This is a genomic window from Pseudoalteromonas sp. XMcav2-N (assembly GCF_024124545.1).
Taxonomy (GTDB): domain Bacteria; phylum Pseudomonadota; class Gammaproteobacteria; order Enterobacterales; family Alteromonadaceae; genus Pseudoalteromonas.
The window spans coordinates 1-113,078 of record NZ_JAMXSF010000021.1; the positions used below are offsets into that span (position 1 = coordinate 1).

Below are 113,078 nucleotides of genomic sequence, written 5' to 3' on the forward strand. Positions count from 1 at the left end.
TCTAGAGGCCTAGGACACCGCCCTTTCACGGCGGTAACAGGGGTTCGAATCCCCTAGGGGACGCCACTTACTTTTAGTAAGTACTAAGCTCGCATGGTAAGAGCCTAAATAACCAGTCCTAGTGACACATTCAGTGTCCCCTTCGTCTAGAGGCCTAGGACACCGCCCTTTCACGGCGGTAACAGGGGTTCGAATCCCCTAGGGGACGCCACTTACTTTTTAGTAAGTACCATACTCGTATGGTAAGAGTTTAAATAACCAGTCCTAGTGACAAAAGATTTTGTTAAAGGAAGTTCGGCCTCGCTGGCTCGACTTTCACGCTAACAAAAAATTATTGAAGCGGTGCTTCAATAAGCAAATTTTTTGTCCCCTTCGTCTAGAGGCCTAGGACACCGCCCTTTCACGGCGGTAACAGGGGTTCGAATCCCCTAGGGGACGCCACTTACTTTTAGTAAGTACTAAGCTCGCATGGTAAGAGCCTAAATAACCAGTCCTAGTGACAAAAGATTTTGTTAAAGGAGGTTTGGTCTCGCTGGCTCGACTTTCACGCTAACAAAAAATTATTGAAGCAGTGCTTCAATAAGCAATTTTTTTGTCCCCTTCGTCTAGAGGCCTAGGACACCGCCCTTTCACGGCGGTAACAGGGGTTCGAATCCCCTAGGGGACGCCACTTACTTTAGTAAGTACAAAACTCGTATGGTAAGAGTTTAAATAACCAGTCCTAGTGACAAAAGATTTTGTTAAAGGAAGTTTGGTCTCGCTGGCTCGACTTTCACGCTAACAAAAAATTATTGAAGCGGTGCTTCAATGAGCAAATTTTTGTCCCCTTCGTCTAGAGGCCTAGGACACCGCCCTTTCACGGCGGTAACAGGGGTTCGAATCCCCTAGGGGACGCCACTCTTCTTAGTACTACCACCTGATTTTATAACACTCCATTTTTATCTACTGCTATTCTTGAACATCTTTATCAATCTTAAATTTCAATATCTTAATGAATTTTTTCATATATTTCATTTACTTAAATTATTTGATTTAAAACAAGGTTAAGGCTTTATTAACAAGCTCATCTACGAAAAATGGGTTAGTATCGCGTTTTTTAGGTGAGTATCATGGCCAAAAGATGTACCGATTATACGGATAAGGAAAATGATTATCCGGTCTCTTATAACCTGCTGTCTACCACAGATACCAAAGGGCGGATCACATATGCGAATCAAAGCTTTTGTGATGTTGCTGGCTTTGAGCTGGACGAGCTTGAAGGTCAACCACACAATCTGGTACGTCACCCAACTATGCCCAAAGCTGCCTTTAAAGATCTTTGGCAGTTTATTGGCTCCGGCAAGCCCTGGATGGGCATAGTAAAAAACCGTTGCAAAAACGGTGATCATTACTGGGTTAATGCCTATGTGACCCCCATCAAAGATCAGCATGGCCAAACCGCCGAGTATCAGTCGGTCAGAACCAAGCCAGAACGGGATGTGGTAAAACGGGCTGAAAATATTTATCAGCAGCTCGATAAGGGCGTTGCACCAGCTAAATTGACCCGCTCGTCTCTGTCTTTGTCTGCGCAGATGATGTTGATCCTGGTGGTGTCTTATATTTTGAGCATGGTATTTACCAGCTTGCCAGCGCCATGGAACTATATTCTGGAGACATTGCTGCTAGCAGGCGTACTCGCACTGACATATCAGCGATTATCCCCAGTTCGTCGGTTGAGTGAAAAAGCCAGGCAAGTCTACGACAACCCACTGATGCAAAAAATTTACCTTAATAAAGTCAATGATGTCGCAGCGATTGAGCTGGCACTGCTGGCACGGGGGTCTGAGTTACGCGCCGTACTTGGCAGGGTTCAGGACGCCAGCCAGCTGGTCGATCAGCACGCGCAGGAAACGGTGTCGGAATGTCACAGCAATACAGAGTTGTTACAGGAACAGCAGAGCCAGACAGGTTCTTTGGCTACGGCCATGAATGAAATGACGGCCGCTATTTCCGACATTGCCGGCAATACCAGTGACGCAGCGAATCGCTCAGAAGGTGCATTGCGCTCGGTATTGGATTCTAACTCTGTGGTGCAGGCCAGCATGCAAATCAATCACACTCTATGCAAAGAATTGAGTCGTACTCAACATGATATTGCTCAATTGAATGAGCAAACGGTGCAAATCGGCGGAGTTGTTGACGTAATACGAGATATTTCTGAGCAAACTAATTTGCTGGCTCTGAACGCTGCGATAGAAGCGGCAAGAGCTGGTGAGCAGGGCAGGGGGTTCGCTGTGGTAGCAGATGAAGTCAGAGCCCTTGCACAACGTACTCAGGAATCGACCAGAGAGATAGATGATATTGTCGCAGGTCTAAAGCAACGTGCCGAGCGCGCAGTAGAGGCCATTCAAAATGGGGTTGATAAGTCTAATGAATGTGTAGCGCAAGCGGAACAAACCAAAGAGAACCTGGCATCGATAGAGCATATGGTGAAAGATATTTCTGCTTTGAACTACGAAATCGCCACTGCAACAGACCAAATGTCCGGTGCAAGCAACGAGATAAACGACAAGGCGGTTAATATCTCTCAGCTGGCCAATGCGTCGATGCAAAGTGCAGACAACACCACAGCAGCTATGCGAAACACAGAGCAAGCGCTGGCAGATCAGGCATCATTGGTCGATCAGTTTTTGTTGAGGCTAAGTCGATAGCGCCGAAAATATTAAAAATATGTGAATAGACTGTTCCTTACTGGTATGATTTCGATTGGGTAGTTTATGTGGCAAAATCGCCGCTTTTGACCTGGATATGCACATAATACCAATTTCACTTAATACCTGTTCAATTTGACGGAGCAAATATGACGCTAACGGCGTTAAAAATTTTTCATTTAGAACAACTAAATAGCAAAATTTTTGCCTTGTTATCGACCCTATTTTCTCGCCTCAAAATAGAACACTTAATTAATCAGATTGGTATAAAAATCACACAAAGGGATAACGAATGAGCAATTTACAAAAAACTTTAAAAGTAGGTGCCGCTGCGCTTGTCATGACACTGGCCAATACGCAAGTGAGCGTTGCAGGGGGTGATGGTGGTTACTTTTCGGGTAAAAAACAAGACTGCGAAATCTGGAGAGATGTCGCACCTTATAATTGGGCGAATACCACGCGTGGTAATCAGTCTATGATTTTTTACTGCAACCGTGGCGGTTATACAGTCACCACGGTTGAGCTTAAGATCAAGCGATTAAGTGATAACACTGTCGTATTTCGTGAAAAAAGAAAGCAAAACCTGACGGCAGGGTATGGTCACGGTTTTTACCCGGATCTGAGCGCGAATATCAACGAAGAGTATAAAATGGAACTGGATTACACCTTCGTAAAATTGAAACATGGCAAGCCTGTCTGGGACAATAAAAAAACCAAAACCTGCAAACGCACTTTCACACCAACCAATGCAAACTCGACACGTGGCGAAGTTTTCTGGTCAATCAAAAGCGCGGGAACAGCCTACAACAACAATGGCTGCCAGGGCGTGAGATTCGACATTCACTAGCAGCAAACTCATCGGGCTGAACATTAAAAGTCAGCCCTTAAAATGCTTTAAGAGGCGTTAAAATGAAAGCGAAATACCTGATGATAAACGTATTATGCTTTGCACTTGGCTTTCTTGTAGCAGCCGCTCTATTGCAAAAAGAAGCAACGCTCAGCGACACGCCCTTAGAGGTGACCAAGAGCACAAACATGACAAGCGCGTCTGTGACTGAAATAGCCCCTTCGCGTGTGGGGCCTGTTCGTCCTATACCCGCTGAACACATTGACGAGACACCTTCGTCAGCACATCTTGAGAACAGCCACCACTCAGCGAAAAGGGACTCGCAGCGGACTGAGCTAATATCGATAGCCAATGACATAGGACTGGACAGTAATGTTTACCCTGATCTGGCAAATTATGCCAGCCAGGACATGGCCAGGGTAGTAGAACAACATCTGTTGACAGACATGCGTGTTGCCCAGGGGGATGTTTATGCTCAGTTCGATGACATTGAGCGCTACCTTGAAGAAGTGCCACAGCTGGCATCCCTGCATTTTTTGACCGATTTGATGGCACAGAGCCAGCACAAAGGTGAGCTGTTTCAAAGCTTTGCTATTCACCTGATGACACAAAGTGCTGACCAGTTAGAGGGAAACACTGAGCGCCTTTATCAGGTGCAAGATCTGATCGCGACGGCCAGCCAAAGCGACAGTGAGCTGGTCCGGCTGAGTGCGCTCGAATCCCTGGCGATAACCAGTCAGGACAAAATCCGGTTACAGCAAATGCTCAACCGGTTCAGTAAGGATAGATCCGCGGTGATACAGGCAAAAATAACTTTGCTAAATTACTATATGTCGATAATGGATAAGTTACATAGCGATTAAAACTGACAGGCTTATCATCAGCACTCTGTAACTTACCCTGGTGACCAAAAATAAATTTAATCAGGTGATCCTTTCAAAATCTAATTTGTTATAATATAACATTGTCAAGTTCAAAATTCTGACAAGGCACCTGATATGCAAGCTCTTAATTCTGTCCCAGCTACGCTTACTGCTGAGCAAATGCTGGCTGCACCCGAATCCGATTATATGAATGCCGAACAATTGGCATTTTTCAGACAATATCTTATTGAGTTACATGACTCTACCAGAGCGCGTATTCGCGACACCAAAGCGCAAATAATGAACCCACCTGAGTTGGTTGATTTGAGTGACAGAGCATCGTGGGAGGAGCAATGCATGATCCTGATGCGCATTGTTGACCGTGAGCAAAAGCTGTTACCTAAAATCCAGCAGGCGCTGGAACGGATCCGGCTTAATGAGTATGGCTATTGTCAGGAAACGGGAGAGCCGATAGGCATTGCCCGGTTACTGGCAAGGCCCACTGCTGAATTATGCGCTGACGTAAAATTGTGTTCGGAGCTGAAAGAGCACATGTACGTCAAAAGCAGGGATGCCTGACAGAACTTGAACCCACACACATCTACCGTCAAAAACTGTGTAAGGTAATCAAGCTATGGCTGAGTTAAATACATCAAATTTATTGCCCGTAACCGTGTTGTCCGGTTTTTTAGGGGCAGGAAAAACCACGGTGCTGAACCATATTCTGAGCAACCGTGAGGGGCTAAAAGTGGCTGTCATCGTCAATGATATGAGTGAAATCAATATTGACGCTGCGACGGTACAAAATGAAGTGAGTCTCAACCGGGCTGAGGAAAAACTGGTTGAGATGAGTAATGGCTGTATCTGTTGCACACTCAGAGAAGATCTGCTTGAAGAGGTCAATCGGCTGGCCAAATCGGGTAAATATGACTATCTGGTGATTGAATCAACCGGTATTTCGGAGCCATTGCCCGTGGCGGAAACTTTTACTTTTGCCGATGAGCAAGGGGTAAGCTTATCTGATATTGCCACGCTGGATACCATGGTCACAGTGGTGGATGCGGTCAACTTTCTGAAAGACTACGATCGGGCGGAGGCGTTACAGGATGTCGGCGAGAGCTTAGGTGAGGAAGATGAGCGCAGTGTGGCCGACTTACTCGTTGAACAGGTTGAATTTGCCGATGTACTGCTGATCAGCAAAACAGATTTGATCTCAGATACCGAGCTTAAACGTTTGCAAAGTATTCTGCGCACACTCAATACAGACGCCGAACAAATCCCTATGGCACATGGTCAGGTGCCCCTGGCACAGGTGTTAAATACCAAAAAATTCAGTTTTGAAAAAGCCCAGCAGGCACCCGGCTGGCTCAAAGAGCTGCGGGGCGAACACATTCCGGAAACGGAGGAGTTTGGCATCAGTAGCTTTACCTTTTGTGCCAGAAGACCCTTTCACCCGGAAAAATTCTATGATTTTTTGCACAGTGACGAACTGGCCGGCAAGCTCATTCGCTCAAAAGGGTTTTTCTGGCTGGCTACCAGACCTCAGATTGCCGGTAGCTGGAGTCAGGCTGGCGGTATCGCAAGGTATGGCGCAGCGGGACTATTTTGGAAAGCTGTACCGCGGGAGCAGTGGCCAGAAGACCCGGAATATATAGCGGCCATTGAAGAGCACTGGGTTGAGCCTTTTGGCGACATGCGTCAGGAGTTAGTGTTTATTGGTCAGGGGCTGGATAAAGCAGATATTATCAACCGTCTGAACGCCTGTTTGCTCAGTGAGGAAGAGGTATTGAAAGGTCAGCAAGCGTGGAAAACGCTGCCGGACCCTTTTCCTTCCTGGGAGCACTAAATAAATATCAGCCAGGCAATCAGGCTGGCCGCCAGGCAATAATAGAGCATGGGAACCAGGGTGTAGCGAATAATATCACCCTCTTTGCCATGCAGGCCGACGACACTGGCGGCGGCAACCACATTTACCACCGCAATCATGTTGCCGCCATTCGCGCCGAGCATCTGCAAGGCCAGAACCAGCTGCATATCTAACCCAGCTTCAGCCGCTAATGCTTGCTGAAAGCTGGCAAACATCAGGTTAGAAAAGGTCGCCGAGCCCGCGATAAACGCCCCCAACGCGCCCACTAAGGGGGCGATAAATAACCACAGAACACTCAGATGTATGGCAACCGTCTCGGCCAGTGCCATAGGCATAGAAGGGAGGGCGGCGTTATTGACGTCAGAGTGAAGAAAAATGCGCACCATAGGCACCGCTGCACTTAGTGCAATCAAAGAGGGGATTAACATACTGATACTGTTGTTGAGGGCCATGCGAAGCTGCGCCGCTTTGCCTTTTTGCAGCCAAAGTGCCAAGAGCGCGGTCACAACAAACACACTGCCAGGCAGGTACAGGGGCATCACATTCACAGAAATGGCCGACCCCAGGATCTGATCCCATTCAAAGTTCACGCTTTGCAGCATGGCCTTAAAAGGCAGTGCGGGGATCCGGGTCAGCACCAGGAGTGTTGCAACCAAGACGTATGGTAACCAAGCTCTGAGTAAGCTCAGTGAGGGGACATGCGTATCTTCTGCTTGAGGTGTTGTTGAGGCTTCGGATTTCGGCAATAAGAACCCTTTACGTGCTAGAGGGCAGACGATGGCCAATCCTGCCATCGCGCCCAGTACAGAGGGAAATTCCGGCCCCAGCAACCAGGCGACGCTATAGGCGGGCAGGGTAAAAGCCAGTGCACTGAAAACCGCAAAAGGCGCCATAACGAGCCCGGCGCGCCAGCTGGGTGAGTCGCTGAAAAAGCGGCTGTACAGCACAACCATGATCAGAGGCAGCAGGGCGGCGGCAATGATATCAATACCAATGGCAGTTAAGGCAACCTGCTTAACGTCGGCGTATTCGATATTCGCCGCACCCTGACCAATCCCGACAATCGCAGGTGTACCAACGGCACCAAATGAGACCGCACTGGAGTCGGCTACCAGTGCCAGCACCACGGCGCCCAGCGGTGTAAAGCCCAGCGCAACCAGCAAAGGGGCGGCAATGGCGGCAGGTGTACCAAACCCCGCGGCACCCTCCAGAAAACTGCCAAACAACCAGGCAATGATGATCAGCTGCACCCGTTTATCGGGGCTTATCCCGGCAAAGCCATGTTTAATGACATTGATAGCGCCGGTTTGTTGTAGCACTTTCAGTAAAAAAATTGCCCCGAAAACAATCCACACTATGGTCAGGGCGATGACCAACCCTTCCAGCGTGGCGGCGGTGATATGCCCCAAAGGCACCTGCCAGATAAAATAAGCTGATAAGAAGGTCACGAGCAGGCTAAATGGCATGGCCTGCTTAGCAGGCAGTCTGAGCAGGACCAGCAGAACAAATACGCTGAAAATAGGCACCAGGGCCGTGAACAGTTGTGGTAGCGTCATCAGAGTTTAAGAAGTCCATTACTTAATGAGATGAGCTTAGCATGTCAATAAGATAATGAATATGCAGCTATTGCAGGATGTGATCTTGATATGATACGGGTAAGAAGATCAAGCAAATTGGTCAGCTATGACACAAATGTAATGGTTTGTAACAACTTCATTTGGGTTAATCGTGCAATTGATGTACTAAATTAACACGCGTCTTGTTAGTGTGAATTTTAGTCAGGGAAGGGTTGGGTAACTCCTGACTTTGGCGAGCAACGGCACACAAAAACGATGCTCACAGGTATCAGATACAACAAGGAGGCGACATGCTGACGTTGCATATTATTGCTGGGTCATTTTTATTGTTGTTTGGCATAGGCGCGTTGAGTTTTGCCAAAGGAACGACCAGGCACAGATGGTCCGGAAATCTATTTTTCTTATCCATGTTAGTCATGGCAGGCAGTGCTGCATTCTTTAACGGTGGCCTGACGATGGCGTTACTAACCTTGTACTATGGCTCAACAGCCTGGGCGGTTGTGTTGAGGAAAGAGCGCTCAGTGGGCGCTTTCGAGTTCATTGCAATGCTGGTGATTATCTACATCAGCTTTGACTTGTTTTACTTCGTTTATAATGCCACAGAGCTTTCGGCGACTTTCAAATTCATATTTACCCTTCATGCAATGATTGCCGCGATCGCTGCGTGTCTGGATGCCAAAATGATATTGAGTGGTGGACTCAGCGGCAAGCACCGTATGGTCAGACATACGTGGAGAGCGTGTTTTGCGTTATTAGGCGCTGTGATGTCTTTCTCGGCTAATACATCAGACAGTTGGCCTGATTTCATAGACAGTAATGCGCTAATATATCTGATGATAGGTGTGCTTTTCTACTGGGTGATCAGGGTCTTGTTCACCAACTGGTATAATCAAATCACAGATGTGCTGGGCAGCAGTGTGTTGCTCACAAGACTTATGATGCTCATGCGACCAGCAAACAGCAAATAATGTGAGTGGCAGTGATGCGAGGTGGGCTTGGAGTTGTGCCCACTGTGTAGCAAGTTATTTACTCTGTTTTCTCTTTAAATTCGCACAAATCTTCAATGATACAGCTGCCACATTTGGGCTTGCGCGCGGTACACACGTAGCGGCCCAGCAAAATCAGCCAGTGGTGTACGTCAACTTTGAATTCTTTGGGGACTACCTTTTCGAGCTTTTCTTCAACCGCGACTACGTCTTTACCCATGGCAAATTTGGTGCGGTTTGACACGCGAAAGATGTGTGTGTCTACGGCGATAGTAGGCCAGCCGAAGGCACAATTAAGCACCACATTAGCGGTCTTACGACCCACGCCGGGCAGGGCTTCCAGCGCTTCGCGATTCTCTGGGACCTCGCCACCATGCTGTTCCATCAGGATATGGCACATCTTGTAGACGTTATTGGCTTTGGAATTAAATAAGCCGATGGTTTTGATGTAGTCCCTCAGGCCATCCACACCCAGATCAATAATCCCCTGTGGTGTGTTAGCTACGGGGAACAACTTACGGGTGGCTTTATTCACACTCACGTCTGTGGCCTGGGCTGATAAAGTGACGGCGACCAGCAGCTCGAATGGTGAGGTATATTCCAGTTCAGTCTCCGGGTTAGGGTTGTCATCCCGCAGACGGGTGAGAATTTCGAGTCGTTTTGCTTTATTCATAGTACTGACTTACTTGCTGTTGATCCTATCTGAGCTCAATGGGAGAGTGACGGCTCTCCCACTGCGCGTTAATCTAAGCTGGTGACCCGAGCTCGGGGGGCTTTTTCCGGGCTGGCGACGGGCTCAGCCTGGGCCTCTTTACGTGCATCAATATAGTTTTTGGCAGCAATGATTAAGCCTAACCCTAAAAAAGCACCAGGCGGTAGAATCGCCACCAGAAACTGACTGTCGAACTCTATGACTTCGATGCGTAATGCGGTTGCCCAGTCACCCAGTAACAGGTTAGCGCCATCAAACAGCGTGCCCTGACCAATCAGCTCACGCATGGCACCCAGCAATACCAGTACAGCACCAAACCCCAGACCCATCATGATCCCATCCCAGGCTGATAACAGTGGCGTATTTTTTGAGGCATAGGCTTCAGCCCGGCCGATGATGGCACAGTTGGTCACAATCAGCGGAATAAAGATCCCAAGTGACTGGTACAGACCGAAAGTGTAAGCATTCATCAGCAGCTGCACTATGGTTACAAAGGCGGCGATGATCATCACAAATACTGGGATCCGAATGTCTTTAGGTACCCAGTTTCGCACGACGGAAACCGTGACATTGGATCCAACCAATACCAGCAAAGTTGCCAGCCCCAGACCCAAAGCGTTGGTTATCGTGCTGGTGACGGCCAGCAACGGACACAGGCCCAGCAGCTGTACCAGTGCCGGGTTATTCTTCCACATACCTTCATGGGCGAGTTGTTTAAATTCACTCATCGATGGTCTCCTGACAGTGGTTTGGCTCTGCGAACAGCGCATCAAAGTGGCTGCGAGCATACCAGGCTGCAACATTGACGCTCTGCACTACGGCGCGTGGTGTAATTGTTGCGCCGGTGAATTGGTCGAACTGCCCGCCATCTTTTTGTACATTGAAAGCGGGGTCTTGCTCCTGAGTCACGGTCGTTCCACTGAAACGGGTGATCCAGTCAGATTTGGCCAGTTCTACTTTATCACCAAGCCCGGGAGTTTCCTCGTGGCGAGTAACCCGCACACCGGCAATTTCACCGGTGTTATAGACCGCGCTCAGTATGTCGATGTTACCGCTATAGCCACGTGGTGTGATATGTTGCACCAGCAAGGCGACGGGCTCACCCTGTAAGCGCGCGCGGTAGATAATATGCGGGCCATTGGGGCCAAGCTCAGGGGCATCACTTAAAGTACAATCCAGGTAAAGCTCGTTGTCGTATTGCGCCTTTGGTATGACCTGGGTCAATACGCGCATTAGGTGGCGTTGTTCCTGTTTGGCAATTTCAGGTGCAGTAAAGGTTTGTACCAGTGCAACACTGCCGGTGGTTGCCAGTGCAAAGGCGGTCAGGATCAGGCCGTTCTTTTTCATCGATGACAGGATCATGAGCTTGCTCCATGCCCGTAAGTACGAGGCTGCGTATAGTAATCAATCAAAGGTACCGCCATGTTCATGATCAGCACGGCAAAAGCGACGGCATCCGGGTAGCCACCAAAGTGGCGGATCAGATAAACCAGCAGGCCAATCAGCGCACCATAAATTAAACGGCCGCGGTTGGTGGTACTGGCCGATACCGGATCGGTGGCAATAAAAAACGCCCCCAGCATAGTTGCACCACTGAGCAGGTGGAACAGCGTACCTGCCTGGGTTGCAGGTGACACAACATAGCCAATGCCGCTGCACACCGCCAGGGTCACGATAAAAGCCACTGGGATATGCCAGTTAATGACTTTGGTTTTTAGCAGGTACAAACCACCCAAAAGATAGGCCAGGTTCACCCACTGCCAGCCTTGTCCGGCATAGTCGCCGAACGCGACGTTATCAGTGGCTTCTGAGACAGTCAGATTTTGTGATACGGCCGTTTTTACATGGTCCAGCGGTGTGGCTGAGGTGGTGCCATCAATTACCTGACGCGCTTCTGCCAGCGGGACGCCCGACAGGGTTTGCTCGGTAAAAATGAGCGTCAGTTGATCAAAAGCGGACAGCGGCGTTGCCTGTATTTCGGTGATGGGGGTCCAGCTGGTCATTTGCACCGGAAATGAGATCAACAGCAACACATAAGCGGCCATAGCAGGGTTGAACAGATTGAAACCCAGCCCGCCATAAAGCTGTTTAACAATCGCAATGGCGAACACACAACCAATTACGGTGACCCACCAGGGGGCCAGAGGCGGAATGCTCACAGCAAGCAGTACGGCAGTCAGCCAGGCACTGCCATCACTGAGTATTGGCCACACGGGGCGATTGCGCAGTTTCATCATCGCGGCTTCGGTCGCGCTGACCGTTAACAGTGCCAGCAAGAGCTGAAACAGGGTGCCGGGGCCGAAAAAGTAACTTTGTAGCAGAATGCCCGGGATACAGGCGGCGATAACCGTCAGCATCAGACGGCTGAGGGTTTTGTGGCTGTGGTTGTGGGGCGATGAAGCCATGGTTAATTTCATGACGGATCATTTCCTTCTTGGTCTTCGGCTGCGGCCTGCTTTTTTGCTTTTGCGCGTGCAACAGCGGCTTTAATCGCAGCCTGACGTTTTTCTTCGGCGCTAAGCGGCGCTTCATGAGTGCTTTGCAGGGCGTCGACAGGTTCTGCATCTGTTTGTTGCTCGGCTTCTTTGGCAGCTTTCTTTGCCTTAGCACGGGTAATCGCAGCAGCGACGGCGGCCTTGCGCGGGTCTTCCGGCTCAGCAGAGGTTTCGGCAGGTTCAGCGTCTGTTTGTTGCTCGGCTTCTTTGGCGGCTTTCTTCGCCTTGGCACGGGCAATCGCAGCAGCGACAGCGGCCTTGCGAGGATCTTCCGGCTCAGCAGAGGTTTCGGCAGGTTCAGCGTCTGTTTGCTGCTCGGCTTCTTTGGCGGCTTTCTTTGCCTTAGCGCGGGCAATGGCAGCTGCAACGGCGGCCTTGCGAGGATCTTCTGGCTCAGCAGAAGTTTCGGCAGGTTCAGCGTCTGTTGATTGCTCGGTTTCTTTAGCGGCTTTCTTTGCCTTAGCACGGGCAATTGCAGCTGCAACAGCGGCCTTACGGGGATCCTCCGGTTCAGCATCTGTACCGGCCGACTCAGAGTCTGCTTGCTGCTCGGCCTCTTTGGCGGCTTTCTTCGCCTTAGCACGGGCAATGGCAGCTGCAACGGCGGCCTTGCGAGGATCTTCTGGCTCAGCAGAAGTTTCGGCAGGTTCAGCGTCTGTTGATTGCTCGGTTTCTTTAGCGGCTTTCTTTGCCTTAGCACGGGCAATTGCAGCGGCAACAGCAGCCTTGCGAGGATCGCTGTCTGCCTCGTCGCTTTGTTGTTGCGCTGGCTGATCATCCTGTTGCGCCGCTTTTTTGGCTTTAGCACGTGCTATTGCGGCAGCAACAGCGGCTTTACGCGGATCCTCTGCAGTGACAGCTGAAGAGTCAGTCGCGTCATTTTGTTGTGCTGCTTTTTTAGCTTTAGCCCTTGCTATGGCGGCGGCAACGGCATCTTTGCGTGAGCCTTCTCCGCCGGCATGCATCTCAGGTGCAGCTTGTGCGTCTTTTTCTGCTTTGTACTGACGCGCTTTTTCTTTGCGCTTAGCACGCTCCAGTGCCACTTCTGAATTGTCCGGCTCCAGCGTGCCATCGGCCGCTTTTTTGGCTTTGGCCCGCTCAATCGCGGCTTGTACAGCAGACTGGCTGTCTTTTTTCTGTTTGACGCGCTCCATTGCGGCGCTGACTTTATCGCTTTGCTCTGCACTGCGGGTACTGCTGCGAGCTGAACGCTTATGACGATTCTGACGTTCTTCCTGCTCCCGCTCGAGTCGCTCTTTGCGTGCCTCAAAGCGTTCTTTAGCACGCTCCGCCTTCACTTTTTCGAGCTTTTGTTCGCGGATCTCGGCCTTGGCAACCCGGTAATATTGCACCAGCGGAATTTCACTCGGACAAACATAGGCGCAAGCACCACACTCAATACAGTCGAACAAATTATGTTCTTCCAGTTTGTCATACTCTTTGCCTTTGGCGAACCACTGCAGTTGTTGTGGCAGCAGGGTTTGCGGACAGGCATCGGCACAAGCGCTACAACGAATACATGCCTGTTCGGAGCCGGCAACGGCCAGCTCCTGATTATCCGGTGCCAGAATACAGTTGGTGGTTTTTACGACTGGAATTCGCACTGTTGGCAGGGTAAAGCCCATCATAGGACCACCCATGATAACACGCTGTTCTGCCACAGGTTCAAAGCCCTGGCAAGTAAGTAAGTGCTTAATCTCTGTGCCCAGCAGTGCCCAGACATTTTGTGGTGTCTGGATGGTGTTTCCGGTCACAGTTACCACGCGCTCAATCAGCGGTTTGCCTTTGCATACGGCTTCACTGACGGCAAACAAAGTACCAACATTCTGTACCAAGACGCCAACATCGGCAGGTATTCCGCCACTGGGGACTTCTTTAGAGGTCAATACCTGGATCAATTGTTTCTCACCGCCCGAGGGGTATTTAACCGGCAGGCCACGGATCAGGATTTTGCTATTGTGAGCGGCCGCCGCGGTCATCGCCTGAATAGCCTCAGGTTTGTTGGTTTCAATACCAACCAGCACATATTCCGGGCTTAGCAGGTGCTGCATGATCTCTATGCCCTGCACAATTTGCTCGGCATGTTCGCGCATGAGCAGATCATCTGCGGTGATGTAAGGCTCGCACTCAACGCCGTTGACCACTAAAAATTCAACAGGTTTATGCTTTGCGCTGTCGGCTTTGACATAGGTTGGAAAACCCGCACCGCCCATTCCGGCAATACCGGCATGGTGAATAATGTCGATCAAGGCCTGGTTATCGAGCTGGGTGTAGTCCGAAACCGGACAAAGTTCACACCAGCTGTCCTCTCCGTCTGGCGTGAGTACGATACTCAATTCAGGTAAAGCGGAAGGGTGTGCTGAAGGCATAGGTTTGATGTCACTGATCACCCCAGAAGTTGGAGCATGCACAGGCAAAGACCAGTTTGCGCCCGGGCGGGTCAATGCCTGACCTTTTAGTACGCTGTCCCCTTTATTTACCAGCAGCTGACCGTTGGCTCCAATATGTTGTTTCAGAGGTAGTACCAGATAGTCGGGCAGGGGAATACGACCAATACTCGCCTGATTTGACACAGATTTTTGCTCCGGTGGATGAATGCCGCCGGGAAACTGCCACAATTTACCGTGTTCAATTTGCTCAAGTAAAGTTTCCACTTAAACCTCTTAGTCGATTTGCTTTACAGGAATGGCATCAATTTGCCATTTCCAGGTTTGGACGGTTTGTGCCACCGGGATCATATCAATACAATCGACAGGGCAGGGGTCAACACACAGGTCGCAACCGGTGCACTCGTCTGCAATGACGGTATGCATTTGGCGGGTCGCGCCGACGATGGCATCAACCGGACAGGCCTGAATACACTTAGTGCAACCAATGCACTCATCTTCGCGTATATAGGCAACCTTCTTAATGGGCTCTGCTTCTTCACCCCCGGCCAGAGGCTTGGCCTCAACGCCCATTAAATCGGCCAGTTTTTTCACCGTTGCCTCGCCACCAGGTGGACATTTATTTACGTCATCACCATTCGCAATCGCTTCTGCATAGGGGCGACAACCGGGGTAGCCACACTGACCACATTGTGTTTGTGGCAAGATGGCATCTACCTGATCAACAATCGGGTTGCTTTCAACCCGGTACTTTACGGCGGCGTAGCCGAGAATAAGGCCAAAAGCCAGCGCCAGTGCGCCGATGGCAATTAGTGCATAAAACAGTGTCATCTTAGAACTTCACCAATCCAGAAAAACCCATAAAGGCCAGCGACATCAGTCCGGCTGTGATCATGGCAATTGAGGCACCTTTAAACGGTACCGGTACATCCGCGACGGCCAGACGTTCTCTCAGTGCGGCAAACAAGACCAGCACCAGTGAAAAGCCAACGGCAGCACCAAACCCATACACCGCCGAACCAATGAAGGTGTGGTCATTTTTGATGTTGAGCAGCGCAACCCCTAACACCGCGCAGTTGGTGGTGATAAGCGGCAGGAAAATACCGAGCAGGCGGTATAAGGTTGGACTGGTCTTACGCACGACCATCTCTGTAAACTGCACAACCACAGCAATCACCAAAATAAAGCTCATGGTGCGCAGGAAGGTGAGATCCAGTGGCAGCAAAATGTATTGATTGACCAGGTAGCTGGTGACAGAAGCCAACGTCAGAACGAAGGTGGTCGCGAGTGACATACCAATAGCGGTTTCGAGTTTGCCCGAGACACCCATAAACGGGCACAAGCCGAGGAATTGCACCAATACAAAGTTATTTACCAGCACTGTGCCAATAAGCAACAGAATATACTCTGTCATGCTTGCCCCTTAGTGTGAATGAATTTACAGAGAACCAGAATAGACTGAGAATTCTAACAATTTCGGGCTTGAGATCACAGCATTTAGCCGGGAGAGAGGGGGGAAAGTTTGTTAAAAATGGCTAGTAAAGTTGACAATAGGGCGACAGGTTCGCCCTATTGTCATCAGAGTATTAAATTTCTTTTGGTTTTTCTATGTAGTAACCCTGAACGCCGTCCAGGCATAAGGTTTCAACGATGTGTTTTTCTTCCTGGCTTTCGACTCCTTCGGCAAACACACTGACCCCGATGCGGTGAGCCAGGTCGACCATCAGACGCATAAAGTACTGGTTGTTTTTGTCCTCTTCCAGTCCTCGGGTATAGCTGGCATCCATCTTAATAAAGTCGGGTTTCAGGTCGCGGAAGAACTTAAAGGATGTGAGTCCAACACCGAACCGCTCAACAGTTATCCGAGCACCAACCCGGTGTACCATATCGATAAAGCGCTTGCTGGCTTTGATATTCTGTTGCAAGCCGAATTCGCTGACTTCAAAGATAAGCTTAGATGCCAGATTGGCTTCTTTCAGCAGTCGACGCTCAAGCCAAATAACAAACTGGTCGCTGTGCGCACTGGACGCGGTTACATTTATCCCGAAGAACTTCTCATTGAAATTGCGCGACTTGATCATCTCGATTGAGGTGTCGATGATAAGTTGATCTATTTCTACTGCCATCTCCAGCTTTTCGGCCATTGCGAGGAAAGAGGCCGTGGGTAGCATTTGCCCGTCTTCGGTTTTAAAGCGTGCTTGTATTTCGGCATAGGCTTTGACATTTTTACCAATCGGCATAATGTTTTGCATCATCAGCATAACGCGACGGCTTTCAATGACTTCACGAATAACGCGTCGCCAGTTCTGGTTTCCGAAACCCGCGCCGACATTATTTACTAAGTCGGTTTCGCGTTGCAGGTGCCAGGCGTTGGCTTGCTTGCTCTGGGCCATACTCATTGCGTTATCCACAACGGACAGCAATTCGCCTAAAGGCTTGCCTGACTCATAAGGGACAATACCTGTGTTCGCAACCGAACTTAATTCCTGGTTTTGCTGATATTGAGTGAACCTGGCTTGCAGGGTTTCACCAAAACGCTCAGCTTCTTTTGACGGAATATTTGGTAAGATAACCGCAAAATCTGAGCTATTGAGGCGAAAGACCTGACTACCTGTATAAGTACCGCTGACATGTTTGACGATGTCGGCAATCCCTTTAATATACAGATCGCCTTTCTGGTAGCCTCGAGTTTGGTTAATCATTTGCAGTTCACTGCAGCGCACCATTGCCAGTGAACCGAAGCTTTTATCGCTGGCTGACTCAATTTGGTGTTCGTAGTACTCAACAAACATATTGCGGTTTCCAAGTCCGGTCACCACATCTTTATAGGCTTCTTGTTTGATAGACTGGGCCGCTGACTTAATGTCTTCCTGCTTGCTCTTTAAAAAGTGTGCAAGTCGATTGAAAGAGGGGGCCAATTCTGCGCCAAGATCAGCCACTTTATTGGTGTTGAAATCCTGATCTATGCTTTCAGAAACTTGATTTTGAGTAATATAGATGTCAACGGCATCGGCAACCGTCATACTGACATTGCGATTTAGCTTGCGATAAATTGTCTTCATATAGAAGATGGGTATAAAGGCCATCAGTGCGGAGATGATGATCATGAAAACGAGCGCCTGTTGTAACAGTTCAGCCTGACTCTGCACATTGATCAAAAATTCAATTTTGATGTCTTTACTTTTATTAACCGCAAACTGAGGTCTGATAGAGTTTAGTGTGTCGGCAATGATGCCCGCCAATACGGGCATTTCGCTTTGGGTATTGATGTTCAGTACAGTTTGCCCGGCAAAATCGCGCACAATAAAGGAAGAAAAGACATTACCACTGCCAAGAGACAATCGAATATGCTCGGGCGTGACATCTGCCATGGTTTTTTCCTGAATATAGTTGCTTACCATGCTCTGTGCATTTTGCTGGGCTCTGCTGACGGCGTTGTCAAAGCTACTTGCAATCAAGAAGCTACCAAGCGCAGAAAAAACAATCCAGGAAACGAGCTGGAGAAATATGAGTTTTTTAAAACCTGCCATTGTTATTCATCTACCTGAAACTGGGATTAAATTCCGTTCGTTGACTGACTTGTATTAGCAGCCTTTTTGAGGAGTGAAATAGCCGCCTAGAATGCCTGTAGGGTAGAGCATTCATCAGAAAAAGTCTAATATAATCGAACAATTGCCAATGCGAAGTGAACTAAAAGTGGATATAAATAAGGGAATATTATGAGATGGCTCCCCCTCCCCGACTCGAACGGGGGACCTGCGGATTAACAGTCCGTCGCTCTAACCAACTGAGCTAAGGGGGAACAAAATGAAGTTACTCAAAGTGGCTCCCCCTCCCCGACTCGAACGGGGGACCTGCGGATTAACAGTCCGTCGCTCTAACCAACTGAGCTAAGGGGGAACTTTTTGAGTTAAAAACGATGAGCCAAGTATATTGGCTCCCCCTCCCCGACTCGAACGGGGGACCTGCGGATTAACAGTCCGTCGCTCTAACCAACTGAGCTAAGGGGGAATCGTTTATATTGAAAGATTGGCTCCCCCTCCCCGACTCGAACGGGGGACCTGCGGATTAACAGTCCGTCGCTCTAACCAACTGAGCTAAGGGGGAAGCATGTCTCTCAACGGGGCGAAATATTAATGACCGCTAGGCAAGGTGTCAACAATAAAAATCATTGAATTGTAAAAAAGCAGTTCGTTCGTTGAATTAATGCTCGATTTGCGCCTTTTTTGGCTGCCTTTAAGCCACCTCAGTACCTTATCTAGTGCAAGGGAGATAATGCGACGGAAAGTGTCAAAGTGACGAAATGTATAATTTTTGATGCTTGTGTCGTTATTTTGTTCGAAGCGAACTTTTTTTGCACTTTAACAGAGATCCAATTTGTCTGTGGTTTGAGATCCCATAAAGATCCTGGAAATGATCGAATAACAATCCAGTATAATTGGGGTTTGTTGCACAAAAATTACTCAATATATGCAGAATTATTGCATATAAATGTTCTGTAAAATTTAAAGGTTATAAGTATCATGTAGTTAGGTGGTTTTTGGGGCCATTGCCACTAATTTGCAATATTTTGATATTGGTCTAGCAGCACTGGATCTTTCCCCGAAAAGCGACTCGATCCCGATCGAATAGGCGGATGATCAAGTATAAGGGAGCGATCTTTCATTCGGATCGCAAGCTAGGCCTTTATTTTTAAAGGCTGTGATAAGTTATCCACGGAATCTGTGGATAACATTGTTTATTAAACTTTAAAAAGTGCTACAACGCCATATATTCCGCGGCATAGCGACGATGCAAGCGTTTTAATGAAAAATAATTGGTTGTTATAAATCAATAGCTTACTAAATTTGCACCATACTGGAACGAGAAATGCACAATATGACGGATTTATTTCGTCCTCGCCCCATTGATGTGCAAAAAGTGACCCGAATCAAGTTCTATTTTTCTAAAAAACCAACTTTTTCCTAAAAATGTTTGAGTTGGTGTGAAATACCCCAATAAAACAATTTTTAATGCGCTGCCAGATATCCGCTAACTTATGGGATTCACTCGTTTGTCGTTAAAACAGGATATCGTCGTGCGATACGCCGTTTTGGCTAAATCCAGGTGGTAGTGTCAAACGTAATACACATCAGCCGTATCATCCGCACAGGCTGGATGTTTAATTAAGTGCATCATCGAAAGTGATCCATTAGAATACTCGCTTCCAAATGAGGTAAAGCAAACTATGTCCGCAGTTCGTCAATCAAATCCCGGTAGTGATATTCTCAATGGGTCAATCGTGGAAACGCTTAGACGCATGACCGTTCCCATGATTTTTGGCATGATCACTCTGATGAGTTTCAACTTAATCGACACTTTTTTTATCAGCTTACTCGGTACTGAGCCGCTCGCGGCGGTGAGTTTTACCTTTCCTGTTACTTTTACCGTTATTAGTCTTGCCATCGGGCTAGGTATCGGTACATCTGCGGTCATTGCAAAAGCCTTGGGTGCCAACAATATGGAAGAAGCTAAATTCGATGGCTTTGTCGCATTACTGGTATCTGCGGTGATGGTGGCTGTTTTGTCAGCGATTGGTTATGTGTTGATAGAGCCCATTTTTACCTTGCTGGGTGCCAGTGCGCAAACTATGCCTTATATCTACGACTATATTTCAATCTGGTTTGCGGGCGCCATATTTCTGATTATGCCAATGATTGGTAACTCTATACTCAGAGCCAGTGGTGATACGAAAACGCCCAGTCTAATTATGGGGTTGGGCGGGCTTATCAATGCCATTTTGGATCCCTTGCTAATTTTTGGCTATGGTCCATTTCCGGAACTTGGTGTAAAAGGGGCGGCGATCGCCAGTGTGATTGCCTGGAGCGTAGGCGTAGTGTTTATTTTGTATTTACTGGCAGTTAAGAAGCGCTTACTACAAATTAGTAGTCCGCAACAAAGCATCACTCAGGCTACCAGTAAAATATTGAAGATTGGATTGCCTGCTGCAGGGGCTAACATGCTCACGCCAATAGCGATGGCAGTCATGACGGCCATCATTGCTACCTATGGTGCGGAAGCTGTGGCTGCTTTTGGTGTAGGCAGTCGTATTGAATCCATTGCCAGTTTGGTGGTGCTAGCCTTATCTATGACTTTACCTCCTTTTGTCAGTCAAAATTTCGGAGCTCAGAAATATCAGCGAGTTGAAGATGCATATCGGACCACCCTGAAGTTTGTTATGGCCTGGCAATTCGGCATCTATATATTGCTCATAGCGGCTTCTCATTGGATCAGTCAGGCCTTTGGTGATGAGCCTCAAGTCGTCGAAATTATTAAGCTGTTTATTTACACCTTACCCTTAAGTTACGGTTTGCAAGGGGTAATCATCCTGACCAATTCATCGTTCAATGCGTTGCATAAGCCAATGCGCGCATTAGTATTAAGTGTTGTTAGGTTGTTTGTTTTCTATATACCCTGTGCCTATCTGGGTTCTCATTTTGCGGGTATTCAAGGACTATTTATCGGTGCTGCATTTGGTAATCTGTTCACCGCCATATTGGCGTATAAATGGTTCACCAGTACGTTAGCCGCAATGCAACAGTGCACACGACAGGAGAAAGTGGTATGAGTGATGTATTTGACTTGGTTTCTGACTTTTCACCCAGTGGTGATCAGCCTACGGCAATAGCTCAACTTTGTGATGGGTTAGAAGCCGGCCTGGCCCATCAGACTCTGCTGGGGGCAACCGGGACCGGTAAAACGTTTACTATGGCCAACATTATCCACACCCTGAATCGGCCTACTATCATCATGGCGCACAATAAAACACTGGCGGCGCAGCTGTATGGTGAGATGAAAGAGTTTTTCCCAAATAACGCGGTTGAATATTTCGTCTCTTACTATGATTATTATCAGCCCGAAGCTTATGTGGTTGCCAGTGATACTTTTATAGAGAAAGATGCGTCAATCAATGAGCACATCGAACAGATGCGCTTGTCTGCGACAAAAGCACTCCTGGAGCGTCGGGATACGATTATCGTTGCATCTGTCTCTGCCATTTATGGTTTGGGTGATCCAGATTCATATATGAAGATGATGCTGTTGCTGAAAGTGGGCGAAACCATGGAGCAGCGAGCAATGCTCAGGCGTTTGGCTGAACTTCAGTATACCCGTAACGATATGGATTTTAGTCGTGGCACGTATCGGGTCAGAGGTGAAGTGATAGATATCTTCCCGGCAGAATCCGATACCTATGCTATCAGAGTGGAAATGTTTGATGAAGAGATCGAACGCATCAGTATGTTTGATCCATTGACCGGTGCAGTAGAAAAGCATCTGGTGCGGGCCACTATTTATCCTAAAACTCACTATGTTACACCGCGTGAGAAAATCCTTGATGCGATTGAAAAAATCAAACTTGAACTCAAAGAGCGTCGTAATAAGTTATTGACCGACAATCGTTTGGTCGAAGAGCAAAGGGTCGCGCAGCGCACACAGTATGATATCGAAATGATGACCGAGTTGGGTTATTGTTCGGGTATCGAAAATTACAGTCGTTACTTATCTGGCCGTGCACCTGGCGAGCCACCACCGACTCTGCTGGATTATTTGCCAGATGATGCGCTGATGATCATCGATGAATCTCATGTCACCGTTTCACAAATTGGTGCAATGTATAAGGGAGATCGCAGCCGCAAAGAGAACTTGGTCGAATACGGCTTCAGGCTGCCTTCTGCTATGGATAATCGTCCATTGAAGTTTGAAGAGTTTGAAGCGATTGCGCCGCAGACGATTTATGTCTCCGCTACGCCGGGGGATTATGAGCTCAATAGATCCAGTGGTGAAGTGGCCGAGCAGGTGATCCGCCCGACAGGACTACTGGACCCCGAACTGGAAGTGCGCCCGGTTGCAACTCAGGTCGATGATCTCTTATCTGAAATTTATCGACGAGTTGAGCTTAAGGAGCGTGTTTTGGTCACGACTCTGACCAAGCGCATGTCTGAAGATCTTACAGACTACCTGAATGACCATGATGTCCGCGTACGTTATTTACACTCTGATATTGATACTGTAGAACGAATGGAAATTATCCGGGATCTGCGTAAAGGTGTATTTGACGTCTTGGTTGGCATCAACTTGCTACGTGAAGGCCTGGATATGCCAGAGGTTTCACTGGTTGCGATTCTGGATGCGGATAAAGAAGGCTTCTTACGTTCAACACGGTCACTCATCCAGACAATTGGTCGGGCTGCGCGACACATCAATGGTAAAGCTATCTTGTATGGGGATTCGATCACCAAATCTATGCGTCAGGCAATCGACGAAACAGAACGGCGTCGTACCATTCAACATGCTTATAATGAAAAACATGGCTTAAAACCGCAAGCACTGGTGAAGAAAATAACGGATGTGATGGATCTGGGTGAAGAAGTGTCGGCAGAGCAATCTAAGATGATGCCGAAAGTGTCGAAAAAGGCCGTACCTTCCAAGCAAACGCATAGTGTGGCTGAATTGACTGAACAGATAAAGCAGCTAGAGTCTCAGATGATGCAATACGCACGTGAGTTGGAGTTCGAGAAGGCAGCTGCGATACGAGACGAAGTACATCTGTTGCAGCAGCAGTTACTGAAAAGCTGATACAATAAAGCGCAGCCACTGGCTGCGCTTTTAACTAATTCATTTAGAAACGGTAACTGACACCAAAGCCTAAGTTGGTTGTGTCCAGGTCACCCATGTCCAGGTATTGAATACTGGCATTAACCGACATCCCATTGTCCCAGTCGTATTGCCAGCCAGCTTCTGTCATGAAGCTAATGCCATCTTCTTCAACCATGGTTTTGCCTTTGTAGCCAATTTCGTAATCGTAATAATGCGCGCCGAGCTTGGCGAACAGGTAACTATTATCGGTAATCTGGTACTGACCTTTAACAGCCAATACAAAGTTGTCATAGTCTAGCTCATTTGCACCAAGGCCAAACAGTGCTTTGTCATTGCGTGTACAAGTAAACTTGTCGTCACTATCGTCCTTACATTCCCATTCATCCGCTTCCATACCTGTGTTGTAAGCGGCTTCCAGCGCCCAGGTGGAGTCGTATTGATAGTTGTAGTAAAAGTATACGTGTGTAACACCATCACCATCCTGATTTGAGCTATTGTAAGAGGCACTGCCGCCGAATAGTTGTGCGCCTACGCGGTGTTGTTCATCATTTTGTGCAGCCTGCGATGCAAAAGAGGCTGAAACTGCCAGAACCAGTGAGAGGAGAGATAAAGATTTCATTGCTGTCATTCCGTTTGATTAACTTGCTGACAAGTTTATTCAGACTCCTTGTGAGAGTCTGTTTGTGGGGTGTCATAAAATGTAAGTGCTTGTAGGAAGGCTGTGAGTAACTATGTCTCAGCTAGTCAGCGCAATGAAAAGCACGGCTTATGCTCTGCAGGTCTGTCGCCTTGACAGGGTTGGATGAGGTATTACTTCTGACCAGGACAACATCTATCGAAGGTAAGGGAGGTAAACCCTGGTCACTCAGGATAGAAAGGCCCTCTGCGCTACTTTGGGCAAGTGCGCCGAGCGCCAACTCTGCTTTAACAAGCGCGCGCAATGCTGAAGCGTTCTGACAATTAGCAATGACTTTAAATGGTCGCTCCTGCTTCATTAAACCCTCGATGGCGGCCTGATGAAAACGACAGTCTCGTTGAAATACAGCGAGCGAAATGGGGGCTTTTGGATGCAAAGTACCAACCCATACCCCTTGATCATGGTATAGAAAGAACCCTTCCTCGGAGTCTGGGCTTCGCGTGATCACGCCCAAATCAAGTTCACCCTGATCCAGCGCATCTTTTATTCGGGTGCTGGACATGCAGTGAATATCAAGCTCGAGGTTCTGCCATAGTTGATGTAGCTGAGTGGTGAGTGAAGGCAAAATAGTGTCAGCATAATCGTCTGGGCAACCCAGCCTGAGAAGCGTTGGGCGCTCGCTTTGACGCATATGTGCCAGAGTATCATCGTGCAATCTAACCAGTTGTTTTGCGTAACGCATTAAGGTATGCCCATCCTGAGTAAGGTGCAACTTTCGACCTGATTTTTCAAACAGGGGCTTACCTACATCTTCCTGGAGCTTTTTCATCTGCATGCTAATGGCTGATTGAGTACGATGTAGCTGGTTAGCTGCGCGAGTAAAGCTGTCGTTTTCGACGCAGGCGATAAAGCTACGCAATGATTCTATATCCATGCCTATAAGAGTTATTGATGTTTGATATTAGAATTATCCGTTGGTTTAGCTTGATAAAGCAACTTAAAGTAGGAGCCATAACAATCATCGCTATTGAAATAAGGACGACTATGAAGCTTTACATTGGCAATAAAAATTACTCTACCTGGTCTTTGAGATCTTGGTTATTAGTTGAAAGATATGGATTAAAATTTCAGGAAACCATGTTGAAACTAGAAACAGACGTATTTTATCAGACCTTGTCTGGTATTAGCCCAACCAACAAGGTACCGCTGCTCGTTGATGGTGATGTGATTGTCTGGGAATCTCTGGCAATCTGCGAATACATCAACGAAACTTATCTTTCAGGGAAAGCCTGGCCTGAAGATCCTGAGTTACGTGCGCGCGCACGATCACTTAGCAGTGAAATGCACAGTGGTTTTTTGGCACTCAGATCGGAAATGCCAATGAATATTCGGGCAAAACGTTATGTGGACTTATCTGTAGCCGCGCAAAAAGACATAGCAAGGATTGCACAAATTTGGCGAGAACAAATGCGGGAATTTGGCCAACAGGGTGGCTGGTTATTCGGTGAATGGAGTATAGCCGATGCGATGTTTGCACCGGTTGTTATGCGGTTTATCACTTATGGTATCGAGCCTGGACCTGAAGCAACTGCATATATGGAAAAAGTACTTGCTTGCCCTGCCATTCAGAGGTGGCGTGCAGACGCGCTGCTTGAGCAGGATATAGTACCAAGTGATGAAGCTGGCACTCCAAGTGACTAATGTAAGGCGCAGGTATTAATATCGGGGTTATCTGCATACTGTGTCCTTATTTGGGTAATATACTTATTGTTGTATGTTGTTCAATAATGGAAATGTCTAATGCTGACCCCTGTTACTTCCCATAATCAAACCATCTATTATAATCTGGCGCAGGCTTATGAGGCTGAGTTTTCTCCTCTTACAGATAAAAGCCCCGGCCCTGACGGCGTATTTGCATTAGATACTTTGCTGGAGGGGAACGTCAGGGGATATTTATGTTATGTCAACAAAACGCCGGTAGGATTGGCTGCGATAGCGCAGCATCAGGAAAGAGAGTTTGAGGTTTGTGAGTTTTATATAGTACCTCGTTTTCGCAAAGCCGGGCTCGGCGCTCGGTTTGCTCGCGCTATCTGGGCGAACTCTCCGGGTCTGTGGACCATAAAGCAGATCGCTGGTGCCGACTATGCAACGCAATTCTGGCGTCGTGCAATTGCTCAAGCCGGCATAGAAGAGATGGAAGAAGACACCTACCATGACCCATACTGGGGCACAGTGATGCGCCAGCGATTCAGATACGATATGTAATCGTCTAACTGAGTTAGGCAGTCAGGCGCGTATCTGTGTCAGGATGTGCTGGCAGTCTGGCAGCGCCATAAAGTGTGGCACTGGGTAATCGGGGTGTGCCTCTTCAAGTGCCAGGACCGCCAGTGACTGAATATCGTCACTGAGCACTTCACTGAGGTGAGCCTGAATGTTGAGCTGCGCCAGCAAATCTGTGATGTGTGTGATGAAGTCTTGCGCCTGCCGCTCAATAGGGTAATCCAAAGAAGTCAGATTACAATGACGCGCGATCGTGGCTAACTGGCGGTGTATCCGGCTGCCATACCAATGCAGAACTGGTAATAGCAATACTGCGTTTGCCAGGCCGTGTGGGGTGCCATATTTGGCTGTGAGCTGGTGTGAGATAGCATGCACATAGCCTACCGATGTTCGAGTGAATGCTTGTCCAGCCAGGAAAGAGGCATAGAGCAGCTTTTCTCTTGCCTCAAGGTTCTGACCATCAGAGTAAGCAATAGACAGGTGGCAGAAGATAAGTTCACACGCCTCGAGTGCTTTGTCATTCGTCAGTTTAGTCGCGTTAATGCTTAAGATCGCTTCAATAGCGTGAGTTAGTGCGTCGATGGCTGTGGTTGCCGTTATCCCGGCCGGTAAACTGGTCGTGAGCTGGCTCAATAGAACCGCACGCTGTGGGACCAGGCAAAAGTCTGCGGCAGCGAGCTTTTTGCCCCTTTTTTCGTCGTTAAACACTGCCGCAACTGTTGTCTCAGATCCCGTGCCTGCTGTGGTCGGTATTGCAATGTTAGGAGGGAGTGTTTTAAGCACCTTAAACAAACCTGAAAAGGCGTCAACCGAGCGTTTTGGGCGGACAGCCCGAGCACCAATTAATTTTGCAGCGTCCAGTACCGAACCACCGCCAACACTGATAATTGCCTTGCAGTTGTTTGACAGGTAGGTTTGATAGCCTTGCTCGATATTCTCTATCGTGGGGTTAGCCTGCACTTTATCATAAACGACAGGGTGCAGGTTTTGAGCCTCCAGTGCTGTGATAACGGGGGAAATGACGTCTAACTCTTTCAGGACTTTGTCTGTTACCAGCATGACCTGAGTACCATGTGGTAGAGCTAGATCTTGTATGGCACTGGCCAGTCCCGTTAAACCTTTGTACAGCTCAGGTGCTGGAATGCCAATAAATCTGACAATGCATTTCAGTAAAAAGTGATAGCAGCGATAGAGTAGGTGCATAACCTGGAAAGCTCAAGTGGTTGTTTATTGCACAAAAGCATAGCCGAAAGTGCCTGTATAAGGCAAAGATTTAGTGTGGTAGGTAGTTGAAATCGCGTTATTTTAGAAAGAGGGTGAGCCAGCTCTAGAGTGCTGGCCCATATGCAGAGGGTTAAACAACTCCGCGTGGTAAACGGCAGTCATGATCCTTTTCTGCCAGCTCAATGATCCAGGCTTCTTCTGCTGTGTAGCCATCTTCATTTGCTTTGACAACCGTGAACGGGGTTGCTTTTTTAACCGCTGGCGCTGCTGCCTTGGTTGTTGCTTTTTTCTTAGGCGCAGGTTGTTCTGTCGCGGCTGTTCCTGAAGTTAGCTCTTCGGTTAAAGCTGCTACATCTGCCAGACGCATATTTTTGCCACCGTCAATGCTGTACCAGCCAGGTTTAGTGGTGATCTCTGGCTTTTTGCCATGTGCGGCTTCATATGCGGCTTCAAATGCACTTAAAACTTCAGTTTTATCTAGTTTACTCATCGTAAATCCCAGTCGTGTTATACGCGGATACGCAGGTTAAGATTAAACGATATTTATACCTATTTTTGAGTAATTTTTCAATTTTTTGCGTTTTTAAGCGCTGATTCATCGCAATTCAGTTCCTGCTCAAGGGCGGGATATCCAACTTTTGGATTAATTTATACCAATTTGCTTATTTAAGTGTTCTATTTTTGAGGCGAGAAAATAGGGTCGATAACACCGCTCTCGCGTCCTGCTATCGCTGAGGCACCTACATCCATATAGGCGAGGCAAAAATCTTGCTATTTAGTTGTTCTAAATAAGAAGTTTTTAACGCCGTTTAGCGCCCTGTTTGCTTCTTCAAATTGAACAGGTATTAAGTGAAATTGGTATTACAAAGCTTGTGGGTCAATCATTCGACGCAGTGCTATCCATTGTCGTCCTATCAGCTCATGAGCATAAGTCGTTACTGCGTTTAATACCGATGCATTAGCGATGAAGCGCCGAAAACCCTGCGCATTGCCGTAGCTGTAAAATTGTACAGGTGCTGCTATGGTATCCACTCCCTGAGCGGAGAATAAATCTTGTGCACGTGCCATATGGCTGGCAGATGTGACCAGGGCGACTTTACTGTCAACAAGTCTGGTTGCAAGCAATAAAGCTTCTTCGGCTGTATCTCTGGCCTTTGGATTCTGAATTATTTTGTCCGAAGAAACGCCAAGGGCTATGGCGGTTTTGGCCATCATGGCGCTGCTTGTTGTTTTGCCATTTCCGGCGCCCGAAACAATAAGCTGCGCATGTGGGTAGGCATGAAGTAGTCTGAGTCCTTCGGTCAGGCGAGAAAGCGCACAACCTGATAGTTGCAGATTGGCCGGAAACTGGGGAGCAGGGCGCACACCACACCCCAGTACGGTGATATAGTCGATACTTTTATGCTTGCTCATTGAAAACGGAGCTACCTTTTTCTCTGAAGGGGTTATGAGTATGTCCGCAAAAAAAGGGGTACTGATTGCCCAGAGACTGATTAGCAGTAGCCAGCTGAGCAGGTAAAATTTGCTATTTATCCTGGCGATAAACAGCAAACAGAGCGCAAGCAATAGCAGAGTTACAGGTAAGGGCATCAACAAAGACCCAATCACCTTTTTTACCTCAAACATAAAAAATGATCCGTTTTTATCAGTTTGCGCCTAGTTTACCTTTATTATCTCTCAATTGCGTGGGTAATTCTGCTGATTTACTGTTTAGCGATTTACGGATTGTTTGCACGTATTCAGGAAGTGACGGTAAACCGGGTTATCCTTCATATTCTTTTTCATTGCAAGATACATAGGGCGGTTCAAACCCAATGCACCTAAAGGTATAGATTTGATCAATCCCTGACTCTCATAAGGGGTAACTAACCAGTCAGGTAGCGCCGCAACGCCCATACCGGCACTAACCAACTGAAAGATCAGTAACCCCTGGTCCACGGTTTTCAAAGTGCCGTCAAATCGGGCATTTTGGATAAAGTGCTTGAAGATATCCTGGCGCTCTTTAGGAATGGGGTAAGAAATGATGGTCTCGTCTTTCAGATCGAGTGCGGTGACATAGGCTTTCTTAGCGAGTTCGTGATCAGGTGCAACAATGAGTTTCAGTTTAAAGTCAAAAATATGTGCGTATTCTACGTGCTCAGGCTCTCGAATATCTGAGGTCAGCACCAAGTCTAATTCATCACTGAGTAGTTCAGGGATCGCGTCGTAGCTAAAACCACGTTCATAATCCACCTTAATATCTGGCCAGAAGTTATTAAACTCTTTAATAGTGGGCAGCAACCAGTGAAAACAAGCGTGGCATTCAACACTGAGTCTCAATTGTGAGATAGGTTGATTGAGGCTTTCTTTAAGGCGGCACTTGGTGGCTTCGACCTTAGGCAACACATCATTTGCCAGTTCCAGTAAAAGCATGCCCTGTGGGGTAAAGCGAACGGGCTGAGTCTTGCGCTCAAACAACTGACAGTCTAGTTTGTTTTCCAGATCTTTGATTTGGTGAGAAAGTGCTGACTGAGTGAGGAATAACTCACGCGCCGTATTGACCAGTGATCCGGTTTCTTTCAGGGTCGCTATGGTTTTTAAGTGCTTTATATCTATCATCATCAACAAATCTCATTCTAAACGTGAGTAAAACTCAGATTACACCCATACTACGCTGTGAATCCTAGCTATTCAACGTCTAGACGTCTACAAATCCAGCAGCGATTGACTAAATATTTACAAAATTACTATAGCACTATTTTTGACAGCGTTGTCATTCTTTATTTGACTTTTTTTAAAAAAATTACAATTTAATTTTACTCAAGTTGATTTTGAGAAAGAATCAGTTGTGAAAATGAGGGGGGAGATGTAAGTTTTAGCCATCTAGACTGTCAAGTGGTGTTTGGTGGGCTGATACGGCACACTCTGAGGTTTGCGTGTATTTCAAAGCTTTGTTTACTCAAATAGTTAAAGTATTAAGTGAGTAAGTCATGACAATATGTGCTGTGGAGGGTCCCTGTGGCCGCTGAACACTGTTAATGAAAAGCGCCTATCTTGATCGGTGAACTTGTCTGAACCCGCTCACGGGTTTGAGTTTACAAGACCAGTCTTGCTGGGCAATGAGTCGCACAATCGATTTAACATGGACTAAAGCGTTGAGAGCCATACTGGCTTAGTGTGTGTAAGCCAGTACCCCGATGCCCCTCAGGGGGCATTTTTCGTTGTGACCTTAATCTGCTCTGTTTGTAAAAAAGCCAGTGCCTGCGAAGCTTTAAGGGGGTGAGAAATTAAAAAACCTTGTCCAAACTGGCATGATTTTGTGCTAAGCAGCTGAAACTGCTGAAGAGTCTCTATGCCTTCTGCTACTACTTCCAGGTCCAGTGACTTCGCGAGCGATAAAATCGCGTCAACCAGCGGGTTTTCTTCATCTGATAGTTGATTAATAAAACTCTTGTCAATTTTAAGTACATGAATAGGCAGCTGGTGCAGGTAGCCAAGCGCGGAATATCCGGTACCAAAGTCGTCGAGATACAGCTTCACGCCAAAGGGTGACAGACCATTAATTACTTTAGTCGCCAGGCTGAGGTTTTCAATCAGCCCTGATTCCGTGATTTCAAGGCTGAGCGCCCCTTGGTTTAGTTGGTAGGTATGGTATAAGGCTGCGATCTGCTCTACAAATTCCAAACTGGCAAAGTGACGTGAAGAGACGTTGACGGTCAGGCTGATGTCCTTAAACCCGGCAGCTTGCCATTGCGCGACTTGTTTTGCCGCTAGTTCGAGTAAATGCAAATCGAGCTCGATAATTTGACCCGTTTGTTCTGCGATGGGAATGAAGTTATCAGGCGTGACCAAGCCATTTTTAGGGTGGTGCCAGCGAACCAGTGATTCGAAACTGACGACCTTAGGATGAGTGAGAGTGAAAATGGGCTGATAATAAAGCTCAAACTCTCCGTTCTTAATCCCATTTTGTAGATCGTTTTCTATGTCGGCCTGCTGTTTTAGCTTTTTACGCATCTCATTATTGAAATAGCGGATCTGACTGCGTCCCGCTGATTTAGCTTCGTACATAGCGGCGTCAGCCTGTTGCAGCAGGGTAATGGCGTTGTCAGAGTCGCTGGAGGTAAAGGCGACACCAATGCTGCTTGAAGCTTGTAGCAAATGGCCGTCGATATGAATGGGTTTCGCGATGGCTCCTGTGATGCGTTCCAGGGCAAGTTCGACTTGGTGTTTGTCACTAATATTTTCCATGAAGATGGCGAATTCATCACCCCCCAGACGTGCAAAGGTGTCAGTTTTGCGAATGCAGCCTCTTATCAGCTCAACAATGGCTACTAAAAAGTGGTCGCCGACATCATGCCCCAGCGCATCATTGATGCTTTTGAAGCGATCCAGATCAAGATATAACAAACAATGCTGATGTGCCGACTGACTCCGACCTAAAGATAAAATGGCATGTTTAATGCGCTCCAGCATCAGATACCGATTTGCCAGGCCAGTTAAGTCATCGTGCAATGCTCTGTGCTCCAGTGCCTGGCGGGCAAGGCGTCGGTCGATTGCCATACTGAGCTGTCGACTGATGTAGGTTAGAATGGCTTTATGATGTTGGCTGAATGCCTGATCGTTGTCATAGCTTTGCAGTACAACGACGCCCTGATACTGGTCATTGACCACAAAGGGGACGCCGAGCCAGGAGCGTGGTGAACGACCGACCATTTTAAAGTTCTGCTGCTTTATATGCGTTAAAAACTGCTGGTGGTCACACAACAAGGGTTTTTGTTGTTTGATGATGTAATAAGAGGCTGTGTGTTTAATCTGCTCTTTGGATACTTTTTGATGAGCACTGCATTTTATGCCTGCTTCAATGAGGTAGTCTATTTCCAGGACATCAAGCTGGGTGTCGTAAAGGCCGATAAAGCAGTTTTCCGCCGGTAATTGTGAGCAAATGATGCTATACAGCTCATCATAAAAGGCGTCTAGGTTCCGTGACTGGTAAGTAATATTCGCGATCTTCAGCAAGCACTTTTCTAGCTGTTGTGCCTGATGCAGTTGATCTACAGTGGCTGTCAGGTGGTCCAGAGTTCGAACCTGATGAATTTTAGCGCTGAGTAAATGGGCAACGGTAGAGAGGATCTGCAAATGTCCCTGTGTGAAATAATCAGGTTCAGGGTGCTCACAGTCAATCACGCCCAATAACGTGTTTTCATAAACCAAAGGCACACATAGCTCCGACAGCGCAGGTCGTGCGTCTGCAATGTACATAGGCTCAAGAGCAACATTACCAGAAAGAAAAGGTTGCTTAGTACGTGCCACATGGCCTGTGATCCCCGCAGCAATGGGGATGCGTTGTTGGCGTACTTCGTGGCCAATGTCTTTATGTGCAACCCCCATACTGGCGACAACATCCAAGAATTGACCTGCCGGATCACTGAGATAAATAACACAATCAACAAATCCCAGTCGGCTTACCACCTGGCTGGTAACATATTCAAAGAGTTCATCCAGATGTGTGATCTGCAATAGCGACGATGAAAACTGGTTGATGATGCTTAACTGTTCGGTTTTTGATTCTAGTTTTGCTTCTGACAGTATTGGCATGGCATAGGCCTGATTACTTAATCTTCGACCATGTTAACGCTCTTAAATCATGCGTTACAGTCAATGTTGCAATTAAATTGCTATTCACTGTAAACCTGATGACACTTTTACGACTTTGTAAGCTTTAAAGCCTGTCGGGTTGGCCTTAAAAACTTTACTAACCTGCTGGCTCAGCCTATGATCGGGCAAATTCAGTAGTGGGAAAGAGCAATGACAAGTAAACAGACCTTAACAATCACTCGTCCGGACGACTGGCACGTACATCTGCGTGATGGTACGGTACTCGTTGACACTGTGCGCGACATCAGTCGCTATATGGGGCGTGCTATCATCATGCCTAACCTGGTGCCACCGGCGACTTGTACGCAAAGTGCACTGGCTTATCGGGAGCGTATCCTCGCAGCACAGCCGAAAGCGCAATTTGAGCCGCTGATGGTATTGTACCTGACTGATAATACCAGTGCTGAAGAGATCCGAGCTGCAAAAGCCAGTGGACACATAGTTGCTGCAAAGCTTTACCCCGCAGGTGCGACCACCAACTCAGACTCAGGTGTGACTGACGTTGAAAATATTTACCCTATTCTGGAAGTGATGCAGGAAGTGGGAATGTTACTACTTGTGCACGGTGAAGTGACGGACTCTTCGATTGATATTTTCGATCGTGAAAAAGTGTTTATCGACACTAAACTTAAAAAAGTCGTCGATGCGTTTCCCAAACTGAAAATCGTGTTAGAACACATTACCACTCAGGATGCGGTCGAGTTTGTTGAATCGGCACCGGACAATGTCGCAGCGACAATTACTGCGCACCATTTGCTGTACAACCGTAATCATATGCTAGCTGGTGGCATCCGCCCTCACTACTACTGTTTACCAATACTAAAGCGCAATACACATCAGCAAGCGCTATTACGCGCCGCGACCAGTGGCAGTAAAAAGTTTTTCCTGGGCACGGATTCGGCGCCTCATGCCAAAGATAAAAAAGAAGCGGCGTGTGGATGTGCCGGCGCGTATACAGCCCATGCTGCCATTGAGCTATACGCAGAAGCGTTCGAAGAGGCCGGTTCATTGGATAAGCTAGAGGGTTTTGCGAGTCACTTTGGTCCGGATTTTTATGGTCTACCGCGCAATACAGATACCATCACATTGGAAAAAACCAGTTGGCAGGTTCCAGAGTCCTATCCTCTGGGCGATACTCAGGTTGTGCCAATCAAGGCGGGTACTAGCGTTGACTGGCAGGTTGTCGCTGAATAAACACTAGATCATATATGATAAGGCAGCCGAGGCTGCCTTTTTAGTGCAAGTTGATGCCGTGCGATTTAAGTAAAAGTCAGGGATGCGTCGCTTTTTGTAAAACGGTGTTCAAGGCTTCATCCATTTTTGCGATAAAGTCAGCTTTAAATGGATATTTTCCTTCGTACCCTTTTAAGTAACCGATATGGGCACTGCGGCTCAGTACCACACGGTCTTCGACAAATGACTGTGCTGTTAAGCTTGGCAACTGGTCTTGCAGATCACTAATACCAATCAGAGTGGAGAGTCTGTCGTTAATGTAGCAGTCGATCCTTTTCTTAAATAGTTTGATGATGTTAGCGCGGGTATTCTTGTTTTCCCAAACAATAATATGTCCTGCTTTTCTTGCGCGTTTAAGCGCATCGTCTAGGATCAGAAAGCCCGCATTTAAGCCAACATTAATTGGCGCAAGCTCGTCGTCACGCTGAGTGATATTTTGTAAAGTGACGCCAGGGTTACAAAACGCCACGACCTCTTCTTGTTTTAGGGGGACCGAGTAGGGCCAGATATAGGGGCGTGTGTCGAGATGGATATAAGGTGGCATCAAAGCGAATGCTTCACCATGTTCGAGCGCTGCGACACCTCTTTTCCAGGGAATGGGTCGTAATTCAACCAGGTACTCCTCCTTGATGAGCTTCGCAGCTTCCAGGATGAGAGTAGGGTATATACCGACCAGTTTGCCATCCTGAACATAAGAGTAGGGTGGGTAGCTGTCATCTGCCAAAATTGTGACAGGTATCGGGCTTGCAGCACGAACTATGGCACTCGCAAAAAAGCAATATAACACCAGCAAGCTTAACACCTGCACATAACCAGAACACTCGCGATGCAGGCTCCTGCATTGCCTTGCCTTACCTACTTCCGACACAGCTGTCTTTCCAGCGGGAGATCTTATTTTAACTGTAGATAATATCTGTTCAGATGCCAGTATTGGGTTTGTATACAGAATTAATAATGCAAGCGGTACGGAGTGTAAGGTGGCGTAATGTCATCCTTATGAAGGAACGATTACAATCTCATGCCCAGGAGATGGGTATTTCTTCTTCCCGAGATACGCACTGTAGCAAGATTCGACGTCAGGATACTCAGATAGGCACAGGCATGGCACACCTTTTATTAGCACAAACCAATGATCACATCGTTCTTAAAGCTCACCACCGCTTTGGTCGTGCAGAGAGTGGGGTCGACACTCAGGTGTTAGGGATTGAAATCTCACGTCACCATGCTGTAATTACCTGGACAGGTGAGCATTGGACGCTCAGAGACACCAGTAAAAACGGTGTGTTTGTGAACCAAGTTAAGATATTGCCAGATGCAGATATAAAACTGAACCTGGGTGATGTGATCACTTTTTCAGACTTACACCCTTACAGCTTTATTATGAGCTCTCTGGCATCGCCTGATTAAATAAGACTGGCGCTTTAAAGCATACGACCCATGACGACAAATTGAATACCTGGGAACAAAATGCCCGGCTGGGGTGGTAGCAAAACATCAAAATGATGCGCCTGCATAGCTGCAATCCGTGACACCGGGCAATCTAACACAACAGTCCGACAGCCTAATTCTTTTGCCAGTATCAGGCGTACTTTAATAAGGTGGGTAGCTAACCCTTGGTTTCGCCACTGAGTAGCGACGGCAAGCCTTCCCCAGGTTGCCAGCGGGGTGGGCAGCTGATTGCTTATTGGTTGGTAAAGTTGTTGCTCGGGTAAGTGTGCCAGATCAGTACAAAGATTCATTCTGGCTGTCGCGATGATATGACCCTGAGATTCAGCCAGCCAGATATATGCGTCACTATCTGCGCCCTCAAGCCAGGAATCGGGTGTTGTACAGTGACTGATGGTATGTCCTTGCTCGCGCCATATCATGCTGCGAAACTGGCCCAGTTTGAGTTTATCTGTGCCGTTAAGCGTACCCGGCATGTAACAGTGCAGCGAATAGGCTGGTAGCTGTGGTTGGGTGGAAGCCGTCATCATGGTCCTTTATTGAGAGCAATCGCTGCTCAATAGTAGTCCAAATTTGAGAAGGTGGTAGTTTTGTTCGAGGTTGAACAAAAAAGAAGGCAGAGGACAAGCAGGTGCTGAGCGCACCTGCGATGGAAGCATTAACTATGATAGTTTTCGCAAGCTTCAAGTGTATTTTCAATTAAGCTTGCAACGGTCATGGGTCCAACACCGCCCGGTACCGGGGTAATAAAGCTCGCCCGCTGTGCAGCAACGTCATATTGTACATCGCCCACCAATTTGCCTGACTCCAGGCGGTTAATGCCAACATCAATGACCATGGCGCCTTCTTTAACCCACTCACCCGGAATAAACTCTGGCTTACCCACGGCAACAACTAATAGGTCTGCACGTCTCACGTGTGCTTCCAGATCTTGGGTAAATTTATGACAAACAGTTGTCGTACACCCTGCCAGCAACAACTCCAATGACATTGGGCGGCCAACAATATTAGAGGCACCAACAACAACAGCATGCATGCCTTTGTACCTGACACCGGTTGAGTCCAGTAACGTAATGATCCCTTTTGGAGTACACGGGCGTAGCGCTGGCATACGTTGCGCCAGTCGTCCGACATTATAAGGATGGAAACCATCAACATCTTTGTGAGGGTGAATACGTTCCAGCACTTTCTCGGCATCTAATCCGTCAGGCAATGGCAGCTGAACAAGGATACCATCAACATTTGGATCCTGGTTAAGCGTGTCCACCAACTCCAGTAATTGCGCTTCACTTGTGTCTGCGGGAAGATCATATGACTTAGATACGAAGCCTACTTCTTCACACGCTTTGCGCTTTGAGCCTACGTATACCTGGCTGGCGGGGTCCTGGCCAACGAGTACAACTGCGAGTCCTGGCGCTCTGAGCCCCTGATTGATCCGCGCTGCAACGCGGTTGGCTACGGTACTGCGAACTTGTTTCGCAATGACTTTACCGTCGATGATGTTTGCCGTCATGACTGACCTTTAAATTTAAGGGTTAATTACTTGAACGATTATAGAGTGTATTAAAGGGGGAACTCTATTATTGGGGTTCACTGAGTCATCTGTATCAGCGTGAGGGCTTGCTCAGGACTGAGTACCGAAAAACTTAGGAAGCCGCTACTATTTTCGCAAAAATCCCCCAAATAGCCAAGCTGGATCCGGCACAGGGCAACTTTATTATCTCAGTGTCAGGCAAAATTGCTGAAAAACCAGTCGTCTTGTTATATAAATTAAACGTTTTGCAGTAAAAATAGTCAGTTGGCATGATTTCTAAAAAAAATGTTTGACCTCACTCAGGCAAATCACTATTATGCACCCCGTTGTCAACGAGGGGCTCGCAAGAGAAACTCCAAGAATAACGAAAATCGGCGATTAGCGCAGCTTGGTAGCGCACTTGGTTTGGGTCCAAGGGGTCGCAGGTTCAAATCCTGCATCGCCGACCACTTTTATTCCTTACGGAATTGAAGTAATCAACGAAAGTTGGTGGTATGCACGAAGAAGCATTCTTTGCGCCGCGCCCGTAGCTCAGTCGGATAGAGCAACGGCCTTCTAAGCCGTCGGTCGAAGGTTCGAATCCTTCCGGGTGCGCCATTTTAAAATCCACATTGTAGTGGCGGCTGTAGCTCAGTTGGTAGAGCCCCGGATTGTGATTCCGGTTGTCGCGAGTTCAAGCCTCGTCAGTCGCCCCATCTACAAAACCTATATGTTCGGCGATTAGCGCAGCTTGGTAGCGCACTTGGTTTGGGTCCAAGGGGTCGCAGGTTCAAATCCTGCATCGCCGACCATCTTCAAAAAAATTAAATTCGGCGATTAGCGCAGCTTGGTAGCGCACTTGGTTTGGGTCCAAGGGGTCGCAGGTTCAAATCCTGCATCGCCGACCATTTCTTCTTTTCTTTTTTTATTCAAATCTTACTTTATCCCTTTATTTTGCCCCTTGTAGCATCAATTATTTGCCGTGATTGCTCGACTCTCCCGTTTTATAGGTTATAATGCCGCGTCTATTATTTAACATAGCGCCCTGTCTGGGCAGGCAGCAAGTCTGACGGGGATCAGCACTGATTCTAAACATCAAATGTAGGGGTGTTTTTTGCGGTGGTTTACTCAATCGAGATTGAGTAGATATGATGCTCTGCTGTCATCTGATCTGATAAAAAGTCGGCTTGTTTGTAAGGAAGGCGCGTAGTCGCCAAAAATGAAAATTGAGGTTATATCATGCAAGTTTCTGTTGAGACGACTCAAGGTCTTGAGCGCCGTCTGACTATCACAGTTCCAGCTGAGAACGTTGAGACTGAAGTAAAAAAACGCTTACAACAACTGGCTAAAACACAGCGTATCGACGGCTTCCGTCCGGGTAAAGTACCAGTATCTGTTATCAAAAAGCGTTACGGCGCCGCTGTAATGCAAGAAGTTGCTGGTGAACTGATGCAACGCAACTACATCGAGGCAATTGTTTCTGAAAAGATCAATCCTGCTGGCGCACCTACTTTTGCTCCTAAGTCACTGGAAGCGGGTAAGGACCTTGAATTTGATGCGACTTTTGAAGTTTATCCAGAAGTTGAACTGAAAGATCTTGAAAAGATTTCAGTTGAGAAGCCTGTTGTTGACGTAACTGAAGATGACTTGGCTAACATGCTGGAAACTCTGCGCAAGCAGCACGCAAGCTGGACTGAAAGCGATGCAGCTGCGGGTGAAAAAGATCGTGTAACAATCGACTTCCTGGGCACTGTTGAAGGTGAAGAATTCGAAGGCGGTAAAGCTGAAGACTTCCCACTTGAGCTAGGTCAAGGTCGCATGATCCCTGGTTTCGAAGATGGTATCATCGGTAAGAAAGCAGGCGAAGAAGTGGTTGCTGACGTGACTTTCCCTGAAGAGTACCACGCTGAAAACCTGAAAGGTAAAGCGGCTCAGTTCAAGATCACGGTGAAGAAAGTTGAAGTTCAGGAGCTGCCTGAGCTGACTGACGAATTCGCAACTAAGTTCGGTGTAGCTGAAGGTGGCGTTGACGCACTGAAAGAAGAAGTGAAGAAAAACATGACGCGTGAACTTGGTCAGGCTGTAAAAGCTCAGATCAAAGATCAAGCAATCAAAGGTCTGCTAGAGACCAACGAAGTTGACGTACCTAAAGCACTGATCGACCAAGAAATCGATGCGCTACGTCAGCAAGCTGCACAGCGTTTCGGTGGTGATGCTAAGAACATGCCTGAGCTTCCGGCTGAGCTGTTCCACGAGCAAGCAGTAACACGTGTTAAAACGGGTCTTCTGCTAGGTGAAGTGATCAAAGCGAATGACATTAAAGTAGATGATGCAAAAGTTGAAGAGCTAATCGAGACTGTTGCTTCTGCTTATGAAGATCCAAGTGAAGTTGTTGCTTACTACAAAGGTAACGACCAACTAATGCAGCAAATGCGTAACGTTGCAATGGAAGAGCAGGCAGTAGATGCGATTCTGGCAGCTGCTCAGGTTGCTGATGTTGAAAAGTCTTTTGACGACATCATGAACCCACAACAGGCGGCTCAGTAAGCCCTTTTAATCTCGTCAAAGACGAAATTATTGACTTACTGTTAAGCTAACGTTTAAATGGCTCGTATTGCTCTGTGTTTTGCAGTGCTGCGAGCCATTTTTGTTTATTTGCTCAAAGCAACACGGTTGTGTGTATACTTTTGTTTATCATCGTCTCATGTATAAACTTATGTCTATAAACTCCCAGTCAATTGAGTAAACGAATATCGCTTGTCTTCCCGATGAGACAGACAGGTGGGCAGGTTTTGCAGTGCACTTCCCTGTTTATAAGGAATCTATAAAATGAATGACGGTATGTTTGATCCTCTAAACGCTTTAGTCCCGATGGTTGTTGAGCAAACAGCGAAAGGTGAGCGTTCGTATGACATTTATTCTCGTTTGCTTAAAGAGCGAATCATTTTCTTGACCGGTCAGGTTGAGGACCATATGGCAAACTTGATCGTTGCTCAGCTGCTGTTCTTGGAATCAGAAAGCCCTGAAAAAGACATCTACCTTTACATTAATTCTCCGGGTGGCTCCGTCACTGCAGGTATGTCTATTTATGATACGATGAATTTTATTAAGCCAGATGTTAGCACTGTGTGTGTGGGGCAGGCTGCAAGTATGGGCGCATTTTTGCTGTCTGGTGGCGCGAAAGGCAAGCGCTACTGCTTGCCAAATTCACGTGTGATGATCCACCAACCTCTCGGTGGTTTCCAGGGCCAGGCGTCCGACTTTGAAATCCACGCGAAAGAAATCCTGACGATCAAAGAAAAGCTCAATCGTCTGATGGCTGAACATACGGGTCAGCCATATGAAGTGGTTGCGAATGACACCGATCGTGACAACTTTATGAATGCAGAACAAGCCGTAGATTATGGCCTGGTTGATGCCGTTCACAGCAGCAGAAACATCAAGTAATCTATTTGGGCCAGAGGCATTGTGAGATTCGTTAGATAAATGCACCTGGCCCGGCTATGCTAAAGGCAAATTTCTTTGGTATAGTTAAAATATGTATTGTGTTATCTAAGTAGATAACTGACCAAATTTAAGAGGTAGCTGAATGTCAGACACTCCTACAGACGGCGACAAGAATAGTAAGCTCTTATACTGCTCATTTTGTGGTAAGAGCCAACATGAAGTACGCAAGTTGATCGCTGGTCCGTCAGTGTACATTTGTGATGAATGCGTCGAACTGTGTAACGACATCATTAGAGAAGAAATCAAGGATATAGCGCCGCAACATGATTCGTCTGATAAATTGCCGGTACCAAGAGAGATCCGAAATCACCTTGATGATTATGTAATCGGTCAGGAGCATGCTAAAAAAGTGCTGTCGGTTGCAGTGTACAACCATTACAAGCGTCTGAAAAATCAGGGTCTGAAAGGCGATGTTGAGCTGGGCAAAAGTAACATTTTGCTGATCGGTCCAACGGGGAGTGGTAAGACCCTCCTTGCCGAAACGCTGGCACGCTTGCTGGATGTGCCCTTTACAATGGCAGATGCTACCACGTTGACTGAAGCAGGCTATGTGGGTGAGGACGTCGAAAATATTATCCAGAAGCTTTTACAGAAGTGTGACTACGACGTAGAAAAAGCACAGCGCGGTATTGTCTATATCGACGAAATCGACAAAATTTCGCGTAAATCAGATAATCCGTCAATCACACGGGATGTATCTGGTGAAGGAGTGCAACAAGCACTACTAAAACTGATTGAAGGCACTGTTGCATCGGTTCCGCCTCAAGGTGGACGTAAGCATCCGCAGCAAGAGTTTTTGCAGGTTGATACATCAAAAATCTTGTTTATCTGCGGTGGTGCATTTGCTGGTTTAGACAAAGTGATCGAGCAGCGTAGCCACACTAACACTGGGATCGGATTTGGCGCACAGGTTAAATCGTCGGACAGTGCACGTTCGTTGAGTGATACCTTCAAAGATGTTGAGCCAGAAGACTTGGTCAAATATGGCCTCATACCTGAATTCATTGGCCGTTTACCTGTGGTTGCTACTTTAGCTGAGCTGGATGAAGACGCGTTGATCCAAATCCTCAATGAACCTAAGAATGCATTAACCAAACAGTATGGTGCGTTGTTCAAAATGGAAGGGGTTGAGCTTGAGTTCCGTGAAGATGCGCTTAAAGCGATTGCTCATAAGGCTATGGAAAGAAAAACGGGTGCCCGTGGATTACGTTCCATTGTGGAAGGTGTACTTCTGGATACCATGTATGAGCTACCCTCGATAGAAGACGTGAGTAAAGTTGTGGTGGACGAAACCGTTATTAAAGGTGAGTCTGACCCGATTTTAATATACGAAAATAACAATCAGGATAAAGCAGCGTCGGAATAACGGCCTCGTTTTATCGCAAAAGGAGCCTCAGGCTCCTTTTTTTGTCTACAGTTTGGTAGTACCAGCAATCTATAATACCAATTTCACTTAATACCTGTTCAATTTGACGGAGCAAATATGACGCTAACAGCGTTAAAAATTTCTCATTTAGAACAACTAAATAGCAAAATTTTTGCCTTGTTATCGAGCCTGTTTTCTCGCCTCAAAATAGAACACTTAATTAAGCAAATTGGTATAAACTCAAACTAGAAATCGATACGGGTTGGTAGATAGGTTGAACTTTTTGAAGACAATCCCCATATACCACCCTAATCCTTGAAATTAATGAAGTGCGAAGAGAATATAATGACGCTTGAGAGAATGGATCGAGTCGAAATACCCGTATTGGCACTGCGTGATGTGGTCGTATACCCTCATATGGTGATCCCGCTATTTGTAGGCAGAGAAAAATCAATAAAATGCCTTGAAGCTGCGATGGAAAATGACAAGCAAATTTTTTTAGTGGCGCAAAAAGAGGCATCTATTGATGATCCTGACACTGATGATATTTATCAGGTCGGTACTGTCGCCACGGTATTGCAATTACTAAAGTTGCCTGACGGTACGGTCAAAGTACTGGTAGAAGGCACTCAGCGAGCGAAAATTGAAAAGTTTCTGGTCACTGACGATTACTTTTTGGCTGAAGCACAGTTTATTGCCTCCGAAAACATTGAAGGCCCAGAGCAGGATATCTTTATTCGCAGTGCCATTAGTCAGTTTGAAGGGTATGTAAAGCTCAATAAGAAAATCCCGCCAGAAGTACTGACTTCCGTCTCTGGTATTGATGAAACGGCACGCCTTGCAGACACTATGGCGGCACACATGCCGATTAAAGTGCCTGAGAAACAAAAAGTACTGGAGCTTTACAACGTCACAGATCGCCTGGAGTATCTGATGGCATTGATGGAAGGCGAGATAGACCTGCTTCAGGTTGAGAAGAAAATCCGTTCACGCGTCAAAAAGCAGATGGAAAAGTCTCAACGTGAGTACTATCTCAATGAACAAATGAAAGCCATCCAGAAAGAGCTGGGTGAGCTGGATGATGTGCCAGACGAATTTGAAGCACTGAAAAAACGCATCAGCGAAGCTCAGATGCCCAAAGAAGCCGAAGAAAAAGCGACCTCTGAGCTGAATAAGCTTAAGATGATGTCGCCGATGTCGGCAGAGGCGACTGTGGTACGCTCCTACATAGATACCTTGATAGGTGTCCCTTGGAAGAAGCGCTCGAAGGTCAAAAAAGATCTTGCGAATGCGCAAAAAATCCTTGATGCAGACCACTATGGACTTGAGAAAGTCAAAGATCGCATTATTGAGTATCTGGCGGTTCAGCAGCGCACCAACAAGCTGAAAGGGCCTATTTTGTGTTTAGTCGGTCCTCCGGGGGTAGGTAAAACTAGTTTAGGACAATCTATTGCTCGCTCAACAGGTCGTAAGTATGTACGTATGGCACTGGGTGGTGTACGTGATGAAGCAGAGATCCGTGGCCACCGACGCACCTACATTGGTTCTATGCCAGGCAAGCTGATCCAGAGCATGACCAAAGTGGGTGTGAAGAATCCACTGTTCTTACTGGATGAAATCGACAAAATGTCTTCAGATATGCGTGGCGACCCGGCTTCAGCATTGCTCGAAGTCCTGGATCCGGAACAAAACAGCAGCTTTGCCGACCATTATCTGGAAGTAGAGTATGATCTGTCTGACGTAATGTTTGTGGCCACCTCTAACAGCTTCAACATTCCAGGTCCTTTGCTTGACAGGATGGAGGTGATCCGTCTTTCTGGCTATACCGAAGATGAAAAACTCAACATTTCTAAACAGCATCTCATTCCGAAACAAATTAAACGTAACGGCTTGAAGGAGCATGAGATCGAGATTGAAGATAGTGCCATTATTGATACTATCCGCTACTACACACGCGAAGCGGGTGTGCGTAACCTTGAGCGTGAGTTGTCAAAACTGTGCCGCAAAGCAGTTAAGAGCATTTTGCTAAGTAAATCTAAAGACAAGGTAGTGATCAATGCCGACAATCTCGAAAGCTATCTGGGTGTGCAGCGCTTCGATTACGGTAAGGCAGAAGATGGTGACCGTGTTGGCTTAGTGACTGGGCTGGCGTGGACTGAAGTAGGCGGTGATTTGCTGACTATCGAGTGTGCAGCAGTGCCGGGTAAAGGTAAGCTTGCTTACACAGGTTCACTGGGTGATGTTATGCAGGAGTCGATTCAGGCTGCAACGACGGTCGTACGCAATCGTGCCGACAAGCTCAGAATTAATGACGATTTCTACGAGAAGCGTGATATCCATGTGCATGTGCCAGAAGGGGCGACGCCCAAAGACGGTCCAAGTGCCGGTATTGCAATGGTAACAGCCCTGGTCTCAAGCTTGACTGGCAACCCTGTTCGTAGCGATGTGGCTATGACGGGCGAGATTACGTTGCGTGGTGAAGTTTTGCCAATTGGTGGACTAAAAGAAAAACTGTTGGCAGCACACCGAGGTGGCATTAAAACAGTTGTTATCCCTAAAAAGAATGAGCGCGATCTTAAAGAGATCCCGCAGAATGTTCTGGAAGGTCTTGAAATCCATCCGGTGAGCTGGATTGATGACGTTTTATCGCTGGCACTTGCTCATCCGGTAGACAGTTTTACCATTGAGTCGCAAAAGTCCGCCGGGTAAAGCAGAAAAAGTACATAAAAGTGCGTAAAAAGGGTTTTCAAATCTAAATGGTATGCTAACTTAAGCACTGTATTTAGCCTGGTAGCTCACAAGCCCCCGTAGTTACTAGGCTTTGAGACATTAGATGAAATAGAGAATCGTCAGATTTCTCTGAGTTAACTACAAAAGTGATGTTAGTGGTAAGCCCTCATCGCTCTTGATAATAACAATGTAAGAGGATGATATTGTGAATAAATCTCAATTAATCGATCAAATCGCAGCTGATGCTGATATTTCTAAAGCGGCTGCTGGTCGTGCTCTGGATTCATTCATTGAGTCAGTAACTGGTGCGCTAAAAGACGGTGACTCAGTTGCCTTAGTTGGTTTTGGTACTTTCTCAGTACGCGAGCGTGCAGCACGTACTGGTCGTAACCCGCAAACTGGCGCGGCAATCGAAATCGCTGCAGCTAACATCCCATCTTTCAAAGCCGGTAAAGCTCTGAAAGACGCGGTAAACTAAGCAGATTCAGCTCAATCTGCCGAACTACCTATGTTAAGATAGTGTAATTAGGCGAGATAAGCTTCAAGATAAAAAGCGTATCTGTTAAGATACGCTTTTTTTATACCATCTGGATGATGCCGTATATTGGCTTGTTCCAATCTGGACTGAGCTAATCATATCGAAGTGCAAGTGGCCTGCTTACAGGTCGTATAAATACGCTTGCAATCGCAGCACTTATCCATATAAATAGGTACAGAGACAAGACAGGTGCTGATGTGACACGCACAACAGGCCTGGATATGCGATAAACCCAAAGTACTGAACATGCTTTGACTTAGATAAGAGATAGAATAAATGCTAGAAAAGATTAGAGAAGGCTCACAAGGCCTGGCAGCCAAAATTATTCTTGGTGTAGTGATCTTGTCTTTTGCGTTGGCAGGGATCGGTGGTTACCTAGGTCAAACCACAGAGCAGGCCGTAGCAGAAGTCAATGGGGTTAAGATCACACAAATGGAATTCTCACGTGCCTTTGAAAACGAGCGTGCACGTCTGGAACGTCAGTTTGGTGAGTATTTTACGCAAATCTCTGCTGATCCGGCATACATGGCTCAGGTCCGCAGTGGGGTCGTTGACCGCCTGGTACAACAAGAATTACAAAACCAGTTGGCGATTGAGCTGGGACTCAGAGTCAGCGATGATCAAGTAAAGCAGGCAATTTTTGAACTGCCTTACTTCCAGCTTGGTGGTGAGTTCAGCAATGACAGATACCTGCAGTTGATCCGTCAGATGAACTTCCAACCAGATTCATTCCGCGAATACATGCGTGAAGAAATGACGCGTAATCAACTGGTTTCAGCTGTGGCAGGGTCTGATTTTGTGCTGGACAACGAACTCAAGCAAACCTTGGCTTTGCAACAGCAGACTCGGGACATTGATTACTTGACGCTGAGCAAAGACACGGTGAAGCAGGACGTTGCTGTCACTGAGGAAGAGATTTCTGACTACTATCAGCTCAATCAGGAGCAGTTTCAGGCCCCTGAGCAGATTGCACTGCAGTATCTTGAGCTAAAGTCAGGCGATATTACATTGGAAAAGCCAATCTCTGACGAAGAGGTACGTGCCTACTATGAAGAAAATCAGGCACAATATCTGGAAGAAGAACGTCGTCGTGTGGCACACATTCTAATTGAAAGTGCAGAAGATGCAGATGCGGCGAAACAAAAAGCGGAGTCTCTTTACCAGCAGTTGCAAGGTGGAAAAGACTTTGCGGAGCTTGCATCAACCGAGTCTGATGATATTGCGTCTGCCGAAGTGGGCGGTGATCTGGACTGGATTGAGCGTGATATGATGGAACCAGAGTTTGAAGAGGCGGCATTTGCACTGGCAAATGTCGGTGATATCTCACCGGTAGTTGAAACTGAATTTGGTTTCCATATCATTAAGCTGACGGACCTTCAGGCGCAGCAGTCTAAAGCATTTGAAGATGTTGCAGCGGACTTGCGTGCTGAGTTGGAAAGCACCGCTAAGGCAAATGCCTTTTATGAAAAGCAATCTCAGATCGCTGAAATCGCTTTTGAAGTTGCGGACTCCCTTGAAGATGCAGCCGCTGTCGCAGACATTGAGCTTAAAAGCACAGAACTGGTATCGCGCATGGCCTTGCCTGCACCGCTTAACGACCCGACAATTGCCAATGCGATTTTTACGCCTGAGCTGATCGAAGACCGGGTAAACTCAGAAGTATTAGAAGCGGGTAATGAGCACATTGTTGTGGTGCGTGTGCTGGATCACAAGCCTGCAACAGTTAAACCGCTGGAAGAAGTGACTGCACAGATCAAAATGCGTCTTGAGAATGAAAAGGCTTCTGAGCTTATCAAAGAGAAAGCAAAAACGTTATTTGCACAGCTGGAAGACGGCAAAGCGCTGAGCGATATTGCTGCTGTGGAGTCTGCTGAAGTGAAAAGCGAAGTGGCATTGAAGCGACAAAGCTTTACAGTTGCCCCTGAGATTGTCCAGCAGGCGTTTAAACTGGCGCACCCTGAGGCGGATCAGACACTGCCAGCGTTAGTTGAGCTAAACAGCGGTGACGCGGCACTGTTGGTACTGAAGGGCGTAACGACCACGGAAGTAACGGGTGATGTTGAGCCACAACAGAAGCAGAACATTACTATGTCTGTCGTGAATAAGAACTTCCTGGCATTATTAAATGCACTGGAGTCTGACGCGGATGTGGTTCGCCCAACGCTTCAGTTCAGCGACGAAGTTCAATAATACAAAGTAGTATTGGATAAAAAACGCCGGCATTGTCCGGCGTTTTTTTATGTCTGAATAATGCGTTAGTTGGTTTAAACTGCCAGAAGCTTTTGCATGACTTTAGATTTGGGAGCGCGAAAGATGGACTCGCTCTGGCCATACTCTACGCTTTTGCCCCGACTCAAGACGAGCAATTTGTCACTCATATGGCGCACCAGACTCAGATGGTGGGTGATCAAAATGTAGCTGAGCCCGGAATCACGTTGTAACTCCAGCAGCAGGTTGACGGTTTGAGCACGTACTGAGGGATCGAGTGAAGACAGCGCTTCATCCAGCACCACGACTTTAGGATCCAGAATCAAAGCCCGGGCGAGTGCGACCCGCTGTAATTGTCCGCCACTGAACATATGTGGATAATAATCATAGTGTTCGGAGAGCAACCCGACTCGAGACAGGGTAGCGACTATTTTTTTGTCACGCTGGTGTTTAGTCAGTTGGGTATTTAATCTCAGACAGTCATCCAGCATATCGCCTATGGTCAGGCCGGGGTTGAGTGAGCGAGTAGGGTCCTGAAAAATAAGACGAATATGACGGCAGTCATGGTTTTGGTGACCATTATCTTCAATCATCTCACCATTGAGTAAGATCTGCCCAGAGTCGGCGTGTTCGGCACCAGCCAGAACGCGGGCAAGAGTACTTTTTCCGGACCCCGTTTCCCCAATAACCGCCAGCGTTTCACCGGGAGCAACGGCGAAGGAAACGTCTTTAAGTACTTTGACGCGCTTTCTTCGGAACAGACCGGCGCGCGTGTTAAAAGTCTTATTAAGTGACTGCACTTTTAACACGGGTTGCATTTTTTCTTCTCCTGAAGCAACGGAAAGTGGCAGGCATAGGCATGACCGTGCGACTTGACCTGATCCGGTGTAACGACACACTCACGCTGTGCTTGCGGGCAACGAGGGCCCAGCCGGCAACCAATAGGTAAGTGCTGTAGTGGTGGTATAGTGCCTTTAAGTGCAAAGAATGATGCTTTGTGGCCAATACCGTGCGCATAGTCAGGCAGTGATTTCACCAGCGCTTGTGTATAGGGGTGATAGGGGTGACAAAATACTTTCGTTGTGGGTCCCGCTTCGACCATCTGGCCACAATAAAGTACATGCATGGCATGAGACCAGTCAGCGATTTCCTCCAGCTCATGGGTGATCATCAAAATTGACATATTTTTAAGCTGGTTGAGGCTTTTCAATAAACGGAAAACCTGCGCCCGGGTCGTGGTTTCGAGTGCTGTAGTCGGCTCGTCTGCAATCAAAAGCTTAGGACTTCTGGCAATGGCCATAGCAATCATCACCTTCTGACAGACACCTTCTGAAAGCTCATGAGGGTAGCTGCTCGACACACGACGGTGATCCCGGATCCCGACTTTGTGTAGCAAGGCTTTTACTTTTTCTTTGCGTTCATTGCGGCGACTAAAAAAGCCGCCTTTAAAACAGGTATCGGGTAGTGACTCTGCCACCTGCTCAAAAATCTTGGCGGTCGGATCCAGGCTGCGGCTTGGTTCCTGATAGATCATGGCAATATCCCGGCTCACCAGCTTACGGCGTTTTTCCGGGCTCAGGCGCATCAGATCTACCCCTTGCCAGTGCATTCGGTCAGCGGTGATGCGCCAGCGATTATTTAAAACCCCAACGATGGCTTTTGCAATCAAACTCTTGCCAGATCCAGATTCGCCCACCAGGGCGTGTACTTCACCCTCTTTCAGACTCAGGCTGACCCGATCAACGGCGCGGATAACACCATTGTCTGTGGGGAGTTCTATGGTGAGGTTTTTGATATCAAGTAATTGCATTAGTCTGCCTTTCTCGCCTGCAGTGCGTCGCGTAGCCCGTCACCGACAAGGTTAGTCGCAAGCACGGATAAAAACAACAGCGCGCCGGGTAAGCCTACGGTCCAGGGGGCGAGATAAATCAACCCCAGGTTTTCCGCCAACATTGCTCCCCACTCAGTGGTAGGCGGTTGAGCTCCGAGTTTTAAAAAGCCCAGGGCCGCGATATCCAGAATCGCAGTCGACAGTGCCAAAGTGAAAATAACCACGATATGTTCATAAATATTAGGTAAGACACCACGAATGATTAATTGCCAGCGGCTTGCGCCATCCAGTCTGAAGGCACTGATGTAATCTTTATTAAGTTCTTCAACCACCAGGTTACGAATTGAATGAATATATTGAGGGAGTAGTGCGAAAATAATCGCCCACACGGTGTTAAAGAGACCGGGGCCCAAGATGGCAATAATGATGATGGCCAGCAATAGCGATGGAATGGCCAGAGTGATATCCAGCAGGTGATTGAGCAAGCTAGACTTAAAGCCCTGACTACACCCAGCTAGCGTGCCCAGCACAACGCCTAACAAAGTGGTTAGCAGTGCTGCTACGATGGACAAGCCAAAGGTATAAGTGGCCCCGCGCATCAGGCGAGATAAGACGTCACGGCCTAAATCATCAGTCCCCAGAATAAAGTTAACATTGCCCTCATCATGCCACGAAGGGGGGAGCAATAAGGCATCGGCATGCTGCTGATCGATACCATATGGGGCTAACAATGGTGCTAACAGGGCCAACAGTGTCAACGCAATAAATAGCCACAGACCAACCAGTGCCGGGTGGTTTGCTTTAAACTTGCGCCACAGCCGGGATAGCGGAGAGCGGTTAGACTCTTCTGTAAAGAGATTAAACTTTGCCATGGGCCTGGTTCCTGGCTAGCGGGTCAAGGAGGGTGTGGATCACATCTGCCAGCATATTAGCGAAAATAACAAAAAAGGAGACTGCCAGCAGACCGCCCTGAATAGCCGGATAGTCGCGCTGATAAATACTCTCAATCATCCAGCGACCGATCCCCGGCCAGGAAAAAATGACTTCTGTCACCATGGCCAGCGTGATCAGCGTACTAAATTGCAGCCCTATCTGTTTTATCACCGGTAGCAATGCATTACGCAGAGCATGATCAAGGATCAACTGCCGACGGTTAAGACCTTTGGCTCTCGCTGTTTTTATATAGTTTTGTTCCAGTACGGTTAGCATGGAGTCCCGGGTAAAGCGAACGAGCACTGTGGTAGGGTACATAGCTAATACTACCGTCGGTAGCGTCAGGTGATGCAGTGCATCTGCAAAGGCCTGGCCACCATAAGGGAAGTCATGCAACCAGATATCCAATAAAATAAAATTCGTGACGGGCGGAATTTCGTAGAGCAGACCGATACGACCCGACATAGGAAACCAGCCAAAACTGAGACAAAAAATCATGATCAGTAACAGTGCCAGCCAGAAGACCGGTATTGAAAAGCCAAGTAAGGTCAGTGAACTGATCACTTTATCTGGCCACTTGTTGTGATAAGCACTGGCAATCACTCCCGCTGGAATGCCAAGGCACAGTGCGACAATCAGTGCATAGACACAAAGTTCTATGGTGGCCGGAAACAGCTGTTTTACATGGCCGAATACTTCCTGACCAGAAGATAAAGATAACCCCCAGTCCCCCTGAAAGAGGCGGATCAGAAAGGCTTGATACTGGACCAGAAGGCTGTCATCGATAAGGTATTTCTGCTGTAAAATTTGTGTCTGGCTGAAGTTTGCATTCAGTTCACCACTGAAGTTGGTCAGCAGATCTCCCGGGAACAGATAATTCAGCGCAAAGGTAAATGCGGTGAGTGCAAACAGCATAAATAGCAGCAGGCTGAGGCGACGAAATAAAAAATCTGCAAACATAATCAGTTTTTCCTCGCGTTAGCCAATGAAATACCACCAAAAGGGCGTAGCTCTATACCCATCACGCTGGTGCTACTTGCCTGAAAACGCATACCATGAGCGATTGGCACAACAGGTAGCTCCGCAATCAGCATTTGTTGAGCTTGCTGATAAAACTGTTTACGCTGCTGCAGATCTGTGGTGTCGAGGGCTTGGGTCAGCAATAAGTCAAACTCGGGATTACACCAGTTCGCCGGATTTTTACCGCTAAATGTAGCCGTACAGCTTAATAAGGGACTGAAAAAGTTGTCCGGATCCGGGGTATCCGCAGCCCAGCCGAGCAGAACACTGTCATGCTCGTGGCGACCAACTCGTTCCAGGAAGGTGTTCCACTCGTATTCAACTATGGTCGCACGGATCCCTATTTCACGCAGGTCGCTCTGAATAAGTTCGGCCATTTTTCGGGCATTCGGGTTATAAATGCGAGAAACCGGCATGGCCCACAAATCCATTTCAAACCCATCAGGATAGCCTGCTTGCGTCAAAAACTCTCGGGCGCGTTCCGGGTCATAGCTGGGCATGGCCTGAGTCTGGAAGGCCCAGGATGAGGGAGGTAATATCGATCGTGCCTGGATCCCGTTGCCATAGAATACCGCTTTCATGATTTTTTGAAAGTCGATGCTGTGTGCCAGTGCTTTGCGGACCAGAACATTATCAAAGGGCGGCTTTTCAGTGTTAAACGCCCAGTAACCGACATTCAGGTTGACAGCTTTATCAACTCGGATGTCTTTGCGCGCGGCCAGCGTTTCGAGTTGAGTGGCACTGGGGTGGGCGGTGATATCACACTCTTTGGTCAGCATTTTAGCGATACGGCTGGTATTGTTGGTGGTGATGTCATATACCAGCTGATCCATGGCCAGGTCGTGTTTCCAGTAGCCTGAGTGTTTGTGGTAGCGGATCAGATTATCTCGCAGGAACCCCTTATATTTGTAGGGGCCGGTGCCCACAGGCAAAATATCGAAATCTTGTTTGCGTTCCTGTGCGACCAGCTGCATGGCATACTCATGCGATAGGATAACAGCAAAGTCTGTAGCAATGTTTGACAAAAAACTACTTTCACTGCTGAACAGTTCAAAACGCACAGTATAGTCATCTACTTTGACTATCTGGCGGATCAGCTGATCCATGCCCACACTTTGAAAATAGGGGTAGTTTGCATCACCCACAAAATGAAATGGGTTATAAACATCGAACAGGCGACTGAATGAAAACACCACATCATCCGCATTCATGGTACGAGTGGGGGTAAAATAATCTGTGCTGTGAAAGGTCACATCCTTGCGCAGTGCAAAAGTGACTTGCTTGCCATCTTCACTAATTTCCCAGCTGGTTGCCAGCTCAGGGCGAAACTCAGCGGTAAGGGGATCAATACTAATCAGCGTGTTATATAGTTGGTTAGCGATAATATCTATGGTCGAGCCGGTGGTGGTCACTTGCGGATTAAATGACACCGGGTTGGCTTCGGCGCAGTATACGATACCCTGGATTTTGCGTTGGGCCTGAGCAGTGTTGTCACTGCAACCACTGAGCAGTGTACCTAACAGAACGGTGATCGGTAATAGCCAGTGTTTAGCTAGATATCGACGCTGGTGCCGGACGCAAGGCGTCTGGCGAGGTGGTTTATCGGTTGCTCTGTTAGCCACGGCTAAGCCTCTTGTTGCGAGTCCAGTAGGTTGTACTTCTTCAGATAACCACGCAGCTGATGATAGGTCAGCCCCAGATTCTGAGCGGTTTTTTTCTGGTTAAACTGGCTATGCTCCAGCGCATTGCGCAGCAGATCGATTTCAAATTCATTGGAGAGCGATTTGAGATCGCACGGGAATGAGGAAACAGATGGTTTGGTCTGCGGCGTGTCTGACATGAGCACGGGGGCGGCAGTCGTCTGAGCCGGAATATCAGCGGCTTTTTTAATTCTTTGAGTGGGCCTGTAGGGACTGGCAAACGGGTCGAATACAATCTGGTGTACGGCCAATTGTTCGCTGCCGTGACGATACAAACTACGCTCTACCACATTCTTAAGTTCACGAATGTTGCCCGGCCAGGCATAGTCGAGCAGCATTTCAGTGGCGCTACGGGTAAAACCACTGAATAAAGACCAGCCTAAATCGCGAGCCATGTTAATCGCAAAATGTTCAGCTAATAGCAGGATGTCTTCTTTACGCTCACGCAGTGGCGGTAATGTAATAACGTCAAAGGCTAATCGGTCGAGCAAGTCGTGGCGAAACTCGCCATTATCCGCGAGGGTTGGTAAGTCTTCGTTAGTCGCGCAGACAAGTCGGGTATCGACTTTGACCGTTTGCTTACCGCCAACCCGTTCAAATTCGCCATATTCTATGACCCGCAGGAGTTTTTCCTGCACCATGGCTGAGGTATTGGCTAGCTCATCAAGAAACAGTGTGCCACCGTTGGCGCGCTCAAAGCGGCCTTCGTGTCGTTTACTGGCGCCGGTGAAAGCACCACTTTCGTGACCAAACAGCTCGCTTTCCAACAGGTTTTCGTTCAATGCCGCGCAGTTGAGTTTGACATAGTTCTGATCCCATCGTTCGGATAAGTAGTGTAACCGAGCTGCAATGAGCTCTTTACCTGTTCCACGCTCACCGATGATCAGTACCGGCTTTTCCAACGGAGCAAGCTGAGACACCTGATCCAATACAGCAAGGAAACTATCCGACTGGCCGAGCAAATTATCCTGTTGGCGAAACTGACTCATATTGCCTAACTCTTAGTATTTTTGACTAACATCTAGTGTATTTTAAAAAACAGTGAAGCGAAAGTGTTTTTCTATTATTATAACTTGTTGATTCTAATAAGCTAATTTTATTGAAAAGTTGGCAAGCTAATTGATACATCTAATCAGCAAACTAAATTACTAACCAAAGAGGTAATAGATTATGGGAATCTTTTCACGTTTTGCTGATATTGTTAATTCTAATATCAATGCGATTCTGGATAAAGCGGAAGATCCAGAAAAAATGGTCCGATTGATTATTCAGGAAATGGAAGACACCTTGGTTGAAGTGCGTTCGACGTCAGCCAAAACGCTGGCAGAGAAAAAGGAGCTGGAGCGTCGTGTTGAGCAGTTACGCTCTCAGGCGGATGACTGGCAACAAAAAGCCGAACTGGCGCTGACCAAAGACCGTGAAGATCTGGCTCGTGCGGCCTTGCTGGAAAAGCAAAAAGCCACCGATGCGGCAGACAGCGTGACACAGGAACTGGCACATGTTGAGTCGCACATCGAGAAGCTGCAGCAGGAAGTGACCACGTTGCAGGAAAAACTGGCCGATGCCAAAGCGCGGCAAAAAGCCATTGTATTGCGTCAGCGTTCAGCTGAGTCTCGCCTGGATGTCAAAAAGGCACTGGATAGCAGTAAAGTCGAAGATGCCCTGAATCGCTTTGAGCGCTATGAGAGCAAAATCGACGGACTGGAGTCTCAGGTTGAGTCTTACGACTTGGGCAAAAAGTCACTGGCAGATGAAATTGCCGATCTGCAAAAGAATGAGAAAGTAGACGACGAGCTTGCGGCACTGAAGAAAAAATTGGCCGACAAGTGAATTTGACTGCACCTGCTGTTAAGGTAGGTGCAATAATGAAAAGAACAACGTGCCCAGGTTAGACAGGAGAGGAATATGTTTGATGCAGAGATTTTAGTCGCCCCGATCATCATCTTTATGATTGTAGTGGCACCGCTATGGTTGATCCTGCACTATCGCAGCAAAAAGCAGGTCAGTCAGGGGCTGAGCGAACACGAGCACCGCCAGCTGGTCGAGTTGGCGCATAAAGCAGAGAAAATGGCGCAACGCGTTGAAACGTTGGAGGCCCTGCTTGATCAAGAGTCACCAGAATGGAGACGCAAAGTATGAGTAAACGTAGACGAGAATTATACCGTGACCCAAAAAGGGGCAAGTTAGCCGGAGTGTGTGCGGGGTTGAGCGACTACTTTGATATGGAGTTATGGCTGGTCAGGATCCTGTTTGTAACTGCGGTGCTGTTATCCGGTGGTCCACTGTTTATTGTAGTCTATATCGCCTGTTGGTTCATTCTGGATAAAAAAGCAGAGACAGCTCAGACGCCAGGCGCAGACAGTAACTACTCTAGCAAAGACGAAGATCCGGTGTCGGTAAAGTTTAAAGTTTGGCAAAAAGGCGAGCCGCCACGCCAGGCGCTGTTTGACCTGAAAGAGCGTTTAACGCGCCTCGATGGTCGTATCCAGCACATGGAAACGTATGTGACGTCGAGCGAGTACACGGTAAAACGCGAAATCAATAAACTATAGTAACTGACAGATTCGCAAAGGGGCGCTGCCCGGGCGTCGGCAGCCCAGCCACCTTTGCTAACAGAAGAAGGAATGTGTGCCTTTATGAGTGTATCGGGCCTGACTGCCAGAGCGCTGCAAAAATTACAGCAAACTACCCACAAAACCCTTACCCGAAGCCTGGACAGACATGTCAAACTGGCTGTAACTGGTTTCAGTGGTAGCGGTAAAACCGCTTTCATCACGGCTTTGGTAAAACACCTAACCACTCAGGCTACGGCACAAAACCTGCCCTTTTTGGAGGTGGTGCGAGAACAGCGCCTGATAGCCTGCAAACAGGTGCCACAAAGTGCGCTGGATATTCCCAGCTTTGAATACCACAATGCGGTAAGTCATTTATTAGCTGATCCTCCCGGCTGGCCGCCCTCAACGCAGCGGATCAATACACTCACACTGGCATTGAAATTTCGATCCGCGAAGGGCGTCAGGCAGCATCTGAGCGAAACCCACACCGTCTATCTTGAACTGATTGATTATCCGGGTGAGTGGTTGATGGATTTGCCTATGCTCAATCAAAGTTTTGCTCAGTGGAGCGAACAACAGCTCAGGAGACTGGCTCAACCTGATTACGCGCAGGTAAGCGCGCCTTTTTTACAGCAACTGACTCAGTTTGATGCGCACGCAACAGTCAACGAAAGCGAATTGACGGCAATGGCCAGTGTCTACGCGGATGTTTTAAAACAGCTCAAGGCTCAGACTCGGCTGGCGCAGTTGCAGCCCGGGCGTATGCTGATCCCCGGAGAGCTCGATGGTGCGCCTATTTTACAGTTTTTCCCATTAACCGTGCCAGATAATACTGTGGAGCAGACTCAGTATCATCACCTTGAACAGCGCTTTGAGGCGTATAAAAAGCAAGTGATCACGCCTTTTTATCGTGAGCACTTTTGCCGCTTTGACCGCCAGTTGGTACTGGTGGACTTGCTCAGTGCACTTAACGATGGGCATACCACGTTGACGGAAACGCAAAGTGCATTGAGTGATACGCTGGCAATGTTTCGTCATGGTAAAAGTGGGATCTTGTCACGGCTATTTCGTCCCAGCATAGATAAAGTGTTGTTTGCAGCGAATAAATGCGACAGCGTGGCGCTGGCCGACCAGGATAAGCTGACGCGCCTATTGCATTCATTGCTTTTACCCAATGAAAACGAATTGAAATTTTCAGGCGTGGAAATCGATACTATGGCAATTTCGTCGGTGAAAAGCACGCAGCCGAAGCAGGTGATTGAGCAGGGGAAAACTTTATCCTGTGTTTATGGTAAGCCGGTCGATGAATCTAAGTATATCAGCTACTTACCTCCGATCCCGCCAGAACATCTGCCCGGTGCACAACAATGGCCCAAACAGGGATATGAATTTTTGTCCTTTGAGCCTTATCCGGCCTACCAGGGACAAATTGAGCATATCCGCCTCGATCATGTATTACAGTTTTTATTGGGAGATAAACTTCAATGAGTGAGCCAGCCCAGTCATATCGCGGACGACGAGTTCAGGTTGAAGCGGATCCCGAGGCTCCCCAGTCAACGACAGCACCTGAAGCCGAACAACAGGCCCGACGCGTCGAACAAAACCCTGAGCAGGAGAGTGTAAGTACTTCATCTGCGCCCGATCAAAGCTTTGATACTCAGTTGCCGTTACTTTCTATAGAGCCTGTTACACAACCGGCCCGATCTGGATTGACCTGGCGCAAACTGTTGCTGCTGGGGTTGGCTGTTCTGATCCCGGTAGAAATGACCCTGACCCTGCTGGATGCGCTAAACCGCAGCTGGGTTTTGGCCGCACTATATGGGTTTGTGATTGTGAGTGCACTGGCCGTGCTTTGTAAGTTCGGCTGGTCTGAAGTCCGCGCCTTTGGCAGGTTAAAAAAGCTCGAGCAGCAACGCGTCAGGGCACAAAGGTTGTTGAGCAGCAACCAAATTGGAGAGGCACAAACCTGGTTAAAGCCACTTCTGAAGCAACACGACCAGCAGCAGGTCAGCCAGTTTATGGCGACCATACAACCTCATTTTACTGATAGGGAAGTACTGGCACTGTACGACAAAACCTTACTCCAGGATGTAGATGAGCGCGCCCGAGCGCTCATTGCTCAGTTTGCCAGTACGTCAGCCTTGATGGTGGCGATCAGCCCCATGGCCATCACCGATATGCTGGCTGTGTTGTGGAGAGGCGTTGTTTTGATAGAAAAGATCAGCCAGTTGTACGGAATTAAACTGGGTTATCGCAGCCGCATTGAACTGTACCGTTTGCTGCTCAAGCAGATCGTTTTTGTCGGGGCCAGTGAGTTACTGAGCGATCTGGCGGCTACCAGCCTGGGTGCAGAATTACTGGGTAAACTGTCGGCGCGTTCTGCACAGGGGCTCAGCGCAGGTGTTTTCACCGCTCGACTGGGATACAAAGCCATGGCCTTATGTCGACCTATTCCCGCCAGTGCGCCTGCTTCTGGCTACTTATCACAGACGGCACGTAAACTGGCGAACCTGTTAATCCGTCAGTCTACTGACAGGTCCGATGAGAAAGCCAGAAAGTAGCGTGTAAATACTTACTTTTTTTTTTGCTCCCGAAGAGTCTGAGTTTTGACTTAAACCCTTCTTCCGTTTGACAACTTATGTGTACACCCGGGTTAATTTAACCAGCCCGGGTTAGCCATCTGCGCGTCCGGCACGCTTGTACATTGCGGTGTCTTGGAATATCTAATTGGTATTCGTCCGAATAACAAAAATAGGCAAGCAATGAAGAAGTTACATGATCAGACCAATTGTATTCATGGTCCACACCACTTTGATGATCCACATGGTGCCCTGACCGCACCTCTGTATCAGAGTTCGACGTTTAAATTCAAGGATGCAGCACAAGGCGCTGCGCGTTTTGCTGGCGAAGAAGCTGGTTACATCTATACACGTCTTGGCAATCCGACCACCCGTGAGCTGGAAGAAAAGCTGGCGCAGCTCGAAGAAATGGAAGATGCTGCCGCTACGGCGACAGGCATGGGCGCAGTATCAGCCTCCGTACTGAGCTTTTTACAGCAGGGCGATCATTTGATCGCATCCAAAGCCTTGTATGGGTGCAGCTTTGCTTTGTTTGCACACATGTTACCTAAGTTCGGCATTGAGGTAACTTTTGTCGATATGACGGACCCGCAAGCACTGGCCGATGCACTGCAGCCTAACAGTAAGATGTTGTTTGCCGAAACACCGATCAATCCCAATATGACGGTACTGGATTTAGCTATGCTGGGACAGTTTGCGCAGCAGCACAAGTTGATCAGTGTGGTCGACAACACCTTTATGACGCCATTACTACAAAAGCCCAAACACTTTGGTATCGATATCGTGATCCACAGTGCGACCAAGTACCTCAATGGCCATGGTGATGTCGTAGCCGGTATTGTCTGTGGCAGTGCTGCGCATATAGAAACAATCAAGCTCACCGTACTAAAAGACATCGGCGCAACTATCAGCCCACACGATGCCTGGCTTATCAACCGGGGGCTTAAAACCTTACATGTGCGCGTTGCAAGGCACTGTGAAAATGCGCAGAAGGTGGCCGAGTTTCTCGATAATCATCCGAAGGTCGACACCGTTTACTACCCTGGTTTGCCATCTCACCCTGGCTACCGTTTCCTTGGCGAGCAGATGAAGGGCGCCGGGGGGGTGATTGCTTTTGAAATCAAAGGTGGGGTCAGTGAAGGTGAAAAGTTCATCAATGCGACTGAATTGTGCACCCTGGCGGTGAGTTTGGGCGATCCGGAAACACTGATCCAACATCCTGCATCTATGACGCACTCTCCTTACACGCCTGAAGAGCGTCAGGCTGCGGGGATCTCGGATGGCCTGATCCGCATTTCTGTCGGACTTGAGGCTGTCGAAGATATCATCGAAGACCTGGAAAAAGCGTTTCTGTGTATATAAAGGTTTACACTTGGCATCCCTGTGGGGGTTGATTTGTATAGGGTGTGCTTTTTGGTGGTCAGTTGCGTAAATTAATATATACAAAATTGACCTTTCTGGCCGGGCCGATTTCAGGCCTGGCTATTAAACTTTTCCTCACTTTTACATAGTATCCGGATAACACTTTGACGCGTTGTTTTTGTTCAGATGCGACGCACTACCAAGAAGGTTACTATGGCTAAATCGAGTAAATACACGTCTAAACAGCCCAATGAGCAGGGCCTGATCGAATGGTCAAAAGAAGAAAATCAGATCTGGTCTGAACTGGTTGCCAGACAGCTTGAGTGCATCAAAGGCAAAGCGTGTGATGAGTATCTCGAAGGCCTGCAAAAAATCAATTTACCGCACGACCGTATCCCTCAGTTACATGAGCTGAACGAGGTACTGGAGCGTGAAACGGGCTGGCAGGTCGCGCCAGTACCTGCGTTGATCGACTTTGATGAGTTTTTCCGCCTGCTTGCTAACAAGCAGTTCCCGGTTGCAACCTTTATCCGCAGTCGCGAGGAATTTGATTACCTGCAGGAGCCGGATATTTTCCACGAAATTTTTGGCCACTGTGCGATGCTGACCAACCCGGCATTTGCGGAGTTTACGCATAAGTACGGTCAGCTGGGCTATGCTGCAGAGAAAAAAGACCGCGTATACCTGGCCCGTTTGTACTGGTTTACCGTTGAGTTTGGTCTGATGCAAACCAAAGATGGTCTGCGCATTTATGGCGGCGGGATCTTATCAAGCCCGGGTGAAACTCAGTATGTTTACAGCGGTGAGCCAGAGATCAACCCGTTAGAAGTACTTGACGTGCTTCGTACACCATACCGAATTGATATTATGCAGCCTTTGTACTACACCATTAACGCCATTGACGATTTGTTTGATATCTCACAAATGGATATTATGGCGCAGGTACGTAAGGCCAAAGAACTGGGTCTGTTTGAACCTAAGTTCCCACCTAAAAACAAACTAGCAAGTTAAGGATTTATTGATGTCTGATTTAAGTGCACAAAAATGTGAAGCGTGTCGTGCGGATGCGCCTAAAGTGTCAGATGCCGAATTAGCTGAATTGATCAAGCTGATCCCGGATTGGGTGCCAGAAGTACGTGATGGCATTATGCAGCTTGAGCGTGTTTACAAGTTTAAGAACTTCAAGCAAGCCATCGCATTTACCAATAAAGTAGGTGATATGGCGGAAGATGAAGGTCACCACCCAGGTCTGTTGACTGAGTGGGGCAAAGTAACAGTAACTTGGTGGAGCCACTCTATCAAAGGTCTGCACAAAAATGACTTCATCTGTGCAGCGAAAACTGACGAGATCTTTGCAGCACTATAAGCATAAAATTTCATGCTAAAACAAAAAAGGCGCGTCAGCGCCTTTTTTAGTGTCTATTCATTCCCGATAAAGACATTTACAGGTCGACATGCTTGTGAGCTAGTGGGTCAATGTTGGCCCGGGCAGAACCTGTGCGTCCCGCTCCAGATGTTGCAGCTCATCAATTAATTCGAGCAACTCCGGCTCTATATAATCAAAATCGCGTGACTGTTTTAAGGCGGTCTCCAGGGTTTCGGCCAGGTTTTTAAGCGTCGGTACACCTGTATAGCAGCAGGCACCATGGAACTTGTGGATCACGGTCAGCAGGGTCTGAGTGTCTTCCTGCTGCGCCGATTCAGTCAACTGACCAAGTGTCTCCGGCACACTTTGTAACAACATATCCAACATCTCCAGAGCCAGTTCTGGTTTATTACCAGCGCGCTGAAGCGCCAATTCCCAGTCCAGTAAGTGACTCTCAAACGGGGCTATGCTGGCGACTTGAGGTTGTTGTACCTTTTGCTTTTCTGGAGGCAATGAAGGACTGTGGTCGCAAATGATCTGACGCAGCATATCTTCATCTATGGGTTTAGTCATGTAACCGTTAAAACCATCCTTTATCAATTGCTCTTTTTCACCTGTGAGTGCGTGCGCCGTCACTGCAATGATAGGAGTATCATCATTTAAGGAAGATTCTTTAATGGTTCTGCATGCGGTGATGCCATCCATGATAGGCATCTGAATATCCATAAAGATCAGGTCATATTTTTGCGATTTACATAAACTCACTGCTTGCGCGCCATTGTGAGCGGTATCTATGGTATCGACCTGCTCTTCGAGCAACGTATAAAGTAGCTTCAAATTAGCGTCATTATCGTCGGCGATCAGCACCTTGAGCGGCAGGTGTGCTAAGTCAGTGTCGTCAATCGACACGCTAGGGTGATCTAAACGATAAGGCGCTGCCAGCATATCGCACAGTTTACGGTGGTGCATGGGTTTACTGATACAGGCATCGGCACCGCTACCGATTAAAGATTCGCGCATATTATGAGAAATGGTATTAACCATCAGATACAGATAATCCGCCATTTCTCTGGCCTGTGTAATGTAGGCCTTCACGGTTTGCATATCGTCCACCGTTGCCATATTCCCGATCAGGCAAATGTCATATTTAAACTCCTGCTCCAGAGCTTCGAAGAATGCTTCTTCATTTTTACAGCAAGTCACCTGCATTGCCCAATCCTCAAGCTGAGCCTGAACGGCATTGCGGGTGTGTTCTTGTGGCTCAAAGTAAAGCACCCGCTTGTTTTCCAGAGGTTTGGTTGGCAGGTCGTCGTCGAACAATCGGCTTGGCAGATTAAAAATGGCGTTAAAGGTAAAGCACGAACCATTGCCCGGCGCAGAGTTCAGCGTGATGCGGCCACTCATGGCTTCGACAATATGTTTAGTGATGATTAAGCCAAGTCCTGTGCCGCCGAATTTGCGGGTAATGCTGGAATCAGCCTGAGCAAACGGGGTAAATAGAGTGTCCTGCTTTTCCTGCGCAATGCCCAGCCCGGTATCACTGACAGAGATCAGGAGCGATGTCTGGCTATCTCCTTTGAGGCGGTGGCTGATGTCGACTTTGACTGAGCCTTTTTCGGTGAACTTGATGGCATTGCTGATCAGGTTGATCAGCACCTGCTTAAAGCGTGTGGGGTCACCAACCAGATTATCCGGGACCTGTCGATTAATGGCAATCGACAGCTCCAGTTGCTTCTCATAAGCACTGGGGGCAAGCAGAGTCATGACTTCATTTACTGCATCCCTGAGCTGGAATTGAATACTTTCAAGCTCCATGGCACCGGCTTCGAGTTTAGAGAAATCTAGTATGTCACTGATAATGGTCAACAAACTGTTGGCAGATAACTCTATGGTATCCAGATAGTCTTTTTGGTGTTTGTTGAGTGGGGTTTTGTAGAGCTGGCGGGTGAAACCAATCACGCCGTTAAGCGGGGTTCTTAATTCATGACTCATTTTGGCCAGGAAGTCTGATTTAACCCGGTTGGCAACCTGCGCTTCTTTTTTGGCAATGTTCAGCTGAATGTTCTGAGTTTCATACTGCTCCAGGGTTTCACGGTAATCGCAGGTGGCCTGATCTATGTGTTTTTGCATTTCATCCCGCTGCAGCACCATTTTTTCGCTAATGGTGATCAACCCTTCACGGAGCAAGTCAAACTCCCCTTGCATGGGCTGATCTACGCCAATTTTAGTTTTGCCCTCAAGCAGTTTATCTGTTGCCAGTAACAGATGAGACAGGGGGGTGGAGAACATCCGGCTGAGTCGGGTCGACACAAAGGCACTGAGCAACAAGGCCACCATAATGATGGCACCACTAAACAACAGGGCTTGCTGCTGACCAATGATAGCCTGGTCTTTACTGAGCTCAATCATGAGTACTGCGGTGGTGCGAGTGTGGGCATTTTGCCAGTCAGCGGCGGGTTGTTGCTGTAGCTTAACCGGTGCAAAAATGATGTACCTGTCGAGATACTGCACTATTTCTGTGGCGTGTAACTCTGTCACGTTGCCGCGATAATGCAGTTGGTCAAAATCGTTGTGATAATTACTGGTTAGCAGCAGTTGATTGTCTTCATTGAACAGCGCGATGCTATTGACGAAGTTGCCATGTTGATTGTGGGTGGTGGTGATCACCCTATGTAACCTGGCTTTATCTCGTTCTGCCAGCGGCTGCTCCACCGTCATTGCCAGGGTATTGGCCAGGCTGGTGCCTTGTTGCTTGAGGATTTGTTCAAGCTCAACGTAGCGATTTATAGTAAAATAGCCGCCAAGTACCAGGCCGATTAACACCGTTGGGATCAGGGTCAACACTAATACGCTGTCGCGCAAACTCAATTTAGACATAAATTGGATGTAAAACAGTAAGTAGTCTGAGTCCTAGAGTATCGAGTTAACAGGTGTTTAGCAATCTTATAGGGGCGGCAATATGGCACAAATATTTCGTGCTGGAAAATCTTCTAAACAACGCAGTAAACAAGCAGAAACAGTTGAGCTGACAATCGACTCGCTGGATCATCAGGGGCGGGGGGTGTGCAGGCATCAGGGTAAAGTCGGCTTTGTGGACGGCGCACTGGCCTCAGAGCGGGTTAAAGCACGTATCAAGGCACAAAAAAGTCGTGTTTTCGAAGCGCATACCATGAAAGTGCTTGAGCCGAGTGAGGAGCGGGTTACGGCGTTTTGTGAATACTATCAGCAATGTGGTGGCTGTTCATTACAACACCTGAATGCCAGTGCTCAGCTGGTGCACAAACAGCAGGCGGTGTCGGCCTTATTTGACAAATTCGCCAAAGCAAATGAGTTGCCCTGGCTACCCGCACTGACAGGGCCTGAGCGTCATTATCGCCGCGCCGGGCGCATTGCCTGCATCTATGACAAACAAAATCACCAGCTCAAACTGGGATTTCGTGCTGCCGGGTCAAAGAAGATTGTAGAAGTTGATCACTGCGCGGTCATGGTCGATGTCTTTGCTGGTGGCTTTGAGGCATTGCGTCAGAGTTTAAATGCGCATCCGGAGCTGCGTAGTGTCAGTCATATTCAGTTTTGTGCAGCGGATAATGGTGCATTTGTGTTGTTGCGTCATACCCGTTCAATCAGCGCTCAGGTGAAAGCACAATTTGCAGAGCGCCTTGCTGCTCGGAACTGGGAGTTTGTCTGGGATGATGGAAAGTCGCAGCCTGAGTATGCGTTATTACCTGCCTATGAAAGTGCCGGGGTGACGTTTGAGTTTAAACTCGATAATTTTATTCAGGTTAACCGCGATATCAATGAGCAAATGCTTCACAGGGCGTTAGAGTGGCTTGAACTTACTGGCGACGAACAAGTATTGGACCTGTTCTGTGGAATTGGCAATTTCTCTTTATTGCTGGCAAAACATGCAAACGAAGTGGTCGCAGTCGAAGGGGTCGCAGCCTCGGTTGCAATGGCACGCCAAAATGCGCACACTAACAACATCGATACGGTTAGCTTTCATCAGTTCGACCTCACCCAGCCACTGACTGAAGCCGACTGGTTTCACTCGTCGCTGGATGTATTAGTACTGGACCCTTCACGTACCGGGGCATATGAGATATTACGTCAGTTGCCATTGACGCAATTTAAACAGGTTTTATATGTGTCCTGCGATCCGGTGACTATGGCCAGAGATGCAGCGCTGTTACTGGAAGCTGGCTTTGTGGTCGATAAAGTGTGTTTAATGAATATGTTCCCACACACTGGACATATAGAAACCATGGCGTTGTTTCAAAGGAGGTAGTCATATGGTTGCGACTCGCCAGTCTCATCAATCCGGTCTTCCGGCAGACTTTCATGCCCGGCTTGCACTGCTCAACTTATCGCAGGAAAAGCGAGACAGGCTGGATCAGGTCTATGCCTTGTGTCCGGAAGAGGAAGCGACAACGACCCTGGCCAAAGCCATAGAGATGGTAGAGATCCTGGCGGAACTGAATTTCGATTCAGAGTCACTGGCCGGCGCATTCCTGACGCCCTACTTTTTATCCGGCCAGGTTGAAATAGATGCGATAGAACAAGCACAAGGCGAAAATGTTGCCTTATTGCTCAGAGGGGTTGAGCAGATGGCCTCAATCAGCACCCTGGCACATCAGGGCAAAGGCAGCCTGCAAATAGACAAAATCCGGCGTATGTTATTGGCCATGGTGGAAGATGTACGTGCTGTGGTGATCAAGCTGGCAGAGCAGATCTGTTATCTGCGGGCCGTTAAAAATGCCTCTGAGGAAGAGCGGGTGGTGGCAGCTAAAGCCACGGCCAACATTTTTGCGCCACTGGCGAACCGCCTCGGGATCGGACAGCTTAAGTGGGAGCTAGAAGATCTCTCATTTCGCTATTTACACCCGAAAACCTATAAGAGCATCGCCAAGCAGCTGTCGGATAAACGTCTTGATCGTGAAGCCTATATGACCAATATGGTCGACCTGGTCCAGAGTAAGCTTAAGGAAGCGGGCATTGAGGCTGAAGTGTATGGTCGACCCAAACACATTTACAGCATCTACAAAAAAATGATGCAGAAGAATTATGAATTCGATCAGCTCTTTGATATCCGCGCGATGCGGGTGGTGGTCAATGAAATTCAGGACTGCTATGGCGCGCTGGGCATAGTGCACACCAACTGGCGTCATCTGCATAAAGAATTTGACGACTACGTTGCCACACCAAAGCAGAACGGTTATCAGTCTATCCATACTGTGGTATTTGGTCCTGAAGGCAAAACCGTTGAGATCCAGATCCGTACCCAGGCAATGCACCAGGATGCTGAGCTGGGCGTGGCGGCACACTGGATGTATAAAGAAGGGGCTTTGCCGGGCCGTGGTTCGGGATATGAACAAAAGATCAGCTGGCTGAGAAAACTGCTGCAATGGCAAGAAGAGGTCGTTGATGGTAGCGAGCTGGCCGAAGAACTCAAAAACCAGGTTGTAGAAGACCGGGTGTATGTTTTTACACCCAAAGGCGATATTTTTGACTTGCCATTGGGTGCAACGCCACTGGATTTTGCCTACTACATTCATTCCAATGTTGGCCATCGCTGCATCGGTGCTAAGGTATTTGGCAAAATCGTGCCCTTTACCCATAAGTTATCAACCGGCGATCAGGTTGAGATACTGACCCAGAAAAACCCCTCACCAAGTCGAGACTGGCTCAGCCCATCGCTGGGTTATGTGCACTCATCCAGAGCGCGCAGCAAGATCCATCATTGGTTTAAGCAACAAGACAGAGATAAAAACCTGCAGGCTGGTAAAGAGATCCTCGATGGCCACTTGCAAAAGCTGGATTTAACATACAAAGACCTGGATTCAGCTATTGAGCGCTTTAACTTTAAAGAGCTCGACGATTTAATGGTGGCCATTGGGGCAGGTGATATCCGTATTAATCAGTTCCTGAATTATGTTCAGGACAAGCCAGACCCTATACCTAAGCTTAAAATGAGCACGCCGAAAAAGCACAAAGGCGATAGCAATGGCATTGTGGTCGAAGGCGTTGGTAACCTGATGAGCCATGTAGCCAAATGTTGTCAGCCTGTCCCTGGTGATGAGATTGTTGGTTATATTACCCAAGGGCGGGGCATTGCCGTGCATCGCGCTGACTGTGATTCCTTTGCGCATATATGCGAGCAGCATCCGGAGCGGGAAATTGCGGTTAGCTGGTCAGATGAAGTACGTGCCAGTTATGCGGTCACCTTACACATCGAAGCCAATGACCGTCATGGTCTGATCCGTGATATCAGCTCGGTACTGGCCAATGAAAAGCTTAATGTGATGAATATGAACGTTAATACTCAGGATGATAAGCACATTGCCATTTTCACTATGAAACTGGAAGTGGGTGATTTGTCTGCCATGAACCGCTTACTGACTAAACTGATGCAAATAGAAGGCGTGTTTGAAGCCAGGAGACAACACTGAGTATGAGTGCCTCATTGCAGCAACTACTTGAAATTATGGCGACCCTGCGCGACCCGCAAAAGGGCTGCGCCTGGGATCAACAGCAAACCTTTGAAACCATAGTGCCGCATACACTGGAAGAAGCCTATGAAGTGGCCGACAGCATAGAGCAGCGAGACTTTGCCGGGCTTAAAGATGAACTGGGCGATTTGCTGTTTCAGGTGATTTTTTATGCTCAGTTGGGCAAAGAAGCCGGGCTTTTTGAGTTTGACGACATAGTGAAAGGCCTCAACGACAAACTGGTACGCCGCCACCCTCATGTCTTTGAGACACCGGATAGCACTTTGAGCGATGCTGAATTAAATGCGCAGTGGCAGGCCATCAAAGATAAGGAGCGCAGTGCAAAGCCGGTCCGCTTTGGCGATGATGTACCTTTAAATCTGCCCGCCTTGTCTCGCGCTGCAAAAATTCAAAAGCGCGCTGCCTCTTTAGGATTTGACTGGCCCACCTATCAGGGCGCATTGGACAAAGTAGCTGAGGAAGTGACGGAGGTCAGTGAAGCACTCAGCCAGGACCCTTATTCTGACCACAGTGCCGAAGAGCTGGGTGATTTATTGTTTGCCACCGTGAATGTGGCGCGCCATGTTAAACGCGACCCGGAGCAGTTATTGCGCCGTGCCAGTGACAAATTTACTGCCCGTTTTAGTGCAATTGAAGGCATTCTGACAGAGCAGGGGATTGCCTTATCCGAGGCAAGTCTGGCGCAAATGGATGACGCCTGGGAAGAAGTTAAGCGACGTCAGCGTTCAGGTGAGAATAATTAAAGGGGGTGATATTTCGCTGGATTGCCCCTTGCGCTTTTGCTATACTATTGCCCCGTCTTGATTCTTATTTAAATTCCATTTTTCCTGATATTCTAGGGTTCGCATGAGTACAAAATTTATCTTCGTAACGGGCGGAGTTGTTTCCTCCTTGGGTAAAGGTATTGCAGCTGCTTCATTGGCTGCGATATTAGAAGCGCGTGGTTTAAACGTCACTATCCTTAAGCTGGATCCTTATATCAATGTTGACCCTGGCACAATGAGCCCGATCCAACATGGTGAAGTCTTTGTAACGGAAGACGGCGCAGAAACTGATCTGGACCTAGGTCACTACGAGCGTTTCATCCGTACCAAAATGACCAGCCGCAACAACTTCACGCAGGGTCGTGTTTTTGAAGATGTACTGCGTCGCGAGCGTAAAGGTGAATACCTGGGCGCGACCATTCAGGTGATCCCACACATCACGAACGACATTAAACGTCGTGTACTGGAAGGTGCTGAAGGCCATGATATCGCTATCGTTGAAATCGGTGGTACTGTGGGTGACATTGAGTCACAGCCTTTCCTTGAAGCCATCCGACAGCTGGGTACAGAGCTGGGCCGTGAACATGCCTTATTTATGCACCTGACCTTAGTGCCTTTCCTGGGCGCTGCGGGCGAAGTAAAAACCAAGCCAACTCAGCATTCAGTGAAAGAGCTGCGTTCAATTGGTATTCAGCCTGATATCCTGGTGTGTCGTTCAAACTGCAAGCTGCCTGCTAATGAGCGCGCCAAGATTGCGCTGTTCACAAATGTGGAAGAGAAAGCTGTAATCTCATTGCAGGATGTAGACAGCATCTACAAAATCCCGGCACTGCTTAAATCACAGGAACTGGATGACCTGGTTTGTCGTCGTTTCTACCTGGATGTACCGGAAGCAGACTTGTCTGAATGGGAACAGGTGCTATATCAGGAATCAAACCCGACGGGTGAAGTGACCATTGGTATGGTTGGTAAATACATTGAATTGCCGGACGCCTACAAGTCAGTGAACGAAGCGCTTAAGCACGCAGGTCTGAAGAATCGAGTGACTGTAAACATCGAGTATGTCGATTCACAGGATATCGAGAGCAAAGGCACTGAACTGCTTGACCATCTGGATGCCATTTTGGTACCGGGCGGCTTTGGTAACCGGGGTGTTGAAGGTAAGATTTTGGCGGCCAAATATGCTCGTGAAAACAAAGTGCCTTATCTGGGTATCTGTCTAGGTATGCAGGTTGCTTTGATTGAATATGCACGTAACGTGGCGGGTCTGGAAGGCGCTAACTCAACAGAGTTCGATGCTAAATCACCTCATCCGGTAGTTGGTCTGATCACCGAGTGGTTAGATGCTGATGGTAACGTTGAGACCCGTACTGAAGAGTCAGACCTGGGTGGTACGATGCGCCTGGGCGCTCAGTTGTGTCATCTTAAAGAAGGCTCAAAAGTACGCGACGTATACGGTAATGCTGAGATCACCGAACGTCACCGTCACCGCTATGAGGTAAACAACCACTACGTTGAGCGCCTTGAGCAGGCAGGTCTTGCATTCACTGGCCTGTCGGAAGACAAAAAACTGGTTGAGATCATCGAAAATAAAGATCACCCCTGGTTTATTGCGGCTCAGTTCCACCCTGAGTTTACTTCAACGCCACGTGACGGCCACCCTCTATTTGAAGGGTTCGTTGCAGCTGCGTTCAGCTATCAAAAAGCTGACTCTTAATAATGAAAAGCCGTGCCTCAGTGCACGGCTTTTTTAATCACCGTAATAACACAGCGTATTGCTATGTAACTGCAACAAGCGGGTATATAGCAATGCGAAAGCAGACACACAACACACTCACCACTTTGGGAAAAGAGGAATCAAGATGTCAAAAATCGTAAAAGTGATTGGCCGTGAAGTTATGGACTCACGTGGTAACCCTACCGTTGAAGCCGATGTTCATTTAGAGTCGGGTGCATGGGGCCGCGCATGTGCACCATCAGGTGCATCAACAGGAACTCGCGAAGCACTTGAATTACGTGACGGTGATAAAGCTCGTTACCTGGGTAAAGGTGTACTGACCGCGGTAAACTATGTTAACAACGAAATCGCAGCAGCCCTGAACGGACACAATGCCCTTGAACAACGTGCGATTGACCAGCTGATGCTGGACCTGGATGGCACTGAAAATAAAGAAAAGCTGGGTGCTAACGCGATCCTGGCTGTGTCTTTAGCAACGGCTAAAGCGGCAGCACAAGAAAAAGGCGTGGCGCTGTACGAGCACATTGCTGACATCAACGGCACTTCTGGCCAGTACTCCATGCCAGTACCTATGATGAACATCCTGAACGGCGGCGAGCACGCTGACAACAACGTTGATATCCAGGAGTTCATGGTTCAGCCTGTGGGCGCAAAAAGCTTCCGTGAAGCACTGCGCATGGGCGCAGAAATCTTCCACAGCCTGAAGAAAGTATTGAAGTCACGTGGCCTGAATACAGCGGTAGGTGATGAAGGTGGTTTTGCACCAGACCTTAAATCAAACGAAGAAGCACTGGAAGTGATCGTTGAAGCGGTTGCAGCTGCGGGCTACGAGATGAACAAAGACGTTACGCTGGCACTGGACTGTGCGGCTTCTGAGTTCTACAAAGATGGTAAATACGACCTGCAGGGCGAAGGTAAAGCGTTTGACTCAGAAGGTTTCGCTGGCTTCCTGGCAGACTTAGCGGCACGTTACCCAATCGTGTCTATCGAAGACGGTCTGGACGAAAGCGACTGGGCAGGGTGGAAGATCCTGACTGATAAGATCGGTGACAAAGTACAGCTGGTAGGTGATGACCTGTTCGTAACCAACACCAAGATCCTTAAGCGTGGTATCGACGAGCAAATCGGTAACTCAATCCTGATCAAGTTCAACCAGATTGGTTCACTGTCTGAAACTCTGGACGCAATCAAGATGGCACAGGACGCAGGCTTCACTGCGGTTATCTCTCACCGTTCAGGCGAAACAGAAGACGCAACTATCGCTGATTTAGCTGTGGGCACCGCTGCTGGTCAAATTAAGACTGGCTCACTGTGCCGCTCTGACCGTGTTGCTAAGTACAACCAGTTGCTACGTATCGAAGAAGCGCTGGGCGACAAAGCCATCTACAAAGGTCGCAGCGAGATCAAAGGTCAGTAATTAATATTAACTGACTGAAAAGCCGCGTAACTTACGCGGCTTTTTTGTGCCAGTCATTGTCGGTTTATTTACCCGGCAAACTGCTCGGCCAGGATACCCTGAGTAAACTGCATTTTCAGATAAAACCCCCGGGGCAACGTTTTTATGAGTTTACCTTTTGGGCCAATGGCATCGGTCAGCGCTTTACTGTTGGCGGCTTTCGGCCGGATCTGCATGACCTCGCCCAGTTTACCGCTGATCTCATCAACACGGCCAAGCGCAATTAATTCTATCTGCTCTTCCCAGTCTCGCCGCAACTGGTGTTCCTGTAATTTATTTGGCTGCCAGAGAAATCCCGTGCCGATTGTTCTATCTACAGGGGGAATATCCCGCTCAGCTAAAATAGGTAGCCACAAGACATGATTCAGCTTTTTCTTAACGGTACTGTCCTGCCAGCGCAATCCAGTCAGGTTGGTCAGTGGTACCACAGACACATATGTGGTTTCGAGTGGTTTTCCGTGATACCCAATGGGTAAGGTTTTAAGCTCTACACCAATAAACTCAAAGTCAGGTACGGGTTTCGAGCCTGCGCTGGCGCCAAGCACATATTCAATAAGCTGGCCAGGCCAGCCTTTTTCGCGGTTCAAGTCCTGAGGAGTTTTAAAATGAAACTGTGCGGCTATCTCTCCCAGAGTTTGTCCGGCAATGGCATCAACTCGAGCCATGAGTTCAGCAATTGAGTGTGGGGGAGTGGGTTTTTGCACGTTTGACTCACTTTGTTGTGGTGGTGGTGTATGGTACCAAAATCAAATCATCGATGTGGATTAAAATATATTTGTGTGTTTTTTGAACGTCTTCGTTGTGGGCTACTCTTTAAGCTGTGACTTTATCAGTTTAAGTAATTAATTCCATGATTTATATGGCTTTTTTGTATTTCAATCAATAAGGATGTGATTTAAAAACAGCCATGCTTTGGATAAATACAAGTATATAAACATAATTATCCACAGATTCTGTGGAGAAAATGCTAAATTCACCATCGTATTGTGGATTTGTTTGTAAAATCATCATGAATAATTAAACTTATGCACAAGTTGTGGGTAAGTTGCGTAAAAGCAGGAATTAAATTTGCCCAGTGCCCAGAGTTGTGGAACAATCAAATTCATATAAAAAAGTATACGAGGCACTTAAGGTGATTGATGCCGAAGGATTTCGTGCCAATGTAGGTATTGTTATTTGTAACAATCAGGGGCAGGTATTTTGGGCGCGCCGCTATGGCCAGCATTCATGGCAGTTTCCACAAGGTGGCGTGGATGAAGGAGAAACGCCAGAACAAACCATGTACCGAGAGCTGCATGAAGAAGTAGGGTTGCGGCCGGAAGATGTAGAAATCGTTGCAAGTTCAAAACATTGGTTACGCTATAAACTGCCAAAGCGACTGATCCGCAAAGATTCGAGCCCAGTCTGTATTGGCCAAAAGCAAAAATGGTTTCTACTGAAACTCAAGTGCAAAGATGAAGATGTAGACTTGATGCGTACTCATCACCCCGAATTTGACGACTGGCGCTGGGTCAGCTACTGGTACCCTGTACGTCAGGTAGTCTCGTTCAAACGCGATGTGTATCGTCGGGTAATGAAAGAGTTTGCGCCGTTTGCTATGCCGTTTAACCGCAAAGAGCATTCGCATAAAGATCACTGGCGACGTCGTTAAGTAACAAGTGAGAAGTAAGTACCTGAGTAGTATAAAGGGTCGAAAAGACAGAAAGAGTAAATGAGCAGTACAGAGCGATTTCTACCAATTTAGGAGTCAGGTGTGTTAGCAACATTACGGACTATCGCAGAGGTGGTCTCACAGCAGGATAATCTCGAAACGGCTTTATCTCGCTTTGTGATGATGGTAAAGGACGCAATGCACACTGAGTGTTGTTCCGTTTATTTCGCCGATTATAGCCAGGATAACTTTGTACTTATGGCCAGCGACGGCCTCAACCCGGATGCTGTCGGGCACTTTCGGGTTGGCTTTACTGAGGGGCTTGTTGGGCTGGTTGCTCAGCGAGAAGAGCCCATCAATATTGCCCATGCACAAAGTCACCCCAGGTTTAAACTGCATGCCGAAGTGCACGAAGAAGGCTATAACGCTTTTTTGTCAGTGCCGGTTGTACACCAACGTAAAGTACTGGGCGTGATTGTAGTTCAGCAGCGTGAAGAGCGTGTCTTTAGTCATGATGAAGAGTCCTTTTTAATCACGCTGTCCGTTCAGTTGGCTTCTCAGCTTGCACAGGTCGAGTTACAGTCGGTGCTTAAGCAGGATGCATCCAGCCATAAAACATCGGTACTCAAAGGCGTGGCAAGTGCGCCTGGCATTGCTCTGGGTGAAGCTTTTGTGGTGATCCCCAAATTAGATTTTGCCAGTATTGAATCTCAGCAATGTGAACAAGTCCATCAGCAACGGCAATTATTCCAGCAAGCAGTGGCCGCTACCCGGCAAGAGTTTCATGTCCTGAAAAACACCCTCAGTGATTCATTACCCAAAGAAGCCCTGGCTGTCTTTGAGGTGTATCAGCAACTACTGGATGCACGAAGCCTGGGACAGCGTGTGGAGCAACAGCTGGAGCAAGGCTGGAATGCAAAATCAGCGTTAAAGCATGTGATTGTTGAGCTGGTGACACAATTTGAAGCAATGTCTGATCCATACATTCGGGAGCGGGCGGTTGATGTCAGAGATTTGGGACTCAGGGTATTGCATCATCTGGTCAGCACAGAAAGCATGGTAAAAAGCTACCCGGACAATACCATTTTAATTGCCAATGAGCTGACACCGGCGATGCTGGCCGAAGTACCCAAAGACAAGCTCAAAGGGGTGATCAGCGTCCATGGCTCAGCAAATTCGCATGCCTCGATTCTGACTCGGGCAATGGGTATTCCGGCTATCTGGGGGATTGAAGATCTTCCCTTGCTGCAATTTGATGGCAAAGACATGATCCTCGATGCCTATGCCGGCCGTGTCTATATTTCGCCTTCTGATGTGCTGCGCAATGAATATTCAGCACTGAAGCTTAAAGAGGGCCAGCTGCACGATAAATTTGAAGCCGAGCATCATTTACCTTCCGTTACCGCGGACGGAGAACGGATAAGCTTGCTGCTTAATGCTGGTCTGGATCTGTCTACCGAGCACCTCAGTGCCAAGTATTGTGATGGTGTGGGGTTGTATCGCACTGAAGCCTGGTTTATGCAGCGAGGACAATTTCCTTCGCAGGCGGAGCAGGAGAGTTGGTATCGGGACGTACTGGCGCGTTATCACCCTGAACCTGTGATTATGCGAACGCTGGATATTGGCGGTGATAAAGTACTGGACTACTTCAATATCAGTGAGGACAACCCATTTTTGGGCTGGCGAGGGATCAGGGTAACTCTGGACCATCCAGAGTTGTTTTTAGATCAGCTCAAAGCCATGCTCAAAGCCAATGCGGGGTTAGGTAACCTGAGAATTATGTTGCCCATGGTCAGTCACACTGAAGAGGTTGATGAAGCACTGGCACTGCTGGAGCAGGCATACTTTGAGCTGCAAGAAGAGTGGGCCGATCAGTTTTATACCATAGATAAGCCCGACATCGGCGTCATGCTGGAAGTGCCATCGAGCATCTTTTTACTGCCCGAGTGGGCCGACAAGGTCGACTTTTGCTCTGTGGGTAGTAACGACTTGACGCAGTATCTGCTGGCAGTAGACAGAGCCAATGCGCAGGTCGCCGAGTTGTTTGAACCATATCATCCTAGTGTGTTGCGGGTCCTGAAAAAAATAGCCGACGACTGCCAGCAGCTTGAGCTGCCTTTTAGTTTATGCGGGGAGCTGGGTGGTGAGCCGCAAGGCGCGATTTTACTCGTTGCTATGGGGTTTCGTCGTCTCAGCATGAATATCTCATCGTTAAATAAAATAAAGTGGACACTACGCAGGCTTGCCGTCAAAGATATGGAAGCCTTGCTCACCCAGTGTCTCACAGCATCCAGCGCTAAGCAGGTACACAGACTGCTGCGCGAGTTTATGATAGCGCAAGGCCTCAGTGAGTTGCTGTATACCAAAAGTGATACAGCCTGAACCACGACTGGAGACACGTGCGCAGATACGCTACTATAACGCGCCCCTAATAATAAGAGTGTCTTTATGACAATCAGTGTGTTACTCATTCTGTGCTGTGCCTTACTTGGCTGTGTTGTCGGCTTTCTGGCTGGGTTACTCGGTATTGGCGGAGGGCTGATCATTGTACCTGTATTGTCCGCCATTCTGTTGTACTTTGAGGTGCTGGCCAGCGACTATGTGATTGTTGTCGCGATAGCGACTTCGCTGGCTTCAATCTTGTTTACCTCAACCTCTTCTGCATTGGCGCATCATCGCAATCATAATGTACCCTGGGATATCGCTCCCTGGGTAATGGCAGGCGTCGCTGTGGGGGCTTTGATCAGTGGCTTTATGGTCGCCCTTATCCCGGTACATTGGGTAAAGTGGACGTTTGTCATTTCTGTGTTGCTAATCGCCGCTAAAATGGTATTCAGTTCACAATCAAATGCCCCTGAAAAGCCGCGTGGTTTGCCGTCCGGTCCCATTTTGGCAAGTATTACGACCCTGATGGGCGCATTGTCTGCCATGATTGGCATCGGTGGGGGTGTGTTAATTGTGCCCTTGCTCAGTTATTTTTCTGTCGATATGCGTAAAGCAATTGGCTGTGCCGCAGTCAGCGGCATCGTGATTGCGCTGTTTGGCTCCGTGGGTTATGTGGTCTCGGGTGGTCAGACATTGAAATTGACCGATGGATTTGCCGGTTTTGTGTATTTGCCGGCGTTATTTGGTATTGTGCTGACTTCTTGGTTTGTCGCTCCTATCGGGGCCAAAGCAACGCACTATCTGCCAGTGCCAGTGATTAAGAAAGTGTTCGCATTGCTGCTCGTGGTGATTGCGGGAAAAATGTTATTTTATTGAGGGAAAGCGATGGCTTTGCAGTTTCCAGAAATCGATCCAATTATATTCTCGATTGGACCCCTAAGTGTGCGCTGGTATGGCGTAATGTATTTAATCGGTTTTGCGTTTGCGATGTGGTGGGCAAACAAAGAGGCTGATAAGCCTAATTCTGGCTGGACCAAAGATGAGGTCAGTGATCTGCTGTTTTACGGCATGCTCGGCGTAATATTGGGCGGTCGAATTGGCTATGTGTTGTTTTATCAGTTCAGTCACTTCCTTGAAAACCCAATGTATTTATTGCGTATCGACCAGGGCGGCATGTCATTCCATGGCGGCGCGCTGGGCGTGATAGCCGGTATTTTTATCTTTGCCTGGCGGTTTAAGAAATCACCACTGGCTGTGGGCGACTTTGTCGTGCCTATGGTGCCGGTTGGTTTACTTGCAGGACGCATTGGTAACTTTATCAATGGTGAGTTATGGGGCCGAGCTACGGATGTTCCGTGGGCAGTTGTTTTCCCGACAGGCGGCCCGGTTGCCCGTCACCCATCGCAACTTTATGAAGCATTCCTGGAAGGGTTAGTGTTGTTTATCATACTGATTTGGTACAGAAAACAGGCTCGCCCGGCGGGCAGTGTTGCTGGCCTGTTTTTACTCGGTTACGGCTCTTTCCGTTTCATTGTTGAATACTTCCGCGAACCGGATGCACATATCGGCTTGTACGCAGGTATGATTTCTCAGGGGCAGATTCTGTCCCTACCTATGGTCATCGGTGGCCTGGGCTTGATGATCTGGAGCCACAAACGCACTGTGACAGCACGCGCTTAAACCACACCGGGACCCTAATCTTGGGGTCCCGTTTTACCTGCCAATAAATCCTACCGTGAATTAGTTACCCGAGCCTGCGAACGTAGTATACTTTCGTGCTATACAAAGCCCTTGAGCAGGGTCAATCGTGAGATCATTGTGAGGAGTAAAGCATGAAAGTGTATTTGGAGTTATTGCGAGATGTATTAGAAAACGGCACCCAGAAAGGGGACCGCACTGGTACAGGGACGCGCTCCGTGTTTGGCCGTCAGATCCGCCATAACCTCAAAGATGGCTTTCCTTTGCTGACCACCAAAAAGTTACACTTTAAGAGTATTGCCAACGAGTTGATCTGGTTTCTTAAAGGCGACACCAACAAAACCTGGCTCAATGAAAACGGCGTTAAAATCTGGGATGAGTGGGCGCTGGAAGATGGTGAGCTGGGTCCAATATATGGTAAACAGTGGACAGCCTGGCCTACCAAAGACGGTGGTGACATTAACCAGATCGACTATGTTGTTGATACGTTAAAAAACAACCCCAACAGTCGTCGTATTCTGTTCCATGGCTGGAACGTTGAGTATCTGCCGGATGAGTCGATGAGCCCGCAAGAGAATGTTGAAGCTGGTCGTATGGCCTTGCCTCCGTGTCATTTGCTGTATCAGTTTTATGTCGCAGACGGTAAGCTGTCAGGGCAGTTGTATATTCGCAGCTCAGATATCTTTCTGGGGCTGCCCTATAATATTGCGAGCTTGTCTTTGCTGGTACATATGCTGGCGCAACAGTGTGATCTGGAACCTGGAGAGGTCATTGTCAGCTTTGGTGATTTGCATGCCTATTCAAATCATATGGAGCAGATTGAACAACAGTTGCAACGTGAACCTAAGGGACTGCCCACATTGAACATTTTGCGCAAGCCCGAGTCTATTTATGACTACCGGTTTGAGGATTTTGCGATTGAAGGCTACAACGCCGATCCCAATATCAAAGCCCCGGTTGCGATTTGATCTTAAGCTATTTTCGTTTTGTGGTAGGCGGCCAGCTAAGGCCGCTTGTAGTAGAAAGAGAAAGACGTTATGTCCATCCATTCCATAGTGACTCAGCTAATGCGTCATCGGCGTGTTGGTATGTTGGCCACATTACTGGCAGTAGCCGGGCTTTTGCCTGCGTGTAGCTCAAAGCCATCCGTCGACGAAGAGGCTGAAGCGCTTGCCAGGGCAGAGTTGATCAAGACCTATAATGAGCACAAAGCGGGCATTGAGCGTGTCGCTGCGATGGAGCAGGACTTGTCTCAGCTACTGACCTTATTATCTTCTGCTCATGACATACAGCCGCTTGAAGAAAAAATCGCTCAGCCAGAGAAAAACGTTGTAACTCACCAAGTGGCGCCAGCTTCTGCCAGCGAACTGTCCATTTCACCAAGTAAAGGCTCCATTGTCGTACAGTTTGGTCGCCACCTCTTGAACGCGCGCGCCCAGGCACAAAATGAACGGATCAGAGCGTCTTTGTCTCTAATACAAAGTTACTACCCTGAGATGTTCAATACTGTATCATTATATTTACAAACACCGGCGGTAAATGGCACTCAGTTTTATCTCTCCCAGGCTTCCGGGTTCATGTCTGTGCAAGAAAGTGCCGTGTTTTGCCGTCTTATTCAAGCCAGTGGTCAACCTTGTAAATTGGTTAACTAGCTAAAAAACATTGAAATAATCTTAAAGATTTTGTATTTAGGTACGATATAAAAGAAGTCTGAGTAGTGTTTTTATTCAAATTGAGCACCTTTCTACCCAAGGGCACTCAAATGAATTGATAAAATCATTATAAAGTCTTAGTTGTACGTTCAGTGAAAAGCGCTGCACGTGTGGTTTGGCCGGATATGGAAGCGGCTATTTAATGAAAAGGACTAGCTGATGGAAAAGTTAATGAACAAGTACTCTCTACTCTCAATTCTGGCTGCAATGCCTTTACTGGCTGCAGCGCAGCCTGCGGAATTCAAAGCATCCGTAACTGTAAGAAATATCTTCACGTTTGAAAATGCCGAGCCGCTTAGCTTTGGTACTATACGTGCCAGTGGTGACACAGGTGGTGTAGAAACGGCGACTCTGATTATCGCTGCAAACCCCAATACTGCGCCTCGGGCTGACTCAACTGATGTGACAAAAGCAGAGATTGCGATTCTGGAACCAGGTACGCCAGCGAAATTTACCGTTGAGGGTATTTCACCCTATGCGACGCTGACAATTACCGATCCGACAGAAACCGATGTCTTACCGAAAGATTTGCCACCAACAACACCCGGCTTTAAGCTAGGTACTTTCACCTACTATGTGACTTCTGGCACATCACCAGCCCCGGCAACAACCACAGTACAGGCTGATGCTGACGGTAAAATTGCGTTTAATGTGGGCGCAACGCTGACAACAACCAGTGCCGCTGCGGGTAACTATATCGACGGCGAGTACGAAGGTACGTTCAGTGTTGAGCTGAGCTACTAATCTGCTTTGGCGGGTGAGTGAACAGCCCGCCAGTTTCATATGAAGGCGCTTTTGCTACTCGTCAGCTTGGTGGGCAGTATGTTCTGTCAGGCAAGTATAATACTCAATGCTGATCTGAACTTCGGCACTGTTATTGTGGCAGACCCCAGTGTGGCCGGCACGGTTACTGTGTCACGGAGCGGCGGAACAAGCTCCTCTGGCAGTATCCATGTAGTCGAAAAAGGGCACCCGGCTGAGCTTGTACTGGAGTCCTTTCCTGTTGGTGTCTATCTGAATATCTCAACAGATATACTCGATGATGAGCTGGCACATACTCAGCTTATCAGCCAGGGAGAATTGCGTGTTATTCAGCTCCTTCACCCGGCCAGGGTCTTCACCGATCGATATGGTCGCGCCCGGCTTGTGATAGGAGGGACATTGCAGAGTATGCCTCATGCTGGCAGCTACCTGGATGGACAATATGAGACAACCATCAGCGTCGAAGTCAGCTATTAAGTAAGCACACACTCTCTTTCATCGCCGTTAGAAGTAAAATAGGCAAGATCCAATGAAATATATTACTCACATCATGCTGTTGGTGCTATTGTTTTGTGCCGCTCAGTCTCAGGCCAATCTATTGATTTCACCCACCCGGGTTGTGTTTGATGAGCGCCAGCGAAATGCCAAAGTATTTCTGATTAACAACAGCCAGGAGTACAAAACTTACCGTTTGAGCTTTAAAGAAAAACGAGCTCTGCCTGAGGGAGGGTATAAAGATGTGTCTGAGCAGGAAAACCCCGGGCGTTTAAGTGGCTTGCTGAGAATGACACCGAAGCAGGTGCGCCTTGCACCGGGTGAACGTCAGGTCGTTAAACTCGCTTTGCGGCGAAAAAAAGACATGGCCGCGGGTGAATACCGTTCACACCTGTTCTTTCAGGCATTGCCTGAGAAAAAAGACACTGCACAGAAGGGAGTTGGGATCAGGCTGAATATGATTATGAGTTACAGTATTCCAGTGATTTACCGCCAATCGACATCTGTGCCGCAGGTCACCATAGATAGTGCCAAGGTGAGCCGGGGAGAAAGTGGTCGTTATGATACTCTTAAGTTGGCGCTATCTCGTCAGGGGGACTCCAGTACGTTTGGTCAGGTCAGTGTATTTTGGCGTGGCCACAACACGGCCAAATGGCAAGAAGCCGCCATGGTGAGCAGCTATAGCATTTACCCTGAGGTCAGTCAGTCGCACTTGCAGTTAAAGCTGATAGACCCGAGCATTATGCAGGGAGCGCGTGCCGGGGAGTTAAAAGTCGTGTATACCGGCAGTGGTGAATATCAGGGAATACCATTTGCGGAGCGCATCTTCCCTGTCACTTTGCGCTGATCCAGGTGGTTAGATGGTGAGGTTTGTTCTGATCTTGCTAATTGGGCTGTCATGGGGAAGCGCCATGCCTGCCTATAGTGCTCAGCAGCAGGATCTCTTCAAAGCTCTCAGTACGTTGCAACGTATCCAGGCCAAGCTGACACAGTCTAAAGCCAGCCTGACAGTGAGCAACCAGTCAAAACAAACGGGTATCCCCGAAGGGGAAGATTTGTTTTTGTCTGTGTATGCCGACAATGTCTATCTGGGTGAAGTGTTTGCGGTCAAAAGCCAGCGAGATGCAAAAATTGAGTTGCGCAGCTTATTTGCCGTACTGGATTTTGCCATCAGTGACGACGAAAAAGCTGATTATTTCTCTGGCTGGTATCTCAGCCCTGAACGCACTTTTGCCTTTGATAGCGAGCAAAGGGTGGCGCAGGTCAACGAGCAGCAACATGTCATTGCGCAGCAAGATGTATTGCATACGCAAGGTGAAGTGTTTGTCGAGTCAGCCTTAGTTGCAGACTGGTTTGGGCTCGATTTACAGTTCAATTATACAGATCAAAGGCTCAGTGTGCAGAGTCCTGAGCCATTGCCAGCACTTGAGCGTCAGGCTCGGGCGGAGCGTCGTTTGGTTCAGCATCAAGGCAATTCGGCCTCCAGACTAACCTGGAAACCGAATGCTTACCAGATGTTGTCGTCACCACTGATAGATGTTCAGTTTGGCTATCGTCGCGACAATAAAGAGGATACCAATTACTATTCTATGCTTGGGGCACATGACCTCGCGTTCTGGAATGTTGAGTACTTTGTTTCAGGCACGGACGGAGATGTTGTTGATCAGGGCCGCCTTAAAGGCAAGCGCGAAGATGGGCAAGGCCGCCTGTTGGGGAGCCTTAAAGCCACTCAGGTCGAGGTAGGTGATATTCTTGCAACACACGTTGGTGCCGGGCAACCTTCAGGACAAGGTGTCGGGGTGCGTGTTGCAGATAAACCTTTGCACAATGAAACTCAGGAGCAAAGCGTACAGATCAGTGGTTCAGTGCAAGCTGGCTGGGACGTTGAGCTGTATCATAATGGCCTGTTAGTCGCACAGCAGCTTCAGATCCAAACGGGTCGCTATGATTTTGACCGTATTCCTCTGTATTTTGGTAGCAATCAGTTTGAGTTGGTCAAATATGGTCCTCAGGGGCAAGTAGAGCGCGAACAGCGCAGCTATTTTGTAGAAGGCACAGGGCTGGATAGTGGCCAGGGCTATTTTGATGTGTCAGTAACAGATGTGGGCGGCTCGGTGTTTAACAATGACTGGGCACCAACGTCTCGTTCAGGTTGGCAGTTCGACGGTCGTTACGATCTTGGTATTTCCGATGATATCTCGGTATATGCGGGTATCTCACAGGCTTTAACGAATGAGTCGGTGACAGAGCGTATCCTGACGGCAGGTGGTACGCTGAGCCTGTGGAAAAAAATGCTGCTAAATCTGGATTTATCTCACGACAGTGACGCTCAATATCAGGCTCAACTCAGCGCCAGAACTGAGTGGGCGGGGCAGGCCATCAGCACCAGCTGGCAAACACAACGGCGGCGGCTCACAGGCGTGCAAGCGAGTGAAGAATACCGCCACAGTCAGGGCCTGAATATGGTGATGTCGGGTACGGTGAATGTACTCGACAAGCCGCTTTCCTATCAAAATCAGATACAGTGGAATCGCACCGATCAGGGCAGCGAATACACAGTATTGACCAATCGGGTGGGCATGTCGTTTGGCCGTGTGAACGTCAGTAATCAGCTGCAACGGCAATCCAGCAGTTCTGCAATGGACCATACAACCGCTGGTCAGCTGCGATTTCAAACCCGTTTAGGTCGCGTCTTTGGCCGACTGATTTTAGACTATGACTTGCATCCATACAGCGAGCTAACGGCCTATGAAACAAGGTTTTACCGTAGCCTGAACGAGCAGTTTAACGTTGAGTTGAGCTTTCGGGAAACGCTTGATACCGACTACCAAAAGAGTGAATTAGGATTGAACTGGCTGGGTGATAAAATACGCCTTAACAGCCAGGTGAGCTACGACAGTGATGATGAATGGGCGCTGGGAGTCAATGGCCAGTTCAGTTTCGGGTATCACAATGAGAGCGAGCAATTGCTGATCAGCCAGCGGCGACTGGCGAGCAACGGGGCTGTATTGGTTAAGGTCTATCTGGATCATAATGCCAATGGGGTATTTGATGCGGATGACGAAGTGGTGCCTGATGTGCGGATCCGGGCGTTGCAAAATTATATGCAGGGCAAAACCGATGAACAGGGGCTGGTTTTGCTCAGTGGTATGCCTGTTAACCAAAAAACAGACATGGTGATTGATACTCAGAGTCTTGAAATGCCTTTTGTTGTTCCCGCAAGTGAAGGGGTTGCAATCACGCCACGGCGAGGCTTTGTCGAGTATCTTGAATTTCCCCTGGTGAACACCAGCGAAATAGAAGGGGTTGTGTACCAACAAACGGACACCGATAATGCGCCTCTGCCTTATGCAGAAGTAACTCTGATTGATGAGCATGGACAGGAGGCTGCCAGAACAGAGGCGGCATACGATGGGTACTATGTATTTACGGGTGTTAAGCCTGGCCGCTATCAGGCAAAAGTGACAAGTGCTGCAAGGCGTGACCTGACACATAGCGATCAGGTTGAGGTGGTCCTGTCCGAGCTGGGGGATGTGCTGGTGGAAGTCGATTTGCAGTTGGCACCACAGTCGACTAAAGCCGTCACAGTTCTTTCTGCCGGGCGTTTTACGTCACTGGCAGTCTTAAAAACTTATGCGCTGTTGCTCCGTCAACGTCATAGCAGTTTGGTACCAGAGCCTCCATTTTATGTTTTTGATGATAAAGCCAAGTCCTATGTGTTGGGGATCGCGTTCATTTACCAGGGCGCAGATACCACACAACTGCAGCAACGTTGCGAGTCATTGCAAAGCGCTGGCGTTCCCTGTCAGCTTGAAGACACAGAACTGAAGTTATAAGAGGAGTGAGCGATGAAGTTATATTCTTATCTGGTATGGCCCTTGCTGGTTGTGCTCAGTGGCTGTGCCAGTACAGGCCAGGATGAGCAGCGCCTTGCCCAACTTGAGCAGCAACTGGCTCAGTTGCATACCGATGTTGAACAAATAAAGCGCAGTGTCGAGCAGTGGCAGCAGGTTGCGCCTCAGGTCAGTGAATTGCTAAGTATTGAGCAGGAGCTGAATTTACTGACGACACAGTTACAGCTGGCACTGGCACCTGCAACTCAGCCCTCCGGGGATGTTATGGTTGCAAAAGTGGCAAAGTCTCCCGATATTGTTGAACAACCGCAGAGCAACCATGGCGGTCTTGCTGTGCAGTCTGCACCTGGTGAAAACAAGGAAGCGACGAAAGCGACGCGCGATGTGAAACCTAAGTTACCTGCAAAAACGGACAAAGCAGAGTTTGCAGTTCAGCTGGCATCAACCAGGAAGCAAAGTCAGCTAAAAACGGTTCATCAGCGGCTGATCAAAAGTTATCCGCCGTTACAGGAACAGCCGGTAAACGTTGAGCAAGTCGAAATTCGTGGCCAAAGATACTTTCGGTTGAAACTTGGCGCGTTTGAAAATAAAACGCAAGGTCAGGCACTGTGCGACAAGTTAAAGCCATTTCATCCACAGTGTCTGCTGAGTCATTACACTGACAATCCAATCACGTTATAGTGGCTATTCTCAGCATTGTGGATCGCTTTTTGCATTTGTTTCGACAAATAGAAAGAGGTGATCATTATGCAACTTCCTGCTGTGATAGCTGCACTGGCCCTGTCGGTGCTGCTCAGTGGCTGCGCCGGAATCATGAAGACGCAGCAACAAAAGAAGGTGGAACAAGCGCCACCCTTGCCGACATTGCATCAATACATGGGGCAACTTGCTGCCGCTTTGGGGGAGCATAGTCGCCCATTGAAGCCCGGCGCCACGGTTGCCGTCACGAGTTTTTATCTTGCGGATCAACTTGGCAATGCCGTAGCAAGCAATCAGGGCAGTGGTCTCAGTACTCAGGTTCAGGAAAGCTTGATCAGTTATGTGACGCAAATGGGCCTGGAAGTGGTGGAGTTTCGGCTCCAGCGCACTTTAACTTTGTCGGATAGTGCCGATAACTTATTAAACCGTGATATTGCCCTGCTGCGCGAGCGTCATAAATTTGACCTGGCTTTGACGGGTACCATCAGCGAAAGCCACGACCATTACACGATCAATGCCAGATTGATCACTATGCTTGATAGTCGTACTGCATCCGCTGCGACCATATCTGTGCCCAAAGCAGTTTTATGGGGCAATGAAAAAGCCCAAATGCGAGATGGCAAGTTGCATCGCGGCCAGTATTAGTGGAGACAAAGATGAAAAAATCTGTGATAGCGCTTATGTTACCAACCCTGTCCCTGTTTGGGTGTACACAACTGGGTATGACAAAGCATCAGGAAACGACGTCAGCGCCAGGTCAGTTCAATGCGTCGGAGCAGTTTCAGGCCCATCCCAGAGGCGTACAACAAATGACTGTCTCGCAGCGCATGGCGGCTAAAAATGTGACTCATTATGTGCAGAAGCTGATGCAGGACATGGTGAGCAATGTTAAATACATTAATGATCAGACGCCAGTAGCCGTATCCAGCTTTGTCTTTCTGGATGAAGACTTTAACCATGCTACGTTATTGGGCAACCAGATTGCCGAAAGCTTTATTCATGAGCTGCATAACTTTGGTGTGCCAGTGATTGACTTTAAGACGACGGACTTCATGCGGGTTACCAAACACGGCGACTTTATTTTTAGTCGCGACTTTTTGGAGTTGTCTGATGAGCTGCCGTTCAAATATGTTCTGGCCGGCACCTTATCTAACCATCAGGGCGGGATCTTAGTCAATGCCCGCATTGTTGGAATGCAAAGTAAGGTCGTGGTCGGCACTGCACAAGGGTTCCTGCCTCAGGCTGTCGTGAATGCGCTGAGAGATGGCGCGATCCATGAAGGGATCCGGTTACAACGAGCGGGTGAGTGATGATGAAAACACACATTCTGAGCGGGTTAACGGTGTCGGTGTTGCTGTTAAGTGGCTGTCAGATGATGAGTTCACAGCCAGCTCCGCAGACAGTGACCACAACACCTATGGCACCTAAAGTGGCCAAATTTCGTGAAATAGAAGTGCTGTATGAAGCATTGGAGGAGCAGGCGCCAGACGCCGAGCACCCCGTTGAACCTGGGTTTGTGAGCGAACGTCATCGAAAACAGGTGGCAAACTATGCCTCTCAGATAGCGCTGGAGTTGTCTGATTCATTACTGGGGGTTCACCCCCATTCTGTGGCTGTCACCAGCTTTGTCAGCTTTGACGATACACTCAGAAGCAGCAATCAGCTGGGTAATCAACTGGCTGAAAACCTGATACACGCATTTCAAAAACTGGGCTATGCAGCCCTTGATTTCAAATCACAGCAACAGATCCAGGTGACCCGCAGTGGAGATTTCTTATTTTCTCGGGACAGCAGAGCCTTACCCGGTAAACCGGATCCGAGTCATGTGTTGTCCGGTACTATGATCTATCGGGATCGGGGTGTAGAAGTCAATGCACGGTTGCTGGATTTTGAAAGCCGGCTGGTGGTTGCCAGCTGTATGGTAACTATCCCATATTTCGTCTTAGATCCCGGCGCAACCGCATCACGTTGATCGTTGAGCGGCAAAGTGCAGCTCTTTGCCTTTGCCGTTTCTCTCCCTAGCGAATACATCATTTAAATTTTATTAAGAATCAATCGGTTGACCAATTGCCCGAAAACGCTTAGTATTTTCGTCAGCGACACGGCCTCTTAGTTAAATGGATATAACAGTCCCCTCCTAAGGGATAGTTGCAGGTTCGATTCCTGCAGGGGCCGCCAGCGTTTTTCTCTTATAAATCAATTCTGATATAGCAATCACACCTCAGTAGAAACGACCAAAAATGGTATAGGTAATCCAAATTATTGGAGGGATTATTAATCCTCACTGTGTGTTTTATCGAAGTAGAGCGCTTACAGCGCAAAGTCTTCCTGTTTCTGTACCATGACTTCGACTAAATCATTGATCTGGATATTATTCAGCGGCCGCTCTGAGATGTTTTCTGCAATGGCATTTTGCGCATTGACCTGAATGATACGCACCTGGTTGAGGGTTTTGATGCTTTGTGGGAAAAACTGATTGGTCGTGCCCTGCATATCTCGTCGATGAGAAATGGTGAGCAGCTGTCCTGCTTCAATGCCGTGATTACGGCCAAGATTTATCACTAACTTGCCTTGCTCGCGATGTAATATTTTACCTCTGCTGGGCAAGCATGACAGTGCAGAGTCCAGATCCTGGGCCACGCTGTTAAAGACGCTCTGGATCTGCTTGGCATAGTTGGTACGCCAAAAGGTATCGCTGTAGACATCAACAATCTTGGTTTTTTCAAAAGGCCAGACGCCGCTGACGGCGTAGTGTTTCTGCCAGACCTTGTCGCGGGTCAGGGCATCAAATGCAACAAAGTCGATTTTAAAGCTGCGCACATATTCTTCATCCTGCCAGAATGCGTAGTCATCGTTGGTTTTATCTCCCGCTGCAATGTCGGTGATCTGGCTCATTAGTACATACTGACTGTTGCTTAACATGGTCAGAGAGTCAATCAGCTGCCCATCATATTCAAAACGTTGGGTAAAAAACGGCCGAGCATTGATCGCATGATCCAGGTATGGGATCGGCTTAACGGTGAGGTTGCGCTGTGCCAGTGTATGATAAAGCCGCTCACTGCTGGCTTTTGCGATGTCAAAAATTTGACCCAGTCTGGCCTGATGAGGCTGGATCAGCTGGCTTTGTGTAATGGTTACTTGTTTTGCAATCGCCGCTTGTGCGCACTGCTCCAGCTTGGGGAAAATATCCAGATGCAAAGTGACACTGACGATCCCATCTTGCTTTTGTTCGGAAACGAGGTTGATCTGCTGGATCTCGCCATGGCTCTTTATCTTGATTTGATCTTGCGTCAATACCCCATCGGCCAGTGTGGTAACACTAGATACCGTGGCGCCCGAGAAGATCAACGCCTGAGTAATGGCGTCCTGCACGGCTTCCTGGCGAGCTTCGGCCAGATCTTCTGTGTGTGCATTGGCGTAGCCCGTGACCTCAAACCACTCTGCGCTGGCCCCAAAACTGGCGGTAGCCAGTAACACACTCATAATACGCGACAATTTCATGACTTTATTACCGAACTTTAAGCAAATCTCTAACTTAGCACAGCAAGTCCTGTGCCAAAGGTATTGGCAAGGTTTGTGCATAAAGATTTGTTACTTGATGATATGGCAAATGTGCCACACAGAGGAGTTACCCTATGAATCAGTTTAGAGCGCTTTGGCGTCAGCGGGTAGTCAACCTGCTCAAATCCTGTGCTGTTGTTACGGCTGCGGCACTGGGTCTTGCGGGATGTAGCTCTATCATAGACAAGCATGTTGAATACAGCTATGTGAAACCCGACTCTTATCCCGTGCTCAAGGCGGTTGGTTATGCTCCGTTGAGCTCTCAGCCGGGCAGCAGTGACAGTGAAAAAATGCTGATGGCCATTAAGGTCTCTAAGCTTGAAGCCTACCGCGAGCTTGCAGAGCAGGTGTATGGTCACCGATTGAGTGCCAGCACCACAGTACAGGGCGCAGTGGCGCAGAATGATGGGTTACGCAGCCAGGTGCAGGGCCTGATCCGAGGCGCCAAAGTCATGAAAAGCTATGCGGTGGGAGACATCTACACCACGGAACTGGAGCTTGATATGAAGCGGGTTTACGATTTGTATATTGGTGAGGTTAAACCACGTAAAGTGGAGCGTGTCACTTATTACTGAGCCAGGCCTGTCGGGTCAGGTCGGCCAATTATGCCCTTTGCTTTCAGTGTGCCTTCAATTTATACTGTTTAAATATACACATCACCTCTGAATATCAGAGGTGTATTTCAAGGTAAATGGAGGCTGGTCTGTGCTGGACCCAAGAACTGAAGCTCAAAAGGTGCTTAAACGGCTGTGGAGTGATAACCAGTTTCCGGTTGATCCTGTGACTATCTGCAAGTCACTTGGGCTTGACGTCGTGGAGATGGCGCTACCAGAAAAAGTATCTGGGGCGTTGATCAAAGAAGCCGGAACGGATCCCGTGATTGTGCTGCATCAGGACGATCATTTAAATCGCAAACGATTTAGCTGTGCCCACGAGCTTGGGCACTACATTTCCCGCATTGAATCCGATAACACGGATAAAGAGTATGAGTACATTGATCTCAGAGGTCCCAGTGCATCCACCGGCGAAGACGAAGAAGAGGTGTTTGCCAACCAGTTTGCTGCCAACTTACTCATGCCCAATGAAGAAGTGAAAAAGCTCCATCGCAAGAAAGTCGCCCACTTTGAAATGGCAATCCACTTCGGCGTATCTGTTGAAGCCCTCAAATATAAGCTAAATGCACTGGACTTGCTGTAATGACACAGAGCAGGGAAGAACAAAAAGCAGAGCATTCATCGCTTGCTGCGCAGATCAAACACAACTTCAAAGAAAATAAGTTTACCAATGTTGACCCCATGCAGGCGCAAAAGGTCAAAGATGCCGAATCTGACCGGGATTTAAAGCAAAAATATGCATGGTGGTTTATTGGTATTCTGGTTGTTCAGCTGTTGATTATGAATGTAGTACTCGTACTGGTGGGTCTGCAAAAGCTGCAATTTGAAGAGTGGACACTTAATTTATATATGGCAGGTACATTGGCTGAGGTATTCGGTGTTATCTTGGTGATCACCAAGAACTTGTTTCCCACTAAGCCTTAGCTGACTAAGCCTGATTAAAAAGCGGACTATCAGGCTTTAAGGTTCTTAACTAACTCACCCATATTTGAAACAACACTGCCATCTTGCCCATAGGTCATAGAGGTCGGCGCACCAATCAAAATATCTTTGAGTTCACGCACCGTGAGTTGTGCCTGGTGTGCTGCCTGCGCGTTAACGTCATTTTGTTTCTTGCAGCGATACAGTAACTCTTTAATTTGCTCGGTTAACGGGGTGATCTCATCATTGCTGAAGGTGCTTTGCGGGTACTTGGACAGGTCTTTATCCAGCTTTTGAAGCTGGTTGAGTGTATTGAGCTTATCGCGTGCAATCTCTTTGAGGTTGTCGCCATTGCGAGAGGCAAGCGCCTCTAACTCATCGTCCAGAAGCTGGGTCAGAGCTTCCAGAAGATTAATTTGCGCTGTTAGCTGATGGGCACACAGTGCCGTTTGGTCGTCCACTTATACTCTATCCAAATAAATCGAACTCAAAGGCGGCAATATTTTTTGCCAGCTTTTCACTATCCACCTGATATTTGCCTTCAGCAATGGCTTTTTTCAGCTCTTCGACTTTCTTACTGTCGAAGGAGGGCGCCTGTTGCGCTTTTTCCTGAAGCCCTTTCAGTTGCTGTGCTTGTGGTGTCAGGCTTACTGAATCCGCTGCAGCTTTGGCCTGAGCTTGCGGTTTAGCAGCGGTATTACTTGCTTCATTTCTTTGTAATTCAGCACGTTGTTGCTTTGCATTTGTTGCAACATTGTTCGGCTGATTTTGACCGTTAATGTTGTTTACCATGATGATGACCCGTTAGTTAAATTGCTTCAGCCTTTATATCGGCAAGCCATTCGCTTACTTTAGCAAAAAAATCAGATTTTGACTGCTACTGAATCAACATCTTTCACCCGTGCAAGCACCGTTTTACCTGACCTCGCATTTTTGACCCGGATTTGCTCTCCTAAGTTCCCATCCTGCAAGGCAATACCACTTGTTTTAATCATTAGTGTGCCATCACTGGCCAGAATTGTCACGTTATCCCCCTTGCAAATCATGCAAATCTGAAACATGCTGATTGGCTTGCCTTGTTGAACACGGCGTTTGGTTTTGCTGCCAATGAGTAGCGATATATTGTCGATATTAGCTGCTCGGACAAAGTGTTTGGGGCGCATTTCGATTGTTAAATCATCTGCAGTTAACAGGACGCCCTTGTCCAGCATCCGGGTGCTGACTATCACAGGTAACAGTGTTTCGATTTTTACATGAACAAACTGAACCCAGGATTCAAGGTCTTCGCAGCGCACCATCACAGTAACCTGGCGATTAAAAGGCGGACTGGACTTACTGCTGACTTGCAAGGGTCGCTGACACTGGCGCTGAGACAAGCGAGTATCTAATGGCAAAGCTGACACCTGCTGTTGCTCTTCTGCCTGGGTTGGGGCAGGGAGCTGTTCCGAGATGAAATCTATTGCTATTTTTTCAATATCTTTTGACTCATAGGTTTGACCATAAGCAAATGACGTGGCTAAAAAATATGCCACTATGGGAAAGAAATAAGCGGATAATGTAATTTTTAACAAACTCATGATGTTTCGACTATGCTTATGGGGTGAAACAAGGTATAAAGATTTTGCGTGATTTGCCTCACCGCTTCAAGGGCGACTTTGAATGGTAGAGTACAAGCAAACATTGTTCCGATAAGCAGTTTTATAGCAGGAGAATGACATGGCAGGTATTTTGGACTCAGTAAACCAACGAACGCAGTTGGTGGGTCAAAACCGACTTGAACTTTTACTATTTCGCCTCAGAGGGCGTCAACGCTTTGGGATCAATGTATTCAAAGTAAGAGAAGTGCTTCAGTGTCCACCCCTAACGGCGATGCCTAAATCTAACGCCTTTATCAGAGGGGTAGCACATATTCGTGGGCAAACGATTTCCGTTATTGACATGTCCCTGGCTGTCGGCGGACCACCCATCGAAAATATTAAAGACTGCTTTATTATCATTGCCGAGTATAACCGCTCAGTGCAGGGCTTTTTGGTGGGTGCGGTGGAGCGCATAGTGAATATGAACTGGGAAAAAATCATGCCTCCGCCTTCAGGTGCAGGTCGCTATTCCTATTTGACGGCGGTAACAGAGATCGAAAATGAGCTGGTTGAGATCCTCGACGTAGAAAAGATCCTCAATGAGATCTGCCCAATCAATACAGAGGTGAGTCAGGAAATTGTCGCTGACGGTGAAATGCAGCGTGACCTCGGTGAGCGTATTGTCTTTATCGCCGACGACTCTGCGGTTGCCCGTAATCAGGTTAAGCGTGCGCTTGAGCCACTTGGTGTGCAAACCGAACTGGCCAAAAATGGTAAAGAAGCGCTACTTCGCTTAAAAGAAATCGCGGAAATGGATTGTCAGAATGATGTCACTGAGCGTGTTGGCCTGCTGATCTCAGATGTTGAAATGCCAGAAATGGACGGTTACACACTCACCGCCGAGATAAAAGCAGATCCTAAGCTGGCGCCTTTGCACGTTATTTTACATACTTCACTGAGTGGCGTCTTTAATCACGCAATGATCGAAAAGGTCGGTGCTGATGATTTTATTGCTAAATTTAACCCCGATGAATTGGCAACAGCCGTGAAAAAATGGGTTCATTGCGATTAATTAGTGGCGGTAATACTTTGGAAAATAAACACTTAGAACAAAGCGAGTATGATCAATTTCGCACTTTCTTAGAGCAACAGTGCGGTATTGTGCTGGGTGATAACAAGTTATACCTGGTGAAAAGCCGACTTGCGCCTCTTATGTCTCGTTTTGGCGTTGACTCTTTGTCTGCTTTGGTGAGCAAGACATTGAGTCCACATGAGCGGCAATTGCGTGCCGCCGTAGTTGATGCGATGACTACCAATGAAACCTTGTGGTTTCGGGATCAGTATCCATTCGAACTACTCAAGACCAAGATCTTTCCGGAATTTAAAGATCTGCGCCGACCTGTTAAGATCTGGTCAGCAGCAAGCTCGTCAGGTCAGGAGCCCTATTCTATTGCGATGTCCGCCAATGAATATCAAACGTCAAGCCCTGGTGCATTGAAGATGGGCGCACAGATCGTTGGTACAGATATTTCAAACACTATGCTGGATATGTGTAAGAATGCAGAGTATGACGCGCTGGCATTGGCACGGGGCTTGTCGCCAGAACGTAAAAAGAAGTTTTTTACCGACAGCGGCAATGGCATGGCGAAAGTAAACGAGCCCATTCGCAGAATGGTTAATTTCCGGCATCTAAATTTATTAGACTCTTATGCCTTATTAGGTAAATTTGATGTCATTTTTTGCCGTAACGTGCTGATCTACTTTTCACCGGATGTGAAAGCCAAGATAATTAGCCAGTTTGCACAGGCGCTCAACCCGAAGGGATACCTGTTTCTTGGTGCGTCTGAGTCTATGGCGGGTCTGAACAATGACTTTGACATGCTGCGTTGTAATCCCGGTATCATATACCAGAAAAAAGCTTAGTATTTGTTCAGGCCGCAATTCGCGGCCTGATTACTTTGTGCCCACAACTTTGCAGTAGTAGCTGCTCAGGCTTAACCCATCTCGGTAAGCACATAAACAACGAGTACTACCTCATTTCAATCGTGAAACGCCTCGCCATCTGGACAGGTGGCTTTACGATAATTTCATGTAACCTTTCAGCCACCGCTATTTTTAATTACTAATTGAATGATTTGCTTGACCTCAACTTAGGTTGGGGGTTTATCTTTTACAGGTAAAGTTTTAACATTAAGTTAACTTGAAGGACGAAGGAAAGAGTATGACCATCCAAGACTACATTCAGTCATTACAGCTGACACACAATCAGGTTTCGCTTGAACAGCTCGCAGAATTTCAAACTAAGCATCTTGATTTGTATAGCTTTTCTAGCATTAATGCGATGAGCGAAGAGATTTTGTCTCTGGATGTGGAGGCACTGCTAACGCGATTAATTGAAAATAAGCAGGGAGGTTACTGCTTTGAACACAATAAACTGGCTTATCTGGCCCTTGCTGAGCTGGGGTATGAAGTGCAGCCTCTGCTGGCAAGAGTGTTGGTGAACGGTCTAGAAGACAACCCCAGAACCCATCGCATCACCTTGGTCCACCTTGGAGAAGAGAGCTATCTGGTTGATGTCGGCTTTGGTTCCAAGTCACTCAGTGCGCCACTGCCAGTGTCAAAGTCTGGTTATGTTGACGTAGAGAGCTATCGCTACAAAATTATCCGATCGGCAGATACCATCCGTGTCGAAATTGTGCATCCGGAAGAAGTGAGCCTTTACAGCGCCGATTTAAGCAGGGTGACTGAAAAAGACTTTGAGGTTGTACACTACTACAGCCATCAGCACCCGGATTCGTATTTTGCGAATAACCTGGTGCTGGCACGCATTACCAATGGCAAACGGTACACGCTACGCAATTTACTTTATGGTGAATTACATGAAGCCAGTCAAATCAGCACACACATTGACGTAACGTCTGCGTCACAGCTGCAGTCGATACTGCAACAAAAATTTTTGTTGCACATCGATATGGCGAAAGCCGAGCATCTATACACATTGGCACAAGATAAAATGGTCGGTTAAATCGGCTTGCAGGCTGCGACACGCACAAGTGTCTCAGGCCTGTGCAAAAAATTAGTGGTTAAAGTGGACCAGTAACTTTCTTAACAGATCAGCCAGCTGAGTGCGCTCTTCAGACGCAAGTGGCGAAAGCAGTTCTTCGCCTTTGGCTACATGTTCCGAAATCACTTCATCAATCAGTGTTAACCCCTGCTCTGTAATAGCAACCATGACGCCACGCCTGTCGTTGGGGTCGGGGTTCCGGGTGACTAAGCCTTTATTTTCCAGTTTATCGATACGGTTAGTCATGGAGCCCGAAGTTAGCATCAGTGTTTGCAGCAGTTGATTGGGGGTTAATGTGTAGGGCTTACCTGAACGTCGCAATGTAGCAAGTACGTCGAATTCACCGCCATTGAGTCCAAAGCGGCTGAATACTGTATGGAGTTCCTTACTAAAAATAGCATCTGTTCTAATCAAACGGCCCATGACGGCCATGGGAGCAGGGTCTATATCTGGCCTTTCTTTATGCCACTGCGCCAGCACAGTATCGACTAAATCTTGTTTTTGCATAACCTGTACACATCGTTTTGTGGAACCATAAAAATACGTGGAAAGAAACTTGAAAGCAAGAATATCTGTTTACATAGTCTCTATATAAAGGTAAGTCTTGTTGAACAAGCTGGTTTTGGATTTATTGCCATGGTTATACGAATGTTTCCTGGCATTATTAGATGGGTAAATTGTTAAACCTTTAGTTTTTAGGAGCCTCAGGGCACCTTCAGTACGCATGATCGAGCCCCTCAAGAAACAAAGTGATAGAGAGGCTCACTTTGTTTTACATCATATTAGCTTGAGAGGCTTTGTCCATCACCTTTAGAGAGATATTGTTATTGAAGTGGTGGCCGACAATTCGTCTTACGGGAAGCTGCTTACTTCTTACAAAATCTATGAATGCTCCGGTATGGGCGGGCAGCACCTTTGTTATCGTATTGTCAAATGGGATCTGCAGGAAATCGGCTTGATATATGAGCCCGCTTTCGTTGAAAAAAGCAAAGCTCTGTCGTTTCGAATGCGCATTTTCCAGCACGTAAAAACTGACCCCATCAACCGATTGTTCATGCTCTATCGTGTGAAATTTGAACGTATGTATCTGGTCTGAAAAAGGAGGGTATTCTTTTATTGCTTCGATGGTGTATGCATCGGCACGGATCAAGGCGCCGATCTTGGCATAAGATCCCAGACCTGCAATGTGGTTACCATGTGGATGGGTGACATAAACAGAAGTAATTTTTTTATTCGGAAATTTTTCAGTAATATGCTGAATGGTTTTTTCAGACTGCTCAGAACTGGTTGGTGCACCAAATACCTGAACTTCATTGTTGTTGGTTCTAAATAATATGTTGCGCCATGCTCCTGAGTCAGTCAGGAGAAACAAGTTAGGTGCAATTTCCTCAGAAACTAAAACTTTATCATTTTTAGGGATTATCGGACCATAACCAATCGGTACTTTAAGACGTTCTGGCGCGATTTTCTCAATCACTTCAAAATTTTCCATATGCTTAATAAAAGTAGGTTTGGTATCACCGTTGTAATATTTCATCACGGAGCGGGCAAAAGTTAATCCATGAACACTTTGGTAATCGTCATAGGTATACAGCCGTTGTTTAGTTTTATTATGGATGGATATCAGCCTCAGTGGCGTGTTATTGAAGGTGTACTCGATGACAGAACCACTTTCTTGATTATGTGTCAGCTTAGTAAGTCCGAGGCGAGTATTTGAAGAGATGAATACGCTATTTTTTATGTTGTTCTCGCTAAGCAGCTGACGTACAGCAAGAAAATCAATGTTCATCAGGTAGAGGTTTTTTAGCCGCTCAAATGAATTTAAGCTTTGCTTTACCACCCGCTTACCGTAGAAGGCCCCATTTCTTGAATATCTGAAGCTATGAGTATCGTTTTGGAAGTGAACTTCGTCACTTTCCATTCCGCCAGTGAAGTAATGTGTTACGTTTTCGGTATAGTGTTTTCTATCCAGATCAAATTGCGTTACTTTGAAAGCTGTATATCTACTAGGTGCCTTATAGTCCCATGAATCGTAGGGGTCACTTCGACCTAGATATCGCTGAGTCAGAGAAAAGGCTTTTATATTTGTGGTGTTTTGGTAGTGAGCATTAAGTTGCGCCATGAACTTCTCAACCTCTGATGCCTGGGTTGAAATGCTGTTAAGCAGCACCAGGCTTAATAACGTAATTTTCACGGTATAATATGCCAAGCAGAACTTCATTGATGCTTCCTTTATCAGTAATGGAGAGTGTATTAACTTAACTAACAGCTTGGCCTTTAGCATGTAAACTTTTGTAAAACCCTGATTTCGAGTACTACCCATCTGCTTGAGTTGAGAGCTGTAGTTGCTTTAGCTGCGAATAACCTGATTAGTAGCAAGCAGAAGAAGCAAATTAAACTACAGCGCAGCTATGTATCACGAAGGCTTAAACCCAGAGTTGGCCTGTTTATCACCCAATTAGTATTAGATGTGGTCACTTAAACTTAAAAGTGGCGTGTCTGTGGTAGCTTTTATCACGTCAGAAAACCCTTTAAACTGCCGCATACTCGTTTGTCACGCATATCGTGCAGTAAACTCATGTGATTTAAGATGGCTAAACCCAGCAAAAAAGGCCCCACTAAAACCGTCGATATCTATTGTGCAAAATGCAAAGCACCGCTATACAAATATCGCAAGGGCGGTAAAGGGGCACTCGTAAAATGTTTTAAAGAACGGATCGTGACGGATTTTACCGCTCAAGAGGGCACCTGCCCTAGCTGTGGCACTGTATTCGCCCGGGACACCCTGATCAGAGGCACGCCTGCGTATAAAATAATAGGGGGAAAGGTATGGGTGAAGTAGTAGTAATGGGCTACATAGCCTAGCCTGGCTACGACAGAAGGAAGGTTATATCCACCAACCTGTGATCTTGCTTACGGCTACAGGGGTCATCGCAGAGGTCGTTGGCCGCTGGTGCGTTTTCACAACCGGCCGCCTGGTAAATGTGGTACAAATAGCAAACGAACAAACTTTTTATATAGCCAGTACACTGAGGAAAAGCAGACTTATGATAGGCGTCATAGGTACGAACCTGATTGGCTAATGGGCTACACAGCGTACCCATTTAAATGTCGATGCAGTGTCAGCACAGTGATCGACACTTTGTTGACATTTTGTGTGTCAGAGTGAGCCTAATCGACCGACAGAGTGACTAAACGATGTGACAATGCACCATTTTTCTTCTTTGTGCGTCATTTACTTCACCCGTGCCAGCCAAAGCGCAATCTGAGGTCATGCAGATGCCACTCGATATTGCGGGCTGACCGCTGGATTCACACCATCAACAGGCTAGCCTAAATGTGTATCAGGCCTATCATATAGAGCGCGGAGTAACGTCTTATGGAGTGAACATCAATGGTGTACGCGTTTAACAAAAGCTGGTTATTATCCTTTGGTGCGGATTATGAAATGTATGCCTCATAAGTGACAGGTAGCCCGTTAATGAAAGTCGGTCGCGACACAGAAGGCGAGGCTGGTCTGGGTGTGGTGTATCGCTTTTAATCAATAACTGGAGTTGAATAAGGTGTTGCGAATACTAATAGCAGAAGACCATCTGGATATAGCTGAGAACATTGGTGATTTTTTAACAGCCAAAGGGCACCAGGTGGATTATGCATATGATGGTGTAATGGCAGTGAGTTTAGCACAAGAGCAAACGTTTGATGCCATTATTATGGATATTAAAATGCCCAAACTGGATGGCTTAAAAGCAACCAGGCAAATAAGAGAGGGGGCGCAGCCATCGGTTCCTATTTTAATGCTGACGGCCAAAGACCGTTTGGATGATAAGCTGGTGGGCTTTGATTCAGGGGCGGACGACTATATCTTAAAACCTTTTGCCATTTCTGAACTGTATGCCCGCCTGGTCGCTCATACTCGTAAAGCACAAAAAGACTACCATCATGTGACGCGATTAAGCGGTCTTGAATTAAATAAGCAAAATAAAACAGCGAGTTTTAATGGGACGCCGCTTCAGTTAAACCCGACCACCTTTAAAATTTTAACCTTGCTGTGTAAACAGTATCCTAACCTGGTTAATAAGTCAGAGCTGGAGTTCCAACTCTGGGCGGATGCATTGCCAGAAAATGACTTACTGAGAAGTCATATCTACAACCTGCGAAAGTCGCTGTCGGGGTGTGCTGAGCACATTAAGATCCAGTCGAAACATGGTCAAGGGTATCAGCTTGTTTTTCTCTGACTGGCGTTCAAAGCTTTCTCTTTTTATCCGCACATTGAGCCTGAGTCAGCGTGTTAAAGGCACTTTTATCGTTAGTTTTTGCGTATTCTGTGGGCTTAGTTTGCTGGTGATCTTTGCTGCGACAAAAGGCACCGAAGATTATATTTTTGAAAAGCAGCTTAGCAGGGCTGTAACGCAGTTCAGGCAGCACTATGCTAACAGACATACCTTCTTGTTTCCCGCAGGGATGACGGCTTATGCCAGTTTTGCAGATATTCCGCCATCGCTGGCTATCTATATTGGCAAAAGTGCTCCCGGAATATATGAGCTTGAGCACCCTGGTGAGGAAGATTTCCACTATGCTATTGCCGTTATGCCGGACAACGTTTTGTACTATTTTATCTATGATGTGAACGACGTTGAGATTTCTGAAAGCTTAGAGCGTATGATGATGCAGATTATTTTTGCTAGTTTTACGCTGTTTATCTTTCTGTTTTTCTTGGTTTTTCACCTCGTACTCAAACGCTCAATGGCACCTATGTTTACCTTGATTGAACAGGTGAAAAAAAATGGCGACACACCCGGCGCGCGCTTTGTTAGTGACTACAAATATCAGGATGATGAAATTGGACTGCTTAACAAGACGTTGGTTGAGCATGCACAACGAATTGAGGCCTTTGTTCAGCGAGAGCGCGAGTTTACGAGTTTTGCCAGTCACGAGTTGCGTACGCCTGTTACGGTCATCAAAGGCGTGAACGAACTACTGAAACTACACTGCGAGACTAACCCAGATCTCACTAAACCTTTGGCCAGGCTGGATCGTGCCGTGAACAGTATGGAAGATATGATCTCTGTGCTACTTGAACTGGCAAGAGAGGAAGGTGCAGGGGAGACAGAGCTGGCGACAATCGCTACGATAGTTCAGGAAATCATGCAGGCATTTGAAGGTCAGGCTGAGAAAAACGGCAAAACTCTGTCACTGCATATGACATCATACACGAGTGAGACAATTTCACGTGTGAATGGTTTGATAGTCATGGGAAATCTGGTCAGAAATGCGATTCAACATTCAACAGGCGCGGACATTGAGCTCTGTGTAACCGGCTGTGCTTTTAGGGTAACTAATACACTACAAGCTGATCAGCAGCACAGCGTGGAGTTTTTCTCTGGGGTTGAGCAGGGTTATGGATTAGGGAAAATAATTGTTGAGCGCATTTGCCGTCAGCAAAACTGGCATTACACCCAGCGGGTAGAGGCGGGCAAGATCACCGCAACAATCCGGTTTTTTAGTCATATTTAACGGAGCTTAAGCTAGCTCAATGAATTGAATCGCACTCACGACAAGGAGTGCGATTAGCAACGGGTTGTTTGAGCCAGAAACTCCAGTTATTGCATCATCATGGAATATACTGGCTGGGATTTGTTCTGTCTTGTAGAGGGTTATTTTTCAAAAAAGCCTAATTCGGTATTTTCGTATGTTTCAATTTTGCTCTCTATGACTTTACCTGTTTCTATTTCTTCTACCCAGACGGCAGAGTAGTCTGCGCCCAAAGTGCCTTTTACAACGTACCTGACGTCAGGGGTCGGGGTAAAAGTGAGGTCTCCCGTAATTTCGTATACAGTTCCCGAGAGAGTTTGAACCGGGGCTGCATACACGGTTCTGCCCATAAGCGTTAAGGTAATCGGTTCAGAAGAGGGAACTGCGGTTGTGATATGAGAAGTCGTCAGGGAAAAACCTTGTCCATAAGTGGCTGAACGGCTGGCTCCCAGACTGTTGTCGATCAGTTTGCCATTGACTTTATAGAGAAAAAATATGTCCGCTTTACTCGCGGAGTGTCGCTTATCTGTGCTTCCTATGGTGGACGTTGGGCCATTATAGTTGTCGGGGATAGGTGAGTGAGTAGTCGCACAGCCACTGAGTATCAAAATTGAAAGAAGCAACCAAACCTGTTTCATAAAGTTTCCTTATTATTATGTAGATTATAGAGTTTCCTGTTAAAGGGTCGCACACCCTTAGTTTTAAAATCCAGTCATTATTTAACATGCAGGCATTTTTGTGAGTGCACTTGTTTGAGGCTCAGTGAATATACAGGTATCCACATTCAGGCATATAGCGAAAAGTGAGTACTGTAGCTTTGCGCTTATAGTTTTGAAAAGTGTGCTTAATCTCAGATAAAAACGCATTTCGATGAGTCTTCAGAGCTTCGCTGCACTATTTTCAGGTTGAAAAATTTTCACAGCTTAGCTGCTTGTACCTGTAGTTTACCTGTCTGACACCGCCTAAAAAGGTCATTCCTCATGATCTCAGGGAGAAAGTTGAATACAAATTGATCACTAAATTTACATTAAATATCAATATATATGTCATTTTTAACAGTTGACCAAAGGAAATGTTATAACAATTTTATCATATTCATGTTGCAATTGGACCGTTCCAGTTGCTACCTTTGTTAACAGTTTTACAACACAATACTGATATGTTTATCGCGGTAGATGACCTTGTTGTATGGGTACAAGTAGTTAAACCACTTGTACGCTCTGTGTGTCAGAGTGGCTGTTTAAGTGCATTGTCAGTGACAAAAAAGTGATAATACAACAAGGAGAAGACATGAGTACCAAGCGTTTTAAACTATCGGCTATTTCCACTTTAATGCTGTCAGCAATGAGTTTGCCAGCGCTAGCACAAGCCCCTGTTTTTCAAGGGCAAGAAGAAAGTTCTAAACTGGAAATTAAGTCGACAAAGAGCGAAAAAAACCGCTACATCATTCGCTTCAATGAAGCACTGTCTGGCGGTAAAAACAGCTTTAATAATTTTATCGCGCTCAATTATCTGTTTACTGCGGGTGCCGAGCCGCTGTTTGCACTTAACGGTCAGCAGTCGATGGTTGCTGAGCTGGATGATTACAGTCTTGAAACACTGCGTAGCTTTTCATCTGTTGAGTCAATTGAAATAGACCCCAAGCGTTATATTTTGCCTCTGGCTAAATCTAACAATCAAATTATGCCATATGCACAGAGTACACCATATGGTATTACCATGGTGCAGGGTCATTTACTGCCTCAATCTAATACCTCTGCAAGAAAAGCCTGTGTGATCGACACAGGATATAATCTGGGCCACCCTGATTTACCCTATGGTAATGTAACGGGAATTGCGAATAACAGTGCCGTGGGACAGTGGAACAATGATGGTAACGGTCATGGCACGCACGTTGCCGGTACCATCGCTGCTGAGGACAATAACCAGGGCGTGATTGGTGTTTACCCAGGTATGGACCTGCATATTGTTAAGATCTTTAACGATAACGGGCAGTGGACCTATGCATCTGATCTGGTTAATGCAATCCAGCAATGTAAGGATGCAGGCGCGCATGTTGTTAATATGAGCCTGGGTGGGGGCAATTACTCCAACAGCGAAAATACTGCCATGCAGAACTTTGTGGATGGTGGCATGATGCTGGTGGCCGCAGCGGGTAATGATGGTAATAGCTCTAAGTCTTATCCGGCGTCCTATAATGCGGTTATTTCCGTCGCATCGGTAACATCGAGCGAAAGCCGATCTTCATTTTCTCAGTATAATGATCAGGTCGAGCTGGCAGGACCAGGTTCCAGTGTAAACTCGACTTATCCAACCAATACATACCGCAGTCTGAGTGGCACTTCAATGGCCTCGCCTCATGTGGCCGGTGTGGCTGCTTTGGTATGGAGTCACAACACCCAATGTAATAACCAGGAGATCCGGGCAGCACTGAATGCGACTGCCAAAGACAAAGGTGCCGCGGGTCGGGATAATTATTATGGTCATGGTATCGTGCAGGCCAAAGCCGCATCGGATTATATCGGCGCAAATGGTTGTCAGGGGGGCGGCGACCCCGGTGGTGTGACACCGGTTAACGGTTCTTTGCCTAACCTTCAGGGTAATCAGGGTGGCTGGACGCACTATACCTGGGATATTCCTCAGGGTGTAAAAGAGATGAGCCTGAGTATCACAGGTGGCGCAGGGGATGCGGATCTGTATGTGAGATACAATGCGCAACCCGATGCAAACAATTACACCTGTCGCCCATGGAAAGATGGTAACGAGGAGCAGTGTTCATTTGCTAACCCAAGTGCAGGCGTTTGGCACATTAGCTTGTATGGATACAACAGTTACAATGGGGTGACGTTGAATTATTCGTATAAGTAACCGACTATTTTGAAGTTTACCGATAGAATATGAAGGCGCTCGTTGAGCGCCTTTTTTAATGGGTTATATTATCGAGCCCACAGCAGGCCCCAGCGGGTTCCATTCGCATGGGCATTGTAGCTACACCTTGCTGAGCCAGCAGAGGATGGAAGGTATACGCCATGTGCCAGCCAACAGGCATGATGCCCTGGGTGGATATCGCGCTGCCAGCCGACAACATTGGTGTTGTTACGGTCATCACCGTCTCCATAATAGATGCAGCTTGGTGTCACTGTGCCGCTTGCATCATATACTGCACGGCAGCCAGGTAAAGGCGTGTCTTTTTGATGTGCCTGTTGATCTTCATATCCCCAAGTATAACGCACCATTTCTAACTCAGCCTGACTCATTGAACTTTGATAGGCCGACTTACAGCCAGCGTAGTCGCAGGCGACTTGTTCACGAACATCTCTGAACGCACTTAATGGCCCTTGATACAGACCTGTCACTGCTGGATCGGTTGCGGTCACATCTGGCTGCGGGTTGTAATCGCTGATATACATCTTACCGCCTGGCTCTGATTTACTATAAGTGCCAATCAGTGTCCAGCCACCTTCATCAGTGTCCATATCACAATATGCATCAAAACCTGCATGTGTACCAACGCCATCAGGATCTAAGCTATAAACCCCGGACTGAGCGTCTGGATTTTCACTCAGGATCTGAGCACAGCTGACAGGAAGCTCCTCAATCGCTGGTTGAGTCGTCAACGTAAAATCGCCGGAGTCATTATTTGGACCATACCAGGTTCCCTGGTAACCATCTTGCTCAGAGCCCTGACCCAGGAAGTAAAAACGTGCCCCGTCTTTTGCAAGGCTAAACTGCACACGTTGTTTCAGGCCTGAGCCAATTTCAAAGGTATTTGGATGTTCAAACTCACCCTGAATAAGGGAAGCTTCAGACGCCTGGGCATCTGTTGCGTTGAATTTATTAGCATGCATCTGTACCGTTAGCTGCTGGTGTTGCGCACCGCTGGTGGCCAATACACCATCTAACTGCGTGTCACGAACAAGTTCCCACTGTAAATCTGCAGCGGCTGAAAAAGAAAGGCTTACAAGTAGTAGAGTTTTTAATTTAGTCATGAATCCCACAATCCTTATTTTGGTTAAACTGAACCGATTATGCCCAATCGGCACAGAACGCAATAATACAATATTTATAATGTCTGAAGTGTGAGCGGGTTGGGATTTATATCAATTAATGATTTTATTCATCTTACTCAATGCGCAACAGAGTAAGCAGACGCTTACGTTACTTAGTTCCTTGGCTCAACAAAAGCGTTATTCAATGTGTATGTTATCTGATGCCGAGCGTGTACTCTCCGCAGTCCAGTAAGTATGAGCATGCAAACCGTACCACCTCCCCAATGAATCCCGATCGCCGCATAAGGAAAGGCTCACAAAAGGCATTGACAAAATTTTTTGAATATATATCTTTATATAGAGATTCTTTAGTTGATGTGTCTTTTTGTGGAGTTTGACTCAGATGCAGCCTTTGGGCTGCCCCCAAGGTAAAGGAATAAGGAGAAAGTCATGAATATTAAACCCTGGATTTCAACAGCGAGTATTGTTGCCACTTTGGTGGCAGGCAGTATTGCCCTTAAAGGGCGCATGATCGAAGCACGTAATACCGAGTTTTCAGAGCAGGCCGCGACGGTAGAAGCAATGCGTGTAGAGGCAGTACCGTACCAGTCATACATAGATATCAGTGGTGTGATTAAAGCGCCCCAGACCATTAACCTGGTGAATGAGGTATCGGGTAAAATCACTCAGCTGCACTTTAAGTCGGGCGATTTAGTCAAAGCGGGTGAGCCCTTAGTCGAGATTGATCATGCAGAAGAGCGGGCACAACTTGCGGCGGCCAGGGCACGCGTCACGCAGCAGGAAAGCACGCTGGTACGATATAGCAACCTGCACGAGCGCAAAAAATTCAGCGACCAGCAGCTGGAAGAAGCCATCACGCAACTGGCTGAGTACCGTGCACAAGTCGACTTACTCACAGCGCGCATCGAGAAAAAAGTCATCAAGGCACCGTTTACCGCCCGGGTTGGCATTCACGACCTTCAGGTTGGTCAATACTTAGCACCTAATACTGTGCTGACCAACATGGTTGGCCTTCAGGCGCATATGTGGGTTGATTTCTCAGTACCACAAACCTATCAGACGCTGGCAATCAACACGCCTGTTCGTGTGTCTGTAGTCGGTGATAAGACAGCTTCTCAGCTGGCATATGTTGAATCGGTAGAGCCGGGTGTGAGTACCACATCCAGACAACTAAAATATCGCGCCCGCATCGAGCGTACTGAGCAGCTGAACACGAACCAGTTGGTTAAGATCAGTTTGCCAATAGGTACTAATCAGGAAGTCATTGCCGTGCCTTATCTGGCCATCGTTAAAGACCAGCTTGGCGACTATGTTTATCTGCTGGAGGAAGACGAGCAGGGCACACTCAGAGCAACACGTCAGCAGGTAGAGCTGGGTGAGCGTTTGGGGGATAGGGTGATGATCACAGATGGTCTGGAGGAAGACCGCCTGATTGCAAGTAGCGGGGCTTTTAAACTGCGCAGTGGCCTGAAAACGTTTGTCTCAGAGCCTCAGCAACCAGAGCAGGCAGTGGCGATGGAAGACACCCAGAAAGAAGGCGTGTCGCTATGAAAAATAATGCCCACTTTATGGATAGATTCGTCACTATGCCGGTGCTGGCCGTGGTGTTATCCGCCATGATCTGCATCGGCGGACTGTGGTCCGTATTGAAGATCACAGTGCTGCAATTTCCCAAGATTGAAAGTTCGTCTTTGGTGGTCTCGACCACTTATATCGGCGCATCGGCCGATACGGTAAAAGGGTTTGTGACTGAACCGATAGAGCGTGTAACGGCCACAGTCCCCGGCATTGACTATGTGGAATCGACCACAACGGCTGGCGTGAGTACTGTGACTGCGTACCTCAACCTGAACGAAGACAGTTCCAAGGCACTGGCTGAGCTGACGGCCCGGCTGGGTCAGGTCAGCTACATGTTGCCGTCGGAATCCGAAGATCCGGTTGTGACTGTGCAACGTGCTGACAGACCCCATGCTTTGTTCTATCTGAATATTGAAAATGAAGGCGTGTCGCTTATTCAGCTAACGGATTACTTATCACGTCAGGTTACACCAGTGCTTAATGGCATCGAGGGTGTACAACGTGTCGCGATAGAAGGTAGCCGTACCCCGGCGCTGCGAGTTGACCTGGACTCAGCGAAACTGGATGCATTTGGCCTGAGCGCTGACGAAGTGTACAGCGCACTGGCTGCAAACAACACGATTGCTACCCTGGGCTTTACCGAGACCAGCAAGCAACGCATTGACCTGGTCGCCAACACCCAGCTGAAAGACTTAAATGAATTCAAGCGCATGGTTATCAGACAGTCGAACAACGAAACCATTTATCTGCGCGATGTCGCCACTGTCAGACTGGGTTCTGAGCAGCCAACTATCAGTGCACGTTTAAGCCAGCAGGATACCGTGTATATCTCGGTCTGGCCGCTGCCAGGTGCAAATGAAATTGCCATTGGTGATGCCTTATATGCGATGACCGATGAAATCAACGAAACACTGCCTGACGGCATCCGCATTAACTATGCCTACGACGGCACCTTATATATGCGTGATGCACTGAACGAAATCTTTAAAACGCTGGTTGAAACGGTTGTATTGGTGGGTGCTGTGGTCTTGTTCATGATGGGCTCATTCAGAAGTGCCGCTGTACCGTTGGTGACCATTCCAATCTCCATTCTGGGTGCGGTTGCTGCCATGTATGTGGTCGGTTTCTCTATGAACCTGCTGACGGTACTGGCCATCGTGCTCTCAGTCGGCCTGGTGGTGGATGATGCCATCGTCGTAGTCGAAAACGTTTCGCGTTACATTCGTGAGGGTAAGCCTAAGTTGCAGGCTGCACTGGAAAGCTCCAGACAACTGTTTGTGCCCATTGTTTCGATGACGCTGACACTGGCGATGGTATACCTGCCAATCGGCTTTCTTTCAGGGCTGACCGGCGTGTTATTTAAAGAGTTTGCCTTTACACTGGCTATTGCTGTCGTGATTTCCGGATTTGTTGCTGTGACCTTGTCGCCTATCATGAGTGCTTATGTAACGCCTCCAGGTGGTAAAGAAACTAAGCTGACACGCAAAGTAAACGCCGGATTCGACTGGTTACGTAAAAAGTATAAAACCGTACTAAGTGCTTCATTGAACTGGCGCAGTCAAATCTTGCTGGGCGCCATGGTATTGAGCCTGATGGTCGTGCCGTTTTTCACCGACTCGAAAAAAGAGTTAGCCCCGGTTGAAGATCAAAGCCAGATTTTTGTACTGGTACAGTCTCCGCCTGAGTCATCACTGACTTACAACGAAGACAATATGCATGGTGTGGTTGACTCTTTACTGGCTATGCCGGGCACTACGCAGATGTGGCAAAATATTTTCACCAACAGTGCATTTGGTGGGGTAGAGTTCATCAGCGCATCGGAGCGTGACTTCACAACGATGTCACTCATCCCTCAGGTGTATGGTCGTCTGGCACAATTACCGGGCATTAATCCGCTGCCAATTTTGCCATCCCCTTTACCGACTGCGGGTCAGTTTGATGTGGAAATGGTAGTCAAATCGTCAGCCAGTTATGAAGAAATGAAACAGTATGCCGATCAGCTGATAGGCAGAGCGTTTGGCAGTGGTCATTTCCTGTATGCAGACACAGACCTGAAGATTGACTTGCCACAAATTAAGGTAACCCTGAAGCGTGAACAAATCGCCGATTTGGGTATGGACCTGGCCCATGTCAGCCGTCAGCTGGGTATCCTGCTTTCGAACAACTATGTGAACCGCTTTGACGCCCGAGGTAAGGCTTACCAGGTCATCCCTGTGGTGGACAGCCAGATTAAAACGGATCCGTCGAAATTACTGAGCCTGCAAATTAAGGCGCACAACGGCACTATGGTTCCTTTATCTGCCATTGCTGAAATCAACTGGACCACGGTACCGCGTCAGCTGAGCAGCTTTGGTCAACAAAATGCGTTTCGTATTTTCGGTGGTGTGCTGCCAAGCTCAACCAAAGAAGCGGCACTAACGGCGCTGGAAGAAGCGGCTAAAGAAGTGCTGCCTCCTTCTTACATGATTGATTACGCAGGTGAATCAAGACAGATCAGACAGCAAGGCAACAGCCTGTTGGGTGTGATGGCGGTGTCTTTAGTAATTGTTTATCTGCTACTGAGCATTCAGTTCAACAGCTTCAGAGATCCGCTGGTGGTCTTGCTGGGCAGCGTACCGCTGGCAATGATGGGCGCACTGGCACTGTCTTACTTTGAGCTGACCACGCTGAATATTTACTCTCAGATTGGTTTAATTACTTTGATAGGCCTGATTGCGAAAAACGGTATCTTGATTGTGGAATTCGCTAATCATTTACAAGAGGAAGGGCGCAATAAGCTGGATGCTGTGGTTGAATCAGCAGCCACCCGGTTACGTCCTATCCTGATGACTACTGCAGCAACGGTGTTGGGTCACTTCCCATTGATGCTGGTAACCGGCGCAGGTGCTGAGGCACGTAACAGCATAGGTATTATTCTGGTTGCAGGCATGATGGTAGGCACTTTATTTACCTTGTTTGTATTACCTGCCTTCTACGTAAAACTTGCGACGCGTCGCAAGGCACGTAAGGCTCAAGCCCAGGAGACTGTGAATGCAACGCCAGCGCTTGCAATGAGCTAATCCGTAAACCGTTTAATATGCCGCAAAATTCGGGCTTCTAAGGCCCTAAGTAGCAAAAAAGCGCCAGTATCCCTCGGCGTTTTTTTGCGTTGGCTGATAATATAAAAATTTGTTCAGAGGCAACCAAAACTGACAAACCACGCCATCATCCCTGACGCATGCGAGCCGGGATCTACCTGAATACTAGCAGTAGTTCCTCAATGAAGGTCGACCTGACAAACCACTCCGTCACCCCGGATGTGTGAGAGCCGGGAATCACTTGAGCCCACGCAGTAGTGCCTCGATAAAGACAAACCTGACAAACCACTCCGTCACCCCGGGTGCATGCGAGCCGGGTTCTACTTGAATACCACGCAGTAGTTCCGCAATGAAGACAAACCTGACAAACAACTCCGTCATCCCGGACGCGTGCGAGCCGGGATCTACTTAAACGCCATGTGAAGTAAACCGATGAGAAAATGAGGATAGCGCTATAGTTGATGTCCATACAAAGTCGCTCAAAAAAATGATGACGCATAGCACTTGATTTTGTGTTGCAGCGCTCACCGCCCGGTTAAAGGCCAAGTTCTGTTTGTTTACATAGGTATAAGTGAATGAGGCTAATTTCCAAGTCAAATTTCTCGCTTTCTCCGCCCTTGTAGGTCTCGTTCAAGTGAAGTATCGATTTAAGTGAGTTAGATTCAATAGATTGGTAGTTTTACATAACGAGGCCCCAAGTCTCGCTATGAACAAGGCTCGGTTTTAACTGAGCTGTTTTGGCTTGATCAATGGTAGTAGGTTATTGTTCTTATTATGAATAAAATAATATAGCTATGGAGCAGTACGGTTTTAGGAACTGGGTCTAACTGGTACTCACGCTAAAAAGCTGTTTATCGCTGCCAGAAAATATCAGCTAAAAGTCATAATGACGTCAGGTGTTTTAAAGCTGACTTGCTTAAACTGAGCTCTGGTTCAATCACATTTAAGCATTATATCAATAGAAAGCGACTTCAATATGGAAGTTGAATAATTCGTTGATTTCAAAATAAGGAATAATTATGAAATGTGTTAGCACAGCAATTGTTCTACTGTTTTCAGTTCTGGTGATGAGCAGCACTAGTTATAGCAAAGATGACACGTCCATCCCCGATGGTCCCTATCTCGGTCAAACGCCACCCGGCTCAACACCTGAGGTGTTTGCGCCCGGTATTGTTAATACGGAGGAATTTATTGAAATTGAGGGCATGTTCGGGGCGGATATGAATACCTTTTATTTCGTCAGGAGTGATGAAAAAGAAGTTTATTCCTTATATGTTATTGAATATAAAAATAATAAATGGCGGAAGTCTATTGTCGCGACGGCTGTAAGCGAACCATCTATCTCACCCGACGGTAACACCATCTATTTAAAAAATAAATTTATAGAACGCACCAGCGACGGCTGGTCGGAGCTAAAAAGCCTCGGCGCGCCTTTCGAAAATATCGACATTATGCGGCTTTCAGCGTCTTCAAACGGCACTTATTATTTTGATACCTATACCCCAAAATTGGATACCCCTATTCGCTATTCGCGTTTGATAAACGGCAAATACGAACAACCGAAGTCACTGGGCTCGCAGTTTGGCATCGGCAGATACAATGCCCATCCTTATATTGCGCCGGATGAAAGCTTTATTATCTTTGATAGCGTCAGAGAAGATGGACAGGGCAGATCTGACATTTATATCAGTTATCGCGCGGCTGATGGCTCATGGGGCCCTGCCATTAATATGGGCGACAAGATAAATACCGTTCATTCTGAAAAAAACCCAAGTTTGTCACCCGATGGACAATTTCTATTCTTTGATAAGCGGACAAAACGTGGAAACGAAGAGGTAAATATCTACTGGGTGGACGCTCAAATTATTGAGACGCTCAGGCCCAAATAGCAAACCATATAACAAGCTACTCCAGCGTACAAAAAAGATACAAAAAAGACACCCAGCTTCATATGTTCTCGCTATGGGTCCGTGGTGGACATTTTTCGTAGACACCCAACTCAAAATTCGTGCGCAGATGATACATCGCGGCTTTCAGCTCATGCTCCGTGGATTTAAGAGGAGTGGACTGTTCTGATGGTAAGTGTTGGGTGGAATGAACTGTTGAAATATTAGAGGAAAATGTCCCTCGCAACTACTCCCCCACAGCTAAAAGTGGGCTTTCCCTCAGCACCCCGCCCACACAAAGCCCGATAGAACATAAAGGCGCTCGTTGAGCGCCTTTTTAATGGATCATATTATCGAGCCCACAGCAGGCCCCAGCGGGTGGCGTTACCTTTGAGAGTGCCACTGCATCGAGGTGAGCCTAGTGAGTCTGGACTGTATACACCATGTGCTAACCAGCATGCGCTGTATCCAGGGTGTACATCACGTTGCCAGCCAACAACATTGGTATTGTTTCTATTCTGACCATCTTTTACATAAAGGCAGTGTTCGATTGGTTCCTCATTCGTAACGTAAGCGGTACGACAGCTAGGTAGTGGTGTATCTTTTTGATGTGCCTGTTGATCTTCATATCCCCAGGTATAACGTACCATTTCCAGTTCAGCCTGGCTCATTGAACTTTGGTAAACCGTTCGGCAACTTGCGTAATCACAAGAAACTTGCTCGCGGACATCTCTGAATGCACTCAGCGGACCCTGGTAAAGCCCTGTTACCGTCGGACTTATGGCGGTCACATCCGGCTGCGGATTGTACTCACTGATATATTTCTTTCCGCCTGGCTCTGATTTGCTGTAAGTGCCAATCAGTGTCCAGCCACCTTCGTCAGTGTCCATATCACAATAAGCGTCAAAGCCAGGGTGTGAGCCACTGCCATCTGGATCTATGTTGTAAACCCCTGACTGGGCGTCCGGGTTTTCATTCAGGATCTGTGCACAGCTGGCAGGTAGCACTTCAATCGCTGTTTGAGTCGTCAACGTAAAATCGCCAGAGTCATTGTTTGGGCCATACCAGGTACCCTGATATCCATCCTGTTCAGAACCCTGACCCAGAAAGTAAAAACGCGCCCCGTCTTTTGCAAGGCTAAATTGCACACGCTGTTTCAGGCCTGAGCCAATTTCAAAGGTCTTTGGATGTTCGAACTCACCCTGAATAAGGGAAGCTTCAGGTGCCTGAGCATCTGTCGCGTTGAATTTATTCGCGTGCATTTGCACCGTTAGCTGTTGCAGCTGGGTACCGCTCGTTGCCAACACACCGTCTAAATGTGAGTCTGTAACCAGATCCCATTGTACATTTGCAGTAGCGTGGCCAGATAAGGCCGCCAGAAGTAGGGCTGTTATTTTAGACATGATGTCTATTCTCCTTGTTTACAAATAACGCTTGCATGATGCCAGAGTTCTGCTTAATCACAATAATGTTTTATTATTAAATCAGTGGTTTGACTGGTATTTATTAGGCTTTTGTATGGGGGTTATCTATTTTTAAACTGGGCATATTTTTAATGCGTAGATTGGGCAGTAAGTTTGCGTAAAAAATGGGGAGGAAACTAAGCCTGTCAAAAGCCATTGTGCTCAATTTTTCATTCGATATACCAGATACTTTACCAGCACAGCGCCAGACAGAATGAAACCGTTGAACAGTGCTGCAGTCACTATACTGGCAGTCAGCTGATTGCACGCACTGGCGCATAGGGGAAGGGGAGAAACAGCAACACCCATTAAGCTAAGCAGCGTCGCAACACCAACAAACACCTTGGTGGATGACCAGGGATAAGTCCAGCAAAAATATATCAAAGGGACAATTACCATGAATGGCATCATAGCCCATATCCCATTAATCAAAAGCACCATAATGTCCCGAATACGTTGCGTCTTTTTAAGCGCTCTTGCTTAGGGTCGATGCAGGTTTGGTCTCTGCGCACGGCGGGATCACACTTTGTAAAAAGGCTTTAACACCCGCCGCTTTTCTGATCTAATAACGCCCACTTTTATCACCATCTACTTGTTAATTATGTCATTATTTAGCCACCTTGAACTTGTTGAAGATAAGCGTTCTTCTATCAATCAACATCATGATCTTACTGATGTTTTGTTTCTTATCATTTCGGCGGTTTTATCCGGTTGCGAAGGCTGGAAAGATATTGAGGTGTTCGGGCACAGTAAACTGCCTTGGCTCAGGCAGTTCAGAGCATTTAAGCACGGTATTCCAACGCGACATAGTATTGCACGTATTCTTAAGACAGTGAAGACTGATTCATTGGTTTTGGCCTTGTTCAGTTGGGTCAACGAGCAGCGCGCTCAATCTGGTAAGCCAATCATTGCGTTTGATGGCAAAACCCTGCGCGGTGCAAGTAAAAAGCGTGAAGACAACTTACATTTGGTGTCCGCTTTTGATTGTGACTCTGGTTTAACTTTATATCAGCGTACGGTTGAAAATAAATCTAATGAGATACCGGCAGTCAGAGCCTTATTAGATGTGCTTGATGTTTCAGATGCAATCGTCACTCTGGACGCGCTACATTGTCAGAAAGCGACACTTTCAGCATTGATTTCAAGAGGGGCTGACTATCTGGTTCAGGTCAAGGCAAACCAGAAAACACTATATAAAGCGGTCACTTCGTGTTTTGAAACAGCTTTTGCCCAAGAGGAAAATCTGCCTGAAGATGTACAAGTCAGCAATGGTCATGGACGTCAGGAAACGCGCATAACGTATGCTCTGAAAGCAGACAAATTGCCTGAAGAAATAAGAGAAAAATGGC

At 47.5% G+C, this 113,078-nt stretch carries 96 protein-coding genes and 14 tRNA genes; 69 read left to right on the top strand and 41 right to left on the bottom strand.

Annotation, left to right across the window (positions count from 1 at the left end; translation table 11 throughout):
- Positions 1 to 135 precede the first annotated feature (135 nt).
- The 9 genes from NH568_RS20855 (at position 136) to zigA (ending at position 6,246) form a co-directional block, all read left to right on the top strand.
- Positions 136 to 211, top strand: a tRNA-Glu gene (locus NH568_RS20855).
- A gap of 154 nt (positions 212 to 365) precedes the next feature.
- A tRNA-Glu gene (locus NH568_RS20860) sits at positions 366 to 441 on the top strand.
- Positions 442 to 594: 153 nt separating this feature from the next.
- A tRNA-Glu gene (locus tag NH568_RS20865) sits at positions 595 to 670 on the top strand.
- A gap of 151 nt (positions 671 to 821) precedes the next feature.
- Positions 822 to 897, top strand: a tRNA-Glu gene (locus NH568_RS20870).
- Between the two features lie 212 nt (positions 898 to 1,109).
- Complete coding sequence (locus NH568_RS20875; protein ID WP_253050557.1) at positions 1,110 to 2,690, top strand: PAS domain-containing methyl-accepting chemotaxis protein; 1,581 nt, start codon at positions 1,110 to 1,112, stop codon at positions 2,688 to 2,690.
- 292 nt (positions 2,691 to 2,982) lie between these two features.
- Positions 2,983 to 3,537: a hypothetical protein gene (locus tag NH568_RS20880; RefSeq protein ID WP_253050559.1), complete on the top strand. Its 555-nt coding sequence runs from the start codon at positions 2,983 to 2,985 to the stop codon at positions 3,535 to 3,537.
- A 62-nt stretch (positions 3,538 to 3,599) separates the two neighbouring features.
- Positions 3,600 to 4,400, top strand: coding sequence for a hypothetical protein (locus NH568_RS20885; RefSeq protein ID WP_253050561.1), 801 nt, complete (start codon positions 3,600 to 3,602; stop codon positions 4,398 to 4,400).
- Positions 4,401 to 4,535: 135 nt separating this feature from the next.
- Positions 4,536 to 4,979, top strand: a complete 444-nt coding sequence (locus tag NH568_RS20890) for a TraR/DksA C4-type zinc finger protein (protein WP_253050563.1) — start codon at positions 4,536 to 4,538, stop codon at positions 4,977 to 4,979.
- 55 nt (positions 4,980 to 5,034) lie between these two features.
- The gene (gene zigA, locus NH568_RS20895; RefSeq protein ID WP_253050568.1) at positions 5,035 to 6,246 is read left to right on the top strand and encodes a zinc metallochaperone GTPase ZigA; all 1,212 of its coding nucleotides are present in this window, start codon (positions 5,035 to 5,037) and stop codon (positions 6,244 to 6,246) included.
- Here zigA and NH568_RS20900 read toward each other — a convergent pair.
- The gene (locus tag NH568_RS20900) at positions 6,243 to 7,823 is read right to left on the bottom strand and encodes an L-lactate permease (RefSeq protein ID WP_253050570.1); all 1,581 of its coding nucleotides are present in this window, start codon (positions 7,821 to 7,823) and stop codon (positions 6,243 to 6,245) included. The two genes, zigA and NH568_RS20900, sit on opposite strands and share 4 nt — an antisense overlap.
- 311 nt (positions 7,824 to 8,134) lie before the next feature.
- Here NH568_RS20900 and NH568_RS20905 point away from each other — a divergent pair, with 311 nt between their 5' ends.
- Complete coding sequence (locus tag NH568_RS20905) at positions 8,135 to 8,812, top strand: hypothetical protein (RefSeq protein WP_253050571.1); 678 nt, start codon at positions 8,135 to 8,137, stop codon at positions 8,810 to 8,812.
- Positions 8,813 to 8,870: 58 nt separating this feature from the next.
- Here the strand turns inward: NH568_RS20905 and nth are convergent, their stop codons facing one another.
- From nth to NH568_RS20965, 12 genes are all read right to left on the bottom strand, one after another.
- A complete protein-coding gene (nth, locus tag NH568_RS20910; protein ID WP_253050573.1) occupies positions 8,871 to 9,503 on the bottom strand; it encodes an endonuclease III in 633 nt (210 codons plus the stop codon).
- A gap of 68 nt (positions 9,504 to 9,571) precedes the next feature.
- Positions 9,572 to 10,270, bottom strand: a complete 699-nt coding sequence (locus NH568_RS20915) for an electron transport complex subunit E (RefSeq protein WP_138551585.1) — start codon at positions 10,268 to 10,270, stop codon at positions 9,572 to 9,574.
- Positions 10,263 to 10,904: an electron transport complex subunit RsxG gene (rsxG, locus tag NH568_RS20920; protein ID WP_253050575.1), complete on the bottom strand. Its 642-nt coding sequence runs from the start codon at positions 10,902 to 10,904 to the stop codon at positions 10,263 to 10,265. Before rsxG ends, NH568_RS20915 begins: the two co-directional genes overlap by 8 nt.
- The gene (gene rsxD, locus NH568_RS20925) at positions 10,901 to 11,959 is read right to left on the bottom strand and encodes an electron transport complex subunit RsxD (protein WP_253050577.1); all 1,059 of its coding nucleotides are present in this window, start codon (positions 11,957 to 11,959) and stop codon (positions 10,901 to 10,903) included. Before rsxD ends, rsxG begins: the two co-directional genes overlap by 4 nt.
- Entirely contained in the window at positions 11,956 to 14,691 is a 2,736-nt protein-coding gene (rsxC, locus tag NH568_RS20930; RefSeq protein ID WP_253050579.1) for an electron transport complex subunit RsxC, read from the bottom strand. Before rsxC ends, rsxD begins: the two co-directional genes overlap by 4 nt.
- Positions 14,692 to 14,700: 9 nt before the next feature.
- Complete coding sequence (rsxB, locus tag NH568_RS20935) at positions 14,701 to 15,255, bottom strand: electron transport complex subunit RsxB (RefSeq protein WP_253050580.1); 555 nt, start codon at positions 15,253 to 15,255, stop codon at positions 14,701 to 14,703.
- Between the two features lies 1 nt (position 15,256).
- On the bottom strand, positions 15,257 to 15,838 hold the full coding sequence (rsxA, locus tag NH568_RS20940) for an electron transport complex subunit RsxA (protein ID WP_253050582.1): 582 nt from the start codon (positions 15,836 to 15,838) through the stop codon (positions 15,257 to 15,259).
- A gap of 172 nt (positions 15,839 to 16,010) precedes the next feature.
- Positions 16,011 to 17,954: an EAL domain-containing protein gene (locus NH568_RS20945; protein WP_253050584.1), complete on the bottom strand. Its 1,944-nt coding sequence runs from the start codon at positions 17,952 to 17,954 to the stop codon at positions 16,011 to 16,013.
- A 195-nt stretch (positions 17,955 to 18,149) separates the two neighbouring features.
- Positions 18,150 to 18,226 (bottom strand) — tRNA-Asn (locus tag NH568_RS20950).
- Positions 18,227 to 18,247: 21 nt separating this feature from the next.
- Positions 18,248 to 18,324 (bottom strand) — tRNA-Asn (locus NH568_RS20955).
- A 34-nt stretch (positions 18,325 to 18,358) separates the two neighbouring features.
- Positions 18,359 to 18,435 (bottom strand) — tRNA-Asn (locus tag NH568_RS20960).
- A gap of 19 nt (positions 18,436 to 18,454) precedes the next feature.
- Positions 18,455 to 18,531: transfer RNA gene (locus tag NH568_RS20965), tRNA-Asn, on the bottom strand.
- A gap of 1,120 nt (positions 18,532 to 19,651) precedes the next feature.
- Between NH568_RS20965 and NH568_RS20970 the strand changes: the two genes are divergently transcribed.
- Positions 19,652 to 21,031: an MATE family efflux transporter gene (locus NH568_RS20970; protein WP_253050587.1), complete on the top strand. Its 1,380-nt coding sequence runs from the start codon at positions 19,652 to 19,654 to the stop codon at positions 21,029 to 21,031.
- Positions 21,028 to 23,040 (top strand): excinuclease ABC subunit UvrB, encoded by a 2,013-nt coding sequence (gene uvrB, locus NH568_RS20975; protein WP_253050589.1) that lies wholly within the window; start codon positions 21,028 to 21,030, stop codon positions 23,038 to 23,040. Before NH568_RS20970 ends, uvrB begins: the two co-directional genes overlap by 4 nt.
- 43 nt (positions 23,041 to 23,083) lie before the next feature.
- On the opposite strand, the gene NH568_RS20980 is transcribed toward uvrB, so the two are convergent.
- Both NH568_RS20980 and NH568_RS20985 read right to left on the bottom strand, forming a co-directional pair.
- Entirely contained in the window at positions 23,084 to 23,680 is a 597-nt protein-coding gene (locus tag NH568_RS20980) for a porin family protein (protein ID WP_253050591.1), read from the bottom strand.
- 121 nt (positions 23,681 to 23,801) lie between these two features.
- The gene (locus NH568_RS20985; RefSeq protein ID WP_253050593.1) at positions 23,802 to 24,632 is read right to left on the bottom strand and encodes a LysR family transcriptional regulator; all 831 of its coding nucleotides are present in this window, start codon (positions 24,630 to 24,632) and stop codon (positions 23,802 to 23,804) included.
- A 110-nt stretch (positions 24,633 to 24,742) separates the two neighbouring features.
- On the opposite strand from NH568_RS20985, the gene NH568_RS20990 reads away from it, so the two are divergent.
- The gene (locus tag NH568_RS20990; protein WP_253050710.1) at positions 24,743 to 25,399 is read left to right on the top strand and encodes a glutathione S-transferase family protein; all 657 of its coding nucleotides are present in this window, start codon (positions 24,743 to 24,745) and stop codon (positions 25,397 to 25,399) included.
- 99 nt (positions 25,400 to 25,498) lie between these two features.
- Positions 25,499 to 25,963 (top strand): hypothetical protein, encoded by a 465-nt coding sequence (locus tag NH568_RS20995; protein ID WP_253050595.1) that lies wholly within the window; start codon positions 25,499 to 25,501, stop codon positions 25,961 to 25,963.
- Between the two features lie 21 nt (positions 25,964 to 25,984).
- Here the strand turns inward: NH568_RS20995 and NH568_RS21000 are convergent, their stop codons facing one another.
- The 5 genes from NH568_RS21000 to NH568_RS21020 form a co-directional block, all read right to left on the bottom strand.
- On the bottom strand, positions 25,985 to 27,181 hold the full coding sequence (locus NH568_RS21000) for an iron-containing alcohol dehydrogenase (protein WP_253050597.1): 1,197 nt from the start codon (positions 27,179 to 27,181) through the stop codon (positions 25,985 to 25,987).
- A gap of 151 nt (positions 27,182 to 27,332) precedes the next feature.
- Entirely contained in the window at positions 27,333 to 27,692 is a 360-nt protein-coding gene (locus NH568_RS21005; RefSeq protein WP_054017310.1) for a hypothetical protein, read from the bottom strand.
- Between the two features lie 371 nt (positions 27,693 to 28,063).
- Positions 28,064 to 28,615, bottom strand: a complete 552-nt coding sequence (locus tag NH568_RS21010; protein ID WP_349288025.1) for a YdcF family protein — start codon at positions 28,613 to 28,615, stop codon at positions 28,064 to 28,066.
- Between the two features lie 297 nt (positions 28,616 to 28,912).
- Positions 28,913 to 29,800 (bottom strand): LysR family transcriptional regulator, encoded by an 888-nt coding sequence (locus NH568_RS21015; protein WP_054017350.1) that lies wholly within the window; start codon positions 29,798 to 29,800, stop codon positions 28,913 to 28,915.
- Positions 29,801 to 30,385: 585 nt separating this feature from the next.
- Positions 30,386 to 32,776: an EAL domain-containing protein gene (locus tag NH568_RS21020; protein ID WP_253050601.1), complete on the bottom strand. Its 2,391-nt coding sequence runs from the start codon at positions 32,774 to 32,776 to the stop codon at positions 30,386 to 30,388.
- Positions 32,777 to 32,986: 210 nt separating this feature from the next.
- On the opposite strand from NH568_RS21020, the gene pyrC reads away from it, so the two are divergent.
- Positions 32,987 to 34,030 carry a dihydroorotase gene (pyrC, locus tag NH568_RS21025; protein WP_253050603.1) on the top strand — a complete coding sequence of 348 codons (1,044 nt, stop codon included), beginning with the start codon at positions 32,987 to 32,989 and terminating at the stop codon, positions 34,028 to 34,030.
- A gap of 76 nt (positions 34,031 to 34,106) precedes the next feature.
- Here the strand turns inward: pyrC and NH568_RS21030 are convergent, their stop codons facing one another.
- Entirely contained in the window at positions 34,107 to 34,856 is a 750-nt protein-coding gene (locus tag NH568_RS21030) for a transporter substrate-binding domain-containing protein (RefSeq protein ID WP_253050712.1), read from the bottom strand.
- A gap of 209 nt (positions 34,857 to 35,065) precedes the next feature.
- Between NH568_RS21030 and NH568_RS21035 the strand changes: the two genes are divergently transcribed.
- Entirely contained in the window at positions 35,066 to 35,476 is a 411-nt protein-coding gene (locus tag NH568_RS21035; protein ID WP_253050605.1) for an FHA domain-containing protein, read from the top strand.
- A gap of 14 nt (positions 35,477 to 35,490) precedes the next feature.
- Here NH568_RS21035 and NH568_RS21040 read toward each other — a convergent pair whose 3' ends face one another.
- Positions 35,491 to 36,042: a GNAT family N-acetyltransferase gene (locus NH568_RS21040; protein ID WP_253050607.1), complete on the bottom strand. Its 552-nt coding sequence runs from the start codon at positions 36,040 to 36,042 to the stop codon at positions 35,491 to 35,493.
- Positions 36,043 to 36,173: 131 nt separating this feature from the next.
- Positions 36,174 to 37,028, bottom strand: coding sequence for a bifunctional methylenetetrahydrofolate dehydrogenase/methenyltetrahydrofolate cyclohydrolase FolD (gene folD / locus NH568_RS21045; RefSeq protein ID WP_253050609.1), 855 nt, complete (start codon positions 37,026 to 37,028; stop codon positions 36,174 to 36,176).
- A 393-nt stretch (positions 37,029 to 37,421) separates the two neighbouring features.
- On the opposite strand from folD, the gene NH568_RS21050 reads away from it, so the two are divergent.
- From NH568_RS21050 to NH568_RS21100, 11 genes are all read left to right on the top strand, one after another.
- Positions 37,422 to 37,498, top strand: a tRNA-Pro gene (locus NH568_RS21050).
- 71 nt (positions 37,499 to 37,569) lie between these two features.
- Positions 37,570 to 37,646, top strand: a tRNA-Arg gene (locus NH568_RS21055).
- Between the two features lie 22 nt (positions 37,647 to 37,668).
- A tRNA-His gene (locus tag NH568_RS21060) sits at positions 37,669 to 37,744 on the top strand.
- A gap of 19 nt (positions 37,745 to 37,763) precedes the next feature.
- Positions 37,764 to 37,840 (top strand) — tRNA-Pro (locus NH568_RS21065).
- 19 nt (positions 37,841 to 37,859) lie between these two features.
- Positions 37,860 to 37,936 (top strand) — tRNA-Pro (locus tag NH568_RS21070).
- 331 nt (positions 37,937 to 38,267) lie between these two features.
- Positions 38,268 to 39,575, top strand: coding sequence for a trigger factor (gene tig, locus NH568_RS21075; protein ID WP_138545070.1), 1,308 nt, complete (start codon positions 38,268 to 38,270; stop codon positions 39,573 to 39,575).
- Positions 39,576 to 39,857: 282 nt separating this feature from the next.
- Positions 39,858 to 40,475 carry an ATP-dependent Clp endopeptidase proteolytic subunit ClpP gene (clpP, locus tag NH568_RS21080; RefSeq protein WP_054017318.1) on the top strand — a complete coding sequence of 206 codons (618 nt, stop codon included), beginning with the start codon at positions 39,858 to 39,860 and terminating at the stop codon, positions 40,473 to 40,475.
- Between the two features lie 142 nt (positions 40,476 to 40,617).
- Positions 40,618 to 41,901, top strand: coding sequence for an ATP-dependent protease ATP-binding subunit ClpX (clpX, locus tag NH568_RS21085; RefSeq protein WP_253050611.1), 1,284 nt, complete (start codon positions 40,618 to 40,620; stop codon positions 41,899 to 41,901).
- A gap of 345 nt (positions 41,902 to 42,246) precedes the next feature.
- Positions 42,247 to 44,610, top strand: a complete 2,364-nt coding sequence (gene lon / locus NH568_RS21090; RefSeq protein ID WP_253050613.1) for an endopeptidase La — start codon at positions 42,247 to 42,249, stop codon at positions 44,608 to 44,610.
- 226 nt (positions 44,611 to 44,836) lie between these two features.
- Positions 44,837 to 45,109: a nucleoid-associated protein HU-beta gene (gene hupB / locus NH568_RS21095; RefSeq protein ID WP_010386462.1), complete on the top strand. Its 273-nt coding sequence runs from the start codon at positions 44,837 to 44,839 to the stop codon at positions 45,107 to 45,109.
- A 336-nt stretch (positions 45,110 to 45,445) separates the two neighbouring features.
- Positions 45,446 to 47,359, top strand: a complete 1,914-nt coding sequence (locus tag NH568_RS21100; protein ID WP_253050615.1) for a SurA N-terminal domain-containing protein — start codon at positions 45,446 to 45,448, stop codon at positions 47,357 to 47,359.
- A 74-nt stretch (positions 47,360 to 47,433) separates the two neighbouring features.
- Here NH568_RS21100 and NH568_RS21105 read toward each other — a convergent pair whose 3' ends face one another.
- The 6 genes from NH568_RS21105 to pspF all read right to left on the bottom strand — a co-directional run bounded on the left by NH568_RS21105 (position 47,434) and on the right by pspF (position 53,850).
- Positions 47,434 to 48,195, bottom strand: coding sequence for an ATP-binding cassette domain-containing protein (locus NH568_RS21105; RefSeq protein ID WP_253050617.1), 762 nt, complete (start codon positions 48,193 to 48,195; stop codon positions 47,434 to 47,436).
- Positions 48,180 to 49,187, bottom strand: a complete 1,008-nt coding sequence (locus tag NH568_RS21110; protein WP_253050619.1) for an oligopeptide/dipeptide ABC transporter ATP-binding protein — start codon at positions 49,185 to 49,187, stop codon at positions 48,180 to 48,182. The genes NH568_RS21105 and NH568_RS21110 overlap by 16 nt, the downstream gene beginning before the upstream one ends.
- Complete coding sequence (locus NH568_RS21115) at positions 49,187 to 50,080, bottom strand: ABC transporter permease subunit (protein ID WP_253050621.1); 894 nt, start codon at positions 50,078 to 50,080, stop codon at positions 49,187 to 49,189. Before NH568_RS21115 ends, NH568_RS21110 begins: the two co-directional genes overlap by 1 nt.
- Positions 50,067 to 51,101, bottom strand: coding sequence for an ABC transporter permease subunit (locus NH568_RS21120; protein WP_253050623.1), 1,035 nt, complete (start codon positions 51,099 to 51,101; stop codon positions 50,067 to 50,069). The genes NH568_RS21115 and NH568_RS21120 overlap by 14 nt, the downstream gene beginning before the upstream one ends.
- 2 nt (positions 51,102 to 51,103) lie before the next feature.
- Positions 51,104 to 52,684 (bottom strand): ABC transporter substrate-binding protein, encoded by a 1,581-nt coding sequence (locus tag NH568_RS21125; RefSeq protein ID WP_253050714.1) that lies wholly within the window; start codon positions 52,682 to 52,684, stop codon positions 51,104 to 51,106.
- Between the two features lie 101 nt (positions 52,685 to 52,785).
- Positions 52,786 to 53,850, bottom strand: coding sequence for a phage shock protein operon transcriptional activator (gene pspF, locus NH568_RS21130; protein ID WP_253050625.1), 1,065 nt, complete (start codon positions 53,848 to 53,850; stop codon positions 52,786 to 52,788).
- Positions 53,851 to 54,031: 181 nt separating this feature from the next.
- Here pspF and pspA point away from each other — a divergent pair, with 181 nt between their 5' ends.
- From pspA to NH568_RS21170, 8 genes are all read left to right on the top strand, one after another.
- Positions 54,032 to 54,691 carry a phage shock protein PspA gene (pspA, locus tag NH568_RS21135; RefSeq protein WP_253050627.1) on the top strand — a complete coding sequence of 220 codons (660 nt, stop codon included), beginning with the start codon at positions 54,032 to 54,034 and terminating at the stop codon, positions 54,689 to 54,691.
- 75 nt (positions 54,692 to 54,766) lie between these two features.
- Entirely contained in the window at positions 54,767 to 55,000 is a 234-nt protein-coding gene (gene pspB, locus NH568_RS21140; protein ID WP_010386732.1) for an envelope stress response membrane protein PspB, read from the top strand.
- The gene (gene pspC / locus NH568_RS21145; protein WP_253050629.1) at positions 54,997 to 55,413 is read left to right on the top strand and encodes an envelope stress response membrane protein PspC; all 417 of its coding nucleotides are present in this window, start codon (positions 54,997 to 54,999) and stop codon (positions 55,411 to 55,413) included. Before pspB ends, pspC begins: the two co-directional genes overlap by 4 nt.
- 84 nt (positions 55,414 to 55,497) lie before the next feature.
- Entirely contained in the window at positions 55,498 to 56,904 is a 1,407-nt protein-coding gene (locus tag NH568_RS21150; protein ID WP_253050631.1) for a YcjX family protein, read from the top strand.
- Positions 56,901 to 57,977 (top strand): TIGR01620 family protein, encoded by a 1,077-nt coding sequence (locus tag NH568_RS21155; protein WP_253050633.1) that lies wholly within the window; start codon positions 56,901 to 56,903, stop codon positions 57,975 to 57,977. Before NH568_RS21150 ends, NH568_RS21155 begins: the two co-directional genes overlap by 4 nt.
- Positions 57,978 to 58,178: 201 nt before the next feature.
- The gene (locus NH568_RS21160) at positions 58,179 to 59,357 is read left to right on the top strand and encodes an aminotransferase class I/II-fold pyridoxal phosphate-dependent enzyme (RefSeq protein WP_253050635.1); all 1,179 of its coding nucleotides are present in this window, start codon (positions 58,179 to 58,181) and stop codon (positions 59,355 to 59,357) included.
- Positions 59,358 to 59,570: 213 nt separating this feature from the next.
- Complete coding sequence (gene phhA, locus NH568_RS21165) at positions 59,571 to 60,368, top strand: phenylalanine 4-monooxygenase (protein WP_253050637.1); 798 nt, start codon at positions 59,571 to 59,573, stop codon at positions 60,366 to 60,368.
- A 10-nt stretch (positions 60,369 to 60,378) separates the two neighbouring features.
- Positions 60,379 to 60,723 (top strand): 4a-hydroxytetrahydrobiopterin dehydratase, encoded by a 345-nt coding sequence (locus NH568_RS21170; protein ID WP_010386740.1) that lies wholly within the window; start codon positions 60,379 to 60,381, stop codon positions 60,721 to 60,723.
- A 99-nt stretch (positions 60,724 to 60,822) separates the two neighbouring features.
- On the opposite strand, the gene barA is transcribed toward NH568_RS21170, so the two are convergent.
- Positions 60,823 to 63,600 (bottom strand): two-component sensor histidine kinase BarA, encoded by a 2,778-nt coding sequence (barA, locus tag NH568_RS21175; protein ID WP_253050639.1) that lies wholly within the window; start codon positions 63,598 to 63,600, stop codon positions 60,823 to 60,825.
- Positions 63,601 to 63,682: 82 nt separating this feature from the next.
- Here barA and rlmD point away from each other — a divergent pair, with 82 nt between their 5' ends.
- From rlmD to eno, 5 genes are all read left to right on the top strand, one after another.
- Positions 63,683 to 65,008, top strand: coding sequence for a 23S rRNA (uracil(1939)-C(5))-methyltransferase RlmD (gene rlmD / locus NH568_RS21180; protein ID WP_253050643.1), 1,326 nt, complete (start codon positions 63,683 to 63,685; stop codon positions 65,006 to 65,008).
- A 4-nt stretch (positions 65,009 to 65,012) separates the two neighbouring features.
- Positions 65,013 to 67,169, top strand: a complete 2,157-nt coding sequence (relA, locus tag NH568_RS21185) for a GTP diphosphokinase (protein WP_253050645.1) — start codon at positions 65,013 to 65,015, stop codon at positions 67,167 to 67,169.
- A 2-nt stretch (positions 67,170 to 67,171) separates the two neighbouring features.
- Entirely contained in the window at positions 67,172 to 67,972 is an 801-nt protein-coding gene (mazG, locus tag NH568_RS21190; protein ID WP_253050647.1) for a nucleoside triphosphate pyrophosphohydrolase, read from the top strand.
- A 103-nt stretch (positions 67,973 to 68,075) separates the two neighbouring features.
- Positions 68,076 to 69,710: a CTP synthase gene (locus NH568_RS21195; RefSeq protein WP_054017337.1), complete on the top strand. Its 1,635-nt coding sequence runs from the start codon at positions 68,076 to 68,078 to the stop codon at positions 69,708 to 69,710.
- A gap of 145 nt (positions 69,711 to 69,855) precedes the next feature.
- A complete protein-coding gene (eno, locus tag NH568_RS21200; protein WP_253050649.1) occupies positions 69,856 to 71,148 on the top strand; it encodes a phosphopyruvate hydratase in 1,293 nt (430 codons plus the stop codon).
- A gap of 68 nt (positions 71,149 to 71,216) precedes the next feature.
- On the opposite strand, the gene mutH is transcribed toward eno, so the two are convergent.
- On the bottom strand, positions 71,217 to 71,891 hold the full coding sequence (gene mutH / locus NH568_RS21205; protein WP_349288024.1) for a DNA mismatch repair endonuclease MutH: 675 nt from the start codon (positions 71,889 to 71,891) through the stop codon (positions 71,217 to 71,219).
- 428 nt (positions 71,892 to 72,319) lie between these two features.
- Between mutH and rppH the strand changes: the two genes are divergently transcribed.
- The 15 genes from rppH (at position 72,320) to NH568_RS21280 (ending at position 86,621) form a co-directional block, all read left to right on the top strand.
- Positions 72,320 to 72,838 carry an RNA pyrophosphohydrolase gene (gene rppH, locus NH568_RS21210; protein ID WP_054017354.1) on the top strand — a complete coding sequence of 173 codons (519 nt, stop codon included), beginning with the start codon at positions 72,320 to 72,322 and terminating at the stop codon, positions 72,836 to 72,838.
- Positions 72,839 to 72,940: 102 nt separating this feature from the next.
- Positions 72,941 to 75,220, top strand: a complete 2,280-nt coding sequence (gene ptsP / locus NH568_RS21215) for a phosphoenolpyruvate--protein phosphotransferase (protein WP_253050651.1) — start codon at positions 72,941 to 72,943, stop codon at positions 75,218 to 75,220.
- Between the two features lie 66 nt (positions 75,221 to 75,286).
- Positions 75,287 to 76,099, top strand: a complete 813-nt coding sequence (locus NH568_RS21220) for a sulfite exporter TauE/SafE family protein (protein WP_253050652.1) — start codon at positions 75,287 to 75,289, stop codon at positions 76,097 to 76,099.
- A gap of 9 nt (positions 76,100 to 76,108) precedes the next feature.
- Positions 76,109 to 76,903 carry a prolipoprotein diacylglyceryl transferase gene (gene lgt, locus NH568_RS21225; protein ID WP_253050654.1) on the top strand — a complete coding sequence of 265 codons (795 nt, stop codon included), beginning with the start codon at positions 76,109 to 76,111 and terminating at the stop codon, positions 76,901 to 76,903.
- A gap of 152 nt (positions 76,904 to 77,055) precedes the next feature.
- The gene (locus NH568_RS21230) at positions 77,056 to 77,889 is read left to right on the top strand and encodes a thymidylate synthase (protein ID WP_253050655.1); all 834 of its coding nucleotides are present in this window, start codon (positions 77,056 to 77,058) and stop codon (positions 77,887 to 77,889) included.
- Between the two features lie 69 nt (positions 77,890 to 77,958).
- Complete coding sequence (locus NH568_RS21235; protein WP_253050657.1) at positions 77,959 to 78,573, top strand: hypothetical protein; 615 nt, start codon at positions 77,959 to 77,961, stop codon at positions 78,571 to 78,573.
- Between the two features lie 231 nt (positions 78,574 to 78,804).
- Positions 78,805 to 79,377: a DUF4402 domain-containing protein gene (locus NH568_RS21240; protein WP_253050659.1), complete on the top strand. Its 573-nt coding sequence runs from the start codon at positions 78,805 to 78,807 to the stop codon at positions 79,375 to 79,377.
- A gap of 51 nt (positions 79,378 to 79,428) precedes the next feature.
- Positions 79,429 to 79,872: a DUF4402 domain-containing protein gene (locus NH568_RS21245; RefSeq protein ID WP_253050661.1), complete on the top strand. Its 444-nt coding sequence runs from the start codon at positions 79,429 to 79,431 to the stop codon at positions 79,870 to 79,872.
- Positions 79,873 to 79,924: 52 nt separating this feature from the next.
- The gene (locus NH568_RS21250; RefSeq protein ID WP_253050663.1) at positions 79,925 to 80,737 is read left to right on the top strand and encodes a fimbria/pilus periplasmic chaperone; all 813 of its coding nucleotides are present in this window, start codon (positions 79,925 to 79,927) and stop codon (positions 80,735 to 80,737) included.
- A gap of 13 nt (positions 80,738 to 80,750) precedes the next feature.
- Positions 80,751 to 83,726: a carboxypeptidase regulatory-like domain-containing protein gene (locus NH568_RS21255; RefSeq protein WP_253050665.1), complete on the top strand. Its 2,976-nt coding sequence runs from the start codon at positions 80,751 to 80,753 to the stop codon at positions 83,724 to 83,726.
- 12 nt (positions 83,727 to 83,738) lie between these two features.
- Positions 83,739 to 84,425 (top strand): SPOR domain-containing protein, encoded by a 687-nt coding sequence (locus NH568_RS21260; RefSeq protein WP_253050667.1) that lies wholly within the window; start codon positions 83,739 to 83,741, stop codon positions 84,423 to 84,425.
- A 66-nt stretch (positions 84,426 to 84,491) separates the two neighbouring features.
- On the top strand, positions 84,492 to 85,088 hold the full coding sequence (locus NH568_RS21265) for a FlgO family outer membrane protein (RefSeq protein WP_253050669.1): 597 nt from the start codon (positions 84,492 to 84,494) through the stop codon (positions 85,086 to 85,088).
- An 11-nt stretch (positions 85,089 to 85,099) separates the two neighbouring features.
- Complete coding sequence (locus tag NH568_RS21270) at positions 85,100 to 85,753, top strand: FlgO family outer membrane protein (protein ID WP_253050671.1); 654 nt, start codon at positions 85,100 to 85,102, stop codon at positions 85,751 to 85,753.
- A complete protein-coding gene (locus NH568_RS21275) occupies positions 85,753 to 86,415 on the top strand; it encodes a FlgO family outer membrane protein (RefSeq protein WP_253050675.1) in 663 nt (220 codons plus the stop codon). The genes NH568_RS21270 and NH568_RS21275 overlap by 1 nt, the downstream gene beginning before the upstream one ends.
- Positions 86,416 to 86,546: 131 nt before the next feature.
- A tRNA-Arg gene (locus NH568_RS21280) sits at positions 86,547 to 86,621 on the top strand.
- 132 nt (positions 86,622 to 86,753) lie between these two features.
- Here NH568_RS21280 and NH568_RS21285 read toward each other — a convergent pair.
- On the bottom strand, positions 86,754 to 87,944 hold the full coding sequence (locus tag NH568_RS21285; protein WP_253050676.1) for a flagellar assembly protein T N-terminal domain-containing protein: 1,191 nt from the start codon (positions 87,942 to 87,944) through the stop codon (positions 86,754 to 86,756).
- 134 nt (positions 87,945 to 88,078) lie between these two features.
- On the opposite strand from NH568_RS21285, the gene NH568_RS21290 reads away from it, so the two are divergent.
- The 3 genes from NH568_RS21290 to NH568_RS21300 all read left to right on the top strand — a co-directional run bounded on the left by NH568_RS21290 (position 88,079) and on the right by NH568_RS21300 (position 89,542).
- Complete coding sequence (locus NH568_RS21290; protein WP_253050677.1) at positions 88,079 to 88,579, top strand: LPP20 family lipoprotein; 501 nt, start codon at positions 88,079 to 88,081, stop codon at positions 88,577 to 88,579.
- Between the two features lie 130 nt (positions 88,580 to 88,709).
- Positions 88,710 to 89,201, top strand: coding sequence for an ImmA/IrrE family metallo-endopeptidase (locus NH568_RS21295; protein WP_253050679.1), 492 nt, complete (start codon positions 88,710 to 88,712; stop codon positions 89,199 to 89,201).
- Positions 89,201 to 89,542: a hypothetical protein gene (locus NH568_RS21300; RefSeq protein ID WP_253050681.1), complete on the top strand. Its 342-nt coding sequence runs from the start codon at positions 89,201 to 89,203 to the stop codon at positions 89,540 to 89,542. The genes NH568_RS21295 and NH568_RS21300 overlap by 1 nt, the downstream gene beginning before the upstream one ends.
- Positions 89,543 to 89,571: 29 nt before the next feature.
- Here NH568_RS21300 and NH568_RS21305 read toward each other — a convergent pair whose 3' ends face one another.
- From NH568_RS21305 to flgA, 3 genes are all read right to left on the bottom strand, one after another.
- A complete protein-coding gene (locus tag NH568_RS21305; RefSeq protein WP_253050683.1) occupies positions 89,572 to 90,000 on the bottom strand; it encodes a flagellar protein FlgN in 429 nt (142 codons plus the stop codon).
- 7 nt (positions 90,001 to 90,007) lie between these two features.
- On the bottom strand, positions 90,008 to 90,331 hold the full coding sequence (flgM, locus tag NH568_RS21310) for a flagellar biosynthesis anti-sigma factor FlgM (protein WP_239401770.1): 324 nt from the start codon (positions 90,329 to 90,331) through the stop codon (positions 90,008 to 90,010).
- Between the two features lie 71 nt (positions 90,332 to 90,402).
- Positions 90,403 to 91,116 (bottom strand): flagellar basal body P-ring formation chaperone FlgA, encoded by a 714-nt coding sequence (flgA, locus tag NH568_RS21315; protein ID WP_253050685.1) that lies wholly within the window; start codon positions 91,114 to 91,116, stop codon positions 90,403 to 90,405.
- A 139-nt stretch (positions 91,117 to 91,255) separates the two neighbouring features.
- On the opposite strand from flgA, the gene NH568_RS21320 reads away from it, so the two are divergent.
- The 3 genes from NH568_RS21320 (at position 91,256) to NH568_RS21330 (ending at position 94,141) form a co-directional block, all read left to right on the top strand.
- On the top strand, positions 91,256 to 92,188 hold the full coding sequence (locus tag NH568_RS21320; RefSeq protein WP_138545105.1) for a chemotaxis protein CheV: 933 nt from the start codon (positions 91,256 to 91,258) through the stop codon (positions 92,186 to 92,188).
- Positions 92,189 to 92,205: 17 nt separating this feature from the next.
- A complete protein-coding gene (locus NH568_RS21325; protein ID WP_054016567.1) occupies positions 92,206 to 93,039 on the top strand; it encodes a protein-glutamate O-methyltransferase CheR in 834 nt (277 codons plus the stop codon).
- A gap of 298 nt (positions 93,040 to 93,337) precedes the next feature.
- A complete protein-coding gene (locus tag NH568_RS21330; protein WP_253050687.1) occupies positions 93,338 to 94,141 on the top strand; it encodes an arylamine N-acetyltransferase in 804 nt (267 codons plus the stop codon).
- A gap of 51 nt (positions 94,142 to 94,192) precedes the next feature.
- On the opposite strand, the gene NH568_RS21335 is transcribed toward NH568_RS21330, so the two are convergent.
- Together NH568_RS21335 and NH568_RS21340 are read right to left on the bottom strand one after the other, a co-directional pair.
- Positions 94,193 to 94,687 (bottom strand): MarR family transcriptional regulator, encoded by a 495-nt coding sequence (locus tag NH568_RS21335; protein ID WP_253050688.1) that lies wholly within the window; start codon positions 94,685 to 94,687, stop codon positions 94,193 to 94,195.
- A gap of 265 nt (positions 94,688 to 94,952) precedes the next feature.
- Complete coding sequence (locus NH568_RS21340; protein WP_253050689.1) at positions 94,953 to 96,401, bottom strand: hypothetical protein; 1,449 nt, start codon at positions 96,399 to 96,401, stop codon at positions 94,953 to 94,955.
- Positions 96,402 to 96,770: 369 nt separating this feature from the next.
- Between NH568_RS21340 and NH568_RS21345 the strand changes: the two genes are divergently transcribed.
- From NH568_RS21345 to NH568_RS21355, 3 genes are all read left to right on the top strand, one after another.
- Entirely contained in the window at positions 96,771 to 97,022 is a 252-nt protein-coding gene (locus NH568_RS21345) for a hypothetical protein (RefSeq protein WP_253050690.1), read from the top strand.
- Positions 97,023 to 97,743: 721 nt separating this feature from the next.
- Positions 97,744 to 98,418 (top strand): response regulator transcription factor, encoded by a 675-nt coding sequence (locus tag NH568_RS21350; RefSeq protein ID WP_253050691.1) that lies wholly within the window; start codon positions 97,744 to 97,746, stop codon positions 98,416 to 98,418.
- A complete protein-coding gene (locus tag NH568_RS21355) occupies positions 98,387 to 99,697 on the top strand; it encodes a HAMP domain-containing sensor histidine kinase (RefSeq protein ID WP_253050692.1) in 1,311 nt (436 codons plus the stop codon). Before NH568_RS21350 ends, NH568_RS21355 begins: the two co-directional genes overlap by 32 nt.
- Positions 99,698 to 99,837: 140 nt before the next feature.
- On the opposite strand, the gene NH568_RS21360 is transcribed toward NH568_RS21355, so the two are convergent.
- The gene (locus tag NH568_RS21360; RefSeq protein ID WP_253050693.1) at positions 99,838 to 100,353 is read right to left on the bottom strand and encodes a hypothetical protein; all 516 of its coding nucleotides are present in this window, start codon (positions 100,351 to 100,353) and stop codon (positions 99,838 to 99,840) included.
- 652 nt (positions 100,354 to 101,005) lie between these two features.
- On the opposite strand from NH568_RS21360, the gene NH568_RS21365 reads away from it, so the two are divergent.
- Positions 101,006 to 102,583: a S8 family serine peptidase gene (locus NH568_RS21365; protein WP_253050695.1), complete on the top strand. Its 1,578-nt coding sequence runs from the start codon at positions 101,006 to 101,008 to the stop codon at positions 102,581 to 102,583.
- A 68-nt stretch (positions 102,584 to 102,651) separates the two neighbouring features.
- Here NH568_RS21365 and NH568_RS21370 read toward each other — a convergent pair whose 3' ends face one another.
- Complete coding sequence (locus NH568_RS21370; RefSeq protein WP_253050697.1) at positions 102,652 to 103,704, bottom strand: fibrinogen-like YCDxxxxGGGW domain-containing protein; 1,053 nt, start codon at positions 103,702 to 103,704, stop codon at positions 102,652 to 102,654.
- Positions 103,705 to 104,154: 450 nt separating this feature from the next.
- On the opposite strand from NH568_RS21370, the gene NH568_RS21375 reads away from it, so the two are divergent.
- Both NH568_RS21375 and NH568_RS21380 read left to right on the top strand, forming a co-directional pair.
- Positions 104,155 to 105,276 carry an efflux RND transporter periplasmic adaptor subunit gene (locus NH568_RS21375; protein WP_253050699.1) on the top strand — a complete coding sequence of 374 codons (1,122 nt, stop codon included), beginning with the start codon at positions 104,155 to 104,157 and terminating at the stop codon, positions 105,274 to 105,276.
- Entirely contained in the window at positions 105,273 to 108,362 is a 3,090-nt protein-coding gene (locus tag NH568_RS21380) for an efflux RND transporter permease subunit (protein ID WP_253050701.1), read from the top strand. Before NH568_RS21375 ends, NH568_RS21380 begins: the two co-directional genes overlap by 4 nt.
- Positions 108,363 to 108,617: 255 nt before the next feature.
- Here NH568_RS21380 and NH568_RS21385 read toward each other — a convergent pair whose 3' ends face one another.
- Entirely contained in the window at positions 108,618 to 108,761 is a 144-nt protein-coding gene (locus NH568_RS21385) for a hypothetical protein (protein ID WP_253050703.1), read from the bottom strand.
- Between the two features lie 638 nt (positions 108,762 to 109,399).
- Here NH568_RS21385 and NH568_RS21390 point away from each other — a divergent pair.
- Entirely contained in the window at positions 109,400 to 110,269 is an 870-nt protein-coding gene (locus NH568_RS21390) for a hypothetical protein (protein WP_253050705.1), read from the top strand.
- A 347-nt stretch (positions 110,270 to 110,616) separates the two neighbouring features.
- Here NH568_RS21390 and NH568_RS21395 read toward each other — a convergent pair whose 3' ends face one another.
- Positions 110,617 to 111,669, bottom strand: coding sequence for a fibrinogen-like YCDxxxxGGGW domain-containing protein (locus tag NH568_RS21395; protein WP_253050707.1), 1,053 nt, complete (start codon positions 111,667 to 111,669; stop codon positions 110,617 to 110,619).
- 661 nt (positions 111,670 to 112,330) lie between these two features.
- Between NH568_RS21395 and NH568_RS21400 the strand changes: the two genes are divergently transcribed.
- Positions 112,331 to 113,078: ISAs1 family transposase (locus NH568_RS21400; RefSeq protein ID WP_253050709.1), on the top strand; the 748-nt coding region annotated here is incomplete at its 3' end.

Coding starts and splice junctions, on each gene's coding strand:
- NH568_RS20875 (WP_253050557.1), top strand. CDS start 1,110: ATGGCCAAAAGATGTACCGATTATACGGATAAGGAAAATGATTATCCG.
- NH568_RS20880 (WP_253050559.1), top strand. CDS start 2,983: ATGAGCAATTTACAAAAAACTTTAAAAGTAGGTGCCGCTGCGCTTGTC.
- NH568_RS20885 (WP_253050561.1), top strand. CDS start 3,600: ATGAAAGCGAAATACCTGATGATAAACGTATTATGCTTTGCACTTGGC.
- NH568_RS20890 (WP_253050563.1), top strand. CDS start 4,536: ATGCAAGCTCTTAATTCTGTCCCAGCTACGCTTACTGCTGAGCAAATG.
- zigA (WP_253050568.1), top strand. CDS start 5,035: ATGGCTGAGTTAAATACATCAAATTTATTGCCCGTAACCGTGTTGTCC.
- NH568_RS20900 (WP_253050570.1), bottom strand. CDS start 7,823: ATGACGCTACCACAACTGTTCACGGCCCTGGTGCCTATTTTCAGCGTA.
- NH568_RS20905 (WP_253050571.1), top strand. CDS start 8,135: ATGCTGACGTTGCATATTATTGCTGGGTCATTTTTATTGTTGTTTGGC.
- nth (WP_253050573.1), bottom strand. CDS start 9,503: ATGAATAAAGCAAAACGACTCGAAATTCTCACCCGTCTGCGGGATGAC.
- NH568_RS20915 (WP_138551585.1), bottom strand. CDS start 10,270: ATGAGTGAATTTAAACAACTCGCCCATGAAGGTATGTGGAAGAATAAC.
- rsxG (WP_253050575.1), bottom strand. CDS start 10,904: ATGATCCTGTCATCGATGAAAAAGAACGGCCTGATCCTGACCGCCTTT.
- rsxD (WP_253050577.1), bottom strand. CDS start 11,959: ATGAAATTAACCATGGCTTCATCGCCCCACAACCACAGCCACAAAACC.
- rsxB (WP_253050580.1), bottom strand. CDS start 15,255: ATGACACTGTTTTATGCACTAATTGCCATCGGCGCACTGGCGCTGGCT.
- rsxA (WP_253050582.1), bottom strand. CDS start 15,838: ATGACAGAGTATATTCTGTTGCTTATTGGCACAGTGCTGGTAAATAAC.
- NH568_RS20945 (WP_253050584.1), bottom strand. CDS start 17,954: ATGGCAGGTTTTAAAAAACTCATATTTCTCCAGCTCGTTTCCTGGATT.
- NH568_RS20970 (WP_253050587.1), top strand. CDS start 19,652: ATGTCCGCAGTTCGTCAATCAAATCCCGGTAGTGATATTCTCAATGGG.
- uvrB (WP_253050589.1), top strand. CDS start 21,028: ATGAGTGATGTATTTGACTTGGTTTCTGACTTTTCACCCAGTGGTGAT.
- NH568_RS20980 (WP_253050591.1), bottom strand. CDS start 23,680: ATGAAATCTTTATCTCTCCTCTCACTGGTTCTGGCAGTTTCAGCCTCT.
- NH568_RS20985 (WP_253050593.1), bottom strand. CDS start 24,632: ATGGATATAGAATCATTGCGTAGCTTTATCGCCTGCGTCGAAAACGAC.
- NH568_RS20990 (WP_253050710.1), top strand. CDS start 24,743: ATGAAGCTTTACATTGGCAATAAAAATTACTCTACCTGGTCTTTGAGA.
- NH568_RS20995 (WP_253050595.1), top strand. CDS start 25,499: ATGCTGACCCCTGTTACTTCCCATAATCAAACCATCTATTATAATCTG.
- NH568_RS21000 (WP_253050597.1), bottom strand. CDS start 27,181: ATGCACCTACTCTATCGCTGCTATCACTTTTTACTGAAATGCATTGTC.
- NH568_RS21005 (WP_054017310.1), bottom strand. CDS start 27,692: ATGAGTAAACTAGATAAAACTGAAGTTTTAAGTGCATTTGAAGCCGCA.
- NH568_RS21010 (WP_349288025.1), bottom strand. CDS start 28,615: ATGAGCAAGCATAAAAGTATCGACTATATCACCGTACTGGGGTGTGGT.
- NH568_RS21015 (WP_054017350.1), bottom strand. CDS start 29,800: ATGATAGATATAAAGCACTTAAAAACCATAGCGACCCTGAAAGAAACC.
- NH568_RS21020 (WP_253050601.1), bottom strand. CDS start 32,776: ATGCCAATACTGTCAGAAGCAAAACTAGAATCAAAAACCGAACAGTTA.
- pyrC (WP_253050603.1), top strand. CDS start 32,987: ATGACAAGTAAACAGACCTTAACAATCACTCGTCCGGACGACTGGCAC.
- NH568_RS21035 (WP_253050605.1), top strand. CDS start 35,066: ATGAAGGAACGATTACAATCTCATGCCCAGGAGATGGGTATTTCTTCT.
- NH568_RS21040 (WP_253050607.1), bottom strand. CDS start 36,042: ATGACGGCTTCCACCCAACCACAGCTACCAGCCTATTCGCTGCACTGT.
- folD (WP_253050609.1), bottom strand. CDS start 37,028: ATGACGGCAAACATCATCGACGGTAAAGTCATTGCGAAACAAGTTCGC.
- tig (WP_138545070.1), top strand. CDS start 38,268: ATGCAAGTTTCTGTTGAGACGACTCAAGGTCTTGAGCGCCGTCTGACT.
- clpP (WP_054017318.1), top strand. CDS start 39,858: ATGAATGACGGTATGTTTGATCCTCTAAACGCTTTAGTCCCGATGGTT.
- clpX (WP_253050611.1), top strand. CDS start 40,618: ATGTCAGACACTCCTACAGACGGCGACAAGAATAGTAAGCTCTTATAC.
- lon (WP_253050613.1), top strand. CDS start 42,247: ATGACGCTTGAGAGAATGGATCGAGTCGAAATACCCGTATTGGCACTG.
- NH568_RS21100 (WP_253050615.1), top strand. CDS start 45,446: ATGCTAGAAAAGATTAGAGAAGGCTCACAAGGCCTGGCAGCCAAAATT.
- NH568_RS21105 (WP_253050617.1), bottom strand. CDS start 48,195: ATGCAACCCGTGTTAAAAGTGCAGTCACTTAATAAGACTTTTAACACG.
- NH568_RS21110 (WP_253050619.1), bottom strand. CDS start 49,187: ATGCAATTACTTGATATCAAAAACCTCACCATAGAACTCCCCACAGAC.
- NH568_RS21115 (WP_253050621.1), bottom strand. CDS start 50,080: ATGGCAAAGTTTAATCTCTTTACAGAAGAGTCTAACCGCTCTCCGCTA.
- NH568_RS21120 (WP_253050623.1), bottom strand. CDS start 51,101: ATGTTTGCAGATTTTTTATTTCGTCGCCTCAGCCTGCTGCTATTTATG.
- pspF (WP_253050625.1), bottom strand. CDS start 53,850: ATGAGTCAGTTTCGCCAACAGGATAATTTGCTCGGCCAGTCGGATAGT.
- pspA (WP_253050627.1), top strand. CDS start 54,032: ATGGGAATCTTTTCACGTTTTGCTGATATTGTTAATTCTAATATCAAT.
- pspB (WP_010386732.1), top strand. CDS start 54,767: ATGTTTGATGCAGAGATTTTAGTCGCCCCGATCATCATCTTTATGATT.
- pspC (WP_253050629.1), top strand. CDS start 54,997: ATGAGTAAACGTAGACGAGAATTATACCGTGACCCAAAAAGGGGCAAG.
- NH568_RS21150 (WP_253050631.1), top strand. CDS start 55,498: ATGAGTGTATCGGGCCTGACTGCCAGAGCGCTGCAAAAATTACAGCAA.
- NH568_RS21155 (WP_253050633.1), top strand. CDS start 56,901: ATGAGTGAGCCAGCCCAGTCATATCGCGGACGACGAGTTCAGGTTGAA.
- NH568_RS21160 (WP_253050635.1), top strand. CDS start 58,179: ATGAAGAAGTTACATGATCAGACCAATTGTATTCATGGTCCACACCAC.
- phhA (WP_253050637.1), top strand. CDS start 59,571: ATGGCTAAATCGAGTAAATACACGTCTAAACAGCCCAATGAGCAGGGC.
- NH568_RS21170 (WP_010386740.1), top strand. CDS start 60,379: ATGTCTGATTTAAGTGCACAAAAATGTGAAGCGTGTCGTGCGGATGCG.
- barA (WP_253050639.1), bottom strand. CDS start 63,600: ATGTCTAAATTGAGTTTGCGCGACAGCGTATTAGTGTTGACCCTGATC.
- rlmD (WP_253050643.1), top strand. CDS start 63,683: ATGGCACAAATATTTCGTGCTGGAAAATCTTCTAAACAACGCAGTAAA.
- relA (WP_253050645.1), top strand. CDS start 65,013: ATGGTTGCGACTCGCCAGTCTCATCAATCCGGTCTTCCGGCAGACTTT.
- mazG (WP_253050647.1), top strand. CDS start 67,172: ATGAGTGCCTCATTGCAGCAACTACTTGAAATTATGGCGACCCTGCGC.
- NH568_RS21195 (WP_054017337.1), top strand. CDS start 68,076: ATGAGTACAAAATTTATCTTCGTAACGGGCGGAGTTGTTTCCTCCTTG.
- eno (WP_253050649.1), top strand. CDS start 69,856: ATGTCAAAAATCGTAAAAGTGATTGGCCGTGAAGTTATGGACTCACGT.
- NH568_RS21220 (WP_253050652.1), top strand. CDS start 75,287: ATGACAATCAGTGTGTTACTCATTCTGTGCTGTGCCTTACTTGGCTGT.
- lgt (WP_253050654.1), top strand. CDS start 76,109: ATGGCTTTGCAGTTTCCAGAAATCGATCCAATTATATTCTCGATTGGA.
- NH568_RS21230 (WP_253050655.1), top strand. CDS start 77,056: ATGAAAGTGTATTTGGAGTTATTGCGAGATGTATTAGAAAACGGCACC.
- NH568_RS21235 (WP_253050657.1), top strand. CDS start 77,959: ATGTCCATCCATTCCATAGTGACTCAGCTAATGCGTCATCGGCGTGTT.
- NH568_RS21240 (WP_253050659.1), top strand. CDS start 78,805: ATGAACAAGTACTCTCTACTCTCAATTCTGGCTGCAATGCCTTTACTG.
- NH568_RS21250 (WP_253050663.1), top strand. CDS start 79,925: ATGAAATATATTACTCACATCATGCTGTTGGTGCTATTGTTTTGTGCC.
- NH568_RS21255 (WP_253050665.1), top strand. CDS start 80,751: ATGGTGAGGTTTGTTCTGATCTTGCTAATTGGGCTGTCATGGGGAAGC.
- NH568_RS21260 (WP_253050667.1), top strand. CDS start 83,739: ATGAAGTTATATTCTTATCTGGTATGGCCCTTGCTGGTTGTGCTCAGT.
- NH568_RS21265 (WP_253050669.1), top strand. CDS start 84,492: ATGCAACTTCCTGCTGTGATAGCTGCACTGGCCCTGTCGGTGCTGCTC.
- NH568_RS21270 (WP_253050671.1), top strand. CDS start 85,100: ATGAAAAAATCTGTGATAGCGCTTATGTTACCAACCCTGTCCCTGTTT.
- NH568_RS21275 (WP_253050675.1), top strand. CDS start 85,753: ATGATGAAAACACACATTCTGAGCGGGTTAACGGTGTCGGTGTTGCTG.
- NH568_RS21285 (WP_253050676.1), bottom strand. CDS start 87,944: ATGAAATTGTCGCGTATTATGAGTGTGTTACTGGCTACCGCCAGTTTT.
- NH568_RS21290 (WP_253050677.1), top strand. CDS start 88,079: ATGAATCAGTTTAGAGCGCTTTGGCGTCAGCGGGTAGTCAACCTGCTC.
- NH568_RS21300 (WP_253050681.1), top strand. CDS start 89,201: ATGACACAGAGCAGGGAAGAACAAAAAGCAGAGCATTCATCGCTTGCT.
- flgM (WP_239401770.1), bottom strand. CDS start 90,331: ATGGTAAACAACATTAACGGTCAAAATCAGCCGAACAATGTTGCAACA.
- flgA (WP_253050685.1), bottom strand. CDS start 91,116: ATGAGTTTGTTAAAAATTACATTATCCGCTTATTTCTTTCCCATAGTG.
- NH568_RS21320 (WP_138545105.1), top strand. CDS start 91,256: ATGGCAGGTATTTTGGACTCAGTAAACCAACGAACGCAGTTGGTGGGT.
- NH568_RS21330 (WP_253050687.1), top strand. CDS start 93,338: ATGACCATCCAAGACTACATTCAGTCATTACAGCTGACACACAATCAG.
- NH568_RS21335 (WP_253050688.1), bottom strand. CDS start 94,687: ATGCAAAAACAAGATTTAGTCGATACTGTGCTGGCGCAGTGGCATAAA.
- NH568_RS21340 (WP_253050689.1), bottom strand. CDS start 96,401: ATGAAGTTCTGCTTGGCATATTATACCGTGAAAATTACGTTATTAAGC.
- NH568_RS21345 (WP_253050690.1), top strand. CDS start 96,771: ATGGCTAAACCCAGCAAAAAAGGCCCCACTAAAACCGTCGATATCTAT.
- NH568_RS21355 (WP_253050692.1), top strand. CDS start 98,387: ATGGTCAAGGGTATCAGCTTGTTTTTCTCTGACTGGCGTTCAAAGCTT.
- NH568_RS21360 (WP_253050693.1), bottom strand. CDS start 100,353: ATGAAACAGGTTTGGTTGCTTCTTTCAATTTTGATACTCAGTGGCTGT.
- NH568_RS21365 (WP_253050695.1), top strand. CDS start 101,006: ATGAGTACCAAGCGTTTTAAACTATCGGCTATTTCCACTTTAATGCTG.
- NH568_RS21370 (WP_253050697.1), bottom strand. CDS start 103,704: ATGACTAAATTAAAAACTCTACTACTTGTAAGCCTTTCTTTTTCAGCC.
- NH568_RS21375 (WP_253050699.1), top strand. CDS start 104,155: ATGAATATTAAACCCTGGATTTCAACAGCGAGTATTGTTGCCACTTTG.
- NH568_RS21380 (WP_253050701.1), top strand. CDS start 105,273: ATGAAAAATAATGCCCACTTTATGGATAGATTCGTCACTATGCCGGTG.
- NH568_RS21385 (WP_253050703.1), bottom strand. CDS start 108,761: ATGACGGAGTTGTTTGTCAGGTTTGTCTTCATTGCGGAACTACTGCGT.
- NH568_RS21390 (WP_253050705.1), top strand. CDS start 109,400: ATGAAATGTGTTAGCACAGCAATTGTTCTACTGTTTTCAGTTCTGGTG.
- NH568_RS21395 (WP_253050707.1), bottom strand. CDS start 111,669: ATGTCTAAAATAACAGCCCTACTTCTGGCGGCCTTATCTGGCCACGCT.